The organism is Cellulomonas sp. ES6 (genome assembly GCF_030053835.1).
Classification (GTDB): Bacteria; Actinomycetota; Actinomycetes; order Actinomycetales; family Cellulomonadaceae; genus Cellulomonas.
In genome coordinates this window covers 1,423,104-1,535,446 of record NZ_CP125655.1, presented here as the reverse complement: position 1 = coordinate 1,535,446, position 112,343 = coordinate 1,423,104, and the positions used below count along the sequence as shown (strand labels likewise).

At 73.7% G+C, this 112,343-nt stretch carries 119 protein-coding genes and 1 tRNA gene (1 of these 120 only partly in view); 44 read left to right on the top strand and 76 right to left on the bottom strand.

Annotation, left to right across the window (positions count from 1 at the left end):
* The 5 genes from P9841_RS07235 to P9841_RS07215 form a co-directional block, all read right to left on the bottom strand.
* Nucleotides 1-117 carry the beginning of a LacI family DNA-binding transcriptional regulator gene (locus P9841_RS07235; RefSeq protein WP_283321388.1) on the bottom strand. 918 nt of this gene lie to the left of the window's left edge, so 117 of the gene's 1,035 nt are visible here — the first part of the coding sequence; its start codon is at nt 115-117; the stop codon falls past the left edge of the window.
* 76 nt (nt 118-193) lie between these two features.
* Nucleotides 194-823 (bottom strand): heme utilization protein, encoded by a 630-nt coding sequence (locus P9841_RS07230; protein WP_283321387.1) that lies wholly within the window; start codon nt 821-823, stop codon nt 194-196.
* 116 nt (nt 824-939) lie between these two features.
* Nucleotides 940-2,301, bottom strand: a complete 1,362-nt coding sequence (locus tag P9841_RS07225; RefSeq protein ID WP_283321385.1) for an extracellular solute-binding protein — start codon at nt 2,299-2,301, stop codon at nt 940-942.
* Nucleotides 2,302-2,309: 8 nt separating this feature from the next.
* Nucleotides 2,310-3,128 carry a carbohydrate ABC transporter permease gene (locus tag P9841_RS07220; protein ID WP_283321384.1) on the bottom strand — a complete coding sequence of 273 codons (819 nt, stop codon included), beginning with the start codon at nt 3,126-3,128 and terminating at the stop codon, nt 2,310-2,312.
* On the bottom strand, nt 3,128-4,057 hold the full coding sequence (locus tag P9841_RS07215) for a carbohydrate ABC transporter permease (protein ID WP_283321383.1): 930 nt from the start codon (nt 4,055-4,057) through the stop codon (nt 3,128-3,130). The genes P9841_RS07220 and P9841_RS07215 overlap by 1 nt, the downstream gene beginning before the upstream one ends.
* A 211-nt stretch (nt 4,058-4,268) precedes the next feature.
* Between P9841_RS07215 and P9841_RS07210 the strand changes: the two genes are divergently transcribed.
* The 6 genes from P9841_RS07210 to P9841_RS07185 all read left to right on the top strand — a co-directional run bounded on the left by P9841_RS07210 (nt 4,269) and on the right by P9841_RS07185 (nt 8,451).
* Nucleotides 4,269-5,240, top strand: a complete 972-nt coding sequence (locus P9841_RS07210; RefSeq protein WP_283321382.1) for an inorganic phosphate transporter — start codon at nt 4,269-4,271, stop codon at nt 5,238-5,240.
* Nucleotides 5,237-5,860 carry a DUF47 family protein gene (locus tag P9841_RS07205; protein ID WP_222171465.1) on the top strand — a complete coding sequence of 208 codons (624 nt, stop codon included), beginning with the start codon at nt 5,237-5,239 and terminating at the stop codon, nt 5,858-5,860. Before P9841_RS07210 ends, P9841_RS07205 begins: the two co-directional genes overlap by 4 nt.
* Before the next feature lie 169 nt (nt 5,861-6,029).
* Nucleotides 6,030-6,314 carry a hypothetical protein gene (locus P9841_RS07200; protein WP_283321381.1) on the top strand — a complete coding sequence of 95 codons (285 nt, stop codon included), beginning with the start codon at nt 6,030-6,032 and terminating at the stop codon, nt 6,312-6,314.
* Nucleotides 6,315-6,388: 74 nt separating this feature from the next.
* On the top strand, nt 6,389-7,066 hold the full coding sequence (locus tag P9841_RS07195) for a DUF6226 family protein (protein WP_283321380.1): 678 nt from the start codon (nt 6,389-6,391) through the stop codon (nt 7,064-7,066).
* The gene (locus P9841_RS07190) at nt 7,063-7,674 is read left to right on the top strand and encodes a hypothetical protein (protein WP_283321379.1); all 612 of its coding nucleotides are present in this window, start codon (nt 7,063-7,065) and stop codon (nt 7,672-7,674) included. The genes P9841_RS07195 and P9841_RS07190 overlap by 4 nt, the downstream gene beginning before the upstream one ends.
* Nucleotides 7,675-8,241: 567 nt before the next feature.
* Nucleotides 8,242-8,451, top strand: coding sequence for a cold-shock protein (locus P9841_RS07185; RefSeq protein WP_283321889.1), 210 nt, complete (start codon nt 8,242-8,244; stop codon nt 8,449-8,451).
* Between the two features lie 84 nt (nt 8,452-8,535).
* Here the strand turns inward: P9841_RS07185 and P9841_RS07180 are convergent, their stop codons facing one another.
* Entirely contained in the window at nt 8,536-9,618 is a 1,083-nt protein-coding gene (locus tag P9841_RS07180) for a fatty acid desaturase family protein (protein WP_283321377.1), read from the bottom strand.
* 217 nt (nt 9,619-9,835) lie between these two features.
* Here P9841_RS07180 and P9841_RS07175 point away from each other — a divergent pair, with 217 nt between their 5' ends.
* Nucleotides 9,836-12,124 (top strand): putative bifunctional diguanylate cyclase/phosphodiesterase, encoded by a 2,289-nt coding sequence (locus tag P9841_RS07175; protein ID WP_283321376.1) that lies wholly within the window; start codon nt 9,836-9,838, stop codon nt 12,122-12,124.
* Between the two features lie 36 nt (nt 12,125-12,160).
* On the opposite strand, the gene P9841_RS07170 is transcribed toward P9841_RS07175, so the two are convergent.
* A complete protein-coding gene (locus P9841_RS07170) occupies nt 12,161-12,481 on the bottom strand; it encodes a hypothetical protein (RefSeq protein ID WP_283321375.1) in 321 nt (106 codons plus the stop codon).
* A gap of 103 nt (nt 12,482-12,584) precedes the next feature.
* Nucleotides 12,585-13,625, bottom strand: coding sequence for a LacI family DNA-binding transcriptional regulator (locus P9841_RS07165; RefSeq protein WP_283321374.1), 1,041 nt, complete (start codon nt 13,623-13,625; stop codon nt 12,585-12,587).
* Nucleotides 13,626-13,750: 125 nt separating this feature from the next.
* On the opposite strand from P9841_RS07165, the gene P9841_RS07160 reads away from it, so the two are divergent.
* The 7 genes from P9841_RS07160 to P9841_RS07130 all read left to right on the top strand — a co-directional run bounded on the left by P9841_RS07160 (nt 13,751) and on the right by P9841_RS07130 (nt 20,721).
* Nucleotides 13,751-15,166, top strand: a complete 1,416-nt coding sequence (locus P9841_RS07160; protein WP_283321373.1) for an ABC transporter substrate-binding protein — start codon at nt 13,751-13,753, stop codon at nt 15,164-15,166.
* Nucleotides 15,163-16,065, top strand: coding sequence for a carbohydrate ABC transporter permease (locus P9841_RS07155; protein ID WP_283321371.1), 903 nt, complete (start codon nt 15,163-15,165; stop codon nt 16,063-16,065). The genes P9841_RS07160 and P9841_RS07155 overlap by 4 nt, the downstream gene beginning before the upstream one ends.
* Entirely contained in the window at nt 16,065-17,015 is a 951-nt protein-coding gene (locus P9841_RS07150; RefSeq protein WP_283321369.1) for a carbohydrate ABC transporter permease, read from the top strand. The genes P9841_RS07155 and P9841_RS07150 overlap by 1 nt, the downstream gene beginning before the upstream one ends.
* 41 nt (nt 17,016-17,056) lie before the next feature.
* Entirely contained in the window at nt 17,057-19,150 is a 2,094-nt protein-coding gene (locus P9841_RS07145; RefSeq protein ID WP_283321367.1) for a glycoside hydrolase family 2 protein, read from the top strand.
* Between the two features lie 96 nt (nt 19,151-19,246).
* Nucleotides 19,247-19,570: a hypothetical protein gene (locus P9841_RS07140; protein WP_283321366.1), complete on the top strand. Its 324-nt coding sequence runs from the start codon at nt 19,247-19,249 to the stop codon at nt 19,568-19,570.
* Between the two features lie 141 nt (nt 19,571-19,711).
* Nucleotides 19,712-20,002: a hypothetical protein gene (locus tag P9841_RS07135; protein ID WP_283321364.1), complete on the top strand. Its 291-nt coding sequence runs from the start codon at nt 19,712-19,714 to the stop codon at nt 20,000-20,002.
* Between the two features lie 245 nt (nt 20,003-20,247).
* Entirely contained in the window at nt 20,248-20,721 is a 474-nt protein-coding gene (locus tag P9841_RS07130; RefSeq protein WP_283321362.1) for a hypothetical protein, read from the top strand.
* Nucleotides 20,722-21,283: 562 nt separating this feature from the next.
* Here the strand turns inward: P9841_RS07130 and P9841_RS07125 are convergent.
* Nucleotides 21,284-22,393 (bottom strand): LacI family DNA-binding transcriptional regulator, encoded by a 1,110-nt coding sequence (locus P9841_RS07125; RefSeq protein WP_283321360.1) that lies wholly within the window; start codon nt 22,391-22,393, stop codon nt 21,284-21,286.
* Nucleotides 22,394-22,633: 240 nt separating this feature from the next.
* On the opposite strand from P9841_RS07125, the gene P9841_RS07120 reads away from it, so the two are divergent.
* The 7 genes from P9841_RS07120 to P9841_RS07090 all read left to right on the top strand — a co-directional run bounded on the left by P9841_RS07120 (nt 22,634) and on the right by P9841_RS07090 (nt 33,432).
* Nucleotides 22,634-23,926, top strand: a complete 1,293-nt coding sequence (locus P9841_RS07120) for an ABC transporter substrate-binding protein (protein ID WP_283321359.1) — start codon at nt 22,634-22,636, stop codon at nt 23,924-23,926.
* 16 nt (nt 23,927-23,942) lie between these two features.
* On the top strand, nt 23,943-24,911 hold the full coding sequence (locus P9841_RS07115) for a carbohydrate ABC transporter permease (protein ID WP_283321358.1): 969 nt from the start codon (nt 23,943-23,945) through the stop codon (nt 24,909-24,911).
* Nucleotides 24,911-25,819 (top strand): carbohydrate ABC transporter permease, encoded by a 909-nt coding sequence (locus P9841_RS07110; RefSeq protein WP_502848644.1) that lies wholly within the window; start codon nt 24,911-24,913, stop codon nt 25,817-25,819. Before P9841_RS07115 ends, P9841_RS07110 begins: the two co-directional genes overlap by 1 nt.
* Nucleotides 25,820-25,941: 122 nt before the next feature.
* Nucleotides 25,942-27,048, top strand: a complete 1,107-nt coding sequence (locus tag P9841_RS07105) for a glycoside hydrolase family 130 protein (protein ID WP_459349073.1) — start codon at nt 25,942-25,944, stop codon at nt 27,046-27,048.
* Nucleotides 27,049-27,061: 13 nt separating this feature from the next.
* Entirely contained in the window at nt 27,062-28,237 is a 1,176-nt protein-coding gene (manA, locus tag P9841_RS07100) for a mannose-6-phosphate isomerase, class I (protein WP_283321355.1), read from the top strand.
* 125 nt (nt 28,238-28,362) lie between these two features.
* Nucleotides 28,363-32,910: a polysaccharide lyase family 8 super-sandwich domain-containing protein gene (locus P9841_RS07095; RefSeq protein WP_283321354.1), complete on the top strand. Its 4,548-nt coding sequence runs from the start codon at nt 28,363-28,365 to the stop codon at nt 32,908-32,910.
* Between the two features lie 144 nt (nt 32,911-33,054).
* Nucleotides 33,055-33,432, top strand: a complete 378-nt coding sequence (locus P9841_RS07090) for a hypothetical protein (protein ID WP_283321353.1) — start codon at nt 33,055-33,057, stop codon at nt 33,430-33,432.
* On the opposite strand, the gene P9841_RS07085 is transcribed toward P9841_RS07090, so the two are convergent.
* From P9841_RS07085 to P9841_RS07075, 4 genes are all read right to left on the bottom strand, one after another.
* Complete coding sequence (locus P9841_RS07085) at nt 33,398-34,318, bottom strand: CPBP family intramembrane glutamic endopeptidase (protein WP_283321352.1); 921 nt, start codon at nt 34,316-34,318, stop codon at nt 33,398-33,400. The genes P9841_RS07090 and P9841_RS07085 overlap by 35 nt on opposite strands.
* 91 nt (nt 34,319-34,409) lie before the next feature.
* Nucleotides 34,410-34,898, bottom strand: a complete 489-nt coding sequence (locus P9841_RS07080) for a LuxR C-terminal-related transcriptional regulator (RefSeq protein WP_349306936.1) — start codon at nt 34,896-34,898, stop codon at nt 34,410-34,412.
* Nucleotides 34,823-35,074 carry a response regulator transcription factor gene (locus tag P9841_RS18995; protein WP_349306935.1) on the bottom strand — a complete coding sequence of 84 codons (252 nt, stop codon included), beginning with the start codon at nt 35,072-35,074 and terminating at the stop codon, nt 34,823-34,825. Before P9841_RS18995 ends, P9841_RS07080 begins: the two co-directional genes overlap by 76 nt.
* Nucleotides 35,071-36,285 carry a sensor histidine kinase gene (locus P9841_RS07075; protein ID WP_283321351.1) on the bottom strand — a complete coding sequence of 405 codons (1,215 nt, stop codon included), beginning with the start codon at nt 36,283-36,285 and terminating at the stop codon, nt 35,071-35,073. The genes P9841_RS18995 and P9841_RS07075 overlap by 4 nt, the downstream gene beginning before the upstream one ends.
* A gap of 76 nt (nt 36,286-36,361) precedes the next feature.
* On the opposite strand from P9841_RS07075, the gene P9841_RS07070 reads away from it, so the two are divergent.
* From P9841_RS07070 to P9841_RS07055, 4 genes are all read left to right on the top strand, one after another.
* Nucleotides 36,362-37,510 (top strand): zinc-dependent alcohol dehydrogenase, encoded by a 1,149-nt coding sequence (locus P9841_RS07070; RefSeq protein ID WP_283321350.1) that lies wholly within the window; start codon nt 36,362-36,364, stop codon nt 37,508-37,510.
* 10 nt (nt 37,511-37,520) lie between these two features.
* Nucleotides 37,521-38,081, top strand: coding sequence for a hypothetical protein (locus P9841_RS07065; protein ID WP_283321349.1), 561 nt, complete (start codon nt 37,521-37,523; stop codon nt 38,079-38,081).
* 67 nt (nt 38,082-38,148) lie between these two features.
* Nucleotides 38,149-39,144: a pirin family protein gene (locus P9841_RS07060; protein WP_283321347.1), complete on the top strand. Its 996-nt coding sequence runs from the start codon at nt 38,149-38,151 to the stop codon at nt 39,142-39,144.
* Nucleotides 39,145-39,245: 101 nt separating this feature from the next.
* On the top strand, nt 39,246-41,744 hold the full coding sequence (locus P9841_RS07055; RefSeq protein ID WP_283321346.1) for a LuxR C-terminal-related transcriptional regulator: 2,499 nt from the start codon (nt 39,246-39,248) through the stop codon (nt 41,742-41,744).
* On the opposite strand, the gene P9841_RS07050 is transcribed toward P9841_RS07055, so the two are convergent.
* Nucleotides 41,707-42,147, bottom strand: coding sequence for an OsmC family protein (locus tag P9841_RS07050; protein WP_283321344.1), 441 nt, complete (start codon nt 42,145-42,147; stop codon nt 41,707-41,709). The genes P9841_RS07055 and P9841_RS07050 overlap by 38 nt on opposite strands.
* Before the next feature lie 881 nt (nt 42,148-43,028).
* Between P9841_RS07050 and P9841_RS07045 the strand changes: the two genes are divergently transcribed.
* Nucleotides 43,029-47,945 (top strand): PDDEXK-like endonuclease domain-containing protein, encoded by a 4,917-nt coding sequence (locus P9841_RS07045; protein ID WP_283321343.1) that lies wholly within the window; start codon nt 43,029-43,031, stop codon nt 47,943-47,945.
* A 231-nt stretch (nt 47,946-48,176) separates the two neighbouring features.
* Here P9841_RS07045 and P9841_RS07040 read toward each other — a convergent pair whose 3' ends face one another.
* The 5 genes from P9841_RS07040 to P9841_RS07020 all read right to left on the bottom strand — a co-directional run bounded on the left by P9841_RS07040 (nt 48,177) and on the right by P9841_RS07020 (nt 50,955).
* Nucleotides 48,177-48,353 carry a hypothetical protein gene (locus P9841_RS07040; protein ID WP_283321342.1) on the bottom strand — a complete coding sequence of 59 codons (177 nt, stop codon included), beginning with the start codon at nt 48,351-48,353 and terminating at the stop codon, nt 48,177-48,179.
* Nucleotides 48,354-48,433: 80 nt separating this feature from the next.
* Nucleotides 48,434-48,967 carry a large conductance mechanosensitive channel protein MscL gene (gene mscL, locus P9841_RS07035; RefSeq protein WP_283321341.1) on the bottom strand — a complete coding sequence of 178 codons (534 nt, stop codon included), beginning with the start codon at nt 48,965-48,967 and terminating at the stop codon, nt 48,434-48,436.
* A gap of 57 nt (nt 48,968-49,024) precedes the next feature.
* On the bottom strand, nt 49,025-49,726 hold the full coding sequence (locus tag P9841_RS07030; protein ID WP_283321339.1) for an SAF domain-containing protein: 702 nt from the start codon (nt 49,724-49,726) through the stop codon (nt 49,025-49,027).
* A 122-nt stretch (nt 49,727-49,848) separates the two neighbouring features.
* Nucleotides 49,849-50,178: an FmdB family zinc ribbon protein gene (locus tag P9841_RS07025; RefSeq protein ID WP_283321337.1), complete on the bottom strand. Its 330-nt coding sequence runs from the start codon at nt 50,176-50,178 to the stop codon at nt 49,849-49,851.
* 138 nt (nt 50,179-50,316) lie between these two features.
* Nucleotides 50,317-50,955: a 5-formyltetrahydrofolate cyclo-ligase gene (locus P9841_RS07020; protein ID WP_283321336.1), complete on the bottom strand. Its 639-nt coding sequence runs from the start codon at nt 50,953-50,955 to the stop codon at nt 50,317-50,319.
* A gap of 146 nt (nt 50,956-51,101) precedes the next feature.
* Here P9841_RS07020 and P9841_RS07015 point away from each other — a divergent pair, with 146 nt between their 5' ends.
* From P9841_RS07015 to P9841_RS06995, 5 genes are all read left to right on the top strand, one after another.
* Nucleotides 51,102-52,316, top strand: coding sequence for a molybdopterin molybdotransferase MoeA (locus tag P9841_RS07015; RefSeq protein ID WP_283321335.1), 1,215 nt, complete (start codon nt 51,102-51,104; stop codon nt 52,314-52,316).
* Nucleotides 52,316-52,921, top strand: a complete 606-nt coding sequence (locus P9841_RS07010) for a GNAT family N-acetyltransferase (protein WP_283321333.1) — start codon at nt 52,316-52,318, stop codon at nt 52,919-52,921. The genes P9841_RS07015 and P9841_RS07010 overlap by 1 nt, the downstream gene beginning before the upstream one ends.
* 102 nt (nt 52,922-53,023) lie before the next feature.
* A complete protein-coding gene (locus tag P9841_RS07005; RefSeq protein WP_283321331.1) occupies nt 53,024-54,109 on the top strand; it encodes a SepX/GlpR family protein in 1,086 nt (361 codons plus the stop codon).
* 58 nt (nt 54,110-54,167) lie between these two features.
* Nucleotides 54,168-54,243 (top strand) — tRNA-Ala (locus P9841_RS07000).
* A gap of 133 nt (nt 54,244-54,376) precedes the next feature.
* Nucleotides 54,377-55,915: a hypothetical protein gene (locus P9841_RS06995; RefSeq protein ID WP_283321330.1), complete on the top strand. Its 1,539-nt coding sequence runs from the start codon at nt 54,377-54,379 to the stop codon at nt 55,913-55,915.
* A gap of 586 nt (nt 55,916-56,501) precedes the next feature.
* On the opposite strand, the gene P9841_RS06990 is transcribed toward P9841_RS06995, so the two are convergent.
* Nucleotides 56,502-56,918, bottom strand: a complete 417-nt coding sequence (locus P9841_RS06990; RefSeq protein ID WP_283321329.1) for a CBS domain-containing protein — start codon at nt 56,916-56,918, stop codon at nt 56,502-56,504.
* A 101-nt stretch (nt 56,919-57,019) separates the two neighbouring features.
* Entirely contained in the window at nt 57,020-57,526 is a 507-nt protein-coding gene (locus P9841_RS06985) for an ANTAR domain-containing protein (RefSeq protein ID WP_283321328.1), read from the bottom strand.
* A gap of 373 nt (nt 57,527-57,899) precedes the next feature.
* Here P9841_RS06985 and P9841_RS06980 point away from each other — a divergent pair, with 373 nt between their 5' ends.
* Nucleotides 57,900-58,301 (top strand): ATP-binding protein, encoded by a 402-nt coding sequence (locus P9841_RS06980; RefSeq protein ID WP_283321327.1) that lies wholly within the window; start codon nt 57,900-57,902, stop codon nt 58,299-58,301.
* An 18-nt stretch (nt 58,302-58,319) separates the two neighbouring features.
* Here P9841_RS06980 and P9841_RS06975 read toward each other — a convergent pair whose 3' ends face one another.
* The 49 genes from P9841_RS06975 to P9841_RS06740 all read right to left on the bottom strand — a co-directional run bounded on the left by P9841_RS06975 (nt 58,320) and on the right by P9841_RS06740 (nt 92,682).
* A complete protein-coding gene (locus P9841_RS06975) occupies nt 58,320-58,652 on the bottom strand; it encodes an STAS domain-containing protein (RefSeq protein WP_283321325.1) in 333 nt (110 codons plus the stop codon).
* 446 nt (nt 58,653-59,098) lie between these two features.
* Complete coding sequence (locus P9841_RS06970) at nt 59,099-59,710, bottom strand: cadmium resistance transporter (RefSeq protein WP_283321324.1); 612 nt, start codon at nt 59,708-59,710, stop codon at nt 59,099-59,101.
* Entirely contained in the window at nt 59,704-60,066 is a 363-nt protein-coding gene (locus P9841_RS06965; protein WP_283321887.1) for an ArsR/SmtB family transcription factor, read from the bottom strand. Before P9841_RS06965 ends, P9841_RS06970 begins: the two co-directional genes overlap by 7 nt.
* Nucleotides 60,067-60,102: 36 nt before the next feature.
* Nucleotides 60,103-61,329, bottom strand: coding sequence for an IS30 family transposase (locus P9841_RS06960; protein ID WP_283321323.1), 1,227 nt, complete (start codon nt 61,327-61,329; stop codon nt 60,103-60,105).
* An 85-nt stretch (nt 61,330-61,414) separates the two neighbouring features.
* Nucleotides 61,415-61,816: a hypothetical protein gene (locus P9841_RS06955; RefSeq protein WP_283321322.1), complete on the bottom strand. Its 402-nt coding sequence runs from the start codon at nt 61,814-61,816 to the stop codon at nt 61,415-61,417.
* An 11-nt stretch (nt 61,817-61,827) separates the two neighbouring features.
* A complete protein-coding gene (locus P9841_RS06950) occupies nt 61,828-62,577 on the bottom strand; it encodes a M15 family metallopeptidase (RefSeq protein WP_283321321.1) in 750 nt (249 codons plus the stop codon).
* A complete protein-coding gene (locus P9841_RS06945; protein WP_283321319.1) occupies nt 62,574-62,849 on the bottom strand; it encodes a hypothetical protein in 276 nt (91 codons plus the stop codon). Before P9841_RS06945 ends, P9841_RS06950 begins: the two co-directional genes overlap by 4 nt.
* Entirely contained in the window at nt 62,846-63,298 is a 453-nt protein-coding gene (locus P9841_RS06940) for a hypothetical protein (protein ID WP_283321317.1), read from the bottom strand. Before P9841_RS06940 ends, P9841_RS06945 begins: the two co-directional genes overlap by 4 nt.
* An 18-nt stretch (nt 63,299-63,316) precedes the next feature.
* Entirely contained in the window at nt 63,317-64,051 is a 735-nt protein-coding gene (locus tag P9841_RS06935; protein WP_283321315.1) for a hypothetical protein, read from the bottom strand.
* A gap of 10 nt (nt 64,052-64,061) precedes the next feature.
* Nucleotides 64,062-66,452 (bottom strand): hypothetical protein, encoded by a 2,391-nt coding sequence (locus P9841_RS06930; RefSeq protein ID WP_283321314.1) that lies wholly within the window; start codon nt 66,450-66,452, stop codon nt 64,062-64,064.
* A complete protein-coding gene (locus P9841_RS06925) occupies nt 66,449-67,510 on the bottom strand; it encodes a hypothetical protein (protein WP_283321313.1) in 1,062 nt (353 codons plus the stop codon). The genes P9841_RS06930 and P9841_RS06925 overlap by 4 nt, the downstream gene beginning before the upstream one ends.
* Before the next feature lie 10 nt (nt 67,511-67,520).
* Nucleotides 67,521-68,411 carry a phage tail family protein gene (locus P9841_RS06920; RefSeq protein WP_283321312.1) on the bottom strand — a complete coding sequence of 297 codons (891 nt, stop codon included), beginning with the start codon at nt 68,409-68,411 and terminating at the stop codon, nt 67,521-67,523.
* A complete protein-coding gene (locus P9841_RS06915; protein ID WP_283321311.1) occupies nt 68,411-71,185 on the bottom strand; it encodes a phage tail tape measure protein in 2,775 nt (924 codons plus the stop codon). Before P9841_RS06915 ends, P9841_RS06920 begins: the two co-directional genes overlap by 1 nt.
* The gene (locus P9841_RS06910; RefSeq protein WP_283321310.1) at nt 71,182-71,769 is read right to left on the bottom strand and encodes an HNH endonuclease; all 588 of its coding nucleotides are present in this window, start codon (nt 71,767-71,769) and stop codon (nt 71,182-71,184) included. Before P9841_RS06910 ends, P9841_RS06915 begins: the two co-directional genes overlap by 4 nt.
* A gap of 109 nt (nt 71,770-71,878) precedes the next feature.
* Nucleotides 71,879-72,127, bottom strand: a complete 249-nt coding sequence (locus P9841_RS06905; RefSeq protein WP_283321309.1) for a hypothetical protein — start codon at nt 72,125-72,127, stop codon at nt 71,879-71,881.
* Between the two features lie 74 nt (nt 72,128-72,201).
* Nucleotides 72,202-72,603: a DUF7426 family protein gene (locus P9841_RS06900; protein WP_283321307.1), complete on the bottom strand. Its 402-nt coding sequence runs from the start codon at nt 72,601-72,603 to the stop codon at nt 72,202-72,204.
* Between the two features lie 4 nt (nt 72,604-72,607).
* Complete coding sequence (locus tag P9841_RS06895; protein ID WP_283321306.1) at nt 72,608-73,363, bottom strand: phage tail tube protein; 756 nt, start codon at nt 73,361-73,363, stop codon at nt 72,608-72,610.
* Nucleotides 73,360-73,659 carry a hypothetical protein gene (locus P9841_RS06890; RefSeq protein ID WP_283321305.1) on the bottom strand — a complete coding sequence of 100 codons (300 nt, stop codon included), beginning with the start codon at nt 73,657-73,659 and terminating at the stop codon, nt 73,360-73,362. The genes P9841_RS06895 and P9841_RS06890 overlap by 4 nt, the downstream gene beginning before the upstream one ends.
* Entirely contained in the window at nt 73,656-74,072 is a 417-nt protein-coding gene (locus tag P9841_RS06885; RefSeq protein WP_283321304.1) for a minor capsid protein, read from the bottom strand. Before P9841_RS06885 ends, P9841_RS06890 begins: the two co-directional genes overlap by 4 nt.
* Nucleotides 74,072-74,389: an HK97 gp10 family phage protein gene (locus tag P9841_RS06880; protein ID WP_283321303.1), complete on the bottom strand. Its 318-nt coding sequence runs from the start codon at nt 74,387-74,389 to the stop codon at nt 74,072-74,074. Before P9841_RS06880 ends, P9841_RS06885 begins: the two co-directional genes overlap by 1 nt.
* Before the next feature lie 13 nt (nt 74,390-74,402).
* Entirely contained in the window at nt 74,403-74,726 is a 324-nt protein-coding gene (locus P9841_RS06875) for a hypothetical protein (protein WP_283321302.1), read from the bottom strand.
* On the bottom strand, nt 74,723-75,085 hold the full coding sequence (locus tag P9841_RS06870) for a hypothetical protein (protein WP_283321301.1): 363 nt from the start codon (nt 75,083-75,085) through the stop codon (nt 74,723-74,725). Before P9841_RS06870 ends, P9841_RS06875 begins: the two co-directional genes overlap by 4 nt.
* A gap of 19 nt (nt 75,086-75,104) precedes the next feature.
* On the bottom strand, nt 75,105-75,434 hold the full coding sequence (locus P9841_RS06865) for a hypothetical protein (protein WP_283321300.1): 330 nt from the start codon (nt 75,432-75,434) through the stop codon (nt 75,105-75,107).
* Complete coding sequence (locus tag P9841_RS06860; RefSeq protein WP_283321299.1) at nt 75,434-76,360, bottom strand: phage major capsid protein; 927 nt, start codon at nt 76,358-76,360, stop codon at nt 75,434-75,436. Before P9841_RS06860 ends, P9841_RS06865 begins: the two co-directional genes overlap by 1 nt.
* A gap of 13 nt (nt 76,361-76,373) precedes the next feature.
* Nucleotides 76,374-76,742 carry a DUF2190 family protein gene (locus P9841_RS06855; protein ID WP_283321297.1) on the bottom strand — a complete coding sequence of 123 codons (369 nt, stop codon included), beginning with the start codon at nt 76,740-76,742 and terminating at the stop codon, nt 76,374-76,376.
* 2 nt (nt 76,743-76,744) lie between these two features.
* A complete protein-coding gene (locus P9841_RS06850) occupies nt 76,745-78,001 on the bottom strand; it encodes a head maturation protease, ClpP-related (protein ID WP_283321296.1) in 1,257 nt (418 codons plus the stop codon).
* Nucleotides 77,998-79,263, bottom strand: coding sequence for a phage portal protein family protein (locus P9841_RS06845; protein WP_283321295.1), 1,266 nt, complete (start codon nt 79,261-79,263; stop codon nt 77,998-78,000). Before P9841_RS06845 ends, P9841_RS06850 begins: the two co-directional genes overlap by 4 nt.
* 12 nt (nt 79,264-79,275) lie before the next feature.
* Nucleotides 79,276-79,833: an NUMOD4 motif-containing HNH endonuclease gene (locus tag P9841_RS06840; protein WP_283321294.1), complete on the bottom strand. Its 558-nt coding sequence runs from the start codon at nt 79,831-79,833 to the stop codon at nt 79,276-79,278.
* Nucleotides 79,834-79,847: 14 nt separating this feature from the next.
* The gene (locus P9841_RS06835) at nt 79,848-81,332 is read right to left on the bottom strand and encodes a terminase large subunit domain-containing protein (RefSeq protein ID WP_283321292.1); all 1,485 of its coding nucleotides are present in this window, start codon (nt 81,330-81,332) and stop codon (nt 79,848-79,850) included.
* Nucleotides 81,333-81,492: 160 nt separating this feature from the next.
* Nucleotides 81,493-81,858, bottom strand: coding sequence for a terminase small subunit (locus P9841_RS06830; protein WP_283321291.1), 366 nt, complete (start codon nt 81,856-81,858; stop codon nt 81,493-81,495).
* A 104-nt stretch (nt 81,859-81,962) separates the two neighbouring features.
* Nucleotides 81,963-82,124, bottom strand: coding sequence for an HNH endonuclease signature motif containing protein (locus P9841_RS19080; protein ID WP_502848868.1), 162 nt, complete (start codon nt 82,122-82,124; stop codon nt 81,963-81,965).
* A gap of 192 nt (nt 82,125-82,316) precedes the next feature.
* Complete coding sequence (locus P9841_RS06825; protein WP_283321289.1) at nt 82,317-82,655, bottom strand: hypothetical protein; 339 nt, start codon at nt 82,653-82,655, stop codon at nt 82,317-82,319.
* A gap of 62 nt (nt 82,656-82,717) precedes the next feature.
* Nucleotides 82,718-83,305 (bottom strand): SDR family oxidoreductase, encoded by a 588-nt coding sequence (locus P9841_RS06820; protein ID WP_283321288.1) that lies wholly within the window; start codon nt 83,303-83,305, stop codon nt 82,718-82,720.
* Nucleotides 83,306-83,470: 165 nt separating this feature from the next.
* On the bottom strand, nt 83,471-84,160 hold the full coding sequence (locus tag P9841_RS06815; RefSeq protein ID WP_283321287.1) for a DUF4145 domain-containing protein: 690 nt from the start codon (nt 84,158-84,160) through the stop codon (nt 83,471-83,473).
* Nucleotides 84,161-84,336: 176 nt separating this feature from the next.
* The gene (locus P9841_RS06810) at nt 84,337-85,356 is read right to left on the bottom strand and encodes a hypothetical protein (protein WP_283321286.1); all 1,020 of its coding nucleotides are present in this window, start codon (nt 85,354-85,356) and stop codon (nt 84,337-84,339) included.
* Between the two features lie 50 nt (nt 85,357-85,406).
* Nucleotides 85,407-86,681, bottom strand: coding sequence for a replicative DNA helicase (locus P9841_RS06805; RefSeq protein WP_283321285.1), 1,275 nt, complete (start codon nt 86,679-86,681; stop codon nt 85,407-85,409).
* Entirely contained in the window at nt 86,678-87,076 is a 399-nt protein-coding gene (locus P9841_RS06800) for a hypothetical protein (protein ID WP_283321284.1), read from the bottom strand. The genes P9841_RS06805 and P9841_RS06800 overlap by 4 nt, the downstream gene beginning before the upstream one ends.
* A gap of 2 nt (nt 87,077-87,078) precedes the next feature.
* Nucleotides 87,079-87,885: an LvrA C-terminal domain-related protein gene (locus P9841_RS06795; RefSeq protein ID WP_283321283.1), complete on the bottom strand. Its 807-nt coding sequence runs from the start codon at nt 87,883-87,885 to the stop codon at nt 87,079-87,081.
* A gap of 8 nt (nt 87,886-87,893) precedes the next feature.
* Nucleotides 87,894-88,385 carry a hypothetical protein gene (locus tag P9841_RS06790; protein ID WP_283321282.1) on the bottom strand — a complete coding sequence of 164 codons (492 nt, stop codon included), beginning with the start codon at nt 88,383-88,385 and terminating at the stop codon, nt 87,894-87,896.
* A 73-nt stretch (nt 88,386-88,458) separates the two neighbouring features.
* A complete protein-coding gene (locus P9841_RS06785) occupies nt 88,459-88,950 on the bottom strand; it encodes a hypothetical protein (protein ID WP_283321280.1) in 492 nt (163 codons plus the stop codon).
* Nucleotides 88,947-89,558 (bottom strand): hypothetical protein, encoded by a 612-nt coding sequence (locus P9841_RS06780; RefSeq protein WP_283321278.1) that lies wholly within the window; start codon nt 89,556-89,558, stop codon nt 88,947-88,949. Before P9841_RS06780 ends, P9841_RS06785 begins: the two co-directional genes overlap by 4 nt.
* Nucleotides 89,559-89,792, bottom strand: a complete 234-nt coding sequence (locus tag P9841_RS06775) for a hypothetical protein (RefSeq protein WP_283321277.1) — start codon at nt 89,790-89,792, stop codon at nt 89,559-89,561.
* Nucleotides 89,789-89,977 carry a hypothetical protein gene (locus P9841_RS06770; protein ID WP_283321276.1) on the bottom strand — a complete coding sequence of 63 codons (189 nt, stop codon included), beginning with the start codon at nt 89,975-89,977 and terminating at the stop codon, nt 89,789-89,791. The genes P9841_RS06775 and P9841_RS06770 overlap by 4 nt, the downstream gene beginning before the upstream one ends.
* Complete coding sequence (locus P9841_RS06765) at nt 89,974-90,561, bottom strand: hypothetical protein (RefSeq protein ID WP_283321275.1); 588 nt, start codon at nt 90,559-90,561, stop codon at nt 89,974-89,976. The genes P9841_RS06770 and P9841_RS06765 overlap by 4 nt, the downstream gene beginning before the upstream one ends.
* Nucleotides 90,558-91,262: a DUF6907 domain-containing protein gene (locus P9841_RS06760; RefSeq protein ID WP_283321274.1), complete on the bottom strand. Its 705-nt coding sequence runs from the start codon at nt 91,260-91,262 to the stop codon at nt 90,558-90,560. The genes P9841_RS06765 and P9841_RS06760 overlap by 4 nt, the downstream gene beginning before the upstream one ends.
* Before the next feature lie 86 nt (nt 91,263-91,348).
* Nucleotides 91,349-91,558, bottom strand: coding sequence for a hypothetical protein (locus P9841_RS06755; protein WP_283321273.1), 210 nt, complete (start codon nt 91,556-91,558; stop codon nt 91,349-91,351).
* On the bottom strand, nt 91,555-91,701 hold the full coding sequence (locus P9841_RS06750; RefSeq protein ID WP_283321272.1) for a hypothetical protein: 147 nt from the start codon (nt 91,699-91,701) through the stop codon (nt 91,555-91,557). The genes P9841_RS06755 and P9841_RS06750 overlap by 4 nt, the downstream gene beginning before the upstream one ends.
* Complete coding sequence (locus P9841_RS06745) at nt 91,698-92,471, bottom strand: phage antirepressor N-terminal domain-containing protein (RefSeq protein ID WP_283321270.1); 774 nt, start codon at nt 92,469-92,471, stop codon at nt 91,698-91,700. The genes P9841_RS06750 and P9841_RS06745 overlap by 4 nt, the downstream gene beginning before the upstream one ends.
* Nucleotides 92,472-92,544: 73 nt before the next feature.
* Nucleotides 92,545-92,682 (bottom strand): hypothetical protein, encoded by a 138-nt coding sequence (locus P9841_RS06740; protein WP_283321269.1) that lies wholly within the window; start codon nt 92,680-92,682, stop codon nt 92,545-92,547.
* A gap of 246 nt (nt 92,683-92,928) precedes the next feature.
* Between P9841_RS06740 and P9841_RS06735 the strand changes: the two genes are divergently transcribed.
* The 4 genes from P9841_RS06735 (at nt 92,929) to P9841_RS06720 (ending at nt 96,088) form a co-directional block, all read left to right on the top strand.
* On the top strand, nt 92,929-93,543 hold the full coding sequence (locus P9841_RS06735) for a hypothetical protein (protein ID WP_283321267.1): 615 nt from the start codon (nt 92,929-92,931) through the stop codon (nt 93,541-93,543).
* Nucleotides 93,544-93,664: 121 nt separating this feature from the next.
* A complete protein-coding gene (locus tag P9841_RS06730; RefSeq protein ID WP_283321266.1) occupies nt 93,665-94,432 on the top strand; it encodes a hypothetical protein in 768 nt (255 codons plus the stop codon).
* Nucleotides 94,433-94,544: 112 nt separating this feature from the next.
* Complete coding sequence (locus P9841_RS06725) at nt 94,545-95,489, top strand: hypothetical protein (RefSeq protein ID WP_283321264.1); 945 nt, start codon at nt 94,545-94,547, stop codon at nt 95,487-95,489.
* Nucleotides 95,490-95,506: 17 nt separating this feature from the next.
* On the top strand, nt 95,507-96,088 hold the full coding sequence (locus P9841_RS06720) for a hypothetical protein (RefSeq protein ID WP_283321263.1): 582 nt from the start codon (nt 95,507-95,509) through the stop codon (nt 96,086-96,088).
* On the opposite strand, the gene P9841_RS06715 is transcribed toward P9841_RS06720, so the two are convergent.
* Together P9841_RS06715 and P9841_RS06710 are read right to left on the bottom strand one after the other, a co-directional pair.
* Complete coding sequence (locus P9841_RS06715) at nt 96,049-97,338, bottom strand: tyrosine-type recombinase/integrase (protein WP_283321261.1); 1,290 nt, start codon at nt 97,336-97,338, stop codon at nt 96,049-96,051. The two genes, P9841_RS06720 and P9841_RS06715, sit on opposite strands and share 40 nt — an antisense overlap.
* 264 nt (nt 97,339-97,602) lie before the next feature.
* A complete protein-coding gene (locus P9841_RS06710; protein ID WP_283321260.1) occupies nt 97,603-98,205 on the bottom strand; it encodes a winged helix-turn-helix domain-containing protein in 603 nt (200 codons plus the stop codon).
* Between the two features lie 91 nt (nt 98,206-98,296).
* On the opposite strand from P9841_RS06710, the gene P9841_RS06705 reads away from it, so the two are divergent.
* From P9841_RS06705 to P9841_RS06690, 4 genes are all read left to right on the top strand, one after another.
* Nucleotides 98,297-98,959 (top strand): GNAT family protein, encoded by a 663-nt coding sequence (locus P9841_RS06705; RefSeq protein WP_283321259.1) that lies wholly within the window; start codon nt 98,297-98,299, stop codon nt 98,957-98,959.
* 18 nt (nt 98,960-98,977) lie between these two features.
* Nucleotides 98,978-99,529, top strand: a complete 552-nt coding sequence (locus tag P9841_RS06700; RefSeq protein WP_283321257.1) for an isochorismatase family protein — start codon at nt 98,978-98,980, stop codon at nt 99,527-99,529.
* A 49-nt stretch (nt 99,530-99,578) separates the two neighbouring features.
* Complete coding sequence (locus P9841_RS06695) at nt 99,579-100,136, top strand: dihydrofolate reductase family protein (protein ID WP_283321256.1); 558 nt, start codon at nt 99,579-99,581, stop codon at nt 100,134-100,136.
* Nucleotides 100,137-100,212: 76 nt separating this feature from the next.
* Nucleotides 100,213-101,244 (top strand): bile acid:sodium symporter family protein, encoded by a 1,032-nt coding sequence (locus tag P9841_RS06690; RefSeq protein WP_343300579.1) that lies wholly within the window; start codon nt 100,213-100,215, stop codon nt 101,242-101,244.
* 87 nt (nt 101,245-101,331) lie between these two features.
* Here the strand turns inward: P9841_RS06690 and P9841_RS06685 are convergent, their stop codons facing one another.
* Complete coding sequence (locus tag P9841_RS06685; RefSeq protein WP_283321255.1) at nt 101,332-102,435, bottom strand: DUF4349 domain-containing protein; 1,104 nt, start codon at nt 102,433-102,435, stop codon at nt 101,332-101,334.
* Nucleotides 102,436-102,742: 307 nt separating this feature from the next.
* Here P9841_RS06685 and P9841_RS06680 point away from each other — a divergent pair, with 307 nt between their 5' ends.
* Nucleotides 102,743-104,221 (top strand): beta-N-acetylhexosaminidase, encoded by a 1,479-nt coding sequence (locus P9841_RS06680; RefSeq protein WP_283321254.1) that lies wholly within the window; start codon nt 102,743-102,745, stop codon nt 104,219-104,221.
* Between the two features lie 12 nt (nt 104,222-104,233).
* Here the strand turns inward: P9841_RS06680 and P9841_RS06675 are convergent, their stop codons facing one another.
* Nucleotides 104,234-106,084, bottom strand: a complete 1,851-nt coding sequence (locus tag P9841_RS06675; RefSeq protein WP_502848613.1) for a dolichyl-phosphate-mannose--protein mannosyltransferase — start codon at nt 106,082-106,084, stop codon at nt 104,234-104,236.
* 65 nt (nt 106,085-106,149) lie between these two features.
* Here P9841_RS06675 and rsmI point away from each other — a divergent pair, with 65 nt between their 5' ends.
* Complete coding sequence (gene rsmI / locus P9841_RS06670) at nt 106,150-107,007, top strand: 16S rRNA (cytidine(1402)-2'-O)-methyltransferase (protein ID WP_349306934.1); 858 nt, start codon at nt 106,150-106,152, stop codon at nt 107,005-107,007.
* A 161-nt stretch (nt 107,008-107,168) separates the two neighbouring features.
* On the opposite strand, the gene aroD is transcribed toward rsmI, so the two are convergent.
* Entirely contained in the window at nt 107,169-107,951 is a 783-nt protein-coding gene (gene aroD, locus P9841_RS06665) for a type I 3-dehydroquinate dehydratase (protein WP_283321251.1), read from the bottom strand.
* Nucleotides 107,952-107,970: 19 nt separating this feature from the next.
* The gene (locus P9841_RS06660) at nt 107,971-108,849 is read right to left on the bottom strand and encodes a shikimate dehydrogenase (RefSeq protein ID WP_283321250.1); all 879 of its coding nucleotides are present in this window, start codon (nt 108,847-108,849) and stop codon (nt 107,971-107,973) included.
* Between the two features lie 127 nt (nt 108,850-108,976).
* Between P9841_RS06660 and P9841_RS06655 the strand changes: the two genes are divergently transcribed.
* Both P9841_RS06655 and P9841_RS06650 read left to right on the top strand, forming a co-directional pair.
* Nucleotides 108,977-109,678, top strand: coding sequence for a TetR/AcrR family transcriptional regulator (locus P9841_RS06655; RefSeq protein ID WP_283321249.1), 702 nt, complete (start codon nt 108,977-108,979; stop codon nt 109,676-109,678).
* Nucleotides 109,679-110,059: 381 nt separating this feature from the next.
* Complete coding sequence (locus P9841_RS06650) at nt 110,060-112,147, top strand: oxidoreductase (RefSeq protein WP_283321247.1); 2,088 nt, start codon at nt 110,060-110,062, stop codon at nt 112,145-112,147.
* Nucleotides 112,148-112,343 lie beyond the last annotated feature (196 nt).

Sequence of the window (112,343 nt, the reverse complement as noted above, 5' to 3'; positions counted from 1 at the left end):
GCGGCCGGTGCCGTGCAGGGCGCGGGACACCGTCGCCCGGGAGACGCCGAGCCGCAGCGCCAGGTACTCCTCCGTGATCGGACGGCGCGGGGCCGGTCCGCCGGCGGGGTCGCTCACGTCGCCCATGCTAGGGGCGGCGTCCCTCCGACCCGCCCCGCCGACCCGCCCCGCCGACCCCGCACCGCGGCCGGCGTCAGGACGCCCGCGGCGCCGTCAGCGTCCACGTGCGCAGGTGCCGCCACTGCAGCGTCTCCCACCAGCGCCCCGTCCAGCCGGCGGACCGGAACTCGTACAGCGCGACCTGCCGCGCGGGGAACACCGCGGGCACGGCCGGGGCCGGGACGGCGCGGACGAACGCCTCGACGTCGTCCCCGAGGTGGGGCTGGGTGCGCATCTCGTGCGACGCGAGCGAGATGTGCGCCCGGAACCGCTCCGGGTCGAACGGCTGCACGAGGTAGGCGTCGAGGGCGTGGGCGAGCGGGGCGAGGGCGGCGTTGACGTCGACGGCCAGGTCGGCGAGCGCCTGGTTGCGGCGGCCGTCGGGCAGGCGGTCGACGTCGTAGGTGACGGCGGCGCCGTGCCGGACGATGCCGCTGTGGTGGACGTCGAAGCCGGCGCGGTCGCGGAGCACCACGTCCAGCGCGGCCTCGATGACGGGCGCCTCCGCGCGGATCGGCACCGAGCCGGCCAGCGTGGCGTGCGGCGGGAACCGGCCGGCGGACACGAAGCCGAACTGGCGCTCGACGGCGAGGGTCACGGTGGTGACGGCGGCGGACGTCACCGGGTCGGGGAGCAGGAACACGCCGTAGACGGGCTCGGTCATCGGGATCTCGCTTCGGGGTCGGTGCGGGGGAGCGGGTGGGGCGGGCGGGGTGGGGTGAGGTCGGCACCGCGGGCCCGGGCGACGCCCCGGGCCCGCGGTGGTCCAGAGGGCCGGCGTCAGCCGAGCCGGTCCAGGTAGCTCGCGATCGCGTCGTTGCCGCGCTGCTCCGCGTCCGCCCAGGTGGCGGCGACGTCCGCGCCGCCGACGACGGCCTCGATGGCGCTGCGCACGGCGTCGCGGGCCTCGTTCATCGCCCCGGTGTGGCAGCCGGCGCTCGGCACCGAGTCGGTGGTCCGGGCGAGCTGGTCGAGCGCGACCTGCTGGACGTCCGTGGTCTGCCCCTCGAGGGACGCGAGGGCCTCCTGCGAGGTCGGGAGGTACCCGGTCTCGAGGAAGATCCGCTCCTGCACCTCGGGCGAGGCCAGGTACTGCACGAACGTGGCCGACGCGGCGCGGCTCTCGTCGGTGCTGCCCTCGTCGACCAGCCACACGGAGTTGCCGCCGGGGACGGCCCCGCCGTCGGGGCTGCCGACCGGGAGCGGCCAGACGCCGAAGTCGAACGCGGCGGCCCGCTCGGCGTCCCCGAAGATCCGCGACGACTGCACCATGATCGCGGCCTCCTCGGCGGCGAACGCGGTGAGGGACGCGCTGCCGTCGGTGCCGGTGTTGAGCATGGAGCCGTCCTGGACGAGGCGCTGCAGGTGCTCCCAGAGGCCGACCTGCGCGTCGGTCGTGTACTGGAACGCGTCGGCCGGCTCGGCGCCGACGCCGTTCTCGGGCGTGCAGTACTCCAGGCCCTCGGACGCGGTGAACTGCTCGGACCACCACGGGTCGAGGAACATCGTGAGGCCCGCCGTCCCGGTCGCGTCGTGCACCGCGGTGGCCGTCTCGAACAGCTCGGTGATGCTGCCGGGCGCGTCGGCCGGGTCGACGCCCGCGGCCTCGAGCATCGCGGTGTTGTAGAGCACCACCGGCTGGGACACCATGATCGGCACCGACGTGAGCTCGCCGCCGAACGTGTAGTACGAGGCGAGCACCGGCACCAGGTCCTCGCCGTCGAACGTGGTCCCGTCCACGCCGGCGACCTCGCCGGGCGCGACGGTCAGGCCCGTGTCGTTCAGGTACGTCGAGAACGTGTCCCCGCCCTGGACCACGTCGGGCAGCGCGCCGGACTGCACCGAGTTGGTGAGCTTGGCCATCGAGTCGACGTAGCTGCCCTGGAACACCGCGTTGACGGTGATGTCGTCGTGCTCCTCGTTGAACTCGTCGACCAGGGCCGTGAGGGTGTCCGCCGGCACCCCGCTGACGGAGTACCAGAAGTCGATCGTCACCCCGTCGCCGTCCCCGCCGGACGTGCCGCCGGCGCTGTCGCCCGGGTCCTCGGCCGACCCGCACGCGGCGAGCACCAGCCCGCCCGCGGCGAGCAGCCCCGCCGCCCCCAGCGCCCTGCGTCCTCGGATTCTCTGCATGGTGGACATTCCTCTCCTCATTTGACCGAGCCCTGCGTGAGACCCTTGGCCAGGAATCGCTGGCCGAGGAGCACGAGGACGATGGTGGGAACGGCGGCGATGGTGACGCCCGCCAATGACGCACCGAGGTCGGTGCCGGATTCGTCGGTGAGGATCTTGATGCCGACCTGGACGGTGCGGGACGCCGGGGTCTCGGACACCACGAGCGGCCACAGGTACCCGTTCCAGGCGGCGATCGCGGCCATGAGCGTCACCGTGACGACGGTCGGCCGGCACAGCGGGACCAGGAACCCGAACAGGAACCGCATGGGGCCCGCGCCGTCCACGACGGCGGCCTCCTGGATCTCCTTCGGGAACGACAGGAACGTCTGCCGGAGCAGGAACACGTTGTACGCGGAGACCAGGAACGGCAGGAACACGGCGACGACCGTGTCGAACAGGCCGAGCGACCGGATGGTCAGGTAGTTCGCGACGAGGATGGTCTCGCCCGGGATCATCATGGTGAGCAGCACGAACCCGAACACGAGGTTCGGCCGGCGCAGGCGCCCGAACACCAGCGCGTAGGCCGCGAGCAGCGCGGTCAGCACCTGGGCGGCGGTCTGCGCGAGCGTGACGACGCCGGAGTTCACCATCTGCCGCAGCAGCGGCGCCCGGCCGAGCGCGGCCTGGAAGTTCTCGAGCGAGATGTCGGTCGGGAGCACGTCCCGGAACGTGCCGGTCAGCGCCTGCCCGGGGCGGAGCGCCGCGAACACCACGTACAGGACGGGCAGGGCGACGAGCAGTGCCGCGACCGCGAGGTAGGCGACCAGCGCGATGTGGGCGGCCCGGGCGCGCATCAGTAGTTCACCCGCCGCTCGAGCACGCCGAACTGCACGACGGTGAGCACGGCGATGACGACCAGCAGGACGATCCCGCGGGCGGACGCGGCGCCGTAGTCGGCCGTGCCGCCGAACGCCTCCGCCCAGATGTCGAAGACGAGCGTCTGGGTGGCGCGCGCCGGGCCGCCGCCGGTCACGACCTGGATGATCGTGAACTCCCGCATCGCCTGCACGGACTGCGTCACCACGATGAAGAACAGCGTCGGCGTGATGAGCGGCAGGGTGATGGAGCGGAGCATCCGGGCGCGGGAGGCGCCGTCCAGGGCCGCGGCCTCCTCGACCTCGACGCTGATGGCGTCCACCGCCGCGATGAGCAGCAGGGTCACGAAGCCGATCGAGATCCAGACGTCGACGACGACGATCGACACCATCGCCGTGGTCGGCTCGGTCAGCCAGCCCGCGGGACGGCCGGTGAGCGCGATCGCGATCTGGTCGAGCAGCCCGTACGTCGGGCTCATGAGCGCCCGGAACGCGAGGCCGGCGACGGCGGCGGACACGGCCATCGGGATGAGCACCGCCGCCCGCGAGAACGCCGTGCCGCGCAGCCGCCGGGACAGCGGGACGGCGAGCGCGAGCCCGACCAGCAGCTTGCCGACGACGGTCAGGACCACGAACACGGCCGTGACGAGCAGGGTGCGGCGGAAGTCCGGCGACCCGAGCATCGCGGTGTAGTTGTCGGCACCGACGAAGCCCGCGGGCCGGCCGAACAGGTCGGAGCTCTGGAACGAGAGCACCGCGGTGCGCAGCAGCGGCCAGTAGTTGAAGGCCAGCAGCGCCACCACGGTCGGCGCCAGCGCTGCGTAGGCCCAGGCGTGCGGCCGGCCGCGGGGCCGGCGCGGGAGCCGCTCCGGACCGCTGCGGGGGCGCGTCGCCACGACGTCGTGCATGGATCCTCCGGGGGTGTCCGGCCCGCGGCGACGCGGGCGCGACAAATGCTGTGTGGTCCACCCAGAACGGGTCGAGATGGACATCCCGTCATTCCGCACCATTGCTGCGTGACCGGATCGGCTTGGCTCGGACTGTACACTCATGAGTAGCATCCGACAACACCCGCTGGCGTTTGCGAGAGCGCGTACGCAAATCACGAGAGGAGCCGCCGTGCCCGAGGGGTCGGTCGTCCTGCTGGTCGCGGCGGGCGTGCTCGCGCTGGTGTACGGCTCCAACGCCGGCGCGACCATCGCCGCGACGAGCCTGCGCGTGCACGGCGGGCGCCCGTGGGCGGCGCTGCTCGTGCTCGGGTGCGCGATCGCCCTGGCGCCGCCGCTCCTGGGGACCGCCGTGGCGCGGACCGTGGCGCGGGAGCTCGTCCCGCCGGGCGGCGACCCCGCGACCGGGCGCGCGGTGTTCCTGGCCGCCGTGGTCGCCGCGCTCGTCGTCACCGGGGTGCTGAGCCGGTGGGGGCAGCCGACCAGCCTCACGCTCGCGCTCATCGCGGGCGTCGCGGGCGGCGGCCTCGGGGCGGGGGAGGCGATGGGCTGGGCGGCGATCGGCCGCGTGCTCGCGCTCGTCGCGGCCGCGCCGTTCGCCGGCCTCGCGCTCGCGGGCCTGGTGCACCGGCTGTCCGCGGCGTCCCGGGTCTCGCCGGCGGCCGTGCGGCGCTGGCACGTCGCGTCCTACGTCGTGCTGTGCCTCGCGTTCGGCGCCAACGACGCCCAGAAGCTGCTGGCGATCGTCGCCGTGGCGTCCGCGCCCGGAGCCGCGACCGTCGACGCGGTGGCCTGGCAGCTCGCGCTCTGCGCCGGGCTGTTCACCGCCGGCGCCGCCGTCGGGCTCGGCCGCATGGAGCGGACCGTCAACCGCGGCATCCTCGCGGTCCGCGGCCTCGACGCGGTCACCGCCCAGACGACGACCGCCGCCGTCATGCTCGCCAGCTCCGCCGTCGGCAGCCCGGTCGGCATGGCGCAGACGCTCTCCGGCTCCCTCGTGGGCGCCGGGCTCGCACGAGGGAGAGGAAGAGTCCGATGGGAGTACGCCGGAAGAGTCGCGCTGGCCTGGGTGCTGACGGTGCCCGCGAGCGTCCTGGTGGCGACGGGCGTCGCGTGGCTGACCGCCGGCCGCGGGGCCGGGTGAGGCGGCTGGTCCGCGGCATCTCGGGCGCCGCCCGGGACGACCTGGTCGACGGCCTCGCCGGCCAGCTCCGGGCGACCGAGGACGCCGTGACGATCGCGCTGCGGCTCACCCGCGGCACGCTCGGCGTCGCCGACGCGCGGGCGGCCGTCGCGGCGGTCGAGCACGAGGGCGACGCCTGGCGGGCGCACGTCGTCGAGTCGCTGACGCGCGCGCTCACCAGCTACCTCGACCGTGAGGACCTGTTCACCTACTCGCGGGCCGTCGACGACGTGCTGGACAACCTGCGCGACTACGTCCGCGAGGTCGACCTGTACGGGGTCGCCCCCGGCGCGGACGGCGTGCCCGTGCTCGAGCAGATCCGCGACGGCGTGCGCGCGCTCGCCCGTGCCACGGCGTGCCTGCGCGACGACGTCGGTCGGGTGGCGGTCGCGGCGCTCGCGGCCAAGAAGACCCCGGTGCGCGCGCACTACCAGACGGCCATGTCCCGCCTGCTGGCCGAGCCGCTCGACGACTCCACGCTCCGCCGCCGCGAGGTGCTGCGGCGGCTCGACATCGTGGGGATCCGGCTGTCGGAGGCGGCGGACCACCTGGCGACCGCGGCGATCAAGCGCGGGACGTGAGGGGGCGAGGGCTGCGCGACCGGAGGTCGGCGCCGGGCGCGGAGTCCCGAGGTGCCCGCGGCGGGTCGGGCAGCAACCGGTCGGCGATGGTCCCCGGCCGCACCGTCGGGAGCATCGGTATGGTCGCCCGGACCCCAGGCGCGGGGCGGTGGTCGGTGGACGGAGTGGTGTGAAGTCGCTGCTGGCGGGCGGGACGCTGTGGCCGGTGATCGCGGCCCCGGTGCTCCTCATCGGTCTCGTGCTCCTGCTCGGCGGCGAGCCCCACGGCGTCGTGGCCGGGGTCGCGCTGATCCTGGGCTGGCTCCTCACGTGGCCGTTCGGCGCCGCGGTGCACCGGTGGCGGCTCGACCCGGCACCGGGTCGCCAGCTGGTCGCGGCAGGGTGGGCTCTCGCGGTGCTGCTCGTGACGCTGGGCGGCCTCGGATGGGGGATGTGGCTCGATCCCGGCGTCTGAGTCCGCGCGCCGTGCACGGCGCTCGGCCAGGGTCCGCGACCGGTCGGCCTCCGGCGGCGTCTACGGTCGTGCTCGTGCCCTTCCTCCTCGACGACCTGCGCGCCGACGTCGCCCGGCGGTACGACCGCCTGGGCCTGCCGTCGTGGCCGGACCCGCACGCCGACGTCCACGGCCCCGCGGACGACGAGTACGGCCGCGTGACGGACCCGGAGCGGCTCCGCATCGTGCACGCGCGCGCGACAGCGTGGGTGGACGTGCTCGTGTCCCGCCTGGGTGCGCGCACCGAGCCGGTCGGCCCGCAGGACCGCACGGCGCTGCCGGGGGAGGACCGAGGGCTCGCGGTCGTGCCGCCGCGCGACGGCGCGATGCGTCTGCTGCTGCTCGAGCGGGAGGGCGACGCCGACACCCCGGGGCTTCCGGCTCCGCTGGCGGTCGCGGTGGTCCGCCCGGACGTCGTCGTCGAGAGGGTGCCGGTGTGCGCGTGCGACGCCTGCGACCCCGGGTCGGAGGCGCTGCTGGACGAGGTCGACCAGGCGATCGGCCACGTGGTGGCGGGCGAGACGGTCGTGCTGCGGCACCCGCGGTGGAGCGCGACGTGGCAGCCGGGCGGCGCCGAGCTCACCGGCGGGGGCCGGCGGATGCGGTTCGACCGGGCGATGGAGCTGTGCCGGCGGGTGCACGCGGGGGAGAGGGTGCGGCTACCGTGGCGCACCGAGGCGTTCGCCGGAGCGCCGTGGGGGGAACCGGGATGAGCGGCGGCGGTGCCCGGGTCCGGGTCCCGGGGTTCTCCTCGGGGTCGGGCCGCGTCTGGGCCGCGGGCACGGCGGTCGCGGCACTCGCCGTGGTGGTCGTCCTGGCGGTCACCCAGCCGGAGAACCGGGTCCACGCGGTCACGGCCGTCCCGGCCCTCGCCCTGTTCTTCGTGGTGCTGCTGTGGCAGTCGACGTGGCTGGACCCCGGCGCCGGCACGCTGCTGCGCGTCCGCTGCCGGGTGTGGCGCCGCGAGGTCCGGCTGGAGCCGGGCACCTCGGTCGCGCTGCTCCCGAACGGTGGCGGCACGCTGCTGCTGCGGGCGAAGCCGGCGCGGGGCCGGGCGCTGCTCCTGCCCCTGGTCGCACGCACCGACCACGTGGAGCAGTCGCAGCCGCCGTCGCTGCTGCGCGCGCTCGCGGACACCGTCGTCGCGCACCGCGCGGGCGGGGCGCGTCCGGTCGCGCAGGCGCTGCGGGCGCAGGCCGACCATCTGGACGCCGGGGGGACCGTGGCCGCCTCGCCGCTCGCGGCCCTCATCACGTCGGGCGTGGTCACGGCCGCGAAGGCGGGCGGCGCCGGTGCGGTGGGCGGTCACCTCGGCGGCTGAGCGCCGCCCGCCAGGGCCCCCGCGGCGCCGTCCTGTAGACTGACCGGACTCGATCCGCGGGGACGAGAGACCTCCCCGCCGCGGCAGGGCCTGACCCGTCGCCCGCACGAAGCCGGCGACCACCCTTGACCCGCCCCCCGACCACCTCCGCAGCCGCCGACGGCGCGCGGAGTGAGAGCAGTCACCATCACCACGTTCACCACCGTTCGTCCCGACCGTCCCACCCTCGTCCGCCCCGCCCGCCGCCCTGCGGCCGACGCGGCGCCGACGCCCCCCGCCGCCCTCGACTGGCGGCAGGCCGACGACGACCTCTGGGTCGCGACCCGCGCCGGCGAGTACGCCGGCACGGTGGCGCGCGAGGCCGACGGCCACCACGTCCACGACCACCACTCGCGCGCCCTGGGCGTCGCCCCGTCGTGGCAGGGCGCCGTCGCCCTGCTCGCGGGCGTCCGCCCCCCGGCCGCCGCCGTGCAGCGCACGCTCCACGGCCACCACTGTCCGTGCCCCTCGGGGCGCGGCTCGAGGCGTCGCAGTCGCGTCGCCTCGCTTCGAAGGAGAGAAGACATCATGACCCACGGGACCGTGAAGTGGTTCAACGCCGAGAAGGGCTTCGGGTTCATCGCCCCGTCCGACGGCGGTCCGGACGTGTTCGCGCACTTCAGCGCGATCGCCGAGACCGGCGGCTACCGCTCGCTCGACGAGAACCAGCAGGTCGAGTTCGACGTCACCCAGGGCCCCAAGGGCCCGCAGGCGTCGAACATCCGGCCGCTCGCGTGACCGGCGTCCCGGCTGCCGGGCCTCGCCCGGCGGCCGGGACCACCCGCCGTCACCCCGCGGGGTGACGGCCCGGCGCCGAGGCGGTCAGACCGCCCGGTACCGCCGGACGATCGGGCAGTCGAACGGGTCCCGCGCGGCCAGCCCGACGCGGTTGAGGTACTGCACGACGATCGCGTACGACCGCAGCAGGGACGTCTCCGTGTAGGGGACGCCGTGGCGGGAGCAGTGCTCCCGCACCAGCAGGCGGGCCCGCGCGAGGTGCGGCCGCGGCATGCTGGGGAACAGGTGGTGCTCCACCTGGTAGTTGAGCCCGCCCATGAGGGCGCTCATGAACCGCCCGCCCGTGATGTTCCGGGACGTGAGGACCTGCTTGGACAGGAAGTCCAGCCGGCTGCCCTCCGGGATGATCGCCATGCCCTTGTGGTTCGGGGCGAACGACGCGCCCATGTAGACGCCGAAGACGGCGAGCTGCACGCCGAGGAACGCGAAGGCCAGCCCCACGGGCAGCAGCCACAGCACCAGCGCGACGTACGCGGCGAGCCGCGCGGCGATCATCGCGAGCTCCAGGGTCCGCGAGCGGCTGCGCTCGGCGGTGAGCAGCGAGCGGATCGACGTGACGTGCAGGTTCAGTCCCTCGAGCGTCAGCAGCGGGAAGAACGCCCAGCCCTGCACGCGCGCCAGCGCCGCCTTCACCCGTCCCAGCCCGACCGCGTCCTGCTCCAGGAACACGATGGTGTCCGGGGCGATGTCCGGGTCCTTGCCGACGCGGTTCGGGTTGGCGTGGTGCCGCGAGTGCTTCGACATCCACCACGAGTGGCTGATGCCGACCACGCCGTTGGCGAGCACGCGCCCGAGCCGGTCGTTCGCCGGGCCGGACGCCAGCACCTGGCGGTGGGACGCCTCGTGCGCGACGAACGCGAACTGCGTCAGCACGATGCCGAGGGCACCGGCGACGATCAGCTGGAACCAGGAGTGGCCGAGCAGCACCGACCCGGCGACGAGCGCGGCGAGGGCGACCCCGAGGCCGACCAGCAGCCCCACGTAGTAGCCGGTCGTGCGCGTCAGCAGCCCGGCCTCCCGGACCTGCTGCGAGAGCTCCTGGTAGGAGCCCGTGACGGCGCTCTGGGCGGCCGAGGTGCGCGTGGTGACGGGAGGGGATGCGGGCACGGGGTCTCCGAACGGTGGGGGTCGGTCGGCTTCCCAGCCGCGGCGTGAGCGAGGCGCTCGATCGTTCGGATCACCCCACGGTACCCCGGGACCTGCCGGAGGCGCCGGAGCGCCCACGCCTCGGTCGTCCCGGACGTGTCCCGGATCACCCGCGGGGACCGGGTGAATCGCTGCGGCCCGCGCTCCAGGCCGGGGGCCCGGGGCCGATGATCAAGGCATGTTCCGCGCATCCCCGCACCGGTCCGGCGCAGCGGCCGACGCCGCGCCGCGGCTGCGCTGGGCGGTGCGTGCCCTCGCGGTCCTGACGCTCGTCGCCGTGGCCGCCGCGGTCGCCGCGCCGCCGGAGGTCGGCGTGGCCGCGGGGGCGGTGACGGCCGCCGTGGCGGCGGTCGCGCTGCGCGCCCGGGTCCGGCAGCTCACGGGAACGGACGCCCAGGTGTGGCGCTGGGCGGCCCGGTCCGCCGCCGTGGTCGCCGTCGGGCTCGTCGTCGAGCTGGCCGTGCGGGCGCTGCCCGGTGACCTCGACGGCGTGGGCCTGACGGCCGGGGCGGTCCTCGCGTCGGCGGTCGCGTACCAGGGCCTGGTGCGCTGGAACCGGCTCCGCACCGCGGTCTCCGACCCGGGGGACTGGCTGAACGCGATCGGCTCGACGCTGTGCGCGCTGGCCCTCGGGCTGTGGGTGGTGCGCCAGCTCCCGGACGGCGCGGCCGCCGCGGTGCCGGTCGTCGCGCTCGTCGGCCACCTGGTGCGGCTCGCGGTCATGACGGTGATGCTCGGCACGGCGCTGACGGTGTCCGCCATCGCGGACCTGCGCCGGGACGCCCGGGCGCTGACGCTGGTCGGCGTGATCGCCGGGCTGGCGCTGATCGAGATCGGCGGTCTGCTCCGGGCGCTGCGGCTCGGCGAGGACGCCCCGGGCGTGGGCCCCGGCGTGGTGCTCGCGTGGACGGGCTTCGCCGTGGCGCTGGCGGTGGCGTCGATGCTGCCGCGCGCCCGCAGCGCCCGCCGGTACGCGTCGTCGCGGGCGACGACGACGGGCTCGATCGTCGTCATCGTCGCCGGGGTCGTGCTGCTGCTGCTCGACGTGTTCACGGCCGGCGCGGACCGGTCGGTGGCGCTGCTGGCGGCGCTCGGGGTGTTCGCGGCGAGCGGCCGGGTGTTCCACCTCGTCGGCGAGCTGTCGCAGCTCGCCACGTCGCGCATCGAGGCGCGGACGGACCCGCTGACGGGCGTCGCGAACCGCCGCGCCCTGATCGAGGCGGTCGCGGACGCGTCCGACGGCGAGGGCGGCGCCGCGCTGCTCATCGTCGACCTCGACAAGTTCAAGGACGTCAACGACCGCTTCGGCCACGCCGTCGGGGACGCGGTGCTCGTGGCGGTCGCCGCCCGGCTCGACGAGGCCGTGGCCGGCCGCGGGCTGCTGGCGCGGCTGGGCGGCGACGAGTTCGCGGTGGTGCTGCCGGGCTCCGACGCGCCGGCGGCGGTGCGGGTCGCGCAGCGCCTCGCGGCCACCGTCGCCGAGCCCGTCGACGTCGCCGACCGCACGATCCACGTCGCGTCCAGCATCGGCGTGGCCTGCACCGCGCTGGAGGGCCGCGCCCAGGGCGAGCTGCTGCGCCGGGCCGACGCCGCGATGTACCTGGCGAAGCGCGCGGGCGGGGGCATCCGGGTGTTCGACCACGAGGCCGACATCCGGGCCCGGGCCGAGCGGGAGCTGCTCGAGGACCTGCGCGCGATGCTCACGACCACCGGGGGCGAGCACGGGCGGCTGGTGCTGCACTACCAGCCGCAGGTGGACGTGGCGACGGGCCGGCCGGTCGGCGTCGAGGCCCTGGTGCGCTGGGACCATCCGACCCACGGCGTGCTGCCGCCCGTCGCGTTCCTGGACCTGGCCGAGGCGCACGGCGTGATGCAGCTCGTCACGTGGCAGGTGCTGAGCCAGGCGACCGCCCAGGCGGTGCGCTGGCGGGACGAGGGCCTGGACCTGCGGGTCGCGGTCAACCTGTCGACGTCCTGCCTCGAGGAGCCGCAGCTGCTCGGCGTGATCGACCAGGCGCTCGTCTCGGCGGGCCTGCCGTCCGACCGGCTGGTCGTCGAGATCACCGAGACCAGCCTCATGCGCGACCCGCAGCTCGCGATCCGGGTCACGCAGCGGATCGCCGCGCAGGGCATCGGCGTCAGCATCGACGACTACGGCACCGGCTACTCCTCGCTGGCCTACCTCAACGACCTGCCGGCGGAGGAGCTGAAGATCGACCGCTCGTTCACCGCGCGGCTGACGGCCGACCCGCGCACCCGCGCGATCGTCGCGGGCACGGTGCAGCTCGGGCACCACCTGGGGCTCCACGTGGTCGCGGAGGGCGTCGAGGACGCCGAGACGCTGGCGGTGCTGCGCCGGCTCGGCTGCGACCGGTCGCAGGGGTACTTCCACAGCCGCCCGCTGCCCGCGGCGGAGCTCACGGCCACGCTGCGGCGCATGGCGGACGGGGCGCACGCCCGCGCCTGAGAGCGGGCGGAGGTCCCGGCCGGGGGCCGGTGCCGATCAGCGCCGGCGTGAGCGGCGGGCGCCGAGCGGCCCGCCGAAGACGATCGAGATCCCCAGCACGAATCCGACGTCGTACCAGTTGCCGTTGTTGTGCACCTCGTAGGGCGTCACCGTGTCGGTGAACAGCGACACGATCCAGGTGACCGGCAGGATGACGCCGTGCCACAGGCCCAGCCAGAACCCGGCCGGTGCCTCGGAGCCGGGCGGCGGCGTGCCGACCTCCGGGTTGACGCCGGCCGCGCAGGCCGCGAGCAGCAGCAGGGTGGCCGCCGCGAGGCCGGCGACGGCGAGGGTGCGGGTGCGGGCGCGGGGCTCCATGCGCGTCATCGTGGCACCGGGCCCGGCGGCGGGACCAGGGCCCTTCGGGGGGTCGAGCGGGGTCGCGGGGCGCCGCCGTGCGGTGACGTCCGGCCCTCGCCGCTCAGGCCCGGGCGTCCCCGTCGGCTCCGTCGGGCCCGCCCGTGCTCTCCCGCGCGAGCACGGTGTGCGGGGCGGTGACCTCGACGGCGGGCGTGTCCGGGTCGCCGATGCGGGCGGTGATGCGGGCGACGGCCTCGCGCGCGATGAACGGCGTGTCCAGGGACACCGTGCTCAGCGTGGGCCGGGAGTAGCGGCCCTCCTCGATGTCGTCGACGCCGATGACGGCGACGTCCTCGGGGACGCGCAGGCCGGCGTCGAACACCGCGCGCATCGCGCCGGTGGCGAGCAGGTCGGAGTAGCAGAAGATCGCGTCGGGTCGGTCCGGCAGCCGGAGCAGGGCCTCCGTGGCGCGGTAGCCGTCGGCGCGGCGGTAGTGCGCGGCGGGCCGCATCAGCTCGGGCTCGACGGGCAGGCCGGCGTCCCGGAGCGCGCGCTCGTACCCGGTGGTCCGCTGCTGGGGCGTGGCGTAGGACTCCTCGGGCTGGGCGCCGATGGCGGCGACGCGCGTCCGGCCCCGGGCGAGCAGGTGGGCGACGGCGTCCCGGGCGGCCTGCACGTTGTCGATGGCGACGTGGTCGTACCGGCCGTCGAACTCGTGCTCGCCGAGCAGCACCAGCGGCATGGTCGTCGCGGGCTGCATCTCGAGCAGCTCGGCGCGGGTGACGAGCGGGCTGAACAGCACCCCGTCGAACAGCATGGTGCGGTCGGCCCCGGTGAGCAGCTCGCGCTCGCGCTCGTGGTCGTGCCCGGTCTGGTCGACCATCACGCGGTACCCGTGCCGGGCGGCGGCGTTGATGATCTCGCGGGCCAGCTCGGCGAAGTAGGGCAGGTCGATCTCGGGGACGACGAGCGCGAGGACGCCCGTGCGGCCGGTCCGCAGGGTGCGCGCGACGGGGTTCGGCCGGTAGTCGAGCTCCTCGATGGCGGTGAGCACGCGGCGGCGCATCTTCTCGCTGACGTGCGCGTAGCCGCTGACCACGTTGGACACCGTGCGCACGGAGACCTGCGCGTGCTCGGCGACGTCCCGCAGTGTCGCGGCCATGGCACCCCCTCGTCGGTCGAGCCCCAGCATAGGGGCTTGCCATCGTGTGCAAAGCCGCGCTAGTTTGCACACGTTGGCAAAGAGGTGCGGAGCCGCCGCACCCCTGCTCGCACGAGGGAGTGCCGATGCACCCGACCCACCGCCGTCCGCGGACCGCCCCCGCGGCCCGGACGCGCCCCCGCCCGTTCGCGATCGCCGCGGGCCTGCTCGCCGCCACCACCGTCCTCGCCGCCTGCGGGCCGTCCATCTCGGGCGGGTCCGACGACGGGGCCGGCGGGTCCGGCACCACGTCCGCCGACCCGGACCGCCTCCAGGCGCCGACCGGCAGCCCCAGCGGCGAGATCACCATCTGGGACCGCTCCGGCGACCTGTTCGAGGTCTTCGACGCCGTCATCGACGACTTCAACGAGGTCTACCCGGACGTCGTGGTCCACCACGAGGCCGTCGACATCGACGCCAAGCTGCAGAACACGGTCATCACCGAGACGGACGTCCCCGACGGGGTGTTCCTCGACGACGCCAAGGTCGCCGGGTACGCGGACTACCTGTGGGACCTCAGCGACGTCCTGGCGCCGTACGTCGACGACATCGCGCCGCAGAAGGTCGACGTGAACTCGCTCGACGGCGGCATCTACGGCGTGCCGTTCGACCTCGACCCCGGCCTGCTGTTCTACAACGCGACCGCGCTCGAGGCCGCCGGGGTCGACGCCACGCAGATCGAGACCTACGACGACCTGCTCGACGCCGCGCGGCAGTACCAGCAGGCGGTGCCGGACGCGCAGCCGATCCACCTGGAGCAGAGCGCGTTCCTCGGGCAGCTCCAGCTCGAGATGTACGCGAGCCAGCTCGGCACGTCGATCGCGGACGAGGACGGCGAGCTGCGGCTCGACTCCGACGCCTACCGGCAGATCCTCGGGTGGCTCGACACCGTGCAGTCCGAGGGGCTGGGCACGCGCGCCGAGTACCTGTCCCCGAGCGACGTCGGCCCGCTCGAGGACGGCCGCCAGGTGTTCTACCCGTGGGCCATCTGGTTCTCGTTCGCCCCGGAGCAGCAGCTCACGCAGACCACCGGCGACTGGCGCGCCATGCCGTTGCCGGCCTGGGAGGAGGGCGGCGCCCGGTCCGGCGCGATGGGCGGCTCGTCGTTCGTCCTGCCGAAGGCGGGGGAGAACGCCGACCTCGCGTGGCTGTTCTACGAGTTCCTCATGTTCGACGAGGCCGGCTACTCCGCCGTGTGGGGACCGAACGACACCTACCCGAACGGGCTGGCCACGTCGATCCCCGCGTACCTGCCGGCCGCCGACCCGTCCGCGCCGCTGTTCGGCCCGGTGGCGGGCCTGGGCGACCAGGACCTGTGGACCACGGCCGTCGAGGCCGGCGCGCAGATCCCCGGCGGAGCCCCGACGCCGTCGTGGTGGGCGGGCGCCGTCGACTACCTCGGCACGGACGTGCAGCGGATGCTCGACGGCGAGCTCACGCCCGACCAGGTGATCGAGCAGGCGACCGCCGACATCCAGAGCAACCTCGTGGACCGGCAGTGACCGCTGCCGCCGTCGCGACGACCCGGGGCAGGCGCCGCCCGCACCTGCCCCGGGCCGTGGCCCCCTACGTCTTCGTCCTGCCGTTCGTCGCGCTCTTCGTCGCCTTCAGCGTCTACCCGATGGTGTTCACGCTGCGGCTGTCGTTCACGAGCTGGCGCGGCTCCGGCGCCGCCGAGTGGGTGGGCCTGGGCAACTACACCTACCTGCTCGGCAACGACGCGTTCTGGTCGTCGCTCGGCAACTCCGCGGTGCTGTGGCTGCTGATCGTCCCGGTGCAGATGGTGCTGGCGCTGGTCGTCGCGGTGCTCCTGGACAACGCCAAGGTGCGGATGCGCGGGTTCTACCGGATCGCGTTCCTCGTGCCGTTCGTGACGCCGCTGGTCGCGGTCGCGCAGATCTGGGTCGTGGTGTTCGACCGGGACTACGGCGCCGTCAACGGGCTGCTGAACCTCGTCGGGCTGCCGGACGTCGGCTGGCTGACCACGACGGCCTGGGCCAAGCCGACGCTCGCCCTGCTGTTCCTGTGGAAGACCACCGGGTTCATCGTGATCATCCTGCTGTCCGGGCTGCAGTCCATCGACCGCAGCGTCTACGAGGCGGCGTCCATCGACGGCGCCTCGCCGCGCAGGCAGCTGTGGAGCATCACGGTCCCGCTGGTGCGCCGCACGCTGATGTTCTCGGTGGTGCTGCAGACGCTCGCGGTGTTCCAGATGTTCGCCGAGCCGTACGTCGTCACCGACGGCGGGCCGTACGGGTCCACCACCACGGCCGGCCTGCACCTGTACGACCACATCACCCGCGCCGACCTCGGCACGGGCGCGGCCAACTCGTTCCTGCTCGTGATCGTCGTCATGGCGCTGTCGCTGCTGTTCGTGCGGCTGCTCCGGTCGGAGGACTGATGACCGCCCCCGTCTCCGCGCACACCGCGCCGGCCGCCGCCCTGCCGCGCCGCGCCGCAGCCGCCGGCGCATCCCCCCGTCACGACGGCGGGCGTCGTGCCCGCCGGGAGCTCGCCGGCACCCTCGGGTCGCAGGCGTTCCTGCTGGTGCTCGCGCTCGCGTTCCTCGCGCCCGTCGTCTGGGCGCTGGTCTCGGCGTTCAAGCCGGCCACGCAGATCATCAGCGACCCGCTCGGCGTCGACCCGTCGGCGTTCACGGTCGAGAACTTCCGGCGCATGTTCACGGACGTGCCGATCGGCCGGGGGTTCCTCAACACGGCCGTCGTGCTGGTGGTGAAGGGCTCGATCACGCTGTTCTGCGCGCCGCTCGCCGCCTACGCGTTCGCGAAGTACACGTTCCGCGGCCGGGACCTGCTGTTCGGCACCGTGCTCATCACGCTCATGCTGCCGACCATCGTCCTCATCATCCCGCTGCTGCTGGAGATGAAGGAGCTCGGCTGGGTCAACACGTACCAGGCGCTGATCCTGCCGGGCGCGGTCGACGCGTTCGCCATCTTCTGGATGCGCCAGGTGATCGCCGCCGTCCCGGACGAGCTGCTGGACGCCGCGCGCGTCGACGGGGCCACCGAGTTCGGCATCTTCTGGCGCATCGTGCTGCCGGTCATCCGGCCGGCGCTCGCGGGCCTGGCGGTGCTCACCGTCATGAACATCTACAACGACTTCGTCTGGCCGGTCGTCGCCGCGTCGTCCTCCCGGATGGCCACGCTCCAGGTGGTGCTCTCGACGCTCGCGCAGAACATCACCGGCAACCGCATCGGCGCCGACTACGCCACCGTCACCGGCGAGCTGCTGGCCGCCGCGTCGATCGCGCTCGTCCCGCTCCTGCTGATCTTCATCGCCCTCCAGCGGCACTTCATCAACGGCATCCTCGCCGGAAGCGTCAAGGGCTGACCCCGCTCTCCTTCGCCGACCCTGTCGAAAGGCCCCACCCGATGTCTGCTGCCCTGCCGCGCGTCGCGTCCGTCCCGCGCCCCGAGTACCCGCGGCCCGACCGTGACCGGTCCGACCGCTGGGTCCCGCTCAACGGCACCTGGGAGCTCGACCTCCCCGACGGCACCGTGCCCGTCGTCGTGCCGTTCGCGTGGGAGACGGCCGCGTCCGGCGTGGCCCGCACGTGGCTGGAGCGCGCCACGTACCGGCGGACGCTGAGCGTGCCGGCCGCGTGGGCCGGGTCGCGCGCCGTGCTGTGCTTCGGCGCCGTGCACCACCGCGCGGTGGTGCGGGTGGACGGGGTGCCGGTCGCCGAGCACGTCGGCGGGCACACGCCGTTCGAGGTCGACCTCACCGGCGTCCTCGCGGCGGGGCCGACCGGCGTGCTGGAGGTCGACGTGGAGGCGCCCGCGGACAAGCGCGCGATCCCGCACGGCAAGCAGCGCTCGATCCCGCGCGACGACTACGACGGGGTGTCGTTCACGCCGACGTCCGGCATCTGGCAGAGCGTCTGGCTGGAGGCGCGCGGCCGCACCCACGCCGCGTCCGTCGCGGTGCGCGGCGACTCGCTCACCGGGTTCGACGTCACCGTCACGGTCGCGGGCGACGCCCCGGCCGGCGCGCGGGTGTCCGTCGAGGTGGCCGAGGGCTCCGCAGGACGCGAGGGCGTCGACCTCGTGGCAGGCGCGGACGGCGTCGCCCGCGGCCGCGTCGAGCCGGCCGACCCCCGGCTGTGGAGCCCCGCCGACCCGCACCTGTACGTCCTCGCGGTCACCACCCGCGCCGACGGGGCGCCCGAGGAGGACGCCGACACCGTCCGGGTGACCGCGGGCCTGCGCCGCGTCGAGGTCCAGGGCGAGCACCTGCTGCTCAACGGCGAGCGGCTCTACGTCACCGGCGTCCTCGACCAGGGCTACTGGCCGCGCACCGGGCCGACGGCCCCCGACGAGGCCGCGCTGCTCGCCGACCTCGAGCTCGCGCGCGACCTCGGGTACACGCTCGTGCGCAAGCACATCAAGCTCGAGGACCCCCGCTGGCTGCACGCCGCCGACCGGATGGGGATGCTCGTCTGGGCGGAACCGCCGGCGCCCAGCCGGTTCAGCGACGCCGCCGCCGCCGCGTTCGAGGCGCAGCTCGCCCCGATGGTCGAGCGCGACGGCAACCACCCGTCCATCGTGATCTGGGGCCTGTACAACGAGGAGTGGGGCCTCGACTGGGACATCCCCGGCTCCCCTGCGCGCGCGGAGGCGGCGGCCCGCGCCTACGACCTGCTGCGCACGCTCGACGACACCCGGCCCGTGGTCGAGAACTCCGGCTGGTCGCACGTGCGCACCGACCTCGTCGACTGGCACTACTACGACGAGGACCCCGCCGCGTGGGCGGCGAACCTCGCGGCGCTCGCGGACGGCAGCCGCGAGGACTTCCCCGTGAAGCTCGGGCCGGACTTCGTGGTCGACAAGTCGCTGTACGGGTCGGCGGCGTTCCCCCGCGGGGGCGTGCCGGTGCTCAACAGCGAGTACGGCGCCGGGTTCACGTCGCTGGAGCGCGGGTGGCACCTGCGGTGGCAGACCCAGGAGCTGCGCCGCCACGACCGGTTCGCCGGCTACGTCTACACCGAGCTCACCGACGTGGAGCACGAGATGGCCGGCCTGCGGGACGCCGACCGCCGCCCCAAGGACCTCGGCGGCGTCGACCCCCGCGACGTCAACGCGCCCACCACCCTCGTGATCGACCTGGTGCCCGCCCACGCCGGTGCCGACATCCCCGTGCCGACGGCGCCGCTGACGCTCGACGTGCACGTGTCGCACCACGGGCCGTCGCCCGTGCTGGGGCGGGTGCGCGCCGCCTGGGTGCCGGCCGGGACGCCGTTCGGTGCCGAGCCGGTGCCCGCGCAGGCGGAGTCCGAGCCGGTGAAGGCCGAGCCCTGGGAGCTCAGCGCCGCCGTGCGCGTCACCGTGCCGGCCCCTGGCGACGCGCCCGCCGCGCGGCTGCACCTGTGGCTGGAGGACGAGGACGGGCAGGTGCGCGCCCGCGCGTACGTCGACGCGGCGCCGGTCGAGGCGCCGAACCGCCGCGGGGCGCGCACCGGCGGGTGACCGCCGCCGGCTGAGCGCTGGGCCCCTGGCGCGACCTCTCACGACCGGTGGGAGGTCGCGCCGAGGGCTGCGCCGTCCCTGGCTACGGTCCGTCGGGTGGCCTTCCCCCTCGACGACCCCGACGCCGCCATCGAACGTGTCCAGGCCGACGTCCGGGCCGCGCAGGAGCGCGCCGCCCTGGGGGTGGCCGTCGCCGTCGCCGCACGGCTGCTGGAGATGTCGCCGACCGATGCCCGGCGTCACTCCCGGCCGGTGCCAGAGGTCGATGCGTACTACCTCTGGAAGCCCGTGCGTGGGGGAGGACAGCTGCTGGTGCACCGGGACGGTTCGCTGCTGTTCGGCGCATCGGTGCTGACCTTCGACCAGATGGTGACCGCGTCGGCCGAGGGGCGGCGGACCGACCCGTCCGCCTGGGAGTGAACGGCCGGACTCGACGAGCGATCAGGGGCCGGGGCGGCGTGGTGTGCATGCCCTGACCGGGGCTTCTTCAGGGAGCTCCGGCACGGGGACCCTGAGGGCCCGAGCGTCCACGACGCCGTCGTCGACCCGCTCGAGCCTGACGTGCGTGAGGCAGTCGCCCGATATCTCGAGCAGGGAAGCGTCATCGTCGCGACGACGGCGCGTGCCGACGACGCCATCGAGCCGGTGCACCGCGACGTGGCGGGGATCAACGTGCTGTCGGACGGCGAGTTCGTGTGGTCGGAGGACCTCGCCTACTACGTCCGCCGATACGGTGCGCGCGTTCCGGACAAGCTTCTCTCTCGCGCGCGAGCTGGTGCGCCGCCCCGGCTCAGCCCGGAGGCGACCACCGCTGTCGCCAAGCGGTTCGCCCCGCCGCCGCCACTGCCGTAGCGGATGGTCGTCGACAGGCGTGACCCCGCACAGCGGCGCGATCGTGTCAGCTCTCGGGCGCTGGCAGCGCTGCGCGAGGAGCGCTTGCGCGCTGGGTGCCTCGATGGGCTGGACTTCCACGTCGTCGACCGCAGCGCGCCGGGTGTTCTTCGAGGAACTGGCTCGGCTGGCCGGCGGTCGCGGCCGAGCGCCAAGCCCCTCGGTACCGTGACGCGACAGGTCCGAGGCTCAGAGGAGGACTACACGTGACCAGCACCCAACCGTCGGCCGGCGGCGGCATCGTGTCCGTTCGCGCGCTGGACCCGGCCAAGCACGGCGTGGTGGTCGCCCGCCTGGACCGTGACTCGGGCTTCCTCGACCCGGAGCGCCGCTCGCTGCGCAACGGCCCCGTCCGGCTGGATCGGAAGGCCGTCGCCGTGCTCACCTCCGACAAGCGGCGGACGGAGCTGATGGTGTCCCGCGGGATCGGCTGGACGTACGCAGTGGTCCCGCTGATCGAGGTGCACGGAGGCGCGGTCGTGGGCGTACCCGCGGAGGTGGCGCGCGCGTTGGCGAACGAGCTCAGGGTTCGCGGGGTAAAGGAGGCGACGGCGGTGACCGCTCCTCTGCTGGCGCACGCCGAGCACCTGGACGCAGGCGAACCGGTGAGCTCATCTCCGCTCGGCAGGTACATGGGGCTGGGGAGCGGGGGCGTCATCAGCTCGCTCGGCGGCTTCTGAGCTCGGGCAGCTCGATCGCGGCACTCAGGAGAACGCGCGAGGAGCGCGTGCGGCTGCGCGGGACGGAGGCGCCCGAGCTGCCAGTTCTCCGCCGCAGCACGGACGGGACCCAGATCGTGCGGATCGATCCGCTGACCGACGAAAGACGTGGTGATCTACCCGTGACCTCATCCGACTCCGACACGCTGAGCGAAGCCGTCGTGGCCTACCTCGGGTACAAGCGCGAGCGTTTCCCGCGGGTCGATGCAGAAGCCGCCGATGCGGTCGCGGTCCGCAGGGGGAGTCCCTCCAGGACATCCACCGTCGAGCAGATGGTCGCCGAGTCGCTCGCCCTCCCGGTGGAGTGGTCGCGCACCAGTCTGGGAGACGCAGGACGGCAGGTCGCCGCCGAGATGAAGCGTCGCCACCCGGGTCTCTCGGACCTCGCGGCCGACGCACTGGGATGGAAACTTCACGTTCCAGTGGCGCTGAGCGGTGTGGACGAGCGCCGTGCCGTCACCACAGGGAAGGGATCCTGGCCCGGTCTCCCGGAAAAGATGGATGTGAGGGCCTCCGCGTCCGGTCAGGCGTCCGCGCGCTGCCGCACCGGGCCGGTGCTGCCCCGCACCACGAACGCGACCGGCGGCAGCAGCGGCTCCTCCGGCTCCCGGCTCTCCACGACGGCCACGAGGGTGCGCGCGCACTCGCGGCCCCAGGTGATGACCTCCTGCCGCACGGTGGTGAGCGGTGGGACGACGTACTCGGCGAGCGGGACGTCGTCGAAGCCGACCACCGAGAGGTCGTCGGGCACGCGGACGCCCCGGTCGGTGGCGACGGAGATGCCCGCGATCGCCATGAGGTCGTTGGCGTAGACGACGGCCGTGGGCGGGTGGGGGAGGTCGAGCAGCTCGTGCGTCGCGCGCGCCCCGGACGCCCCGGAGAAGTCCGCGGTGACGACGAGCCCGGCGTCCAGCCCGAGCTCGGCCATCTCGGCCGCCCAGCCGCGCCGGCGGACCTCGGAGTGGACGTAGCCGTCGGCACCGGCGACGTGCGCGATCCGGCGGTGGCCGAGGGCGTAGAGGTGGCGGACGGCGCGGCGGACGCCGGCCTCGTCGTCGACGCTCAGGGGGCGCGGCCGGCCCTCGACGGGCGCGGCGGGGCCGACCAGGACGTACGGCACGCCGAGCCGGTCGAGGGTGTCGGGCCGCTCGTCGTCGGTGCGCAGGTCGGTGAGGAACACGCCGTCGACCCGCGACTCGCGGGCGAACTGGTGGTAGGCGGCGCTCTCGGACTCCTCGCCGTCGACGACCTGGAGCATGAGGGCGTAGCCGCACGACGACAGGGCGCTCTCGACGCCGGCGACGAAGTGCGGGAAGAACGGGTCGGTGCTGAGCAGCTCGGGCTCGCGGCGGATGACGAGGCCGAGGGCCTGCGCGCGGCTGCGGGACAGTGCCCGCGCCCGGGAGTCGGGCCGCCAGTCGAGCTCGCGGGCGGCCTCGAGGATGCGGGTGCGCGCCGCCTCGCTGACGCCGGGACGCCCGTTGAAGACGAACGACACGGCGCTCTTGGAGACGCCGGCGCGTTCGGCGACGTCGCCGATGGTCGTGCGGCGTCCTCGGGGCTCCGGCCTCGTCGCGCGCGCGGCCGGGGTGCCGGTCACGGCGCCGGCGCCTGGTGCGGGTTCTGCGTCCACCGCCGCATCGTAGCGCACCTCCTTCTCACCGGTTTAGTAAACCGGAGCGCCCGCTTCGCGCCGATCGTCCCGGATCGCACCCCGCACGAACTGATGGTTGACCATCGTCGTTCAAACCGGTTTACTAGCCGCAGCCCGGTCACGACAGACCGGCGCTCCGGCCGCGTCGAGGCGCCCGGAGCACGGGGGGACCACGGGTCCCGGGAAGCGAGGAGCGACGCGATGAAGCGTGGCGCACGAATGGCAGTGCTGACGGCGGCCGCAGCGGTGGTGGTGCTCCCGCTGACGGCGTGCGGATCGGGCGACGGCGACGACCAGGGGGCGGGCTCGGGGACGGGCACGGGGCCGATCGACATCTGGTACTCCACCAACGAGCAGGAGATCGCCTGGGGCGAGCAGGTCGTCGAGGCCTGGAACGCCGACCACCCCGACGAGCAGGTGACCGCCCAGGCGATCCCCGCCGGCAGCTCCTCGGAGGACGTCATCTCGGCGTCGATCACCGCCGGCAACACGCCGTGCCTGGTGTTCAACACCGCGCCCTCGGCGGTCCCGGGCTTCCAGAAGCAGGGCGGCCTGGTCGACCTGTCGACGACGTTCGACGACGCCGAGGACTACATCACCGGGCGCTCCGGCGCGGCGGCCGACGGGTTCCGCAGCGCGGACGGGGACCTCTACCAGCTCCCCTGGAAGACGAACCCGTTCATGCTCTACTACAACAAGACGGTGTTCGAGGCCGCCGGCCTGGACGCCGAGGACCCGCAGCTCGAGACGTACGACGACCTGCTGGCCGCCGCGAAGGCGATCAAGGACTCGGGTGCCGCGGACTACGCGATCTACCCGCCGGCCACCGCGGACTACACGAACGTCAACTTCGACTTCTACCCGTTCTTCCTGGCCAACTCGGGCGGGACGCAGCTGATCGAGGACGGCGAGGCCACCTTCGCGAGCGACGAGGCCCTGGAGACGCTCGAGCTCTGGCAGACGCTGTACGCCGAGGGCTACGCGTCCGCCGAGGCGTACAGCGGCGACATGTGGGCCGGTCCGTTCGCGGACGGCGTCGCGGCCATGGGCATCGCCGGGCCGTGGGGCGCCGGGCAGTTCGACGGCAAGGTCGAGTACGGCACGGTGCCGATCCCGACGCACGACGGCACGCCTGCGGACCAGACGTCGACGTTCGCCGACTCCAAGAACGTCGGCCTGTACTCCTCCTGCGAGAACCAGCAGACCGCGTGGGAGTTCCTCAAGTTCGCGACGGACGACGAGAACGACCTCGCGCTGCTCGAGACGACCGGCCAGTTCCCGACGCGCACGGACGTGCCGGAGCTCGCCGCGGACTTCCTGGCGGAGAAGCCGTTCTTCCAGTCCTTCGCGGCCGCCGTGCCGCTCGCCGTGGACGTGCCCACCGTCGACGGCCTCGCGGAGAAGATGCAGGTGTTCCGCGACGCGTGGGGCGAGGCGGTCCAGTCCGGCTCCGGCGACCTGCCCGGCGTGTTCGGCCAGGCCGCCACGACCGTCGACGGCCTGTCCGGCTGACCTCGGCGGATCGGACATGACCACCCTCCGCGACGACGCCGTGCGGTCGCCGGCCCGGACCACGGGCAGCCGTGACCCGGGCCGGGGCCGCCCGGCCCGGGGCCGGCGCCTGCAGCGCTGGCTCGGTGAGCACCCGCTCGGGGTCCTGCTCAGCGCCCCGTACACGGCGTTCGTCGTCGTGGTGTTCCTGGTGCCGTTCGGGTTCGGCGTCTGGATGTCGGTGCACGACTTCTTCTTCACTGCACCCGGCGTCCAGGTGCCGCACCCGTTCGTGGGCCTGGACAACTTCCGGCAGGTGCTGGCCGACCCGGCGGTGCGCCAGGCGTTCGGCAACCTGCTCGTGTTCCTCGTCATCAACGTGCCGCTGACGGTCGTCCTCGGCCTGCTGCTGTCGACCGCGCTGGACGCCTCGACGCGGTGGAAGGGGTTCTTCCGGGTCGCGTACTACGTCCCGTACGTCACGGCCTCCGTGGCGACGCTCGCGTCGTGGATCTTCCTGTTCAGCGGCAACGGGGTCGTCAACCGGCTGCTCGGCAGCCTCGCGCCGGACCCGACGTGGCTCGCGAACGCCGGCCTGATCATGCCGCTCATCGCGGTGTACGTGACCTGGAAGAACCTCGGGTTCTACGTGCTGCTGTACCTCGCGGGGCTGCAGAACGTGCCGCGGGAGCTGCACGAGGCGGCGGAGGTGGACGGCGCCGGGGCGTGGCGGCGGTTCCGGTCCGTCACGCTGCCCGGCGTCCGGCCGGTGACCTCGCTCGTGGTGCTGCTGTCGATCATCACGACCGGGCAGATCTTCACCGAGCCGTACCTGCTCACCGGCGGCGGTCCGAACGGGGCGTCCATGACCCCCGCCCTGCTCATGTACCAGAAGGGCATCCAGCAGGGGCAGCCCGACGTCGCCGCGGCCATCGGCATGATCCTCGTGCTCGCCGTGATGGTCGTCTCGCTCGTCTCCCGCCGGCTCACGGAGAGGAAGGGCTGATGGCGACCACCACGACCCCCACCACGGCCGCCACGACCACCGGGCGGGCCGCCGCGGACGGGCGGGACCGCGTGCGCCGCCGCGTCCTGGCGGCCGGCCGGTTCGTCGTGCTGGCGATCGGGGCGTTCCTCGCGCTCGTCCCGTTCTACTCGATGGTCGTCGGCGCGCTGCAGGACGAGCGGGACACGAGCCTGCTGGGGATGCTGCCGCTGCCGGGCAACCTGACGCTCGACAACTTCGCCGGCGTCAACCGGTCGATCGACCTGCTGCAGTCGCTGCTCAACTCGCTGATCATGACCGCCGGCGTCGTGGGGTGCACCCTCGTGCTCGGGCTCATGGTCGGGTACGCGCTGTCCGTGCTGTCGTTCCGCGGCCAGGGGCTCGTGTTCGCCCTGGTGCTGCTGGTGCAGGCGATCCCGTTCCAGCTGCTCATGGTGCCGCTGTACGTGATGGTCGTCCGGTACTTCGGCCTCGCGGACAGCTACCTCGGGATGATCCTGCCGTTCGCGGTCAACTCGGTGGCCGTGCTGATCTTCCGGCAGTACTTCCTGCAGATCCCGCGGGACGTGTTCGACGCGGCCCGCATCGACGGAGCCCGCGAGCTGCGCATCATGACGTCCATCGCCGTCCCGCTGGTCCGCCCCGCGATCCTCACGGCGATGCTCGTGACCTTCATCGGGCCGTGGAACGAGTTCCTCTGGCCGTTCCTGGTGACGAAGGACGCGTCGATGCAGCCGCTCGCCGTCAGCCTCGCGAACTTCTCGCAGGCCAACTCCACGTTCCAGGACAACCCGATGGGCGCGGTCCTCGCGGGGGCGTGCGTGCTCGCGGTCCCGGCCGTCGTCCTGTTCCTGCTGTTCCAGCGGCACTTCACGTCCGCGAACCTCGGCTCGGCCGTCAAGGGCTGAGCCCGCCCGGCGCCGCCCGCACGTCCCGCCCGCACGTCCCGCCCGCACGTCTGCACGCCCGCACCAGGGCCACCGCCGTCCTCGGCGTGCGCCCACAACCTCAAGGCAAGGTCATGACCCAGGTGAACCCGACCGCATCCGTCCAGACGGTCCCCTACGCGCTGCGTCGCGTCGGCACGATCATGGAGCCCGAGCCGGGCAACCCGCTCGAGGTCGAGGGCGTCCTCAACCCCGGCACCGCCCGGGGCCCGGACGGCGAGCTGTACCTGTTCCCCCGGATGGTCGCGGAGGGCAACGTCTCCCGGATCGGCCGGGCCCGCGTCGTGGTGACCGACGGGGTGCCGACCGGCGTCGAGCGGCAGGGCGTGGTCCTGGCCCCGGACGAGCAGTGGGAGCACGGCACCCGGAACGCCGGCGTCGAGGACCCGCGCATCACGTTCGTGGAGCCGCTCGGCCTGCACGTGATGACGTACGTCGCGTACGGGCCGCTGGGGCCGCGTCCCGCGCTCGCGGTCTCCGAGGACACCGTGGCGTGGCGGCGGCTCGGCCCGCTGCGGTTCGGGTACCAGCCCGAGCTCGGCACGGACCTCAACCTGTTCGCGAACAAGGACGTCGTGTTCTTCCCCGAGGCCGTGCCCGGCCCGGACGGCCGCCCCTGGCTCGCGCTGCTGCACCGGCCGATGTGGGACCTGGACTGGCTGCGCCCGGGCGAGGGCGCGCCCGCCCCGCGCGGCATCGAGGACGACCGGCCGTCGATGTGGATCGGCTTCGTCGACCTCGACGCCGTCCGGCGCGACCTGTCCGCGCTGACGTCGGTGACCCACGCGTCGATGGTCGCGGCGCCGGAGATGCCGTACGAGGAGTCGAAGATCGGCGGCGGTCCCGCGCCGATCCGGGTGCCGGAGGGCTGGCTGGTGCTGCACCACGGCGTCACCGGCGCCGACGTCAAGGGGTTCGAGCTCGCCTACGGCGCGCGCTACACCGCCGGCGCGATGCTGCTGGACGCCGCCGACCCGCGGCGCGTGCTGGCCCGCACGGCCGAGCCGCTGCTGGTCCCCGAGACCGACGACGAGCTCGAGGGCACGCTCGGCAACGTGGTGTTCCCCACTGCGGTCGAGCAGGTCGGCGCCCGCCGGTTCGTGTTCTACGGCATGGCGGACTCGCGGATCGGCGTCGCGGAGCTCGTCCGCGCCGACGGCGCCGGCAGCCCCGACGGCGCCGAGAGCTGACCGGGGGCCCGACGTGTTCCTGCTCGACAACCCGGTGCGGCGCTACCCGTGGGGCTCGACGTCGCTCGTGCAGCAGCTCCTCGGGCGTCCGCTGGACGGGCGCCCGGTCGCGGAGGTGTGGATCGGCGCCCACCCGGACGACCCGTCCGTCGCGGCCGCCCCCGGGCGCCGGGTGCCGCTCGACGTGCTCGTCGCCGGGCAGCCCGAGGCGGTGCTCGGGCGCCGGGTGCTCGCGACGGCGGGGCCGCGGCTGCCGTTCCTCACCAAGATCCTGGCGGCCGCCCACGCGCTGTCCGTCCAGGTGCACCCGACCGCCGCGCAGGCCGAGGCCGGGTTCGCGGCGGAGGAGCGCCGGGGCGTCGGCCGGGACGCCCCGGAGCGGACGTACCGCGACCGCTCGCACAAGCCCGAGGTGCTCTACGCGCTCACGCCGTTCGAGCTGCTCAGCGGGCTGCGCGAGCCCGAGCAGGCGGCGAAGCTGGTCGCGGAGCTCGAGGTCCCCGCCCTGGAGCCCCTGGTCGGCCTGCTGCGCGACGACGCGCCGGCGGCGGGGCACCGCGCGGCGCTGACCTGGCTGCTCCACCAGCGCGGCCCCACGCCCGCCCCCTGGGTGGAGGAGGTCGCCCGCGTCGCGGAGGAGGCCGTCGGCACGCGCCCGGAGGTCCGGGTCGTGCGCGACCTCGCGCGGCAGTTCCCCGGGGACCCGGCCCTGGTCGCCCCGCTGCTGCTCAACTTCGCGCGGCTCGAGCCCGGGCAGGCGCTCTACACCGGCGCGGGCACCCTGCACGCCTACCTGAGCGGGATGGCGGTGGAGGTGATGGCGGCGTCGGACAACGTGCTGCGCGCCGGGCTCACCACCAAGCACGTCGACGTCGACGAGCTGCTCGCCGTCACGGACTTCACCCCCCGGCTCACCGGGTTCCTGCGCCCGGTGCGGGTCGCGCCCGGCGCGGTGGACTACGTCCCGCCCGTCCCGGACTTCGCGCTCAGCGTCCTCACGCCGCGCGCGGGGTCCGTCGTCCCAGGGCCGGACGACGGGCCGCGCGTGGTCGTGTGCACCGCGGGCGAGGTCCGCGTCGAGGCGGGCGACGTCCGGGGGCTCCGTCCCGGCGACGCCGTGCTCGTGCCCGACGTCGACGGGCCCCTGACCGTCTCGGGCGACGGGACGGCGGTGGTCGCCGCCGCCTGACCGGCGCGCCCCGCGCCCGCCCCCGAGCGCAGCACCCCCGGCCACCGCACCACCGCACCACTGCAGCACCCGCACCGGGCCCCCTGACCGGTGCGTCTCGAGCCACATCAGCGAAGGAGCTGGACGTGAGACACCTCAGAGCAGTGATCGCCCTCGCCGTCGCCCTCGTGCTGGGCGGCGGCGGACTCGCGGCGGGACCGCGCGCGGCTGCGGCCGACCCCGCCGAGGACCTGGACACGATCGTCTCCCGCCTCGAGGAGTACTACCTCGGGCAGGGCGACGAGATCATCATCGCGAACGGCATCTACCTGGCGCGGACGTCCGAGGCGCTCGAGTACGCCGCCACCCAGCGGGCCGACGGGTCGTGGGCGGACGTGGACTACGCGGACCGCACCAGCTCCGCCAACGGGTCCGTGTGGTCCGCGTACACCGCGCTCTACCGGATGCTCGCGATGACCCACGCGTACCGCGACCCCGACGCGGAGGGGTTCGAGGACCCCGCGCTCGTGACCGCGGTCGAGCGGGCGCTCGCCTACTGGGACGTCGCCGACCCGGGGAACACCAACTGGTGGGAGACCGAGATCGGCGAGTCGATCGCCATGGGCCGGATCGCGATCTCCCTGGGTGACGTGCTGAGCGAGGACGCGATGGCCGTCGCGCTGGAGCACAACACCGGCAAGCTCGACCCGGTCGGCGCGAACGGCGCCTGGCGCACCACCAACTACCTGTTCGAGGCGATCGCGACCCACGACCTCGACAAGATCCGTGCCGGGTTCGACACGATGGTGCAGACCGTCGCCGTGGACGACTCCGGGACGGTGCAGGAGGCCGTGCAGCCGGACGCCAGCTTCTGGGCCCACGGCGCCCAGCTCTACAGCGAGGGCTACGGCATGGTGCTGTTCACCAACGTGGCGCTCTGGGCGGACGTGTCCCGCGGCACGAGCCTGGCGTTCAGCCGCGAGCACCTCGACACGATCGCGTTCTACATCATCTCGGGCACCCGCTGGATGATCCGCGGCGAGATCGGGATGCTCTACCTCAACTACCGGCAGCCCAAGACGGTCGACGGGATCACGAGCCACGCGTCGGAGTTCATCGAGCCGCTCACCCGCATGGTGCGGACCGACCCGCTGTACTCCACCGCGTACCGGGCGGTCCTCGACGGCATCCGCGGCGAGACCCGCACCAACGGCGTGACGGGCGACAGGTACTTCTGGCGCTCCGAGTTCGCGTCCCACCTGCGCGAGGACTACGGCATCTTCACGCGGCTGAACTCCAGCCGCACGGTCGGCAGCGAGTACCGGTCCACGTTCCGGCCGTCGGTCGGCAACGAGATCGTGTGGAACTCGGCCGGCGCCACCGCGATCCAGGTGAACAACCGCGAGTACCTCGACCTCGGCCCGACGTTCGACTGGTTCCACTACCCCGGGGTGACGGCGCCCTACGTCAAGGAGCAGACGCGCGGCTCGACCGGCAACGGCGGCAGCTTCACCGGCGGCGTCTCGGACGGCACCTACGGCGCGAGCGTCTACACGCTGGACCGCGCCGCGACGACCGGCAAGAAGAGCTACTTCACGTTCGACGACGAGATGGTGGCGCTCGGCACCGGCATCGCGTCCACCTCGGACGCCCCGGTGCACACCACGGTCAACCAGGCCGTCGCGAAGCCGAACGCCTCGGTCGGCGGCGTGCCGGTGGCTCCCGGGACGGACGGCGCCACGGTGGAGGGCCCGACGTGGGCGTACAACGACGAGGTCGGGTACGTCTTCCCCGCCGGGTCCCGGGTGCAGGTGTCGGACAAGACCCAGACGGGGAGCTGGATCGGCGAGGACCCGGTGAGCCGTGACGCGTTCACGCTGTACGTCGACCACGGGGTCCGGCCCACCGACGCCGGCTACGAGTACGTCGTGCTGCCCGCCGCGGAGCCCGCGGAGGTCGAGGCGTACGCCGCCGACCCCGCGGTGGAGGTGCTGCGCAACGACGGCGCCGTCCAGGCCGTGCGCCACCCCGGGCTGCACCGCACCATGGCGACGTTCTACGAGCCGGGGACGCTCGACCTCGGGGACGGCCGCGCGCTCACCGTGGACCAGCCGGCCCTCGTGATCCTCGACGAGTCCGGGGACGTGCCCGTCGTCAGCGTGGCGAACCCGAGCCGGCCCGGCCTGGTCGTCCGGGTGGGCCTCACCGGCCCGGACGCGTCCGCGCACGGCACGTTCGGGCTCGGCTCGGGCGCGGACCTGGGCCGCACGGTGACCGCCGCGCTGACCGCCGGGGACGACGCGGCGTCGCCGTACACGGCCAGCAGCGCGCAGGCGGGGCACGCGGCGGCGCTCGCCGGCGACGGGGACGAGGGCACGTCGTGGCGGTCGCAGGGCGACGGCACCGCGTGGCTCGCCCGGCAGCTGGAGCACGGCTCGTTCGTCACCGGCGTCACGGTGACCTGGGGCGACGCCCCCGCCGGCCGGTTCCTGCTCCAGACGACCGCCGACGGCGTGACCTGGACCGACCACGCGCTCACCCAGGACGGCACCGGCGGCACCACGCGGATCGCGATCGAGCCGACGGCCGCGACCGCGGTCCGGCTGCTGCTCCTGGACGGGCCGGGCGACGGCTACGAGGTGCGGGAGCTCGCGGTGGACGCGAGCGTGAACCTCGCGCTCGGTCGCGGGGTCTCGGCGTCCGGGACGTCGAGCGGCGCGGCGGGGAACATCACCGACGGCAGCACGACGACGCGGTGGAGCGGCAACCTGTCCGACGGCGCGTGGGCCCAGGTCGACCTGGGGTCCGTCCAGCCGGTCGGCACCGTCCGGCTGTGGTGGGAGGCGTCGTACGCCCGGCAGTACCGGATCCAGGTCTCCGACGACGGGTCCGCGTGGCGCGACGCGTACGCCACCCCGGCGGAGGGCGGCGACGGCGGCGTGGACGTGGTCGGCCTCGACGAGCAGGCGCGCTACGTGCGGATGCAGACCGTGCAGCGCAGCACGACCCAGTACGGCGTCTCGCTGTGGGAGCTGGAGGTGTTCCCGGACTCCGCGATCGCCGAGGCCCCGCCGGTGGCGGCGGTGCGGGAGAACGTCGCGCTCGGGCGGCCGACGACCGCGGACTCGCAGTACAGCGCGCAGCTCGCGCCGGGCAACGCGACCGACGGCAACGCCACCACCCGGTGGGCGTCGCTCCGCCAGAACGCGCCGTACACCACCGAGCGCTGGCTGCAGGTGGACCTGGAGTCGTCGCGCACCGTCAACCAGGTGGTGCTGACGTGGGAGTCGGCCACGTCGGACGACTTCCGCGTGGAGGGCTCCGACGACGGGCAGGAGTGGCACGAGCTCGCCCGGGTCCAGAAGACCTCCGCCGAGCTGCGCAACGTCGTGGACTTCCCGGACGCGGAGGTCCGGTACCTGCGGGTGATCGGACTGCCCGTCACCAGGTACGGCCTGTCCCTGTTCGAGCTCGAGGTCTACGGCGGCTACAAGCTCGGGTGCACGGCGCCCGCGGTGGGGGCCGACCGCGACTCCACGGCCGTCCTGGGCGCGTCGATCACGCCGGCCGAGGCCGACGACGTCGTGTCCGCCGCATCGCTCGACGGCGCCGTCGCGTCCGTCGTGGGCACGCCGCGGGTCGACGCGGACGGCCGCATCGAGGTCGACCTCGCCACCGGCGGCTCGGGCAGCACGGGGGTGCTCCTCACCCACGCCAAGGGCGACGAGCTGGTGTGGTGCGCGGTGAGCATCGCCGTCGCCACCGGGGAGCTCGAGGACCTGGTCGCCCGGGCGGACGCGCTGGACAGCCGGCAGTACACCGCGGACAGCTGGGCGCCGCTGCTGCCCGCGCTCGAGCACGCCAAGGCGCTGCTCGCGACCGACGGCACGACGCAGGAGGACGTCGACGCGGCCGCCGCGGCGCTGGGCACGGCCCTCACGGGCCTGGTGGAGCTCCCGCCGGCCGACACGACGGCGCCCGACGTCACGATCGCGGCGGACGGCCGGGTGGTGACCGTGACGGCGTCCGACGAGGGCGGGTCCGGCGTGGCCTCGGTCGAGCACCGGCGGGGCACCTCCGGCGCGTGGACGGCGTACACGGGGCCGGTGACCGTGCCCGGCACGGACGCCGTCACCGTCCAGGCGCGGGCGACCGACGGGGCCGGGAACGTCTCCCGCGTGGTCGCCGTGGAGGTCGCGGCCGTGGAGCCGGGGCCGGGGGAGAGCCCCGGACCGGGCGAGGAGCCGGGGCCGGGCGAGGAGCCGGGGCCGGGCGAGGAGCCGGGGCCGGGCGAGCAGCCCGCGCCCGGCGAGCAGCCCGCGCCGGCGGTGACGGTCTCGGCCGCCACGGTGCGTCCCGGGGACCGCGTGACGGTCACCCTGGCGCACGTCCCCGGCGACCAGGCCGAGATCGGCGTCGCGTCCACGTACCGGCGCCTCACGGTCACCGCCCTGGTCGACGGCGCCGCGAGCGTCGTGGTGACCGTCCCGACGGACCTGCCGGCGGGTGCGCACCACCTGCAGGTGCGGGACGAGACGGGACGGGTCCTCGCGGAGACGCCGCTCACGGTGGTCACCGGCGGCGGGCCGCTCGCCGTCACCGGTGCGGACGTGGTGCTGCCGCTCGCGGTGGCGCTCGCGCTGCTCGCCCTCGGCACGGCGCTCGCGGTCCGGGCGCGCCGGCGGCGGGCCTAGGACCCGGGGACGGTGCGGCTGCCGACCGGGCCCGCACCGTCCCCGGGCGCACCTCCGGTTGCCGCGCCCACCCGCCCGACGGAGGGTGGAGGCGCCGGTGGGGCGACGGGGCCCCATCGGCCCGCCACGGAAGGGGACGTGACGATGACGGTGCCGATCAACGACGAGCAGGGCCCCATCGCGGGCGTGCGCGAGGGCATGACGGTCCTCGACGCGGCCGGCGAGGACGTCGGGACCGTCGCGGAGGTGTCGCTCGGCGACCCGGCCGCGGCGACCGCGGACGGCCAGCGCGCGACCGGGTCCGGAGGGGTCGGCGGCCTGGTGGGCGCGGTGGTCGACGCCGTCGGCCGGGACTCCGACCTGCCGGAGGGGGAGCGGGACCGGCTGCTGCGGCTCGGCTACGTCCGCGTCCGCGGCGGGCTTCTCGGCGGGTCGCGGTACGCCGCGGGCGACGAGGTGGCGGCCGTGGAGGGCGACGTCGTGCGGCTCAGCGTGCCGCAGGAGCGCCTGGTCGGCGGCTGACGCCGACGCCTGCCCCGCCGCGCCGCGCAGCCCGCAGCAGGAGCACCCCCGCGGCGCCGAGGACGGCCCACGCCACCACCTGGAGCATCCAGAACGCCGGGTCGGACAGCTCGGCGGCCGGCGTGACGAGGTTCGACGAGGCGTACACGAGCGTGGTGTTCAGCAGCGCGTGCGCCCACGCCGCCGGCCAGACCGAGGCGGACAGCGCCCGCGCCGCACCGAGGACGAGAGCGGCGACCAGCAGGTTGACCGTCGTCGCGACCACCTCGCGTCCGGCCATCGCCCCGCCCTGGTGGTAGGCGACCAGCAGCGGCAGGTGCCACAGCGTCCACAGGCCGCCGATGCCCACGGTCGCGCGCACCAGCCCGTACCGCGCGAGGGTGGTGTGCAGGGCGCCGCGCCACCCGATCTCCTCACCGGTGACCGTCAGCATGCCCAGCACGGCGAGCGGCAGCACCAGCGGCAGCAGACCGGCGGCGTCCGGGGCCGGTCGCCAGTCGACCACGCCCAGCACGACGGACAGCAGGGTGGTCGCCGACGGGACGGCGACGAACACGGCGAGCACCAGCGCGCCGGTCCGCAGCACCCGGCCGGTCCGCAGCGGACGGAGCGCCGTCCACGTCAGGAAGGGGGTGCGGCGCCCGCTGCCGAGGTGCGCCACGAACGCCGACAGGGCCGGGGCCCAGGACAGACCCGGGACGACGGCGTTGAAGGTGTCGGCGTCCGCGCCGCCGACGAACAGCGGCACGAGCACGAGCGCCGTGATGAGTGCGAGCGTCCCGGTGAACCAGGCGAGGACGCGGCGCGGGTCCCGGTCGTCGGACGCGTGCTCCTCGGTCCCGCTGCGGGCGGCGCGGCCGGGTGTGGCGCTTCCGGTGGACGTCATGCTGGTCTCCTCGCCGGGCCACGGTGGCCCTCGCCGTCGACCCTCGCAGCGGGGGAGCCGCCGCCACATCACCCCGGCGGGCGGGCGGGCCTCACCCCGCGGGGTGAGGGGGACCGGCCAGGCCGTTGTCGTACGCGTAGATCACGACGTGCACCCGGTCGCGCAGGTCGAGCTTGGTCAGGACGGCCCGCACGTGCGACTTCACCGTGTTCTGCGTGAGGTGCAGCTGCGCCACGATCTCGCCGTTCGACCGTCCCGCGACGATCAGGTCGAACACCTCCCGCTCCCGTGGCGACAGCCGCGCGACCGCCTGGGGCCGGGGCACCGGCACGCGCCGCAGGTGCTCCACCAGCGACGCCGCCGCGGCGGGGGCCAACGCGGAGCTCCCGGCGGCCACGTCGCAGATCGCGTCGACCAGCGCCCCGGGGCGGGCGTCCTTCGTCAGGTACCCGCTGGCTCCGGCGCGCAGCGCGGCCAGGACCAGCTCGTCGACGTCGAACGTCGTCAGCGCCAGCACGCGGGTGCGCGGGCTGAGCCGCACGACCTGCTCGGTGGCGGCGATGCCGTCCAGGACGGGCATGCGGATGTCCCGAGCACCACGTCGACCGCGCGCTCCTGCACGGCGGCCACCGCGGCGCGCCCGTCGGCCACGGCCCCCACCACCTCGATGCGCCCGTCGGCGGCCAGCACGGTGGCGAGCGACTCGCGCAGCAGGGCCTGGTCGTCGGCGAGCAGCACCCGCACCGGCGGCGTCACGTCGCGCCCACCGTGGGCAGGCGGGCGGAGAGCGTCCAGCCCCGGCCGCGCTCCACCGCCAGCTCGCCGCCCGCGGCCTCGATCCGCCGCGCCGCGCCCGCGAGCCCGGAGCCGCTCCCCGCGGCGGGCTCCGGGTGGCCCGCCGGGCGTGGACCTGCGCCGCCGTCGTCCCGCACCGTCACGCGGACCACGTCACTCCCGCCGCCGTCACCGCCGTCGTCGGTCCGCCAGTCCACGTCCACCGCGATGTCGACCGGGGGCTCGACGTGCCGCAGCGCGTTGGTGATCCCCTCCTGGACCAGCCGGACGGCCGCCGACTCGGCGTCGGCCGGCATCACGCGCCGGTCGCCCCGCTCGGTCAGCGTCACGCGGTGCAGCGGCGTCGTCGCCGCCGCGACCAGCGCCGGCAGCCCGTCGAGGGACGGCACGACGTCCCCTGCGGCGCTGGGAGCCGCGTCGAGCACCCGCAGCATCCCGCGCAGGCCCAGCAGCGCGGCGCGGGCCGTGTCCGCGAGCTGGGCGAGCGCCTGCGCGGTCGCCGGCTCGCGCGTCCCGACGCGCGCCGCCTCCGCCTGGGCGACGACCAGCGTGAGCGAGTGGGCGATGACGTCGTGCAGGTCCCGGCGGATCTCGGCGCGCTCGGTGCGCCGGGCGAGCGCGAGACGCTCGGCCGCCCGGTCCGCCGCGCGACGGCGCTGCGCCCGCACGGCACGGGCGAACCCCCACACCGCGACCACCGCGGCGAGGAGCAGCGCCGTCTCCAGCAGCGGCATCCACATCGGCAGCGCCGCCCCGGTCGGCTCGCGCAGCACGGAGGCGGTCTCCGCGAGCGCCACGCCGGCGACCGCGACGCCCAGGGCCGGACCGGCCCAGCGACCGGGGCCTGCCGCGACCAGGCGCCACAACACGAGCAGGAAGCACAGGGACGACGGGGTGAGCACCCCGGTCGACCAGCCGGGCACCGGCACGACCGCCAGCAGGGCCATGGCGGCCGCCGCGGTCGCGAACGACGCGACCGGCCGGAGCGCAGCCCACCAGGCGGCGACGTGCAGCCCCACGGCTGCGGCGCCGACGGCCACGAGGTGGGTCGTGGCCGCCCCGCCGGCCGCCATGACCACGAGGAGCGCCGCCGTCGCGGGCGGGAGCACGGCGGCCGACAGCAGGACGCACAGCCGCCACGCGGACTCGTCCTGCGCCCCCGGGATCTGCATCGCGCCATTCTCCCCGAGATGCGGTCCGGCCGGACGCTCCGCACCCTGGGGGGACCGATCGGGAGGGGGCCCGCCCATGCGAGCCATGGTGTACCGAGGGCCGTACAAGGTCCGCGTGGAGGAGAAGGACGTCCCGGGGATCGAGCACCCGAACGACGCGATCGTGAAGGTGGTGCGGGCGGCGATCTGCGGCTCCGACCTGCACCTCTACCACGGGATGATGCCCGACACCCGGATCGGGCACACGTTCGGGCACGAGTTCATCGGGGTGGTCGAGCAGGTCGGCGCGTCCGTGCAGAACCTGCAGGTCGGGGACCGCGTGATGGTGCCGTTCAACATCTTCTGCGGGACGTGCTTCTTCTGCGCGCGGGGCCTGTACTCGAACTGCCACAACGTGAACCCGAACGCGACCGCCGTCGGCGGCATCTACGGGTACTCGCACACCACCGGCGGCTACGACGGCGGTCAGGCGCAGTACGTGCGGGTGCCGTTCGCGGACGTCGGCCCGCGGGTGATCCCGGACTGGCTGGACGACGAGGACGCGCTGCTGATGACCGACGCGCTGTCCACCGGGTACTTCGGCGCGCAGCTCGCGGACATCGCCGAGGGCGACACGGTCGCGGTGCTCGGCGCCGGCCCGGTGGGCCTGTTCGCCGCCCGGTCCGCGTGGCTCATGGGCGCGGGGCGGGTGGTCGTGGTCGACCAGCTCGACTACCGGCTGCGCAAGGCGGAGGAGTTCGCGTACGCCGAGACGCGCAACTACACCCACTTCGACGACATCGTGGTCGAGATGAAGAAGGCCACCGACGGCCTGGGGTTCGACCGGGTGATCGAGGCCGTCGGCGCCGAGGCGGACGGCAACCTGGTCCAGCACGTCACCGCCGCCAAGCTGAAGCTGCAGGGCGGGTCCCCGGTCGCGCTGAACTGGGCGATCGACGGCGTCCGCAAGGGCGGCACGGTGTCCGTCATGGGGGCGTACGGCCCGATCTTCTCCGCGGTGAAGTTCGGCGACGCGATGAACAAGGGCCTGACGCTGCGGATGAACCAGGCGCCGGTCGCACGGCAGTGGCCGCGCCTGCTCGAGCACATCCGCAACGGCTACCTGAAGCCGTCGGACGTCATCACGCACCGCATCCCCCTGGAGCACATCGCCGAGGGGTACCACCTGATGTCGTCGAAGCTCGACGGGATCATCAAGCCGGTCATCATCCCGGACGAGGACTGAGGGGCAGACCATGCCGTACCGCGCCGAGAAGCCGCCGCTGCCGGAGACCCCCGAGCAGCTCCGCGCCCGCATCCCCGGCTGGGGCGCCGACCTCGACCCCGCCGACCGCCCCTCCTACCCGCGGGAGCGGACGGACCTGGAGACGGGCGCCCACTGGGACCTGCCCGAGCAGCAGCCCGAGACGTCCCCCCGGGAGCGCTCGATCGAGCACGAGAGGCTCACGCCGGTCTTCGGCACCGCGCAGCCGCTGCACGGCCCGGCGGGGGCCGTCCGCCGGTACGCGTACGAGCGGTTCAGCGAGGGCCGCGCGGCGCACTGGCTGCTCCTGATCGCCGCCGACCGGGTCGAGTCGACCACCGCGCACCTGCGGTCGCTGGCGTCCACCCGGCCGGACGACCCGGTCACGGAGACGGGCGTGCTGTCCGAGCTGCGGCACCACCCGGTCGCCTCGCGCCGAGGGCGGGTCGACGTCCGCCACCAGGTGCTCGACCCGCTGCTCGTCGCGGGCCCGTGGATCGCCGGCGGGGTCGTCGCCGTCGCCGTGGTGCGGGGGCTCGTGCGGCGGCGCTGAGGGTCGCCGGGCCAGGGGCCGCCCGACGTACCCTGGTCGCCCCCGCCACGCGACCACCGGGAGCGACATGACGAACCTCGAGGCCGTCGCGACCGAGCGCGTCTGCACACCGGTCGCCGAGCCCGCCGCCGGCGCCGGCCTGCCCGCGGGGACGGAGCTGCTGGAGCCGCGCGACGTGCCGCTCGGCGGCATCCGCGCGATGACCGTGCGGCGCACGCTGCCGCAGCGGGCGCGGTCGTTCGTCGGCGCCTGGTGCTTCCTCGACCACTACGGGCCCGACGACGTGGCGGCGACCGGGGGGATGCGCGTGCCGCCCCACCCGCACACCGGGCTGCAGACGGTGTCGTGGCTGTTCTCCGGGGAGATCGAGCACCGCGACAGCCTCGGCACGCACTGCCTGGTCCGGCCCGGGGAGGTCAACCTCATGACCGCCGGGCACGGCATCAGCCACTCCGAGGACTCGACGGACGCGACCACCGTGCTGCACGGGGTGCAGCTCTGGACGGTGCTCCCGGAGGCCCACCGGGACGTCCCGCCGGCGTTCGACCACCACGTGCCGCCGGTCGTGCCGCTGCCCGGCGGCCGGGTGCAGGTGTTCCTCGGCTCGCTCGCCGGGTCGACGTCCCCGGTGCCGACGTTCGCCCCGCTGCTCGGGGCGGAGGTGCGCCTGCGCGCCGGCGAGGCGCACACGTTCGAGGTCGACCCCCTCTTCGAGCACGGCGTGCTGGTCGACACCGGCACCGTCGAGGTGGACGGGGTGGCGGCCCCGCTCCACCACCTGCTCTACCGCGCGCCGGGCGCCCGCACGCTGACGCTGCGCGCGGGCGACGAGGACGTCCGGGTGCTGCTGATCGGCGGGCAGCCGCTGGGCGAGCGGATCGTCATGTGGTGGAACTTCATCGGCCGGGACCACGACGAGGTCCTCGCCGCCCGCGGACGGTGGCAGGCGGAGGTCGCCGGCACCGCCCCGGGCCCGTCGCGGTTCGGCCGCGTCGAGGGGCATCCCCACCCGCCGCTGCCGGCGCCGCCCATCCCCGAGCTGCGCCTCAAGCCGCGCCGCTGACCGCCGGACGAGCGGCTGCGTAGGTGGTGGCTGGCGCCGACTAGGTGGTCCCGGGCGCGACATGCTGGCCGATCGCGACAGCGGGACGACGCGGGGGGCCGGTGGAGACCGAGGGGTTCGGGGTGACCGTCCGGGCGGTGCAGCGCTGGCTGCCCCGGGGGCGGGACGTCCTCGTGCGCGGGGAGCGCGGGTCGGGCAGGACGAGCGTGCTCGAGGCGCTGCTGACCGACGCGTCGCGTCGCGGGACCACCGCCGTGCTGCTGCGGGCGTCCGGTCCCGGCGACCTCGCGGCCCTGCTGGACCACGCCTCGGCGCCGGTGCGCACGCCGGACGCGACCGCGCTCGCGGACTGGCTCGTCGAGGAGCTGCCGACCCGGCGCAGCCTCCTGCTGGTCGACGACGCCGACCGGGTGGACGCCGGGAGCCTGGCGGTCGTCCGCCGCGTGCTCGGGCGCACCCCGTGCCTGCTGGTCGCGACCACGACGGCCGACCCGCTGCTGCACGGCTCGGCGGCCCTCCGGGAGGTGCTGCTGCACCGCCCGCCCGCCGTGGTGCGCGTGCAGCCCTTCGGGTTCCGGGCGGTGTCCGGCCTGCTCGCGGCCGTGCTCGGCGCGCCCGCGGACGCCGGGCTCACCGCCGCCGTGATGGCGCAGACCGGGGGGAACCCCCGCGCGGTGGTCGCGCTCGCCGACGCCGCGCGGGCGTCCGGGGCCGTCCGCCGCACGGACGGGCTGTGGGTGGACGCCGGCGACGCGGCCGACGTCCCGGTCGAGGCGGTCGCGTTCACGTTCCTCGCGGACGCGCCGCGCGAGCACGTCGAGGGGCTGGAGCTCCTGGCGGCGACGGGGCCCGTCCCCGCCGAGGTGGCGGACCTCCTCGTGCCCGCACCGGTCCTGGCCGAGCTCGCCGACGCGGGCCGCGTCGTGAGCCACGAGACCCCGGGGTCGGGGGAGGTGCTCGGGGTCGCGCCCCCGGCCCTCGCCCACGCCCTGCGTGCGCGGGTCGGTGCGGTCCGCCGCCGGCAGCTGGCCGCCCGCGTCACGGCCGCCGCGGGCGCGGCGTTCGCCCCGGTCGGGCCCCGTCAGGACGACCTCTCGGCCGTCCTGCTCCGCGAGGCCCCCGGGCAGGACGACGCCTACTGGAGGTGGACGGCCGAGCTCGCGGGCCTCGTGCGGGAGCGGGCGACCGTCGAGGAGGCCGCCCGGCGTTCCGCGTGGGTCGCCGCCCCCACGCTCGCGACCGCGAACGCCTACCTCGCGCTGCTCATGCGCCGTCCCGCGACCGAGCAGCTCGCGGCGGTGTTCGCGGGGACCCACCCGGGCGCGCGCGACTCCGCCGAGGACCGCGTGCTCCACGCGTACTACCGCATGCGGTGGGCGGCGTGGGCGGGCCTCCCGGACGAGGACGCCGAGGCGGGGATCGCGCGCGTCGGCGCCGACCTCGGCCCGCTGCTGCGGCTGCGCGACCTCAAGCGGCGGCTCGTCGCCGACCTGGCCGCGGGGCGCCCGCCGCGCGAGCTCGCCGACGAGCGGACGGACGCCCCGTCGCTGCGGTTCCTCCGCGGCTGGCCGGAGGTGGTGCGTGCCGCCGCCCTGCTCGAGGCGGGCCGGCCCGCCGAGGCGCTGCGGGCGTGCGGGCCGGGCGCCCCCGACGGCGCCGACCCCGAGGTCGTGCACTACCGGGCGGCGCTGCGGGGCGAGAGCCTGCTGATGTCCGGGCGGATCGCCGAGGCCGAGCAGTGGGAGCGCCGGCTGCTCGACACCGCGTCCGACGCGGTGGACGCGCTGGGCATCCGCGTCCACGCGTGCGTCCTGGCGGAGGTCCTGTACTTCGCCGGGCAGCCCGACGCCGCGTGGCGCGTCGTGAGCACGTCGCTGCGGCTCGGCGCGGCGGGCCCGATCGAGACGACGTTCCACCGCCGCGGGCTGACGCTCGGCGCGGTGCTGCAGGCCCACGCCGGCAACCCCCCGCTGGCCCAGGTGCTGCTGCGGGAGCTCGACAAGACCCCGCAGTCGTACCACCCGCTCGTGCGCTCGCTGCGCGTCCTCGCGCACGTCGCCCTCGCGACCGTCTCCGGCGACAGCACGGCTCCGGGGCAGACCGCGTGGCAGGCGGGGCAGCGGTACGCCGAGGCGGGCCTGCTGCAGCCGGCGCTGCTGGCCTGGGTCGGCGGCCCGGCGAACCTGACCCCGGCGCGCGCCGCCACCGTGCGGGAGGTGCTGGCCCGGACCTCCGTGCCGCTGCTCGAGCCGTACGTGCGGCTGCTGCTGGCCGTCGCGGACCGCGACGTGGAGGAGGCCGCCCGCCACCTGGCCGCGACGCGCGCCGACGTCGCGCCGGCGCTGGTGCGGGCCGGGGAGGACCTGCTGGGGATCGCCCCGGCGGACCCGGGAGGCGCCCGACCCCGGCTGGTGCGCGTCGAGCCGCTCTCCGGGCGCGAGCAGGAGGTCGCCGTCCTCGCGCGGGAGGGCCTCACCAACCGGCAGATCGCCGACCGGCTCTACCTGAGCGTGCGCACGGTCGAGAACCACATGAGCCGCGCGCTCCGCAAGCTCGGCTACGTCACGCGCGCGGAGCTCGCGGGGTGGCGGGCGGGCTGACGTCCGGGCCGCCCGCGCGCCGCACGGGCACGCCCTGGCGCAGCGCCCGCGGGATCTCCGCGACCGCGTCCACGGCGGCGACCAGCCGCTCGGCCTCGGCCGGCGACGGGCCGGACAACCGCACCGCGTACTCCACGCCCGTGGACGCCCACGTGACCGTGTCGAAGCCCCCGGTGGCGGTCACCTCCGCACCGTCCAGCGGGACCCCGAGCGCCGCCGCCTCGCGGAACAGGTCGTTCAGGACGCAGCCGGCGACCGCGAGGTGCAGCAGGTGCGCGCCGGTGAACGCACCACGGACCTCCACGCCGCCCTCCGTCCAGCGGTGGGGGAGCCGGGCTGTCGCCCCCTCGACGTGCAGCGAGCCGGCAGCGACGGTCACGGCGTACTCCTCGGGGACCGGCACGGGTCTCCTCCTCACCGACGAACGCGGCGGACGGGCGGGCGCACTACCCAGTGCAGCACGGACCGAGCGGCGTCGGAACCCTCAATCGGCCCCCGGGAACCCCTGACGGGAGCGGTCCCAGTACCCATCTCGGCCCCGCCCGGGCACCCAGGGGCACCTGAGGGGTCGGGTGGGTGGCCTAGAAAGGTCCGGTCGGTGGGGTCCGCAGCGGCTGACGGGCCCCACCGACACCCACCAGCCCCGGTGCCCGGCACCCGCCCCCCGCCGGGCACCGGTCCCCCGGGGTGAGGATCGGTCCCCGGGTGGGCGCCGGCCCGCCGTCGGGCGCCGGTTCGCCGGCGGGCGCGCGCGTGATCCCGGTCACGGCAGGGTCCGCCGACCTGCGACGACGGAACCCCTCCGCCGCACCCGCTGTGAGCGTTCACCCGAGGGGACGCCAGGTTGTTGACCGCTGCACCATCCCAGGTCCATAGTTCTGTCCCGACGGTGCGCATCGCCTGCCCCCTGCGCGGTGCGCACCGTCGACGACGTCCCGGGCCGGGAGTCCCGCAGAGCCGCGGGTCAGGCGTCCCGGAGGTCCGCCGGCGAGGCACCCGGCGAGCGCGGTCCAGGCCCCCGGCGGGCGGTCCGTCCCCCGGCGCCTCCTCGCGGGCGCCCTGGGGTCCGGCACCTCGCGGGCGTCCTGCGGTCCGGCACCTCGCGGGCGTCTTCCGGTCCGGCACCTCGCGGACGCCTTCCCGTCCGGCACCCGGCGGCCCCGGTCGCACGGGGCCCCGGACCGAGCCGCCGGCCCCTGCGCGACCCGCCGGAATCCGCGTGATCACCCGGCACGGCGGCGCGTCACACCCTGCGCCCGAGCCACGGCGGATAGCGTGCTGCGGGTGAAGGTCCCCGCTCGCCGCCCCGCCACCGGACAGCCGGCCGCCTCCTCGGAGGCCGCCGTCCCCGCGCCGCGCGCGGACGCCCCCGCGACGGGCACCGAGGACGCCGGACCCCGGCCGGAGCGGCACGCCACGCCCGGCGGCGACGCCCCCGCGCCCGACGCCGGCCCCGTCCTCGTCGAGCCCCCCGCGCCCGAGGAGCTCGTCGCCGGCGCCACCAGCACGTGGCGCGCGGCGCTCGTCGAGGCGGCCGGCGGGTCCACGCTCGCGGACGTCGAGCTGCTCGGCGACGCCGCGCTCGACCTGTCCGCCGCCCACCCCTCCGGTATCGCCCAGCTGTTCGCCGGCCGGGAGACGCGGCTGTCGAACCTCGTGCGCGAGGGTGCCGCCCTCGGCACGGCCCGTCGGCGCGCCCGCGCGGTGGCGGCCCGGGCCGCGACGTACGCGCAGCAGTACGGCATCGCGCCGACGTACCTGGCGATCGGCGTCGCCTCCTGGACCGAGCACAGCACCCCGGACGTCGCCACCGACGACGTCGCGGCCATCGCGACCGCGACGCGCGAGACCGGCGGCGCCCGGCCCGCGGGTGCGGAGGAGGACACGGCGGGACCGGCCACGGTCGCCCGCAAGGTCCGCGCGCCCGTGCTGCTGCGTCCCGTGTCGCTGACGGCCCGCGGCACGGCGGAGAGCGACTACGAGCTGACCCTCGAGCCGTCGCTCGAGGTCAACCCGGTGCTGGCGCGCGCGCTGCGGTCGCGCGGTGCCCTGCTGGACCCCGGTGCGGTCGCCCGCAGCGCGTTCACGGGCTCCGGCTTCGACCCCCGTGACGCCGTCGCCCGCCTCACCTCGCTCGGGACCGCCGTGCTGGACGACTTCCAGCTCGTGGACCGCATCGTCGTGGGGACGTTCGTCCACCCGGGGCAGGTGCTCGTCGACGACCTCGACCGGCTCGCGGCCGGGCTGGAGCGCCACGAGGTCGTCGCGGCGCTCGCGGGCGTCACGGAGGCCGTCGAGGCGCTCGCCGTGCCCCTGCCGTCCCCGGTGCGCGGCGACCGCGACCCGGCGGCCGAGCGCGGCGTGGGCGACCTCGACCCGGCCCAGCAGCACGTGCTCGACGTGGTGGCCGGCGGGGCGCACGTGTTCGTCGACGCCCCCGCCGACAGCGACGTCACCGGCACGCTCGCCGCGCTGGTCGCGGACGCCGCCGCCGACGGCCGCACGGTGCTGTACGTGCCGGGGCACCGTCGTGCGGCCGTCGCGCTGCAGGAGCGGCTGGAGCGGCTCGGCGTCGGCGAGGTGCTGCTGGACGTGGCGCCCGACGCCGCCTGGCGCGCCGCGTCGGTCCGCCGCCTCATGGGCGCCATGACGCTGGACGTCGACCCCGGCGACCCCGCCGGGACGGCCGAGCTGCGCCGCCGGCTCGTCGAGCGCCGGGAGCGCCTGCGCGGCTACGTCGACGCGCTGCACCTGGTGCGGCGGCCGTGGGAGGCGTCCGCGTACGACGCGTTCCAGGCGCTCGCGCGGCTGACCGCCCAGCGCCCGGCTCCGCGGACGACGGTGCGGCTGCGCCCGGACGTCGCGCGAGCGCTCGACGCGGACCGGCGCCGGGCCGTCGCGGCGGACCTGGCCGAGGCCGCGCGCGCCGGCGCGTTCACGCTGCGTCCGGTCGACACCCCCTGGTACGGCGCGGTGCTGCTCTCCGACGCCGAGGCGGCCGACGCGCTGCGCCGGGTGGAGCGGCTCGCGGGCGACGACGGGCTCCCGGCGCTGCAGCGCCGGATCGCGGAGGTCGCCGACGTCACGGGATTCACCCCCGCGACGACGCTCGCGACGTGGGCCGAGCAGCTCGAGGTGCTCGCGGGGGTCCGCGGGGCGCTCGACGTGTTCCAGCCGCTCGTGTTCGAGCGCAGCCCCTCCGACATGGTGGCCGCCACCGCCTCGAAGGCGTGGCGCGCGGAGCACGGCAGCCCGATGGGGTACTGGCTGCGCCGTCGGCTGCGCAAGCAGGCCAAGGACCTGCTGCGACCCGGCCGGCCCGTCGCCGACCTCCACGCGGCGCTCGTCGACGTCCAGCGTCAGCGGGAGATCTGGCAGGCGCACTGCCCGGCGGGCGGCTGGCCCCGGCTGCCCGAGGGCCTGGCGGACATCGAGGCGGAGCACCGCGCCGTGCGGGCCGACCTCGACGCTCTCGCGCCGGTGCTGGCCGGCACCCCGGAGGGCGCGGAGCTGCTGCACCGGCCCGTCGCCGACGTGCTGGACCGGATGCGCCGGCTCGTGGCCGGCTCCGGCGCGCTCACCGACCTGCCCGGGCGCACCCGCCTCGTGCGGTCGCTCGTCGCGGACGGCCTCGGGGACCTCCTCGACGACCTCGCGGACCGCCGCGTCCCGGCCGACCTGGTGACCGCCGAGCTCGAGCTCGCGTGGTGGAGCACCGTGTTCGAGCAGGTCCTCGCCGCCGACCCCGCGCTCGCCGGCTACGACGGCCGGACGCTGGGGAGGCTCGCCGCCGAGTACCGCGAGCTCGACCTCGCGCACACCGCGGCGCTCGCCGGCCCGGTGCGCGCCCGCGCCGCGGCGCACGTGCGCTCCGCGATGGCGGCCCACCCGGACCAGACCGAGGCGCTGTTCGCCGAGCTCGTCGAGGACCGGCTCACCGGCCTGCGGGAGACCTTCGAGCGGTACCCGGACGTCGCGCGCCGGCTGCGCCCCGTGCTCGCCGCCGCCCCGATGCTCGTCCCGCAGGTCCTGCCCCCGGCCCGCACGGTGGACCTCGTGGTGCTCGACGCGGCCGCGCACCTGCCGGTCGAGGTCGCGCTGCCCGCCATCGCCCGCGGCCGCCAGGTCGTGGTCGTCGGCGACCGCCGCTGCGCGTCCGGCACGGCCGTGCGGGAGCTCGCGGACGTCCTGCCGACGGTCCCGCTGCGCGCCGACGCGTCCCGCCGCGACCCGTACCTCACGGCGTTCCTCGCGGCCCACGGCTACGGCGACGTGCTGTCGCCGACCCCGCTGCCCACCGCGACGGCGGCGGTCGGGCACCACCTCGTCGACGGCACCGGCATGCCCGACGGCTCCGGGGCCGTGCAGAGCACGCGCGCCGACGTCGACCGCGTGGTCGAGCTCGTCATCGAGCACGCGCTCACCCACCCGGAGGAGTCGCTCGCGGTGGTCACCGCCTCCGCCCTGCACACCGCCCAGGTGCGCGAGGCGGTGCTCGCCCAGGTGCGGGACTCGCCGTCGCTCGCCGCCTGCCTCGACGGGTCCCGGCCCGAGCCCTTCGTGGTCACGGACCTCACGAACGTCGCCGGGCTGCGCCGCGACGCGCTCATCCTGTCGCTCGGGTTCGGGCGGACGCCCCACGGCCGGGTGCTGCACCGGTTCGGTCCGATCAGCGGTCCCGGCGGCGACGCCCTGCTGCTCGCGGCGCTCGGCGTGACGCGGCACCGCCTCGACGTGGTGTCCTGCTTCGCCACGGCCGACATCGACCCCGAGCGCCTGCGCGGACCCGGGCCCCGGCTGCTGGCCGACCTGCTGCGGTTCGCCGAGCGGCGTGCGGCGGGCGAGACGGACACGGCGGTGGAGCCGGTGGTGGTCGACGAGGCCGCCGGTGGCAGCGTCGTCGCCGGTGCGACCGACGACGCGGGGAACGACGCCGCCACGTCCGCGGACGCGGCGGTGCCGGAGACGTCCCGGCCGGACGCCGCCCCGGCGACCCGGGGGGACGCCACCGCCGAGCCCGACCGCCTGGTGGTCGACCTCGCCGAGCGGCTCTGGCGCCACGGGCTCGTCGTGGAGCTCGACCACGGGCTGCCCGGCGGCCTGCACCTGCCGCTCGCCGTGGGGCACCCGGACCTGCCGGGCGAGCTGCTGGTCGCCGTGCTCACCGACGACGACGCGTACCTGGGCGAGCCGAGCGTGCGGGTGCGCGACCGGCAGGTCGCCGAGCGCCTCGAGCGGCTCGGGTGGAGCGTGCTGCGCGTGTGGTCCGCAGCCGCGTTCCTCGACCCCGCCTCCGAGGTCGACCGGATCCGCCGCGCGCTGCACGCCGTGGCCGACCGCCGGATCGCCGAGGCCGAGGCCGAGCGCCGCCGGGGCCTGCTCCTCGTGCCCGAGGCACCACTGCTCGTCCCCGAGGCGCCGCTGCTCGACGACGACGGCCGCGGACCGGCTCCGACGCTCACCGGGTTCGCGGTGCCGCCGACCGGCGGTCTGCCCGCCGGAGGGGGTGCGCGCCCGGAGGAGGTCCGCGTGCCGGCTCCGGGCGGCCGTGGCGCCGACGCGGGCGTCACCGGACCCGAGGAGGTCCGCGCACCTGCCGTGGCGGCGGACCGAGAGGCCGGGAGCACCCCGACCGGCGCGCCGGAGGAGGTCCGGTCCCCGGCCCCGACCGCGTCGGCGCCGGGTGGCGCCGCCGGGGCGACGTGGACGCCGCCGCCGGCCCCTGCTGCGACGGGCCCGGGTGCGACGGGCCCGGGTGCGACGGGCCCGGGTGCGACGGGCCCGGGTGCGACGGCGCAGGCGCAGGGCGGGACGGACACGGGCGCTTCCCCCGCCCGTCCCGCCGACGAGCGTGCCTCCGCCGGGCCGCGCCCGTCCACGTCCCCGATCCCCGCGACCGCCTCGCAGATCCCCGGCGTCATGGAGGCCGCGGCTCCCATGACCGGCGCGGTCCGCGCCGTGCAGCCGACGCTGGCGGTGCCCGGCGGGCCCCGGCCCGACGTGCGCCCGGGCCTGCCGATCAGCGCCTACTCCGACGACCAGCTCGACGACCTCGTGGCGTGGCTGGTGTCGGACGGCAGCGAGCGGACGCCGGAGGAGCTGGGCGCCGCGCTGCGCCGGGAGCTCGGCGTCACGCGGCGCGGGGCGCGGGTCGACTCGGTGGTCGCGGCGGCCGTGCGGCGGGCGACCAGCGGCAGCTGAGACCGCGCGCTGCGGCGGGCGACCGCTCCGATCGCGAGCGTGCGGCGGGTGACCGCTCCGATCGCGAGCGTGCGGCGGGCGACCGCTCCGATCGCGAGCGTGCGGCAGGCGACCGCTGCGATCGCGACCGTGTGCCGGCGCCTGGACGGGACGGCCAGCGCGCGGCGGGTGGCCCCTGCGAGCGCGGAGGAGCGGGTGCCGGAGATGACGCCCGGGCCCGGCCGCTCGCGGTCACCAGTGCGGCGGGACGTCCCGGAGCAGGCGGTCGTCGTTCGTGTCCGACCGCTCGTCGCCCCAGCCGGTGTCCGAGTCGTCGGCGCTGCGCCCCGGGATCACGGGAGCGTCGTCCACCGCGCGGCGGGTCGGGGGCGTGGCGGCGGGTCGGGGCTCGGTCGGCGGTGTGGTCACCTCGCCAGTGTCCCACCGACCCGGGTGGCGGTCAGGTGCCGCGCACAGGCGGCACCGCGCGGTGCCGGTGCGGGTCGGCGTCAGATCGGGGGCTGCGGTGCGGCGTGCGCGCCGGGACCCGAGCCGGCCGGCGGCGCGCCCGGGGCCGGGGGCGGCGTGGCGCCCTGCCCGGCGGCGAGCAGGTCGCGGATCTCCTGGAGCAGCAGGATGTCCTCCGACGGGCGGGCCGGCTCGGCCTCTATGCCCCGCTTGCGGCGCTCGGCCAGCTTGTTCAGCGGCAGCACGATGACGAAGTAGACCGCCGCCGCCGTGATGAGGAACTGCAGCAGCGCGTTGAGGATCACGCCGACGTTGATCTCGGCGTCGTTCCGGCCGCTGATGACCCAGAGCTCGGAGATGTCCGGCTTGCCGAAGATCATGGCGATGAGCGGGCCGATCAGCCCGCTCTGCACGGCCGTGACCACCGCGCCGAACGCGGCGCCGATGACGACGCCGACCGCGAGCTCCACGGCGTTGCCCCGCGAGATGAAGTCCTTGAATCCCTGGAAGACGCCGGAGAGGCCCCGCGCGCGCTCCGTGGTGCTGCGCAGGCCCTGGCGTAGTGCGTCGCTCATGTCGTGAACTCCTCCGGTGCCCGTCGTGAGCACGTCCGGTGCCGGGTGGTCCGGGCATCATCCCACGATGACCGCACCGAGCACCCGGGAGGACGCGGCCGCGCCCAGGGACACGGCCTCGTCCGGCCGCACCGCGAGCAGCACCGGCCCGTCGGCGGCGGACCCGTCGCGCAGGCCGTCGCCCCGGTCGGCCGCAGCCGCTCCCGGCCCGTCCGCCGCGCCGCCCGAGGCGTCCCCGGCGCCGCTGCCCGCGGGGGCGAGCACGACGGCGCCGCGCGCCAGGCGCTCCGGCTCGTCGCCGTCCAGGACGGGCGCGGCGACCACGTCGACGAGCACTCCCGGGCGGAGCAGCGCGGCCACGCCCGCGTCCGCGAACCGGACGGGCACCACGACCGTGCCCTCCGGCGGGACAGCGGCCTCGTCCGCGAGCAGCTCCGGCACCAGCGGGAGGCCCAGCGGCACCGCGACGAGGAGCGGGCGGCCCGTGACGTCGTCCGCGCGCGGGACGTCGCGGTGCGGGACGAGCGCCGGCGGGACCTGCTGCAGGTGGACGTCCCGCGGCCGCAGGACGGCGCCGGCCGGCAGGTCCCGGGCGGCGACGGGTACCTCGACGGTGGGCGGGTCGGGCGGCCGCACCTGCTCGACGACGGCCACCACCGCGAGGGCGGCGCACAGGGCGGCGAGGGGGCGCCGGGCCCGCCAGGCGAGCAGCCGCAGCGCCCGCCGGGTGGCGGGGGAGATCCGACCGGTCAGGGGCATGCCGCGACGCTAGGCGCGGGGGAGCGACCCGTCCGGCCGCGGCGGGCGCGGGTGGGGACGGCGCACCGTGCGGTGTGCTGTGGAGGAGCGGGTGCCCGTGTCGCGGGCGGGACCGCGCGGGCTCAGCCGGCGGCGGGCTTCGCGGCGGACGAGGAGGAGGACGTCGAGGACGTCGACGTGCTCGACGACCCGCCCGACGACGACCCGCCCGACGACGAGTTGCCCGACGACGTGGTGCTCGACGACGACGAGCTGCTCGAGCCCGAGGTCCGGCCGGACCGGGAGTCGGTCCGGTAGAAGCCCGATCCCTTGAAGACGACGCCGACGGCGGAGAAGACCTTGCGCAGCCGGCCGCCGCAGCTCGGGCACTCGGTGAGCGCCGCGTCGCTGAAGGACTGGTGGATGTCGAAGGCGTGGCCGCACTCGGTGCAGGTGTACGAGTAGGTGGGCACTGCTGTCTCCCGCGGATGACGTGACCTGGTGGGGGAGGGGCCGGTCGTCCGCGCGGTGGTCGGCGGCGGGCCTGGCACTCTCCGTGTCCGAGTGCCAATGATACGCGCCCCCGGGATGTTCCCCCGGAGCGGTCGCGATCAGGCGCCCAGGTGGTACCAGCGCTCGGGGGTCGCGACCATGTCGACCCTGCGGTCGTGGGGCTCGCGCGGCAGGGGACGGACCTCCGCGTCGTAGAGCTCCTCGGCGAACACCAGGGCGATGACCGGGGTGCCGGGGCGTGCGTGGGCGAGGGCGCGGTCGTACCAGCCACCGCCCTGGCCGAGGCGGGTACCGGACGTGTCGACGGCGAGCGCCGGGGCGACGATCACGTCGGCCTCCGCGAGCGCCTCCGCCCCGAGGGACGGCGTCGAGGGCTCCGGCGGGCGTCCGGGTGCGCGCTGCAGCAGGTCGTGCCGGCCGGCGTACCGCGCCCACTCGCGCTGCAGCCCCGCGCCGAGGACGGGCAGCAGCACCTCGATCTGCCGCCCCGCGAGGGAGTCGAGCAGCGGGCCGGTGTCGGGCTCGGTGGGTCGCGCCGAGTACACCGCGACGCACCGGGCGTCGGCCAGGGCGGGGATCGTCTCGACGACGTCGACGAACGCGTCCGCCGCCTCCGTGCGCCTCCGGGCCGACCGTGCCTGCCGGGCCGCGCGCAGGAGGGCCCGGAACTCGTCCTTCACCTCGGTCACCGTGCTGCCCTCGGAGACGTGCGGGTACGGCTGGGCGACGGCGCTCATGCCCCTAGTGTCGCAAACGCCCGGGGGCCGCAGCAGGACCAACGGCGGACAGCGCGTCGGCGCGAGCCCCGGGCGGGACCCGCGGGCGGGCCGTCCCCGGCGCGGTGCGTGCGCCCGCCGCGGCGCCCGCCGGGCAGAATGCGGGCATGAGATCCGTGCAGGACCAGCTCGCGGCGGTGCTGGCCGCGGTGGGCCCGGTGTCCCCGCTCGACGTCGTGCTCTCCGACGCGGCGGGCTGCATCCTCGCCGAGGACCTGGTCGCCCCCGCCGACGTGCCGTCGCGGCCGGTCGCCGCGTGCGACGGGTACGCGGTCGCGAGCGGGGACCTGCACGGTGCGGGCGCGCCGGTGCTCCCGGTCGCCCACGACGTGCTGGCGGGGGATCCCGCCGCGCTGCGCCTCGCGCCCGGCCAGGCGGTGCGGATCGCGTCGGGCGGGCCGGTGCCCGCGGGTGCGGACGCCGTCGTCGCCGCGGAGGACACCGACCGCGGGGCCGTGCGCGTGACGCTGCACCGGCTGCCCGTGCCCGGCGTGAACGTGCGGCCTGCCGGCGCGGACACGGCCCGGGGGTCGGTCGTCCTGGCCGCGGGGACGCGCCTGGGCGCCCGGCAGCTCGCCGTCGCGGCGGCCAGCGGCCGGGGGCGGCTGCGCGTGCACCCCGCCCCGCGCGTGGTCCTGGTCTCGACCGGGTCCGAGCTGACCGAGCCGGGCACGCCCCGGCGCGACGGCGGTGTCTACGAGGCCGCCGGCCACGCGCTGGAGGCGGCCGTCCGCGACACCGGAGCGACACCGGTGCGGGTGGGCGTGGTGACGGACGACCGCGCCGTGCTGAGCGAGGCGCTCGAGGACCAGCTCGTGCGCGCGGACGTCGTGGTGACGACCGGGGGGCTGTCGGAGTCGCAGCACGACACGCTCGCGGACGTGCTCGCGCCGCTGGGCACCGTCCGGTTCGACCAGGTCGCGATGGCACCGGGCTACCGGCACGGCTTCGGGACGGTGGGCGGCGGCGCGGGGGCCGTCCCGCTGTTCGCCCTGCCGGGCCACCCCGTCGCCGCGCAGGTGGCGTTCGAGGTGTTCGTCCGCCCCGCCCTGCGCGCGATGGCGGGGCACACCGACCTGTTCCGGCCGTCGGTCGCGGCGCGTGCGGACGTGGGCTGGGAGTCGCCGGCCGGTGTGCGCCAGTTCGTGCCGGCCGCGGTCGTGGGGTCGCCGAGCGAGGGCTACCGCGTGACGCCGGTGGGCGACCCCGGTGTGCCGTCGGTGACGGGGCTCGCGCACGCGAACGCGCTGGCCGTGGTGGGCGAGCAGGACACCGCCGTCGTGGCCGGGCAGGTCGTGCACTGCCTGGTGCTGGAGGGCTGATGCCGCGCGGCTGGCCGGTCGTGCTGACCGACGGCGACGTGGCCCTCCGGCCGCTGCGCCGCACCGACGAGGCGGTGTGGATGCGGCTGCGCGCCGCGAACGCCGCGTGGCTGGAGCCGTGGGACGCGACCTCGCCCGAGCCGCTCAGCGGGCGGCGCCCCACGTTCCCGCAGTTCGTGCGGACGCTCGACCGGCAGGCCCGCTCGGGGTCGTCGCTGCCGTTCGCCGTCGAGCACGAGGGCGAGCTCGTCGGGCAGCTCACGGTCTCGGGCATCACGTACGGCTCGCTGTACTCGGCGTCGATCGGGTACTGGATCGCGCGGCACGTGGCGGGCCGCGGCATCACGCCGACGGCGGTGGCGCTCGCGACGGACCACTGCTTCGCGGGCCTCGGGCTGCACCGCGTCGAGGTGAACATCCGCCCGGAGAACGGCCCGTCGCTGCGCGTGGTGGAGAAGCTGGGGTTCCGCGACGAGGGCCTGCGCGAGCGCTACCTGCACATCCAGGGCCGGTGGTGCGACCACCGGACGTTCGCCCTCACGACGGAGGACGTCCCCGGCGGGCTGCTCGCGCGCTGGCACGCGGCGCGGACGCCGCGCGCCTGACGGGCCGGGCGCGGGACCGGGGAATCACACCGGTGTGATTTCCCCGCGGACACGCCGCGAGGGGTCCGGTCGCACCGCGCGCGCGGCCCCTACCGTCGTGGAGTGTACGAATTCGCCGGACCGGCCGCCCTCGCGGTGGTCGTCCTGTGGATCGCGTACCTGGTGCCGCACAAGCTGCGGCACCGGCAGCAGCTGCTCGAGTCGCGGACCGACGACCGGTTCTCCGACGCGTTGCGGGTGCTGGCGGTGACGGGCCCCGCGGGGTCGGGTCGGCGCCGGCGTCCGGACGCGGCACGGGGGGTCCGGCAGGACTGCGGCCCGGTGGACAAGCGAGCCGGGTTGCTCACCCCGGGCACGGGGACCCGGCTCGCCGGAACGGACAGAGGAGCCACGGACGTGGACCGACCGCACGGGACCCAGGACAGGGTCGGCGCCGACGCAGCCCGCCGCGCCGCGCAGCTCCAGGCCGCCCACGCCGCGGCGACCGCCCGCCGTGGCGCCGCCGCGCGCCGCCGCGGGGTGCTCGCGGGCGCGCTGCTCGTGGCGACGGCCGCCGGGTGGGTCGTCGTCGCGGCGACCGCCGTCGGCGTGCTCGCCGGGCTGGTGCCGACCGTGCTGCTCGCGACCGTGCTGGGCCTCGGCCGCCGCGCCGTCGTGCAGGGCCAGGCCGCCGAGGCGGAGTGGGAGCGGCGGATCGCCGAGGCGCACGAGGTCGCCCGCTCCCGCGCGTCCCGCCCGGCCCGGACGCACGCGGCGGGTCGCGCGGTGCACCCCTCGTCGGCGGACACCCAGGCGATCACCCGCGTCCGCGTCGACGAGGCGCCGGCCGGGCGTCCCGTGCGCGACGGCGGGCGCGAGGGCGACACGTGGTCCCCGGTCGCCGTGCCGCGGCCGACCTACGCGATGAAGGCGCCCGCACCGCGCCGCGAGCCGGCTCCGCTGGGCGAGGTCGAGGGCTCGACGCACGCCGCTCCGGCGCGCACGCCGGTCGCCGACCGCGACCTCGCCCCGGTCGCGACGGGCGCGCCCGCCGAGGCCCCGGCCGCCGAGCAGCCCGCGGAGACCGGTGCCTCGCCCGCCGTGGCGGAGGCCGGACGGGCCGCCGAGACGCTCGCCGCGCCGGAGCCCCCGACGGGGTCGATCGACCTGGACGCCGTGCTCGCGCGGCGTCGCGCGGCCGGCGAGTAGCCGCGCACCGCGGTGTCGTGAGCACCCCTCACCGGGTGCTACGCTGTTCACCGCTCAAGGGGCTGTGGCGCAGTTGGTAGCGCGTCTCGTTCGCAATGAGAAGGTCAGGGGTTCGAATCCCCTCAGCTCCACCAGTGCTTAGGCCCGGGATCATCACGATCCCGGGCCTTCGTCGTGTTCGGCGTGTGGAAGCCCGGGGGACATGTGGGGGAACATCCGAGGGGAGAATGCCGGACGGACGATCGTCGCTCCAGCCATGATGTCGTCATGGCTGGCTATCGCCCACCGCTGACCGAGCATCAGATCGACCTCCTGCGCTGGGTGAGCGATGGCTGCCCGGAGGGCACGTACGACGGGTACGGGTACCGGGGATCGGCGCGCAACCTGGAAGCGCGGGGGCTACTCAGTATCAAGGGTCGGGGCGCATCCTGGACCGCGACGATCACCGAGGAGGGCGAGCGTCACCTCGAGGCTCGCACCGACGACCCGGGGCTCGTGCCGCAGAGACCAAGGCCCGCCAGATCTGGTGCGAAGGTGACGACGCCGGCGAGTGAACCTCGCCCGGAGCAAGTTCGACCAGCAGTGGCGAAGCCGAAGGCGACCGCATACGTCCGCAAGACTGACGTGATGATGGACGAACTGCGTGGCGCGCCGGACGGCCGGTTGACGATCAACCCCGATGAGCGAGATCGCTACGCGCGGCTCGTCTCGTTGGCAAAGCGCCGCGGGCTGGTGCCTGAGGGCATGTCTCTAGAGATCACGCATAAGTGGGCGCGGACTTCGGAAGGCGCGGCGGTCTGGTTGCAGCCGTTGCCGGAGTGGCAGACCCGCACTCTGGCGCGCGTCCCGGTCGCTATCGACTCAGAATCCTTGACCGACGTGGTCAACAAGCTTGACGCCCGAGCAGACGTCGAGTTCGACCCGAACGTACGACCTCGAGCGCTGCGGATCCTCGATGCGTTGGTTCGAGAGGTCCGAGCGCGTGGATACAAGGTGCGCGCTGGCCGCGCCCCCGTTCTCATGACCGAGGCTCGGCGTGACGAGTACGTCGACCCAGATCGGCTCGGGCACCTTCGCGTACAGATCGGCGACGACGTCACGCACCTCTGCCTGACGCAGGTGCTCGTGAGCGTCCCCCACGTCGCAACGAAGGCCGAGCTCGCGCGCTCCGGACGAGGGTGGGGACCGCCGCCGGAGTTCGACCAAGTGCCATCGGATCGGCTGCAGGTCGTGCTGCACGGCGACGGGACCGTGCACTGGGGATCGCGTTGGGCGGACACCCAGGACGCCCCGCTGGAGGAGTCGCTCGCCCGGGTGCTGCAAGAAGCGGAGTTGCGTCACCAGGCGCTTGAGGACCGGCGTGCCGAGCGAGCGAGGAAGGAGGCGGAGACGCGAAAGCGGTGGGAGGAGGCGCGATCGCTCGCGGTCAAGGAGTTCCGGGCCGACCATCGAGTTCACGTCCTGCTGGACCAGATCAAGCAGCTCCGGCTCGTGGCGGAGATCCGGGAGTACGCAGCCGCAGTTCGCGCAGTCGCCGACGGCTACGAAGATGTCGCCCAGCAGGGCGCTGCGCGCGAGTGGGCGGACTGGGCGGCCACGTACGCCGACTCGATCGACCCGTTCCGCGAACCGATTCACGAACCCGCGGACGCAAAGCCCTCGGACAAGGCTCTGGCCGAGTACATGCATCCCTGGAGCCCGACCGGGCCGTACCAGACTGTGCGTCCGTTCGGGTTCACTGAGCCCACGGCACCGGAACGTGGATCATGGTGGCAGGACCGTTCGATCCCGCCTTGGAGGCGCTGAGTTTCTCGGGACTTGGGTGCAGGCCTCCACGGTGCGGATGGGTGCCTCCGCACGTCCTCCGCAGGCACCCACACGGCGCCGGTCATGACGCGCAGGTCCCCGATGCGCACGCGCACGACGGCGTCCGCTCCGGAGCCCCACCACTCGACGGCGACAGTGTCGAGCTGCTCGTCGCCGGTGGCCCACCGCAGGGTCGCGGTGACGGGGATGGGGTCGTCGACGTCGTGGTGCGTGCCGCGGGGGACCGGGCGGGCGTTGAGCAGGGGCGCGGCGGCGCGGACGCGCGCCATGCCGCCCGGGGCGGTCTGCGTGAGGTCCACCCCGGCATCGTCGGCCCCGGGGCTGACACGAGGCGGCAGGGCGGGCCACCATTCGGTGGAGGAGTCCGCGGCGCGCCACGCCTCGTCGTCGCTCGTGTCCATCTGCTCAGCCTGCCTGACCGCCCCTCACGATTCGAGATGACTCGGCGGTTTCGATGGCGAGGAGGGTTGGTGGAGGCTGACCAGAACGGGTGGCAGCGGGCGTGATTTCGACGGCAAAGAGCGCCCTCGTTCTCGCAGAGACGAGGGCGCTCGGTGGTCGTGGGTCAGTCGCGGGAGATCAGCTCGACCAGTTCGCCGACGCGGTCCTCGGGGTAGGAGCGGGCGATGTCGGCCTGGCTGAGCATCCCGACGAGTCCGTGGCCGTCGATGACCGGCAGTCGACGCACCTGGTGCTTGACCATCGTGGCGATGGCTTCCTCGACCGAGTCGTCCGCGCCGATGGTCACGGGCTTGCCCTCGGCGAGCTGTCCCGCCGTCGTCGAACGGGGGTCACCACCGTCGGCGAGGCACTTCACCACGATGTCCCGATCGGTGAGGACACCCTTGAGGCGCCCGTCTTCACCGCAGATCGGCAGCTGGCCGACGTCCAGGTCCTTCATCTTGCGGGCGGCCGCCTCCAGCGTCTCACCCTCTCCGACGCACTCGGCGCCGGCCGTCATGATCTCGCGGGCTGTGGTCATCGTGCACACGCTCCTCGTTGATGACGTCGGTGCGGGATCTGCACCTGGCTCCTGCTCGTCCACCGTGACACGGGCTGCGGCCGTCGGCGAGCGGAGACTGGTCAGCTAGCCGCTGCACGCCGGGGGACGAACGCGCCTGGAGCGGGCCGCGATCCTGCGACCTGCTCTACGATGGACGAGGCGACGTCGTGGACCTTCCGGTTGCGGTGCTGGGACGCGGATCGCAGGATCTGCATCGCGCGCGCCGGGGAGCAGCGGCTCTGGGCCATGATCACCCCGATCGCCTGGTCGATGACCGGTCGCGAGTGCAGCGCGCGGGTGAGGTCCTCGACGGTCTGCGCCAGGTCGTTAGCGGCCTGCTGGTCGACGACCATCGCGGTGATGGTCGCGGCGACGGCGTCGAGGTTGGCGCGGGCAGGCGCCCAGTCCACCGGCTCAGGCACCCGGACCGAGACGCACACCAGGACATCCGCGGATCGGTTCCACACCGCCGAAGACGAACCCCGCGCTGCCGTCTCGGGTGTGTCCCACGCAGCCAGGTGGTCTCCGGGGTCGATGTCGGGCACGCCGGACAGCCAGCGGTGCTCACCACGGACCTCAGCGGTCACGCAGACTTCCGCGTCACGGAAGAACTCTCGTTTCAGGCCCGCTCGCAGGATCGTGATCGCCGGCTCGACCCCTGCGGGACCAAATCCCTCGACACCGTGCGTCCCCATGGTGGCCCCCCAACCATCTTCAGGTAGCTGCCAGTGTGACCCGTCTGGGCGAGAGCCGCGATAGTAGCTCTATCGCCACGGACCGGCTCGCTGCTGAGCGGATGGTGTGCCACGCCGGTGCTGTCCTTGCGCGCCAGCACCGGGGGCGCAACGTAGGTTGGAACGAGACGTGCGCACCCGGGATCGACGGCTGTCTTCAGGCGACCGGCACGGGCCGCGTTCGACAATCGTCCGGGCGGCTCGCCCGCGTCCTGAGGAGGCGATCGTGGCTGAGCACCGCGACCACGATCGAGGCGTGATCCTCGCCGCCCCCGCGGTCGTCAGCTCCGTGCCACGGCTGCGCCGGTGGTCGCTCGAACGGGCCCGCGCAGCCGGCGCTGGCATCCAGGCGCTCGCCACGATCGAGCTTGCCGCCAGCGAGGTGATCACCAACGCGGTGCGCCACGCCCACAACACCGGGGACATCACGGTGCGCATGCGCGCCGACGCCACCCAAGTCCGGTTCGACGTCCACGACGACGATCCGACGTTGCCGCATCTGCGAGCCAACCGCGAAGGACTCCCTGGAGGGCACGGGCTGCACATCCTGGGCACGATCACGTCCGGCTGGGGTGCTTACAACACCGGCGCCGGCGGGAAGGCCGTGTGGTTCACTGTCCCGCTGTGAGCGCACACGCTCGCCGGCTCAACTCGCCGTTGTCGCACGCTTACCGAGGTGCAACACGTCCAGGAGCCCGAGCACCGTCAGGACGCGTTCCACTCGCGGCGGAGTTCCGCGCAACGTGCAGGCCATCCCCCGCCCGAGACACGCCTTGTGACACTGCAGCAGCAGCCCCACCCCGGTGGAGTCGATGAACGACACCGCACTGAGGTCCACGACCACGGGCAACTTCGACGACCGAACCGCCGCCAGCGCCCGCGCGGCCTCGCGTCGCAGGGTCGCATCCACCTCGCCCGTCAACCGCACAGTCATCACCGACCCGTCGTCGGACGTGGTGATCGAGTCCTTGTGCTGCACCAGACCCCCCGGAGGCTCTCGCGGACCCACTCGCGTACGGCCCGAACTCCGACCAGCGCGGACAGCGCCTGACCCCACCCTTCCACGTGACGCGTCCGTCGAACAGGGGCCGACGCTGCAACGGCGTGCTGTCTGTGAGAGCGGGGGCAGAGGTGCGCCGTCGGCCGCCGACGCCAACATGCCGTCACGGTAGCGGCCGACCGAGCCCTGAGCGGTGCCGCCGTGGAAGTTGGCGGGCGACCGACAAGCCAGGGGAGATTCATCGGCCGCCCACAGCCACCGTAGCAACGTCACGCAGCCCGTGTCAGTCGCTCGCCCTGATCGCTGCCCCGAGCACGACGAAGCGCCCCGCCCTCCCGGAGGCGGATTCCACCGGTGGTCGCAACACAGCTTCGCGGCTGATGCTACGGCCCGGCCCGCGAGAGCGGGCCGGGCCGGGCCGCGGGCTAGAGGAGCGAGGCGATGTGTGCGAGGGTGCCGGACTCGACGAGGATGAACAGGCCGAGGCCGATGAAGACCACGGGCACGAGCCAGTGCTCGACCTTCTCCAGCGTCTCGGTGACGCGCTCGTTCGTGCCGATCGCTCGCGCGAACAGGCACCACAGGGCGAGCAGGACGAGGAACACCACGATCGTGATCAGCGCGTCGCCGGTGGACATGGTGCGGAACACCGGGGTGTAGATCGCGATGTTGTCCCCGCCGTTGGCGATCGTGATTCCGGCGACGCCGAGCAGCCCGACGGCCTTGAGCGCGGACTCGGCCTCGTCGTCGTCGTCCTGCCCGCGCAAGGTACGCACCAGAGCCAGGACACCGATGGCCAACGGGATGAGGCCCAGCAACCCGACCCACTCGTCCGGCACGATCGTCAGGCCGAGGGCGGCCAGGAAGCTGACCGCGATCAACGCTGTGAGGCCGAGGTACTGCCCGGCCACGATCTGCCAGCCGCGCAGCCCCGACGTCCCGCGCGCGGCGACCGCGAACAAGACCGTCAGGACCACGATGTCGTCGATGTTGGTCGCGACGAACAGCCCGGCCGCGGTTGCGATCGTGCTCAGCACGCCGACACCTGCCCGTCCACGCCGTAGGTCGGGCACAACGTGACCGCGCTACCCGTCGCAGCGAGCAGCGTCTCCGCAGCCGCAAGCATGTCCAGCAGCTCCGGGTGGGCCAACGAGTAGAACACCCGCCGGCCCTCCATGCGCCCGGTCACCAGGCCACAGTCCTTCAAGCACGCCACGTGTGAGGACACAGTCGACTGCGCCAGCTCCAGATCGTTGGTCAGCTCCGCGACCCGCGCCTCGCCGGCCGCGAGCCGGCGCACGATCGCTAGCCGGGCCGGATCGCCCAGCGACCGGAACAAGGCGACCGCAGGCTCGATGTCCGCCGTGGTCGCCGTACACACCTCAGGTTTCATGATCGACACGTGTCGATGATAACCGATGCGGATCGATCATGGCCCCAAAAGTTCAGCGAGACGGCGTGCGGGTGTCGTCCAGCCCAACGTCTTGCGGGGTCGGGTGTTGAGTTGGTGAGCGACAGCGTCGAGGTGGGCGCGGTCGTAGCCGCGCAGGTCTGTGCCCCTGGGGAAGTACTGGCGCAGCAGCCCGTTGGTGTTCTCGTTGGACCCGCGCTGCCAAGGTGAGGCGGGGTCGCAGAAGTAGACCGGGATGCCGGTCGCCAGGGTGAACTCGAGGTGCTTGCCCATCTCCGAGCCCTGGTCCCAGGTCAGCGACCGGCGCAGGTGCTCGGGCAATGCGGTCATGGTCTCGACCAGGGCGTCGCGGAACGTCTCGGCACCCCGGTCGGCCGGCAAGTGGATCAGCATGCAGAACCGGGTGGTGCGCTCGACCAGGGTGCCGATGGCGGACTGCTGACCCTTGCCGATGATCAGGTCGCCCTCCCAGTGTCCTGGAACCGCCCGGTCGACGGCCTCGGCGGGCCGCTCGCTGATCATCACCATCGGGTCGCGGTAGCGGGGCTGGCGGGCCTGGGCCATCCGGCGGGGCTTGCGCATCGCGCGCCCGGTGCGCAGTGCCGCGACCAGGTCCCGGCGCAGCTGGCCGCGGCCCTGGACGTAGATCGCCTGGTAGATCGTCTCGGGTGACACCCGCATCTCCGCCCGGGCCGGGAACTGGAGAGTCAGCATCGCCGAGATCTGCTCCGGGCTCCACCGGCGAGACAGGTGCGCCTGCACCAAGCCGTGCAGCTCGACGTTCGCGTGCAGCTTGCGGATCTTCGGGCGGGGCCGGCGGGCCGCGGCGCGCTCGTTGGCGGAGTGCGGGCGGTAGTCGCCCGTGCGCGGGTGGGCGTTCCGCGCGACCTCGCGGCTGACCGTGGATACCGACCTGCCGAGCTCGGTCGCGATCGACCGCAACGACCGGCCTGCTCGCAGCAGGTCAGCGATCACCAGCCGCTCGTCCAGCGACAGGTACCGACCCGACGGACATGACGAAACAGCCCGGCCTACCCCCACTCGATGTGGAGGTAGGCCGGGCTTGTTTCGCGTGGGTGCGGTGCCGTTGCGCCACCGCTTGCCGGTACGGGTGTTGATCCCGACGACTCGGCACGCCTCTCTGCTGCTGTAGCCCTGCGCCATGAGCTGGAAGTATGCCGCCCGCTCCCGGTCCAGCTGCTTCCTGCCCTGCGGCGCACGGTCCGCCCTGATCTCGAACTCCATCGCGTCCCCGAATCTCGGGTGTTGCGACGACCGCTAGAACTCAAGGGAGGAGGACGGGGGCGCCGGTCGTGCTGGGGCTGGGTGGTCAGGCTGCGTGCTTCGGGTCGTCGTCGCCCGAGGGAAGGGACCACGCGACCTCGGGCAGGTCGGTGATGACCGCGGCGCCGTCGGCGGTGACCTTCGCGTACTCGGGCGCGGCCGCGGAGCCGAGGACGAGCCGCGTCAGCCAGTCGGGCAGGTGCGGCTCGATCCAGCGGGCGACCGCGTACCAGGCGGCGATCGCCGCCGCGACGAGGACGCTCGTGACGACGTCGGAACGCAGCAGTGACGCCAGGGCGTCCCCGACGTCCCCGGGCACGCGCGGCAGCAGCCAGGACAGGAGGGCCGCCAGGGCGGTGCCCCAGGCCGCCGGGACGGCGGTACGCAGCAGGGACGCGCCGTAGTCGCCGAGCGACGTCGCGGCGTTGGTGGTGGCGAGGTGCTTCACGGGGGTCCTCCTCAGACCTTCTTGCCGAGCCAGTCGATGCGGTCCACGACGAGCACCTCGGGCTTGCCCCGCAGGATGCCGTGGTCCATCTGCCACTGGATGTCCTTGAGCTCCTGGGGGGTCTTCACCAGGCGGCGGGTGACACCGTCGCCGATGTAGACGCCGTTGGTGCCCTTGAGCTTCGCGAGGGTGAGCATGCGGTCGTCCTCCTCGAGGGGCTGGATCGGGTCCGGCGGCGTGACTTGCACGCCGCCGGGGGTCGGGGTGGTGGTGTGGCCCGGCTTCGACACCGGTGTGGTGGCGCGGATCGATGCGGCCGCGCGTGCCCACGCGGTCGGGCTGCCGACGAGCTCGATGTGCATCTCGTCGACCTGGGTGCCCCAGTCCCCGCCCCAGCGCAGGACCGTCTCGCCGGCGGCGGCGTTGACGTCGGCGAGGATCGCGCGCAGCGCGCCGACCTGCTCGGGGGTGAACGTCCCGGAGCGGTAGCGGGGGTGGCGGCCGCCGTTGCAGTCGACCGCGGTACCGGACAGGTGGTTGGAGTTCCCGATGCCACCCGACGCGGTGTTGACGGCCAGCGAGCGCCACCCGTGGAACGTCTGCAGCGGCTCGACGCGCTCGTGGAACTCCTGGCCGACGTAGGCCAGGATCGTGGCGGCGTCGCCGGCGCGGACCTTCGTCGAGCGGCCGCCGGCGGTGATCGTCGTCAGGCGCCCGTCGTCGTAGTCGATCCGCTCGGCGCCGTTCATCGTGACCGTCACGTCGTCAGTCCTTCCGGCCAGGGCGGGGGCGGGGGTGCCTTCCCGAGGCTGATGTGGTCGCGGAGCTGGTGGATGTAGTCGTCCCGCAGCCGCTCCCGCTGCTCGGACGCCTCGAGGCGGGTTTCCGCGCGTTCGAGCCGGGCGACGAGGCTGTCGATCATCTGCTGGGGGGTCATCTCGCGTTGGGCCCGCCGGGCGAGACGCTGCGTGACGATCACCGCGGCGAGACCCAGGACCCCGGTGATGAGCGCAGGCAGGGCTGGGTTGTTCATGCGGCCTCCGTGCCGGTGGAGCTTCCGGGGTTCGTCATCCGGGCGGACGCCCCGGCCATGACGGCGACAGCCAGGTAGATCACGGCGAACACCCACTGGCGGCCCGAGTCGCCGTTGACCAGGGAGGTGACCCACCCCGCGAGGTACGTGCAGCCCCAGATCGTGAGCATCCCGGCGACCATGCCGAAGCCCCACGCGTCGAAGTGGTCGCGCTGCCGGCGGGCGAACGACTGCCAGGCGCCGAGCCCTGCCAGCACGGCGGCGATTCCCCACAGGGCCGCGTACACCGCGAGCGGGACGACGGCGTCAAGGGTCGCGAGCCCAGACGGGAGCGTCACGCCCTGGTCGACGTCGAGGTAGGCGCCGGCGTGCACGGCCGCGATCGCTGCCCCTGCGAGCAGCACGCTGCCTCTCGGCCCGTTCAGGCGGCGGATGATCCGATCGGGCATGGGGGTCCCCTCAGGCGCCTAGCGGCGGAAGATGGCGATGGCGTCGATGTTGACGGAGTTGGTCGTGCTGGCCCCGAAGTTGGTGGTCGCCCAGCAGGTCGCCTGGACCGTGATCTGGCCGCCCGGCGTGAGGTCCTCGAGCGTGCGGATCGCGCTGGCGGTCACGGACTCGTACCCGCCGGCACCGACCCCGGTCTGCACGGCGCCGCCGCTGGAGCCGTCGATGGTCGCTCGCCCCAGGAGGTACCCGGAGCTGGCGGACTGGTTCCACGCGCCGATCGAGACGATCACCATGACGGACGCCTTGGTGAACCCGTCGGGGATGTTCATGGTGCGGGTCGCGACCGCGGTCGCTGTGGTCGTGACGGCAAAGTTGGACGTGCTGTACCCGATCGCGCCCTCCTCGATCGGGTTCTGCAGCGCCTCGTTGCTGATCGACCCGTTCGGGACCGCCAGGTCGCCGGAGAACACCGCGTCGCCGGTGACCTGGAGCGTGCCGCCGAACGCCGCGTCTCCGGTCGACATCAGGTCGCCGTCAACGGTCAGTGACGAGTCGATCGTCATGCCGTCCTCGGTCACCGTGATGCCGGCTTGGCGGAGCGGGGACCAGCCTCGGGTGATGCCCGCGAGGGTGCGCTCGACGTGAGCGAGTCGGGCGATGAGCGCCGCCAGCCCGTCGCGCGGAGGGTCGTACTCGCTGGCCTCGCCCATGTCCGGGGTGTTGTCGTCCGACCAGTCGTCGAGCTCGCTCACGCCGTCCTCCTCACCGTGCGTCGACCTGGGGGCGGAACTCCAGGCGGGCCTGCATGGTCAGGTCGCCGCGCATCGCGACGACCCGGGTGCGGTACCAGCCGTCGGGGAGGTAGTGCCGCAGGTACGGGTGGTCGGCGACCCGCACCCGCGCGAAGTCCCCGGGGCGGATCTGCGCGACCGGGGGGTAGGCGTCCAGGCGCGCGGTCAGGGACCACGTCGCCCGCGGCCGGCGGGTAACGCGCAGCCGCGACGCGGCGTGCGAGCGCAGGTCCGTGCGCACCTTGACGCGCGGGTAGGCGCGCACGGACTCCAGCAGCGGGTACCCGCGGTCGAGCAGGCCGTTGTCGACGGCCCGCTCGATGAGCTGGGCCTCGTCCTGCCCGTCGCCGGTGGCCCACGACCGCATCGTCAGCTCCGACCAGTCCCGCCGGATCCGCAGGTCCGACACACCAGAGCGCGGCACGGTGGTGTCGAGGTCCCAGTCGGCCCCGGCCTGGTGCAGCATCGGGTCCGCGGTGGTCCCGGTGAGCATCCGCCAGCGGATCGCCAGGCCGTCGGTCGTGAACTCCGGCCGGAACGCCACGTCCGGGCCGCCCTGCACCTGCATCAGCTCGCGGAGCTGGTCACCGACCGACGCGAGCTGCGTCGCCGGGTACGTGCGCGACGCCGCGCCGGGCGAGTCGGCAGGCAGGATCACCGGCAGGTCCCCGCCGAGGTGCGCCATCGCGGTCGAGATCAGTCGCTTCGCGATCGTCCCGTAGGAGAGCCCCGAGTACGTCAGGTCGGCGGCCTTCGCGGCGTTCTGCCCTGCGGTCAGGACCCGGATCACCTGCCGGTGGTCGAACAGCGACGCGAGCCCACCGGCGCCGACCATCAGGGTGCTGTCGGCGACGTCGTGCACCCAGATCGGCCCGGCCTCCAGGATCGTGCCCTGGTACTCGGCGGCCAGGTACGAGCGGGCGCCCTCCAGCCCCATGAGCAGCTCCGGGCGGACCGTGACCTCGTGCGCGAGCAGCGGCACGGTCGCCGTGACCGTGCCGGCCTCACGCAGGCGCTGCTCCCACGTCGCGGCGGACACCGGCACGGTCGACAGGATCCGGCCGGTGCGCAGCTCCCCGCACAGGATCGTCGGGGACGCCGAGCGCACCAGCGCGACCGGCACGGGCGGGACGTACAGCGACACGACGTCGGCGAGGTAGTCCTCGTAGGTCACGCCGTAGTGCCGCACCCGCGACACCACGACGTGCTCGACGCCGCCGCCCTTGGCGGGCATGGGCCGAGCGAGCCGGTACGTCGGGTCCTCGACGAGCGTGCGCGGGAACGTCCCCGTGGCGTCGGACCGGAACGCCTCGACCGTGGAGACGCTGCCGCCCTTGCGCGCGACGACGACCTGGTCGTCGGGGCACGGGTCGGGGAACGCCATCCCGCCGATGTAGGACCCGACGCCGTTGGAGTGCAGGGTGGGGCCGGACGTGCCGTACTCGCGGATCTCCCACTCGCCGGCCTCCGTGAGGTAGATGAGCTTGTACACGGCGGAGGCGACGTCGTCGCGGTCCCACTCGGCGTAGGCGATCGCCGGCAGCGCCGGGCCGGGGCGCACGTAGTGCAGGCGCCGGGAGTGCGTGTCGGGCAGGTCGGGCAGCAGCGGGGTGACCGCGTCCGCCTCCAGGGGCAGGCCGGCGCCGGACACGTTCGCGACGATCGACGGGTCGACGGTCGAGGAGACCTGGCCGGTGACGGCGTTGATCTCGAAGTAGTTCACGGGGTTGTGCGTGGGCCCGGGGTTGAAGCCCCACGCGACGCGGAAGGTCTGGTCGCCGGGGGCGTGGGCGTCCATCACGGACAGGTAGGTCTGGTAGGAGCCGGTGACGAGCCGCTGCTCGACGCCCCAGGTGATGACCCCCGTCGCCTGGTCCACCGAGAACGGGATGATGGACCAGGAGTAGTTCCCGACGCGCACGAACACCCAGAACGTGTCCTGCGCCGCGTCGGACAGGTGCTCGATGCGGTGGATGATCGAGTACGACACCCCGGTCGACGCGGTGAAGTCCTGCACGGCCGCGGTCCGCAGGGACAGCACGGAACCGTCGGCGTCGGACACGCGGGCCTGCAGCAGCCGGTCGCGGGAGTGCTGCGTCCACAGCATCACCATGCGCCTGCCCTCGGCCGCCCAGATCGCCGGGCAGTTGTGGTCGTCCGGGACCCCGGCGCCGACCTCGACGCGGGTCTCCGTGCCGTTCGTGTGGTCGAACTCGGCGGCGATGAGCGTCCCGTCGGACGCCACAGCGCCGACGACGGTCCGCTCAACCGGGGCCGTGAGGTACGTCGCCAGCGGGTAGACCCACCACTCGCCGATGCCGTCGCCGATCGACGGCAGGTCGTCGATGCTTGTCATGCTCACGCCGCCGGGTAGACGACGAAGCCTTCGAGGGTGTCCGTGCCGTTCCACACCCACGGGTTCGCGTTGTTCACGGCCTGCCGGGAGCCGATCGGGTACGTCGCCTGGTAGAACATCACGATCCCGTCGCCGGCGCCCGTGCGCGTCACCTCGACGCCGCACCGGTTCGACGACGACCCGTCGAGCAGCGACGCCCGGCCGATCACCGCGGTGTTTGGGATCGCCGAGGCCATCAGCTTCGGCAGCGAGATCGTGTAGGTGCCCGACCCCGGGTTGGTGACACCGGCCAGGGTGAGCGAGAACCACGCGACGACGAGGCCGCCGATCTCGATGTACCGGCCGACAGCTGTCGGCGGGTCCATCGACGGCGGCGTGGCCGCGGACAGCACCGGGGTCCACGACTTCACCGACGGGTTGCCCTCGACCTGCCACCCCGACCCACGGTTGATCTGCGTCTCCCCGGTGTCGAGCAGCCGCACCAGAGCGGGCAGCAGCGCCGACCCCCACGTGATCGCGTCCCGCTGCGTCGTGCCGACCACGGGGATCGGCGCACCGCGCCCGGCCGTGTACTGCACACTCGACGTCGAGAACGAGCCGCCCGCGGTGCCCGTGGCACCCGACGGGATCGTGACCCGCGCGAGCTCGATCGCGTCGGCCGGGATCGCAGGCACCGACGGGGTGCCCGTGCTCGGGTTGCCCACGACCACATCGATCACCGGCTCCGAGGCGCTGTCGCCCTCGAGGCGGCGGGTGTGCAGGGCGTAGATCCGGTCGATCCGCGACCCCGACCCCGGGGCGGAGGTCACCGGCCCGACCGTGTAGTCCGCGGCGTTCGCCCACGGCAGGACCTCCCCGGTCCCGGCCGGGGTGGCGACGTGCCCGGGCCCGACCGTGTACGTCCACCCGGAGGTCCCCGACACCGTCATCCCGGAGATGACCCCCGTGCGGCCGCCGTAGGCGCCCGCCGGGGCGACGAGACCGGCCAGGGCACGGCGGCCCATCGCCGGGGTCGTGCTCGACATGTCAGCGTTCGGGTGGACGAACAGACCGCGCTCAGGCATCAGGTGCTCCTCACCAGTAGGTCGGGGACAGCTCGACCGACAGCACCGCGGTGCTGTCCCCACCGAGCGGGCGGAAGTGGAACGTGCGGGTGCTCCGGGGCGGGACGGGCGCCCAGTCGCGCAGCGTCATCGACGTCATCCGGTCGGACCCGTCGAGGACCACCAGCGGCAGGTCGGGGCGGATCGTCAGCGTCGACCCCGCCGCCACCGGGCCCACGAACTGCAGCCGCGCCCCGGTCTCGACCGTCACGATCTCGAACCCCGCGGGCAGGACCGGCCCGGCCACCCGGAACACAGGCCACGCGTCCGCGGACCCGTCGTTCGTGATGGCCGCGTGCCCGGTGTCGTCGCCCGGATCCCCGAACGTCAGCACCCCGGTCTCCGTGCCTGCGCCATCGGTGAACAGCGGGAACCGCAGCCCCGACCGGTCCCGCGCGAACGGAGTCGAGACGTCCACCGGGTCGCCGTACCGCCACGGGTCCGGGCACACCCACTCAGCAGCCCAGTCGAAGAACCCCGCACCCCAGTACGTCGCCGCGGGCGACCACCGCAGCAGCCGCGCCGGCGCCGTCAGGGTCCTGCCCGCATGCGTCACACGCAGGTCCGCGAGCGGCGACCCCACCGGTGTCGACGGCAGCACGAACGTCTCCGCCAACTCCGCGAGGACCTCATCGCGGGCCTCCGGCGACGACGCCCGACCCTGCACCATCACCCGGCGCGCACCAGCGAGGACCGGCCCGTCGAACGCCCCGTGCCGCATGTCCCGCTCGGACGTCGTGTCCCGCCCCGAGAACCCCTCCCAGCCCGTCAGCCCCCCGGGCTGGATCCACACCTCCCGGCCCGGCGCACGGGAGCCGTGCAGGGCCAGGGCCCCCCACTCCACGACGGTGCTGCTGAGCATCAGGCTCCTCCCGGCTGCGTCGCGAGAAGCCACGGCAGGTCATCGACCAGGGTCCGCGCGCCTTCGGTCGTCATGCCGCCCTGCACGGTGATCTGCACCGGCGGTCCCGCCCACGCCGCGGGTGCCGGCTGCCCGGTGCGGGGCGTGATCGACCCCGCCGCGTTGAACTGCGTCCCGACCGGCACAACGACCCGACCCAGACGCGCCGCGGTCTCGTCGAGCAGCGCGAGCGACCGCGCCGTGTACTCGATCGGGATGTACGCCTCGTCGCCGCGCGGCCGGTCACCGACGACCCGCCACGTGTTCGCCGGCACCATCTGCGCGACCGGCGCCATCGGCGTCAGCTTCTGCCGCACGCCACCCGCCCGGTAGAACTCCAGCACGTCACCCTGAGCCTCGAACTTCGTGCCGGCCGCCGTCACGTACACCGGGTTGCCGGACGTGGACACCTCGAGCGAGAGCCGGATGACCTTGCCCTGGTTCCGCGCGATGAGCTCGTCGACGTTGCGCTGCGCCTCCTCGGCGTTGGCCTTGATGTCCGTCTCGACCTTGCCCGGAATCGCCCCGTACGCCTCCGCCAGAGCCTCCGCCTCCCCGCGACTGAGGCCCATCTGCTCAAGCTGCCGGATCAGCGCCTCGCGGCCCTCCTCGTACCGGGCCGTGAGCTCGTCCTGTCCCTCACCGGCTGCCTGACCCGCCTCGGTCTGGGCGTCCAGTGCGTCGACGGCTGCGCGGATCTGCTCCTCGAGGAGGCGCCCGGACTCCGTGGTCGTGAGGTTCGTGCGGTCGAAGCCGCTGAGGAACTCGGTGGACCCCTCTGCGGCGTACCCGACGTCCGCCACCGCCGAAGCGAGCTCGCGCGTCGCGTCGTTGAGGTAGCCCATGTCGACCTGGGGGTCGAACATCTCGTTGAACCGGTCGCGCGCGTCCTCGATGCCGGGGATCAGCGCCGCACGGAGGTTGTCGGCCGCCTGGTCGGTGGTGTCGTCGAAGTCCCGCATGCCGTCGGCCAGCGACTGCAGTCCGTCGACCTCGTCGTCCAGGTTCACGAACGGCAGTCCGTTGAGCCCGTCGAGGACACCGGCGAGCCCGTCGACGGTGCTCGCAAGCGGCCCGGCGACGAACCGCCCGAACGCCTCGGTCGCGGACGCTGCACCGTTGACCGCGGCGACGCCGAAGTCGAGGGCACCGTTCACGAGCTCGGAGAAGAACTCCAGCAGCGGACCCCGGTTCTCGCTGACCCACTCGGCCGCATCCGCCAGCGGCTCCGAGAACGCACCCGCGAGGGCACCCTTGACGGCGTCCATCGCGACCTCGATGTTCCGCTGCGCCTCCTCGAGCTTCGTCGCATCGTTGTCCGCGAGCGTGTCGAACATCCGCTGCGCGGCCCCGGTGACGCCGTCGAGCTGGTCGACCGCGGTCGTGAGGTCCATCGCGAACAGCGCGGCACCGAGGTCCTCCGCCTGGGTGCCGAACAGCCCGACCGCGGCCGCGTTGCGGGCTACCGGGTCTTCCATCTCGCGCAGTCCGGTGAGGACCTGGTCGAGCCCTTCGCGGGCCCCGGCCCCACCGGCGGCGATCTTGGCGGTCATGTCCTCGGCGTCGAGACCGAGGGTCCTGAACGCCGCGGCGGACGTCTCGCTGCCGTCCGTCGCGCGGATCTGGAACTCCTTGAGCGCGTCCGCCGCGAGGTCGCTGTTGCGCGCGCCGGCCTCGAGCCCCTGGTTGATCAGGCCGAGCGCCTCGGGGCCCGAAAGCCCGAGCCGCGCGAACAGCGCGGGGTACTCGGTGAACGTGTCGAGCAGGTCCTCGCTGATGTTGACGCCTTCGCGGGCTCCGGTCGCCAGCAGGTCGAAGGCCTCGTCGGCGGACTTCGCCAGGCCGGTCCGCAGCAGCTGCGTGACTGCGGTTGCGACCGGCTTCACGTCCTCACCGAGGACGTCGGCGATCCCGGCCAGGCCCTTGATCACGGACTCGGACTGCCGGACGGTCGCGCCTTCGTCGAGGATCCCGGACTGGATCGCGACCCGCGCGGTGTCCATGTTCGCCTCGATCGACTCGCCGAACGCGTCGGCGTAGGCCTCACCGGACGCCATCGCGAACCGGCGCGCGTCCTCCTCGGTGATCCCCGTGAGCGCCTGGAGGCGGTCCCGACGAACCTCGACCTGCAGGCCGTCGTTGATGCCGTCGAGGACGGCCTTGCCGATCGCGACACCAGCGAGGACGACCGCGCCGGCGATCGGCAGCGTCTTGAGGGCGTCGGTGATCCCGTCGCCCAGGCCCTTGCCTGCGGCCTCGCCGCCCTCGGCGCCAGCCTCCCCGGCGTCGTCGGCGAGGCCACCGATCGCCGCTTCGGCGGGCGAGGTGTCGGCGTCGATGACCATCGACTCCCGGGCAGACACCAGGGCGTCACGGCGGCGAGTGATCTGCTTCAGCGCGGACTCGGCCCGCTTGATGTCGGCCGTGACCTCCATCGTCGACTCGACCGACCGCAGGTAGTCGAGGCGCTCCTGCACCTTCGTCAGGCCCGTCTCGGCGCGCTCGATGTTCGCGTCGACCGTGGCGATCGTCTTCGCCGAGACGATCTTCTTCGCCTCGGACTCGACACGGTCCATCGCCGCGAGAGCGCCCTTGGCGTCGCCGTCGACGGTCTGCTTGACCGGGCTCTTCTCGATCTTCTTCGCGCGGTTCTCGACGTTCTTCGCCGCGTCGTCGACCGGCTTCGTGTTCGCCGTGAAGAGGACCTCCAGGGAGGTCACGACCTGGGTGCTCACGCGGCGCTCACCTCCCGGGGCGGGGCCACGCGGGCGCCCTTCCTCTTGTTGCAGGACAGGCACGCCAGCACGGCGTTCTCCATGCAGTGACGACCGCCCAGAGAGACCGGGATGACGTGGTCGAGCGTTGGGTAGGTGGGCCCGCACACCCATCGCAGGGCGCCGTCGCGGGCAGCGACGCGACGGCCGTCGCTCTCGTTGCAGAGCACGCCGCAGTACGAGCAGCACATCCCGTCGCGAGCAGCGACCGTTCGCCAGCTGACGCCGACCTCGACCGATCCCGCGCCACGCCGGCGGGCGCGGTACCGCGCGGAGGCCTCGTTGACCTTCTCCGGGTTCGCCTCGCGGTACCGGCGCCGCCGGTTCCGGAACGTCTCCGGGTCTGCCTCGCGGCGAGCCCGCTCCTGCGCGAGCAGGCGTTCCCTGTTCGCCTCGTAGTACGTCCTGGCGTACTCGGCGAGCTCCGGCTTGAGCGCCACTCTGCGTGCCTTCTGCCGTTCGAGGATGCTCTCGCGGTTCGCCTCGTAGGCCTCTCGCACGTTCCGAGCCGCCCGCTCGGGGTTCTGCGCCCGGTACCGGCGCATGGCCTCCCTGCGCGCAGCGCGATGGCACCCTCGGCAGCGAGCGCCCTCCCGCTCCTCCTCGGGCGTCTCGCGTCCGCAGGTGGAGCAGAGGAAGGTGCTCGTCACGCGATCACCCCTCCCGGATGGTGAGCTCCCGCCGCAGCCGGGACTCGGGCATGTCGAGCAGGGCGAAGATCATGGTCCGGACCCCGGGCCACGGTCGGGCGAGCACGGTCGGGTCGTACAGGTCGACCCCGAAGTACTGCGCGAGGTCGGCGACGACGACCCGCCAGTGGGTGACGATCGCCAGCAGGGACCCATCGACCTCGGGCGGCTTCACCACGGTGGCGGTGGGGGCGGGGCGCATGGCTTCGGGCACGGGCCGGTAGTCCGGGTACCAGCCGTCCGCGTCGGGTTCACCGATGCCGTAGGGCGCCCAGTCCTCGGCGGTGACTAGCCTTTTGGGGCTGGCTCACTGGACCCCTCGGCCGTCGCGGTCGGCTCCCACAGCGCCCGTGCCAGGGCGTCCGCGTAGGCCTTGCCGCGCGCCCAGTAGAAGACGGCGTAGTAGGCCATGCGGTCGACGACGACCTGCGGTGTGCCGGCCGCGGCGAGCTGGTCGTACACGGGGCCGAGCGCGGGGTGCTCGTCGGGGCCGATGTCGTCGAGTACGGCCTGCACCTCGGGCGGGATCTCGCCCTTGACCAGGCCGAGGTTGACCTCGGCGCGGACGGCGGCGGCGAGGATCTGCCGCATCGACCTGACGCTCGGGGGCGGCACCGTGTAGGTGTTCCCTCCGAGCGTCAGGTCGAGCCCGTCGACCGCCGCCCACTCGCCGAAGTCGACAGCGGGCATCGGGTCAGACCGTCCGCGTGTACGCGACGGCGTTCGAGGTGCCGCCGGGGGTCGTCACGGTGACGTTCACCGACCCGGCGGTCCCGGTCGGCAGGGACGCGATGATCGTCGCGCCGTTCGCCACCACGAAGTCCGCGGCCGGGGTGGCGCCGAAGGCGACGGCAGTCGCACCGAGGAAGCCGGTGCCGGTGAGGGTCACCAGGTCTCCCGCACCCTCGCCATCGGGGGTGATGGACGCCAGGACCGGCTCGGTGACGTCCCACCCGGCGAACGGGTTCGTGATCGACGCGAACGGGCCCTGACCGGTGAGGGTCACGGCGAACACCTCGATGTCGGCGTTGCCGGTGTTCTGCCGCGTCATGTCGACCCGGCAGAACGCCTGGCCGGCGTCGTTCGGGTTCGGGGTGCCGACCTCGGGCTTGTGGTACCAGCGGATGTCGACGACCGCGCCGTCGACGGTGGCCTTCGCGGCGGCGAGCAGCGCCTCCACCTCGGGGAGGTACAGGCCCGTGGTGAGCGACCGGTTGCCCTGCACGGTGAACGACGTCGCGAACGACCGCGCCGTGACCGCCTCGTTGACCGCACCGAGGTCGTCGTAGGTGGCCCGGTCGCCCGTGGTGGCCGGGTAGGTCGGGGCCCACGCGCTCATGCGGCGGATCGGCTGGTACGAGGGCGACCCCTCGGTGCCGAGGTTGATGTCCAGCCCGTACTCGAAGGACTTGCCGAGCGTGGTGCCGGCGGGAAGGGGAACGACGCTCATGACTGCTCCTCGGTGGTGTCGGCGTCAGGGGTGGTGTCCAACGGCACCGAGTCGGGGCCGTAGGCGGTCGCCGGGAGGTCCGGCAGGGTGGCCGGGTCGGTGGCCGGGTCGTGCACCCGCTCGACGAGCAGGGGAACGGTGGGGACGGCGACCTCGACGGAGCCGCCCGCATGGCGAGCGGCTTCGCGGAGAAGCGCCTCGGATCGGGCTCTGGCGACGCGCGAGTTCGGGATGTAGACCTCGCCCTTCGGGGCGGGCATCCCGGCCTCGCGGTAGCGGTCAGCGGTCGACTTCACGTGCCCACCTCCGGGTTGTCCAGGAAGAGCCGGTAGTTCTCCGACCGCTCCTCGCGGCCGTTCGTGTCCGCGCCCAACGGGCCGAACGTGCCGCGCTGGATCCACGAGATCCCGCGGACCCGCGACCGGCCCTGCAGGAGGGCGAACGCGAACCCCGCGATCCGATCGGCGTCGTCCAGGTCGTCGCGCGCGCCGCGGATCCGCAGCTGCACGTCCCGCACTGGCTGGTACACCAGGGGGTCGTCGGTGCCGCCGTAGACCCGCACGCCGATCGCGCGGTCGGGGGTATCGGGGATGTCGCCGTAGAAGACGCCGACCATCCCGGCAGGCGTCCCGGGCGCCGTCGACCAGTGCCAGCCGGGGACCTCGCCGAGCATCTCGCACAGCGCGATCGTCAGGGCTGCGTCGTCCATCAGCGGAGCCTCGCGATGACGCCGGAGGTGATGTCGGCCTCGACGCCCACCTCGTCGACCGCGTGCTCGAGGTACTTCGCCTCGCCGTCGTCGTGCCGGTAGTCCAGGCGCTCGTGCTGGAGCCAGGCGGCCGGGTCGCGGAAGACCACCCGGACGGTCACGTCGTCGACGAGCACCCGGCCCGAGCGGCGCAGGTCGCCCTTCTTCTTCGGTGCCTTCTGCTTCGCGAGCTTCAGGACGTCCTTCGCGGTGTCCTGCAGGGCGTCGCGGGCGGCCTTCTCGATCTCGGTGAGCTTCGCGTTGTTCTGCTTGACCACGGGGCCGGGCCTCCTACTCCAGTCGCAGCAGCAGGTGCGCGTCCAGTGGCGGGTCGTTCGGGCTCACGGCCGCGCTGAGGACCCGCGCCTCGCGCTCGTAGGGCTGCCCGGGCCACACGGTGACCAGCGACCCGAGCGGGACGTGCTCGGGGAGGGCGAGAGTGACCCGGGTGGACGAGACGACCTCGCGGCCGTCGGCGTCCCTCACGATCGTCTGCTCGTCGATGACCTCGGCCGAGACGGTGCGAGGCGGACCGTAGGTCGAGCCCATGCCCCCAGCTGCCGCCCGGTCGCGGATGCTGACGCTGTGCGGGTACCAGAACGCACCCCAGGTCACGGGTACTCCTCCGGCGGCCAGATGCGGCACGCCACCGTCGAGGCCGGGAAGTGCCCGATCGGACTGCCCGCGGTCGCCGCACTCGTCGAGCACAGCGCCCGCAGCGAGGACCGGTCGTCCGCGGAGAACGCCGACTGGAAGTCCGCCCACGTCACGCTCGTGCCGTTGCGGGACTGCGACCGCACCCGGCCCGTCCCGGGCGCCGGGAGCTCCGCCGCGACGCCCTTCAGGATCGCGATCGCGTCCAGCCGGAGCTCGTCAACCAGCGAGTCGAGGCAGGGGGCGATGGAGCGCGCCGCGGCAATCAGGCGCCGCGACACGTCCTCGTCCAGGCCGGGAAGGTCGGTCGGTCCGATCATCTCCACCGCCCCCTGTCGACTACTTGGACTTCTCGATCAGGCCCACCGCGAGGGCGTGCTTGATCGACTCGTCCGTGAAGACCCCGTCCGGGACGACCGCCCCGCGGTACAGGTACCGCTCGGCCTTGTCCTTGGTGCGGAGCACGACCGCGGCGCCGGTGACCACGTGGCCCTTCGACGTCGCGCTCGCCCGGGTCCTCGGCTCGGACTTGCCGGCCTTGGCCTCCTCGGCCGCCTTGGCCTCCGCCTTGGCCTTCTCCTCGGCGAGGCGCTGCTCCTCCGCGGCCTTGGCCTCGGCGGCGGCCTCCTCGTCCGCGGCCTTCTGCGCCGCGGCCTGCTCGGCCGCCATCAGAGGCCCGTCCCCGTGAGCTGGACGCCGGCCAGCGGCTCGGTGACCACCGGCACGGTGACGCGGCGACCGCGGATGGTCCACGAGTCGTCCTTGTCGTTGCGGATCGTCTTGGACTCGACGTTGAACGTGCCCTCGCCCGCACCGGCGTAGCCGGGGCCGCCGAGGTTCTCGTCGGCCATGCCGCCGAGCTGCTCGCGGTCGACGAGCAGCGGGTTGCTGCCCGTGTAGTGCGGCGACACCGCCCACGTCAGGCCCAGGGCGTCGACCGGCAGGTTGCCGGCCAGCGCCGGGTTGCCGACCTCGCGCGGCAGCGCCTTGTCGTCGATCAGCATCCCGACGACCTTGGCGTACTGCGCCGGCTTCATCACGACCGTCGACAGGTCCAGGCCGAGGCCCAGGTCGGCGCGCGTCTGCTGGATCGACAGGAGCGCCTCGACGGCCTTGCCCGCGGTCGTCCAGGTGGACGGCGACGCGAACGTCGACGACACGCGGGACGCGATGACGGCCATCGCCACCGAGTCGACGTTCCGCACGATCGTGTTCCCCAGGCGGGTCAGGCCGCGGTTGACGTAGGAGATGCCCTGCCGGGCGATCTTCTCGTCCGCGATGACCGAGTCCAGGCCCCACTTGACCGTGCGGGCCGAAACGACCTCGCCGGTCTCGAGGACGACCTTCGGGTACCCGCCGAGCGGCGAGATCGCCTCCGGGTCCTCCGACGCGAACGCCTCCTCGCCGGTCTCGTAGAAGATCCCGCCACCGGCCGCGTTGAAGCGCCCCGAGAGCAGGAAGTCCGCGATGAACCGCATCCGCGTCAGGTCGTGCAGACGCTTCGCGATGACGTTCGGGTTCGAGAGGAGCAGGTGCAGCTCCTCCGTGGTGAGCGTCCCCTCGGGGTGCTTCACCGGGTACGTGTACGACGCCATGTCGCTACCCCTCTCAGAGGAAGAGGACGTCGATGACGTCCTGGTCGGCGGCAGCGGCGGTGAGCGCGATGCCGATCGGGTTCGAGCCGCTGCCGATGGTGGCGACCTCGCCGTCGGTGGCGGAGATCACGCGGGCGCCGACGGCGATCGCGCCGGACGCGACGAGACGGTGCACGCCGCCGGAGCGCGGGAACACCGTCACGCGCTCGCCGGTGGCGGCGTCCTGCGCGGCCACGCCGAGCACCTTCGCGGAGTCGGCGCCCGACGGGACGATCGCGTTCGCCGTCGAGACCTCGACGAGGCGCCCGCCGACGACGGCCGTCGCGCCGACCGTGAACGGGATCCCGATGCCGGTCTCGTGCTTGGGCAGGTAGTCGGCCATGGTCAGGCCCCCTCGACGGTCGTGGTCCAGCCGGCCTTCGCGGCGAGCCGGTCCTCGGTGGACTGGGTGTCGTCCGCGTGGCCGAGCTCAGCCACGGGCACGGTGTTCTTCGGCATGGACTCGAGCAGCGCCTTCGTGCCGTCCTCGTCCTTGTCGAGCTGGGCCCGCCACGCGTCGCGCGACGCCGGGGCGATCCGCCCGTCGCTGAGCGCGGCCGCGACGATCCCGTCACGGCGCTGGGCGTCGAGCGTCTCGGCCGCCTTGCGGCCAGCGGCGGCGTCGGCCACGAGCTGCTCGTGGATGGCCTTGTCGACGACGACCGCGCCGTCGGGCAGGGTGGAGACGGCCGCGGCCGCCGGGGGGTTGGTCTGCTCCGCGAGGGCCTCGTCGAGCGCCGCGAGCAGCGTCTCGTCCGTGGCGTCGGCATCGGTCACGCCGAGCCGCTCGCGAAGGCCAGCCTTGAAGTCGCCGCTCATGGCGGACTCCTTCCGGTTGGGTTCACCCGGCTCGGACGAGACCGGGGGCTTGGGGGCGCGGCTGTACGCCGCGATCTGGGTGAGGAAGGCGGAGTCGTCGACGTCGTCGTCGAGCGGGACCACGACGATCTCCGGCTCGTCCTCGCCGACGGTCTCGGCGTCGCCCGCGTCCGGCACGACGGCCACGCGGTCGGCCAGACCGAGGTCGACCGCCTCGGCTGCGGTGAGCCACGTCTCCTCGGCGAGCAGCGCAGCCCAGTCCTTCGCGCCGGCCTTGCCGGTGTAGATCTCGGTGATCGCCGCCTCGAAGCTGTCGAGCGTGTCGGCCGCCTTGCGCATCTCGGCCGCGTTGCCCCACACGATCGTGGATGGCGAGTGGATCATCATCTGCGTCCCGGGCGACATCACCGCCTCGTCGCACCCGGCCGTGATGACCGACGCGGCGGACGCGGCCAGGCCGTCGACGACAGCGGTCACGCTCGCCTTGTGAGCTCGCAGCATGTTCAGGATCGCGACGGCCTCGGTGACCTCGCCGCCGGGGGAGTTGACCCGCAGGATGATCTGCGTGACCGAGTCGGACAGGGCGTCGAGCACCTGCCCGACATCCTGCGTGGAGATGCCCCAGTACCCTCCGTATGAGTCGATCGGCCCGTACATGCGGATCGTCGCGACCGTGCCCTCCCCCGACGGCGCCGGGGTGGTGATCGCGTCGAAGAACTCCGCCTTCGACTTCGGGAGGGGCTTGTTCCCCCAGAAGCGGTTCGCCCGCTTGGTGTCGGTCATGCTGCCTCCTCAGCTCCGGCGGCGGCACGCGCCACGGCGTCGTCCTTCGGCGGCAGCTTGTAGCGCTGCCGCAGGTACTCCTCGAGCGCCCGGTCGGTGCGAAGAGCCCCGCAGTCCACGAGTGCCTTGACGGCCTCGGCCGTGATGGGCTGCTCCTCGCCGATCGTCGCCGGCACGAGCCGCGGCGCCGGCTCTGCGGGTCCGAAGTTCACGTCGACGAGGTCCTCGACGACGTGCGCCTGGCAGGTGTTCGCGATGTGCAGCGCCACGGCGTTGAGGGAGCCGACGAAGAACTCCGCGAACGTCGACCCGAGCGCCCAGGACCCGGTCTCGGAGCCGAGGTTCAGGAAGTGCGCGAGCACGGCACGCGCGATCTGCTCGTCGTGGTACCGGATCGGCTTGTCGGTGTCCGCGCGGTTCCCCGTGACGCCCATCAGCGAGAACTCGGCCTTCGCGGGGATCGACGCACCCGCGTCCTGGCCGGCGCGCGTCGCCTTCGCCAGTGCCAGGCCGTCCGTCTTCTGCGCCTCGACCCACGCCAGCGCCTCAGCCTCGGACAGCCCGTCCGGCACCGGGGCGCCCTTGTACACCGGGATGCCCAGGCTGTTGCGCTCGACCCCGACCGCCTGCGCGCGCAGCGTCCGGTCCTTGAGCAGCCAGTTCTTGTAGGCCGTGCGCAGCAGCGACGTCCCGACCCAGTTCGCGCCCTCGCGCTCGTTGACGTACACCACGAGCCGGTCCACCGGGATCCGCACCGGGCGGCCTGCGGTACCCCACTGCTCCACCGCGACGAGGCCGCCGTCGGCTGCCACGTCCCACTTCGAGATCGTCCGCGGCGGCCGCCACGCGAGCTTCCGCAGCCGCACCATCCCGTCGTCGTCGACCCGGTACACCTGCTCGAACACCGAGTGCCCGAACACGAGCTCCAGCAGCGCGAGGCGCAGGTGCTCGTCGAAGTCGAAGCGGTCGCGCGTCCGCGTCGGCGCCGGCGACGTCCGTCCCTTCACCGGCAGCCCGAACGAATCGGCCACGAGGTCCACGACCTCGTCGCGGCAGCCAGTCGGATCGAACATCCACGTCGTGCGGCGGATCGGGAACGTCACCGCCCGCAGCACCGACCCGACCTGCGCGTCCTCGCGGCGCATCTTGTCGAACACGCCGACCGACTTCGGCCACACCAGGGCCGGGTTCGTCTCACCGGTGTCGTCGGCCAGGGCAGTCCACCCCGGGAGGCCCTCGCGCTGGTAGCCGATCTCAGCCATGCGGACCCCCTCTCAGGACGCGGCGATGAGCGCGTTCAGCCGCTCATCTGCACGGGCAGGGTCGAAGGGGCGCCGCTGGGATCGGGCGTGGGCGTACTCGCGGGAGCACACGAGGCAGGAGCGGCCACCCTTCGCGGCCTGAGCGGGCTTCAGGTTGGGGGCCTCGAGCGGGTGTCCATGCTTGCAGCGGCGCTTCCGGGAGTTGTGGTTCGTGCCGTGCCGCCGCTGATCGTCCATGTTCGACTCGTGCGTGTCCCAGCGGAGGTTCGACAGGCGGTTGTTGCCGGGGTCGCCGTCTCCGTGGCACGCCTCCATGCCGTCAGGGCGAGGCCCGACGAACGACTCCAGGACCAACCGGTGCACGAGGCGGGACTCGGCACGGTTGTGGACGCTCAGGCTGACGATCAGACTGCCGCGCCGCTCGGAGACCGTGGGCTTGAGAAGCCTGCCGCCGGCGACCATCACGCCGCGACCGTTCTGGACCTCGCGGGGCATCGACCTGACCCGGCCGAGGTCGCTCACCTCGTAGAGGCCCTCGTATCCCAGGACGGGCAGCCAGCGTTCGGACACCGTCCACCTCCAGGTCAAAAGCTCGCCGTGAGGAGGCTCTCCTCGGTGGGGCCGTTCGACCCGCCCTCCAGCACCGCGGCACGCGGCGTCGGAGGAGCGGGCTTCTTCGGCTCGGGCTTGAGGTTCTCCAGCGCGTACAGCGCCCACGTCATCGCGCACACGCCGGCGACGTCCACGGGCTTGGACGCCTCCCGCGACCACAAGCGGTTCTCGGCGTACTTCGTCGCCAGGCCGCCCTCGATCGCGAGGTCGACGTCAGGCTGCTCGGTCAGGACCAGCGTCTTGTCGCGCACCACGTGGTCGTGCATCTGGCCCGTCGCGATCGCGCACGTCGGCCGGTCCATCTGGTGCACCGTCAGCAGCGGCTTCCCGTCGTCGCCAGTGAGCGCCTCGAGCAGCGGGATCAACTCGACCGACGGGCAGCCCTGCGCCTGCACCGCGACCTCACGCTGCCCCGACGCCTCCGCCAGCTCCTGCAGGTACTCGACGGCCCACACGATGCCCGCGCGCTTCGTGCGCACGGTGACGAACGAGCGTCCGTCCTCGGTCTTCACCGCGGCCGCGACCCACGTCGTCGACCGGTCCGCCGAGGTGTCCACCGACCAGACCGTGCGTGCACCCTTCGGGATCCGCAGATCGGCCGGCGACACCTGCCTGGCCTTCCAGTCGGTCGGCTCGATGTACGGCTCGACGTTCTGCGTCACCCACTGGCACAGAACCTCGATGCGCTCGACGCTCTTGTTCTTCGCCTCGGCCGCCGTCTGCATCAGCCCGTCGAGCGTCATGCCCGGCAGGTACCCCGCGGACGGGTTCGCCTGAGCGAACGCCTCCCGGTCATCCAGCGACGCGTCCGGCTTCGCCGACCACTCCGCCACGAACCACTGCGCACCCGGCTTCTCGACCGACTCATGCGCGATCTGCCGGACGTCCTTGAGGACCACCGACCGGTACGTGCCCGCGTTCGAGAACGCCAGCAGCAGCGAGTCGAACATCGCCGTCGCCGACTTCTCGATCGCCGACCAACCCTCGTAGTCGTACTGCTGCCGCAGCTCGTCGAGGATCAACCGCGCCGACGAGTACCCGCGGGCACCGTCGAACGTCCGCGGCCGGTACACCGCACCCTCGTGCGTGACGAGCTCGGTCTCACCGTTGACCATCCGCGGCATCCGCGTCGCGGACTGCAGCAGCGGCACCCGGTCGTAGGCGATCCCGATCTTCGGGTCGTCCGGCCCGCCCCACTGGCGGACCTGCGACCACGGCTTCATCGCGATGTCGAGCTTCTGCGCCGCACCCACGATCACGAAGTCCCGCGGGTTCACCTGCAGCGGCCACCGCACCGAGTCCACGTACAGGAAGAACGCCGCCAGGATCGCGGCGACCAGCGTCTTGCCGTTCTGCCTGGCGACGATCACCAGCGCCTTGCGGAATCGCAGCGTCCCGAACGCGTCGAGCTCGAGCAGGTGGATCAGGAGCCAGCGCTCCCAGGGGATCAGGTGCACCTTGAGCACGTTCTCCGCGAACGCGATCGCCTCGAACCCCCGCGACGTCGCCGGAATCAGCGCACAGCCACACCCACACGGCCCCGGCTCACCCTCCGCCAGCGGCCGAGTGAAGATCCGCGGCGTCGTGAACCCGTGCGTGATGACCGACACGCGGCGATCACCCCACCTCCGGGACCACGCTCAGGCCCCTACGCATCTCGGTCAACGCCTGCTGGGACGGCGACGCACTCGACGCCGGCCCAGGCTTGGCCTTCTCGGCCGCCGGCGGCACCAGCTGCAGCGCGTCGAGGTACTTGAGGTACGTCGGCAGCGACGTGTTGTCGTTCGCCGGCACCTTCGGGCGTGACCCCGTGTCCGCTGCGTCCTCCATCGCCCACTGAACGATCACGTCCCAGACGTCGATCCGGTGAGCAAGGGCGCGGGCCGCTGCGATGGCGGCGGCGTCCCGATCGGTCAGGTGAGTCGCTGCGGCGAGTGCCCGCTCAAGGCCCTCCGAGAGCGACTCGCGCTCGAACTCAGCCACCCAACCTCACCGCCTCTCGCGCGCGCGACCCCCGGGACGGCAACCCCGGGGAGAGAGGACGGCTCCCCCCGGCGGTCGGCCCCCCCGAGAGTCCGGGCTGGATTTTATGCGGGGGTCCGTAGAGGCTCGCGCGTCGTGAACCGCCGACGGTTGTTCTCGCTGTACGTCACGAGGTCGAGATGCGCGGGGTTGACGCATCTGCGGTTGAGGCAGAGGTGATCGATGACCATGCGGCCGGCGATCGGGCCTCGGAAGTGCTCCCACATCGCGCGGTGTGCGGTGACGTTCCGCCCTCGGCGGTTGATCTGCCCGTACCCGCCCCACGTGAGCGTGCCTTGCCAGACCCAGCATCCGGTCGTCGGGTCGATGGCGTAGCGCGACAGGAGTCGCTGTTCGAACGGGCGATTGTCTCTGGCGCGCCGGTCAGCGTTGCCCATCGCGAGCCCCCGATCCGGCGGTCACCACCACGCCTCGATCTCCTCACCGAGCCCGGACGACGGTGCCCGGTTCCCGCGGTTCTGGTTGCACAGCATGTGGCTGTGTCGCCAGTTCGTGGTGTCGTGCTGCAGGTCGGGGTGCGTGGACACGGGGTGGTAGTGGTCGAGGTTGTGGCTGTCGGGCGTGGTGTTGGGCTCGACGTCGTAGGCGATGCGCTGCTTGCAGAGCCAGCAGTTCGCGAGGTGCCGAGTCTCGGGGTCGGCGTCGAGTCGCTTGCCCTCGGCGAAGAACTCGGCCCGCGCGGCCTTCATCGCTCGCGTGTCGGAGCGCGCCTTGGCGTGCGTGCGTGAGGGAGCCATCGTTCACCTACCTCGGGGGCTCACCGCCGGGCATGGCCGTCCCGGAGTAACTTGGCCGGGGACTAGATCGGCTGGCGGTTGTCGTCGACTTCGGCGAGCGTGCCGTCCTGGTAGCGACGCCACCGCACGTTCTGCAGGTCGCGGAAGTAGACGACGCTCCCGGGTTCCGCGGCGTCGGGACGGAGCTCGGTGGTTTCTAGCCGCGCGATCTCCCCCGGCGGGAGGACGGACGTGTCGGCGAACGCGTCTCGTGTCTCGCCTAGGAACGCCTCAACGTGGACGTCGAAGATCGGCGCTGTCGAGTGGTTCGAAACGAGCACCTGCCATGCCCCGATTGCGCGACCGCCGCCGGTGACCATCGAGGCCTTGAACCTGGGGTACGCGATCACGAGCATGGCCTGCGCCCGTCGAGCTTCGTCTCTAGAGCGCGCCTCGGAGGCTTCGCGCTGCTTTCGCTCGGCGTCGCGCTCGGCGAGGGCTGCGGCCTCCCGGCTCTCGGCCTTCTCGGTTGCCTTGTGCTCGCGCTGAATGCCAGCGACGGCGATGAACACGGCCGCGGTAGTCGCGATTGCGCCGGCGATCTCCCACGTGTCGTGCCACCGAGCGGTGTACGCGTGGAGCCAGTTCGTCGCGTTGAGCAGCCAGTCCATGCGGCGAGGCTACTGGCGGGTGGTTCCTCGTCGTGCAGGACTCCTCCAGCGCGTGCGCGTGTGGCGTGATCTGGGTGCGCTGCGACGGCGAGGTGATCGTAGGTGCGCTCTGTGGTCGGGTCGCGACCGGCTGATGCCGCGCGTGGTGATCGACCGCGATGGCGTTCAGGCCCCCGCAGCGGCGTCAGTCTTGCGTGCCTCAGCCGCAGCCTTGCGAGCCACTCGGGTCGCCTGTCGCGCGTTGACCTGGGCAGGAAGCTGGTAGACCTCAGCCAGGACCACGGACATGAAGTCGAGTACGTCCTCCGCATCTTCCGCGGTGGTCGGCTCGACAAAGTCGCCGTGTGCCATCTCGTTGCCGAGGTGCCGGATCTCGTGCGCGCTGGCCTGGATCAGCGCGCGGATATGGCCGGCGTCTGCAAGGGCATCGATCTTGTCGGCCAGCTGACCCTTTGCGATGCCCTTGTCCTTCGCGACGGCCTCCACGACGGACCGCGCGAGCAGGATTGCGGCGCGATAGGAGCGGATGGAGTAGCACGCGTAGGCCTCGGAGGCAGCGTCGGCGATCCACTCGGGCACGTCGTCGAACCTCCGTCCGAGAACATGCTCGGGCAGCCATTGCAGCATCGCGTCGGGGATGTCCATACGGGCGCGTGCGTGGTGGGCGAGATTCACGCTGCCGTGGCCGTAGGACGACATGCCGATACTCACGAACCCGCACTGGTCGCACTGGAAGACGCCGAACCAGGCGTAGTTCCGCTGGGGAGATCGCGAGGACGTCCGTTCCGTCACTGGATCGAGCAGCAGCGTCTGGTGAGCGTCCGTCGCACAGTTCCAGCAGACCCGGGATGCCATGCCCGCACCTTATCGAGTCGCTAGTTGTCTGAGCGATAAACGCGAAGGCCCGGCGCTCGCGGTGGGTGACCGGTGCGTCGGGCCTTGGAGACACGTCACCCGTATTTCCGGTGACAGGAAGGACAGTAGCACCCGGCGTGCCGCGCCCGCCAAGCGCGACACGCCGGGAGGCCGGGCTATCCGGCGTTGCGGTCGAGTCGGGCGGCGATGTCACCGAGGCGGTAGAGGTTCTCGCCGCGGACGTCTCGGCCGCGCTCGGGCAGCTCGCGCTCGGCGCCGAGCTCGGCGCGCTCGCGGTCGCGCTTGATCCAGACGTTGAGCGTGTTCCGCTTGAGGTCGGGGAGGATGCGGCGGGCGTCGTCGAGGGTGATGAGCGCGTCGGGGTTCGTCTCCGGCAGGGCGTGGTAGGTCGTGCGGAGTGCCCGGGCGAAGTGCGCGGCGGTGGGCCATGTGATCCGGCATCCGGTGCAGGTGTGGGCGTCGTCCAGGCCTGCGTCGGTCCACCGCTGCAGGACGGTGCCGCCGCACTCGGGGCACGGGACCTCGTTGCGGACGGGGGCCTTGGATGCGCCGGTGATGTAGCGCAGGCGCCCGATGAGGTCGCGGACGTCGCCGCGGTACTCGGTCCACGTCTGGGCGTGCTGGGCGGCCCAGGTGGTGTTCGCGAGGAGGTAGTCGACGGTGTCGGCGAGGGCGGTCGTGGTGGGTCCGTCTTGGTGCTGCTCGTCGCGCCAGGCCTCCTCCCAGAACGTCAGGACGGCGCGCACGGACGGCGGGTCCTTGCGCTCGGCTTCGAGGAGGGCGGGGTCGATCGTGGTCTCCCCGCGGCCGAGGCGGGTCTTGTCGACGTTCCCGCCGGCGGCCATGACCATGGCGGCTCCGCCGATGATCGCGGCGTCGGTCGCGTGGCGGGGTTCGCCGGCGCCGAAGCGCATGTCGTACCGGACAGCGTGCAGGCCGGCGGCGGCGGCGATGACGTCGGGCAGGAGCGCGTAGAGGTCGCGGATCTCGCGGAGGTCGTTGCGGGAGCGGGAGACGCAGTGCTCGCAGACCCGACCGGTGGTGTCGAGCGTGCGGTCGCAGGTGGCGCACTGGGTGGTGGTGGCGGGGCACTGGGTGCACGCCCACGTGCGCGAGGTGTCCTCGGGGCCGGTGGTCTCGGTCCACTCGTGCTGGTGGTCGGTGGTGCTGGTCATGCGGTGCTGCCTCTCGCTGGCGGGTTCGAGGGTGGGGCTGGGGGTGCGGGTCACGCGGTGCGGTGGGGTGTCCAGCCCTTCTGGTCGATGCGCGAGTACCAGCCGCGGCGGACGACCTGGAAGTCGCCGCGGGCGCCGTGGCGGTTCTTCGCGACGATCACGTCGAGCTCGGTGTCGTCGTTCAGGTTCGTCTCGTGCAGCAGCAGGACCACGTCGGCGTCCTGCTCGATCGCGCCGGACTCGCGTAGGTCGCCGAGGGAGGGCCGCTTGTCCTGGCGCTGCTCGGGTCCCCGGTTGAGCTGCGAGAGGGCGATGACCGGGATGTTCATCTCCTTCGCGAGGACCTTGAGCCCGCGGGAGTACGACGCGATGAGCTCGTGGCGGGGGCGCCGGTCCCCGGGTGCGGCTTCCATGAGCTGCAGGTAGTCCACGACCAGCCCGGAGACGGGTCCGCGGCGCGACAGGGTGCGGGCGTGGGACTTCACGTCGGTGAGGCTGATCCCGGACCGGTCGTCGATGCTGATCCGCAGGCCGGTGAGGATGTCCATGCGGCGGGAGATGCGCGCCCAGTCGGCCTCCTGCAGTGCGCGCCCGTCGATGCGCCCGACGGGGACCTCGGCGAGGTTCGCGAGGAGTCGGCCGTGCAGCTCGGTCTCGGGCATCTCGAGGGAGTTGATCGCGACGTACCCGTGCTCGGCGAGGCCGAGGGCGGCGTCGATCGCGACGATCGACTTCCCGACCCCGGGGCGCGCGGCCACGACGTAGAGCGCCCCGGGCCGCCAGCCGCGGATCAGGTCGTTGAGGTCGGACCAGGGTGTCGGGATCGCGGCGGACGGCTGGGCGATCGCGTCGAGGGTGTCGGCGATGGTGTCGCCAACGAGCCGGACGGCCGCGGTGCCGCGGGTCACGGCGTCGAGTTCGCCGCGGAGGATCTCGACGATCTCGGCGGCGTTCTCGACCTCGCTGAGCATCTGGTTCCCGCGGATGAACAGCGCGCCGAGCCTGCGGCGGGCGGCGTAGTCGGCGACGAGGCGCGCGTACCGGTCACCGAGCGCGGCGATCGGGGCCTCTGAGTACACCTGGTGGATCCACAGCGCGTCGACGGCGTTGAGGTCCATGTCGGTGCCGCGGGTGGTCTCGACGGCCGCGACGACGCTCGCCGGGTCGGTCGGCTCGCCTCGGTCCCGGAGGCGGGTGATGACCCGCCAGACCGCGGCGTTCGCCGGGGTGCCGAAGTCCGCGACATCGACGTCGAGCCCGTCGACGATCCCGGGCTTCGCCATGGCGAGGCCGATGACCGCCCGCTCGGGGTGGAGGTCGTTCACTGGGGCTCTCCCGTCTCGGTGATCTGGTTCTTGTGCGCGCGGACGGCGTACTCGACGGCCTCGGCGGGGCTGAGGCCGTCCGCGAGGGCCCTGCGGAGGTCGCCGTTGTACATCCACGGGTTGGCGCCGTCGGGCTCGGGGATGCCGGCTGCGCGGATCTCGCGCAGCCCGTCCTCGATGCGCAGTGCGACGGCTGCCCGGGCACCGCGGACGATGTCGGCGGGCATGATCCACTCGCGGTGCTCGCGGTAGTGCTCGACGACGGCGGTGGTGGCGTCCTCCATCCGCAGGTCGGGGAGCACCTGCGCCCACGCGAGGGCGGTGGACTCGTTCACGGTCCGGTTGTCGAGGGACGCGCACAGCGACAGCAGCTCGGCTGCGTGAGCGGGGTGCATGGTCAGGCTCCGATCTGGGGTGAGGTGAGGACTGGGTGCTGGGTGCGCAGCCGCTCTGCGAGCTCCATGCCGTCGCGGACCTTGTCGTCCGTGGTCGGCACCGACGGCCTGCCGGTGGACCTCGGCGCGTACGGCTCGTCCTCCCACCCGCCGCGGTTCAGCCACGTGGCCGGGTGCGGGACGAACTGCTTCTCCGGGAGGTTCGGGTCCTCGGTCAGTCGCTTCGCACCGAGGATGACCCGGGCGGCCGACGCGTTCTTCGTGGCCTTGGCGAAGGCCTTGATCGCGTCCTGCTTGCCGACCTTCCTCGGGTACAGGGACCAGAACTGCTCGAACTCGGACGTCGTCGTCGGCGCAGCCGATGACGGTGTCTTGCTCCCCTCCTCTCCCATTCCCCTCCTACTCCCCTCCCCTCCCCTCCTAGGCACTTTGGGGCGAGTTTCGGAGGGGTCCGGAGAGGTCTGGGGAGGTTCGGAGAGGTGGAGAGAGGTGCAGACCGGGCATCTGGCCGACCACCGGGCGTCGGTCTTCTGGTGTTCCCGCAGGTGAACGACGTGGAGCGCCGGTCGCCGGTCGGGACCGTAGGTGATGCGCTTGATGCGCTCGGCGTCGATCAACTCGCGCAGGAGTGCCTCGATGTCGACGTCATCCATCGGGAACACCTGCATCTTGAGGCGCATCACGTCAGCATCAAGATGACCCTCATCGCACAACGCGAAGTTCCACGTTCCGATGTACAGCATCCGAGCGTCACGGGAGCACTTCACGAGCGTCCCGTCGGTCCAGAACTCGGGCTTGATGTACCGCATCCGAGGCATCAGGCGCCGTCCTTGGTGTGCAGGACGGTAGCCGCGGCGCGGATACGGTCGAGCACGTCGCGGTGGACGTGCCCGCCGTCCTCAGCCTCGATCTCGTCGCACGCGTCACGGACGGCGCGGACCGTTGCTGCGAGCGCGGTCCCCGACTCGATCATGAGGTCCTCGTCGGCCGCCAGCACGACGATCTTGTCCGCGAGCTGGTCGCCGATGGCGGCGACGGTCACGATGTCGCACGGCCACGAGGCAGCCTGCTCACAGCCGTCGCAGTTCCCGTTCGGCAGGGGGATGTGGTCGGCGCGGGCCTCGGCGAGGATCGACCTGGCGGCGGGGACGATCGCGGGAGTGGTCATGACGACTCCTTGCTGGTGATGGTTCGGTGACCATGCGGCGCCGTACAGGTGCGCGGTGCGCCACAGGGTGCCGACGTTGGCCTCGGTCTTGGGCCGGTAGACGCCGACGGCGAAGAAGCCGCGGGGGCTCAGGTCCGGCATGCCGGTCTCCTTCCTGATGTGGTCCGCCGGGGTGGGCGGTGGCGGGTCAGCCCACCCCGGCGGGGCTCGTGGGTTAGTCGCGGATCCAGCGGCGGGGGCCGAGACGTGTGCTGCTGTCGGGCTCGGCGAACTCGCCCTGGTGGCGCATGGTCTTGCCGACTCGGCCGGCGTGGACTCGGATGAGGCAGCCGTGGGCGCCGACGTAGTGCCAGCGGTGTCCGCGCCATCCCGGCTGGTCGGCGTCGGCTGTGCACCATTCGGGGCACGCGGTGGGCCGAGGGTGGCTGAGCATGGAGTCGATGAGCCGGTCGGTGGGACGGTTGTTGCACAGCTCGGCGCCGAGATCGTGCAGTTGTTCGGCCGTGAAGGTCCCGGCTGTGGTGAGCGTGAGGTCGATCGGCCCTTCGGACTCGGTCCACTCGGCGCGCGTGCGGGAGGCGCGGAGCGTGACGCCCGGGATGACCTCGACGGCTCGCGTCCTGTGCGCCACGAGGCGCTCCGGCGACGTGGCTACGACCTCGCACGCGCCGACGTCGCACCAGTCGAAGTGCTCGCTGGACGTCACGGACCCACCGCCTCCGCGGCTGCGACGATCGTGAGGACGGCGGTCGCGAGCTCGTGGTCGGTGCCGTTGCCGTAGGCGTGCTCGACGGCGTCGAGCAGGTGGTCGTCCTCGGTGATGTGCCGGTCGAGCACCTTCGCCGCGCGGAACGCCGCTCGGCGGATGCTCTGCGGCTCGTCGCCGAGGGTCAGGCCCGCGAACGCGTCGTCCTCGGGGTCGTCCCCGTCGTCCGCCGGCGGCACGTAGACGTCGATGTAGGTCTCCGACTCGCGCCAGTTCGCGAACCACGAGACGTCCGACACGAGCGCCAGGGCGACCGCACGCCGCTGGGCAGAGTCGGCCGTCTCGGTGAGGGCGCGGTCGATGGCGTCCGCCGCGATCGACCTGAGCGCCCACGTGCGCAGCACCGGGTCGTCGAGCGCGCACGCGGAGCACACAGGTCGGTGACTGTTCGCCGGCCACACCACGTGCCACGTCCGGACCGTGAACTCGGTGGCGCACCGCGTGCAGACGTGAGGGCCGGAGCCGGACGCGAGGATCGGTGCCCAGTCCTGAGAGGGGGTCTCGGAAGCCGTCTGGCGCATCGGGACGACGTTGCTGTCGGTAGCCATCTAGATCACGTCCTTCTCGGGGACGTACCAGTGGCCGTCCTCGCGCTTGTGCATGCGGTCGTAGTCCAGGCCGACGGCGTTGATCTCGGCCTCGGCGTTCTCCTCGGGGGTCTGGCAGTCGGGGCAGAGCAGCCCCGTGAGCACGCCGGACTTCCACACGGAGTTCCAGTCGTCGGCACCCCGCCAACGCCGGCTGCAGCGCATGCAGCGCTCGACCCTCGGCTTCTTCCTCATCCGAGCTCTCCATTCCCGTAGAGCACCGTCAGGGCCGCGCGGTAGGTGTCGAGGTCGGCCTGCGAGAAGCGCTCGCGGATCTCCCGGTGCGCGGTGCGGGGGTCGGTGATGCCGTACTTGTCGAGCAGGTCGGAGATCAGGGCCTGTGCCTGGGGGGTGCCGTCGCTGACGCCGGACGTGGTCATCGGTCGGCCTCCTCGAAGGCGTCGAGAAGGGCGGCGTACCGGATGAACTCGTCCCCGATCCGCCGGGCCTGGTCGGCGGTGAACGCGACGTCGGGACCGGTCGTGATGAGGTACGTGGTCTTCGGGTCTCCGCCGGCAGGGCCGGGCTGGTACTCGAACTTCTCCATTCGGGCCGACATCGACCCGTCGTGCCCCTCGACCTCGAACGACAGCCCGTCGGTGAACCGGGTCCGGCTGCCGTCGACGTCGACGCCCCAGTCGCCGGGCTTACCCCACGGCGGGGCCTCGTCCTCGAGGCACCGGCTCGCGACGATCAGCTGGTGGGCGACGGCGCGGGCCTGGTCGGTCGTGAGGTTCGCGTCACCGACGGTCCACACGCCTACCGAGTCGGACACGCGGACCTCGCCGGTGTAGAGCCGGTACTCGTTGCGCTGCATCGTCACAGCGACTTCCCCGCTGCCGTCCAACGCGGCGGTCCTGTGCTCGGGTCCGTAGTGGAAGAAGTCCTGACCCTCGCCGTCGTGCTTCCACGAGTTGGTGGTCTTCGCCCAGGAGGGTGCGCTAGCAGCGCGCTTGCCGCTCACTGGCCGGCCTCGTAGAAGTCGCCGTCCGGGTCGGCCAGGTCGGCGGCAGCGAGAAGCGCGCGGGCGAGCTGACGCGCCTCCGCAGGAGCGAGCCGGGCGTTCCTCAGCGTGGTCCCGGTGCCCTCGCCCCGGTGCTCCCGGGCCAGCGTGACCCACGCGAGGGCGCTGTCCCGGGACGACACCACCCGCTCCAGGGCGACCTCGAAGTGCGAGATGCCGACACGCCCGCCGTCGCACTCCCACCGGTACCCGTTCGAGTACAGGACGGCGATCGGCCGCGAACGGTGCTGGTCGCTGCCGTACCCGACCTCGACCTCATGCGAGTCGACCTCGCACCACGCCGGGCAGGTGCCCCGCCAGGACGGGTCCGCCGACCCCGCGGGCAGGATCCACGGGTGCGGCTCGTCTCCGGCGAGCGCCTTGAACCGGGCGAGGCTGGGCTCGACCGCCTTCGCGGGCAGGGCAATGCTGTTCGACGCGCGGTCGACCTCAATCGCCTTGGTGGCCGCCAGCACGATCTCGAGGCTCGTGAGGACCTCCGCGGACTTGCTGTCCGGGTCGACGGACCACAGGCCCGGACCGGCGCTCTCGTACCAGTGGACGCCGTTGTTCACGGAGTCGCCGGGGTCGAGCGCGTTGAGCCGGTCGACGGCCTCCTGCTGCTGCTTGGTTACGGTGCTCTGCGGTACCGTGGTGCTCATCTTCGTCTCCTCGACAGGGGTGGGGATCACGGCGGCGGCGAGTTGCACCTCGCGCGCCGCCTCTTGCATCTGCAGGCCGGCGTTCATCAGGCGTCTGGCAGCGAGTCGAGCCAGGACGCGAGGTCCCGGATCAGGACCACACGCCGGCCGCGGGAGTCGCGCTTGGCGCGCAGCGGGGGCGGGAACCCGTGCGGGTCGGTCGCCTTGGTGGCGCGGTCGAGGGTGTCCTCGCTGAACGGGACCAGCTCGGTGGCCTCCTTGAGCGTCACCGCGAGGCGCTCGGCCGGCGCCTTCACCGTGCACCGGCCACGAACACGATGAGACCGAGCAGCAGCCCGAAGGCGATGAGCGACGCCCAAGCGCCGATGGTCAGCGCGACCGACGTCGGCGGCGCCAGGCGCTCAGCGGTCTCCGCCACCTGACGATCCAGCGCAGTCACGCCGCCACCTCGGTGAGGTCGGCGCGCATGATGTCGTAGACGCGCTCGAACAGCGGGAGGTCCCGCTTGAAGTAGCCCTTGACCTCGGTCCACGTGCCGTTGACGAACCGGCTGACGGGCTCCGGCTCGCAGCCACGCTCGGCGACGTACAGGGCCTTGAGGCGCTTACCGAACGACCCGGACCACCGGGCGATGGCGGGGGCCTTCACGCCCTTGCTCTTGAGGAACGAGTAGACGTCGACCGGGATCGCGCCGTCCTCGATCTCCGGCTCCTCGCCCATCGACCGAGCCAGCACCAGGCGGGCCTTCGCCTCGAGGTAGTCAGGCGCGATGATCCCTGACGCGAGGCGGATCACGTTCATCTGCGCCTCGGCCTGCTGCGCCAGCGCCGTGAGCTGGTCGTGGGTGGCCCGCGGGTTGATCGCGCCCCCGTTGGTCCAGTACGCCTCGATGACGTCGGCGACCTCGGACTGGTAGGCGACGAGCAACGGCCTCACGGCCTCGCCGACTCGTCGCTCGTCGATGGTCGCCAGCAGCATGAGGAAGGTCCGAACGTCGACCGCGAGCATCTGACGCCGCTTGCCGTCGGCGGCAACCACGGTGGTGAGCACCGTGGTTGCCCAGGACTTGTCCTCGAGCTTCTTGCGCTGGTTGTCGTAGTCGACGCCGAGTGCGTCGATCGCCGGCTTCAGCACGATGTGCGGCTTGCCGTCGATGTCGACCGCGAGCACCTCGGCGTCGTGGAACGGGATGCGGATCAGGTCCGTCACGGGATAGGCTCCTGTCTTGGTAGGTGCCCCCGTAGCCCGGCATGGCGTAGCGGGGGCGCTGCTGTGTTTCGGCTCAGGCGGACAGGGCGTCGCGAAGCGCGGACGTCTCGACTGCCTCTGCGGCGAGGTTGAAGTCGAGGCCGAGGCGGAGCTTCAGCGCCGCGAGGAAGACAGACGACGGCGGCTGCTGGCCCCCCATGACGCGCTTCACGGTCGCGAGACTCACGCCCAGGGCGGTCGCTAGGCCCTCGTTGCTCGTGATCCCTCGCGCGGACATCGCCCCCCGCACGGCGTCAACCCTGAGTCTCAGGATCGGTGCTGATGTGGTCTGCATGGGTCAAGATTGACCCGCATCTGCGGCGCTGTCAACGCGAACGGGTCAAGTCTGACCCTCACGTGCGACGAACGTGCTGGCCGAGGGCTTGCCTGAGGTCCAGAAGTGAGCCACACTGCTTCTGTGGACATCTCGCTTCCCTGGTACCTCAAGACGGCGCTCGGGCGCGACGTGCAAAGAGAGGAGATCGCTCTTGCAATCGGCGCTTCGATCTCCACGGTCACGCGCCGGATGCGAGACGGCTTTCCAGTCGACGAGATCATCCAGGCCGCCCGCTACTTCGGGTTGTCGCCACTCGACGCCCTCGTTCAGCTGGGCTACCTCAAGTCGAGCGAGGTGGGCCAGCTCGTCGTCATGAAGGACCTCAGCGACTACACCGACGTCGAGCTCGCGACCGAAATGCTCCGTCGCGCAAGCGAGCGGTCGACGACGTCCGGGGTCGCGATGCCGCCGGCCGACCAGGTCGACGAGAGCGCATCCTCGAACGTCTACGTCCGGGTGCCAGGCGGAGCCGGGATTTACATAGAGGCGACGGGGAGGCGGCTACCCGCCGTTGTGTCGCTCGAGGGTGGATCCAGCGGCCTGATGACCGCGATCGAGAGGAGTTCTCGTACCGGCGACGATGCAGGGCTCGAGGCCGCGCTGGATGCGCTGGAGCTCTACGCGGAGGAGCACCGGGGGGACTGGGAGTCCTGGCAGAGGGCTCACGACCGTGATCGCGACCGGTCGCGAGGCTGAGCAATGACGCCAACGTCGCCGCCGCTGTCGCAACTCCCATTGCTAAACCCTCGCAGGGCGAGCGCCGATCTACGTTGTAGTGAGCCCGCGCTCGCGGGTGTGTGATGCAGGGGGAATCGAAGTGAAGATGAAGGCCCATGCGGTCGTGCTGGCGGTCGCGAGCATGGTCGCCCTCGTGGCGTCCGGCTGCGGGAGTTCAAGTGACGAGAAACTTGCCGAGACGACTGCCGCTCCCGCTCCGATCGAGACAACAGAGCCAGCGCCCACGCCGGACGCCGACGCAGCCTGCGCCGTCATCGGCGACGGGGGCAGCGAGTCGATCGTTCAGCGCATCCCTACTGCGCTTACCTCGATAGGTGCCACCATCGGACAGGAGCAGATCGATGAGCTCCTCGACATCAACGAGAAGCTCGGCGACGCCATCGAGTTGGCGCCGACCGACCTCGCCGCAGCCCTGACATCGCTGAAGGTTCCGTTCCAGCAGGCGCAGGACGCGATGGACTCTGGGAGCGGATCGCTCAGCATGGACACGGCGTCGGTGGCTGCCGACGTGACTGAGGTTCTCGAGCTGTGCGTAGCCGCCGGCTACTCCGTCGCCGAAGCCGATAGCGAGGCTGCATCAGATGCCGCCGGTGTCGAGGCTGCGCTCGCGTCGTGGTCGACGGTCTCTGCCGTCACCGAAACGGAGCCCGGCCGGTTCGAGATCCAGACCAGCATCGTCGACCCCCGCGGGGACGACGGCAGCCCCGAAGCGCAGGAGGCGATCGCGATCTGCCAGGCCGCCGTGGACGCTGGCGCTACCTATGTCGCGGTCTTTGAGGCGGACGGAACGCACTTCGTGTTGTACGGGCACCCCTCTGCTCCACCTGGGGCGTGTGGGGAGGTCTGAGGCGCTCTTCGCGCTAGCGTGTCCAGCACAGCGAGGGCAGCGCGGGCGCACAGCGGGCGCGAAGCCTGACCAAACATCAGCGGGGGGATCTGTGGCGACGTACGGGTACAAGTTGAGCGTCGTCAATGTGACCCCCTACGGGCGGCCTCAGGACAACCTCGATCTCGACGACGCTCGATTCGGAAACGGTGGCGGTCTGGCGTACCTGCGCGACACGGCGGTCGCCCTGCTTGCTCAGGGACATGACGACGAGCGCCGGAGTACGTACACAGAGTTCTCCGAGGTCCACCCTTCGCATCTCGGCGTGCTCAGCATCGTCCAGGGCGGTGAGTACGGAGAGAGCCGGACACTCGTCGACCGGGTCACCAAGGCGCGTCGAGCGATCACGGTTGATGACGCGGTCCTTTCTGACGCGCGAGTCGTACTGGTCGTTCCTGAGCACGGTCAGGACGCCGTGATGGTCTCGGAGGTGAAAGGCAGGACCCACCACACTGCGGGTTTCGTCACCCGCGTGAACACGCGCCTCAAGGGTGACGGGCTCTCTCTGCGGCTTCGACGGGAGGTCGCGGACGGTGTGGCGTGGGGCAAGTTCCTGGCCGATCAGGACGCCGGGATCGTTGGAGTCGAGTTCGCGCAGAGCGTGCGACGTTCGGAGGACCGAACACCGTTCGCCACCGGCGGCGGCCTGACTGCGGCGCGTCTCCGGTTCGCGCTTTCGTCTACCGGCGACGTGGCTCAGGGGATCATCGGGAGACTGCGCGGCGCCTCGCCCGAGCAGAGCCTCCGCGACCAGTTGGACCTCGCCACCGTTGTCGGACTGCGCGACTACCATGACGAAGACTTCGATGAGCAGAGGATCATCGTCGTCAAGGACGGTCGCGAGCGGACCATCAACGTCAGTCAGGCGTTGCCCTCGTTCACGTACGTCTTCGCCGATGACGAACGTCCCGATCACCAGGGCTTCCTGGACCAGAGCCGAGGTGCTGTGCTGGACCTGTTCCAGGAACTCGGGGTTGAGCTACCTCCTCAGTGGTGGCCGGAGGCCCCGACTACGTAGTGGAGAGGTGGCGTGAGATGTTCGACAGGTTCAAGATCACGCCGGTCGTAGAGAAGCACCTCTGGTCGATGCGTCCTCCTGGCAGTCAGAGGATGCGGCGTAGCGATCGACTTGTGTACGCCGGCGTGCCGATGCTCACTAGCGTCGTCGCAGGAGCGGCGATCTGGTTGGGCGCGCCGGTCTCGAATGGCATCTCTCAACTGCTCGCGGCGACCAGCCTCCTGGTTGGAGCGATGCTCACGACCTTCGTCTTCCTCGTGAACCTCAGAATCCGCGTCGGAGACAGCAAGAGCACTGTCTACCGGCGCAACCTACAGCGGCTCATTGGCTCGGCCGTCGCGAGCTCGCTGTACTCGGCCGCCGTGGCGGCGTTCCTCACGTTTCTCCTGGCCGTCGTCGCGACCTTCGACGATCTTCGTGCCCCGGTAGTCGCGCCGTTCACCGCGGGCGTCGTCGCTGGAGTCGCCGCTCATCTTGGCATCACTCTACTGACGGTGATTCGGAGGCTCTTCGGCGTCTATGTGGACGTGTTCGGAGCTGACTACGGCCCAGAACTGGTTCAGAGCGAAGATCGGACGAAGCGCAGTTCGGCGGGGTGATCGCCGGTCGTCGTCGCGGTGAGTTCTTGTGTGGGCACCAAGCCAAGCCGGGCGGCTACGTCGTCGAGCGCCTTGCGCGCGAGCACCTGGGATACGTGCTGGTACCCGCGACTGGTCACGATCGTGGAGTGGCCGAGGATCGCCTCGACGACCTTCGGGTCGACGCCGGCCTCGAGGAGCAGCGTGGCTGTGGTGTGCCGCGCTTCGTGGAGCTCGTAGCGCCGGCCGACGGTGTCGTCGATCCGGGCGACCTGAGCCTGGTCCTGCAGCGCCCACCAGGCCTCTCGGTCGGTCACCTCCGAGCGAGGTGTCCCGTCCGGGTTCGGCCACACCAGGTTCCACTTCGACGGCGGGCAGATCTCCCGCCAGGCCGCGAGCGCCGCGGTCATCCACGGGACGAGCGGGATGATCCGCTGGCCGTTCGCAGTCTTCGGCGGGACGAGGTGCCAACGGTCGACGAGGTGCCGGTGGGGGAGGCCCGGCTTGATCTGGAACCCCGACGACCGGTCGCGCTTCACCTTGTAGGGCAGTGCGTCGAGCTGCCAGGAGATGTCGATGGTCCCGTTGTCGAGGTCGACCAGGTCCCACGTGAGCCCGAGGCACTCTCCCTGCCGCATGCCCTGAAGGAACGCGGCAACCCAGCGGGAGCCGTCGGGGTGGGTCGCGGCCGCGGCAAGCATGGCGTGCGCGTCCACGATCGAGATGGCGTCCCGATCGTTCACGGCCTTCGCCGGCGCCGGGACGAGCAGGACGCGCTGCGGCACGTCGTACCCCTCGAGGATCGCGTCGCGCAGCATCTTGGTCAGCACGACCTGAGCGCGCTGCGCGGTCGAGGTCGACAGTCCCGAGCCGATGATTGCTGCGGTGACCGAGCGGACGTCCGCCGGCGTCAGCTGGTCGAGGCGGCGGTGGCCGATCGTCGGGATGACCCACTTGCGGACCTGCGAGGTGTCCGTGGCAGCCGACGTGTGCCGGACCTCGGCGGGGCGACGGGTGATCCACTCCCCAGCCCACTTCTGCACCGTGACGCGGGCCGAGGCGCCTTCGACCGGCAGGCCCTCGGCGGCGATCTTCCTCTGCCGCTCCTTCAGCCTCGTCTTCGCCTCGGCCTCGGTGCGGCCCGAGACCTTGATCTTCCGGCGGGTGCCCTTCGCGGTCACTCCGGCCTCGATCGTCCCGACCCAACGCTTCTTCGAGGGGTCCCAGGAGACGCCGCCGGTGCCGTACTGCCGGCGCTTGCGCTCTGCCATCGCGGATCCTCTCAACAGGGGGACAAGTAGGGGGACATTAGCACTCTCCGCCGGGCGGGGGCAGGGCTACCGTTATTGCAGGTCAGCGTCACATTCGCCTGCCGACCATCAACCCCAGGCTATCATTCGCAATGAGAAGGTCAGGGGTTCGAATCCCCTCAGCTCCACCAGCAGCACACGAAGGGCCCGCCGGTCACGGCGGGCCCTTCGTGCATCCGGCGCGTGCGTCCGGCGCCGCGCGTCTGGCGCCGGCCGTCCCCGGCTTCAGTTCCCCCCGGCCTCCGGCTCCTGCGGGGCGGGCTCCTCCTCGGGCGCGAGCCGCGGGTGCTCGGTGGGGTACATCGCGGTCAGCAGTGCGTACGCGCGTGACCCGGCGGAGGTCCGCGGCAGCTGTGCGTACTCCCCGACGAGGTCCAGGACGCGGTCCCAGAACTCGGCGGCCCGCCCGGCGTCGATCCAGGCGTAGCGGGTGAGGCCGCGCAGGTCGTCGTCGCGGACGGCCGCCTCCGCGTCGCGCGCGGCGGCCTCGAAGAAGCCGGGGGTGTCGGCGCGCGGCTCGACCCGGACGTCCCCGACGGTGAACAGCCGGGCGGTCCGGCCGTAGAACGACTCCTCGCGCCCGCGGACCGTCCGGGTGCGGACCACGGTCAGCAGGCCGGCGTCCGCGAGCACCTTGACGTGGTGGGCCACGGTGCTCTTGGGCCTCCCGGCGGCCGCGGCGAGCTCCTGCACGCTCGCGGCCCGCTCGAGCAGGAGCTCCAGCAGCACCTCGCGCAGGGGGTGGAAGATCGCCCGGACCTGCTGCGGGTCGCGGACCACCTGCCGGTCGGCGAGCGGGTACCCGGGGAGCTGCTGACTGCTCGACATCGGTGGATCACTCCTCTACGCTGACTGATCCAAGGAAGTGGATCAGTCGGGACGAGCCTACGCGGGGCCGGCGCCCCGGGGGAGGTGCGACATGGTCGCCGAGACGCAGGCCGGCACCGCCGCGAGCGGGCGCGGGGCCGCGACGCCCCCCTGGACGGTGCGCCCGCTCGACGGGGACACCTGGGACGCCTTCGCCGAGCTGGTCGAGCGCAACGGCGGCGTGTTCGGCGGGTGCTGGTGCCTGGGCCACCACGCGACGCCCGAGGGGCGGTCGTTCCACGAGGTCCGCGGGATCGACAAGCGCGCGACCAAGGAGGAGCTGGTGCGCGCCGGACGGGCGCACGCGGCGCTCGTGCTCGATGAGGAGGGTCACGCCCAGGGCTGGGCCAAGTACGGCCGGCTCGACGAGCTGCCGCTGCTCGCGCAGCACCGGCGGGCGTACGAGAAGGAGCCGTCGACGCCCCCCGACTGGCGGATCTCCTGCTTCTACACCGACACGCGCCACCGCCGCGAGGGCATCGCCCGGGCCGCCCTCGCCGGCGCGCTCGACATGATCGGCCGGGAGGGCGGCGGCACCGTCGAGGCCACCCCCGAGATCACGGCCGGGCGGGTCGCGCACGGCCGGTTCCTGTTCGTCGCCTCCGTCGAGCTCTTCGAGGAGCACGGGTTCGAGCGGGTGCGGCAGCTCGGCACGTGGGCCTGGCTGGTCCGCCGGGTCGTGGAGCCCTCGCAGCCGCGGGGCGCCCAGGCGTAGGCACGGGAACGGAGACGCATGTCCACCCTCGAGGGACGGGACGGCCGCGCACTGGTGGTCGTCGACCTGCAGCACGGCGTGATCGACGGCGCCCACCGGCGCGAGGAGGTCCTCGCCACCGTCACCGACCTGGTGGCGCGGGCCCGCGCCGCCGGGGTCCCGGTCGTGTGGGTCCAGCACCACGACGACGAGCTCGTCCGGGGCACGCCGCCCTGGCAGTGGGTCGACGGCCTGGGGCCGGCCGACGGGGAGGCCCTCGTGGAGAAGTCGTTCGGCGACGCGTTCGCCGGCACGACGCTGGAGCAGACCCTCGCCGGGCTCGGGACGGCGGAGATCGTCCTCGTCGGGGCGTCGAGCGAGCAGTGCATCCGCTGCACCCTGCACAGCGCGGTGGTGCGCGGCTACGACGTCGCGCTGGTCGCGGGGGCCCACACCATGGTCGACCTCTCCGAGTACGGCCTGCCGGAGCCGGCCGTCGTCATCGGGTTCCTCGACTCCGTCGCCGCGTCCGGCATGGAGTGGCCGGGGCGGCGCGGCCGGTCCGTGACCCCCGACGCCGTCGGGTTCTGACCGTCGACCGCCGCCCGGGGGTGTCGTACCCCGGCGCTACGGTCGCGCGATGAGGACGATCTACAACACCGCCACGACCCTCAACGGGTACATCGCCGACGAGCGGAACTCCCTCGACTGGCTGTTCGCCGTGGACGACTCGGTGGCGCCCGACCAGGAGGCGTTCCTGGCCGGCGTGACCGTGCTGGTGCTGGGGTCCACGACGTACGAGTGGGTGGTCGAGCACGAGGACCTGGTCGCGCACCCGGAGCGGTGGCCCGGGTACTTCGGCCGGCGGCCCCTGTTCGTCTTCACCACCCGCGAGCTGCCGGTGCCCGAGGGCGTCGACGTGCGGTTCGTGCGGGGGCCCGTGGCGCAGGTGCTGCCGCGCATCCGGGAGGCGGCGGGTGACGGGGACGCGTGGCTCGTCGGCGGTGGCGACCTGGCCGGTCAGCTCCTCGACGCGGGGGCGCTCGACGAGGTGCAGCTCTCCGTCGCACCCGCCGCCCTCACCGGCGGGGCCCCGGTGCTGCCGCGGACGGTCGGGGCGGACCGCCTGCGGCTGCGCACGGTCGAGCAGTTCGGGCAGTTCGCCCACCTGACCTACGACGTCGTCCCGGTGGGCTGACCGGCCGCCCGGCGCAGGACGGGGCCGGTCCCGCCCTCCGGCGGGGTGGCGGACCCGCCGGTGGCAGAATGTCCCGGTGCCCGACGCGACCCCGACCCGACCGGGCCGGTGGTCCCGGGCCCGGTCCGCCGTCCGGACGTGGGTGGACCCCCTCGTCGTCATGATCGTCGCCGTGTTCGTCCTGGGGCTGCTGGCCCCGGCGTCCGGCGGGTTCGCGACCGGGCTCGACCACGTCACCACCGGCGCCGTCGTCCTGCTGTTCTTCCTCTACGGCGCGCGCATGGCGACCAGCGACGTCTGGGCGGGGCTGCGCAACTGGCGGCTGCAGGGCGGGATGCTCGCCTCGACGTACGTGCTGTTCCCGGTGCTCGGGCTCGCCGCGCAGCTGCTGCCCGAGTCGGTGCTGCCGGGCGACCTGCAGACCGGCCTGCTGTACCTGTCGCTGCTGCCGTCGACCATCCAGTCGTCCGTCGTGTTCACGTCGATCGCCCGCGGCAACATCGCCGGCGCGATCACCGGGGCGACCGTGTCGAACGTGCTCGGCATCGTGCTGACCCCGCTGCTGGTGGGCCTGCTGATGTCCCGCGCCGGCGGGCCCGTCGGCGGCTCGGCGGGCGCCACGCTGCTGCAGCTGCTGCTGCCGTTCGTCGCCGGGCAGGTGCTGCAGCCGTGGATCGGGGGCTGGGTGCGCTCGCACCGGCCGGTGACCCTGCTGACGGACCGCGGGACGATCCTGCTCGTCGCGTACGGCTCCGTGTCCGAGGCCGAGCGGTCGGGCGTGTGGGACGACCTCACCGTGGGCGTGCTCGCGGTGCTGCTCGTGGTGTGCGCGGTGCTGCTGGCCCTCATGCTGCTGGCGACGTGGACCGGGGGGCGGCTGCTCGGCCTCGGACGCCGCGACCGCATCGCGCTGCTCATGTGCGGCTCCAAGAAGAGCCTCGCGACCGGCCTGCCCATGGCGAGCGTGCTGTTCGGGCCGGTCGCGGCCGCGGGCGTCGCGCTGCCGGTGATCGTGTTCCACCAGCTCCAGCTCGCGACGTGCGCGGTGATCGCCCGCCGGCTGGCCGCCACCGACCCGGAGGACGAGCGGGCGACCGTCCCCGCCTGACCCGCGTCCCCGCCCGAACCGTCGGGCCGGCCCGATCTGCGTGCCCGCCGACCCGCGTGCCCGCCCGACCGGTCGGGCCGGCCGCCGTCAGTCCCGCGCGCCGCCCACCACGGCCGGCTCGTGCGGGCCTGCCGTGCCGCCCCCGGGCTCCCCGGCGTCGGGCCCGCCCGAGTCCGGCCCGCCCGCGTCCGGCCCCCGCAGCGCGCCCCGGCGCCGCAGCACCCGGCGCACCGCGACGACCGCGGCGACCACCAGGGCGGCGACCGCGAGCCAGGGCACGAGCGCCCCGAGCACGAGCAGCGCGACGCCGAGCACCCCGACCAGCGCCTCCCAGCCGGCCGCCAGCCCGCCGAGGAACCCGGTCCGCTCGTCCGTCGTGGGGGCGGGCGCGCCGTCGCTCCAGATCATGACGTGCAGGGTGGAGAGCGCGACCTGCTCGGCGACGCGCGCCCGCTGGGACTCCAGCTGCTCGAGGGCCGCCTGCCGCTCGGTCAGGGTGTTCTCGGCGCTGATGACGTCCGCCTGCGTGGCGGCACCGGCGAGCAGGTCCTCCATGCGGGCGACCGACAGCCGCATCGCCCGGATGCGGGCGTCGAGGTCCTGCGCCGCCGCGGTGACGTCCTCGGACCGGAGGTCGACGTCCTGCACGTCGCCGAGGTCCTCGAGCGCGTCGAGCAGGTCGCTCACGTCGTCCGCGGGCACCCGCACCGTGAGGTTGGCGGACGCGTCGGTGCCGTCCTCCGCGCGCGCGGAGGACTCCTGCCGCGCGTCCACCCGGCCGCCGGCCTCCTCCACCAGGGCGACGACCCCGTCGGCCGCGCCGCGCGGGTCGGACGCGGTGAGCGCGACGTCGCCGGTGGTGACGACCTGGCGCCCCGCGGCGTCCGCGCCGGGGTCGGCCGCGGCGTCGTCCCCGACGTCGGCCGCTGCCGCGCCCGCGTCGCCCCCGCCGGAGACGGAGTCCTCGCCGGAGAACGCGCGGGTGTCCGTCATCGACGCCCCGCCGGAGTCGGCCCCGCCGTTGCTGCAGCCGGCGACGAGGACCGCGAGCAGCGTGAGGCCGAGGGCGGCGCGCGCCGCACGTCGGTCCCGCCACCCGCCCGGCCGCCCGGCGCGCGGTCCCACCGTGGCGCCCCGGCGGCCGCGCGCCACCGGGTGCCCTGTCACGTCCCGTCCGACCAGTGCCCGCATGGCTGGACGGTAGTGGGGCGCGTGCCCGCAGCGGGGGCGTTCCGGACGGAAGGAGACCGGATCGTTGCCGTGGCGCCCCGAGCGCGTCCGGTCCGTGACCCGGCCGCGTCCGGCCCGTGACCAGCCGGCTCCCAGCGGCAGGCACGGACCGGTGGCCGACCCTCGCGGACGCGCTGGTCGCGGGCCCGCTCGCCGCGTCCCGCGCCTCCCGCGCGTCGCCCCCGGCGGTGGCTCCGAGGCGGCACACTGGTCCCGGGGGCCGGGCCGGAGTGCGCCCGTCGTCGTCCCGTCGTCCGGAAGGACTCCCGTGCCCGCTCCCGCCACCAGCCTGCGACTGGTCCCTGCTCCCCGCTCGGTGCGCGTGGGTGACGGGGCGCCGTTCGTCGTCTCGGCCGGCACCACCGTCACCGTGGGCGTCTCCCCGGCCGAGGTCTCGCTCGGCGTGCTGGCGGCGGAGGTCCTGAGCCGCGCCACCGGCGCGACCGTCGAGGTGCGGTACCGCGACGTCGCGGAGCCTACGCAGCCCGGCGACGTGGCCCTGCGCCTGGCGGAGGGCCTGGGCGCGGAGGAGTACCGCGTGGAGGTGGACCCGGACCGCGTGGAGGTGTCCGCCGGCTCGCCCGAGGGGCTCGTGCGCGGGCTCGCGACCCTGCAGCAGCTGCTGCGCCGGGAGGACGGCGCCTTCGTGGCGCCGCCGGTGGTGGTGGAGGACGCGCCGGCGCACGGCTGGCGCGGGCTCTCCGTCGACGTCGCCCGCCACTTCTTCGGGCCGGACGAGCTGCGCGTCGTCGTCGACCTGATGGCCGCGTACAAGCTCAACGTGCTGCACCTGCACCTGTCGGACGACCAGGGGTGGCGCCTCGACCTGCCGTCCCGCCCGGCGCTCGCGGCGCGCTCGGGCGGCACCGCCGTCGACGGCGACCCGGGCGGATTCTTCACGACCGAGGAGTACGAGGCGCTCGTGGCGTACGCCGCGGCGCGAGGGGTGCGCGTCGTGCCGGAGATCGACGTGCCGGGGCACGTGAACGCCGCCCTGCACGCGTACGGCGAGCTGACGCCCGAGGGCGAGCCGACCGAGGCGTACACGGGGATCGACGTGGGCTTCAGCAAGCTGGCGGCGGACCTGCCGGCCACCGAGCCGTTCCTGCGGGACGTGTTCGGGGACGTCGCGGCCGTGACGCCGGGGGAGTACGTGCACATCGGCGGCGACGAGGTGCTCACGATGGGGCACGAGGAGTACGCGCGCCTGGTCGCGATGGCCTCCGACGCTGTCCGGTCCGCAGGCAAGCAGGTCGTCGGCTGGCAGGAGATCGCGACGACCCCGCTGGAGCCCGGCACCGTCGTGCAGTACTGGGACACCCGGATGGACCCGGCGCCGTTCGTCGCGGCCGCGCGTGCGGGTGCCCGGCTGCTCATGAGCCCCGGGTCGAAGGCGTACCTGGACATGAAGTACGACGCCGACACCCCGCTGGGCCTGGAGTGGGCCGGCCACATCGAGCTGCGTGACGCCTACGACTGGGAGCCGACGGCGCTGGTCCCGGGCCTGCCCGAGGGCTCGGTCATCGGCGTGGAGGCGACGGTGTGGACCGAGACGCTGCGCAGCCTGGACGACCTCATGACGATGCTGCTGCCCCGGCTGGCCGCCGTGGCCGAGGTGGCGTGGACGCGCCCCGAGCAGCGCGACTGGGAGGACTTCCGCGCGCGCGTCGCCGCGCACGGCCCGCGGTGGGACGCGCAGGGCCTCGCCTGGTACCCGAGCCCGCAGGTGGACTGGCACGTCGGCTGACGCGGGCCGCCCCTAGATCCAGGACCGCAGCCACATGTGCAGGTGCCAGAAGTCGTACGGCACGACCCACGCCGTCCACACGGGGTAGAAGAACGCGCTGACCGCGAGCACCACCAGCGTCACGGCGACCGTCGCGGCGATCCCGCGCCGGCGCTGCACGTCGTCGCGCGACTGCAGCAGCAGCCCCAGCACGTAGACCAGCGCGAGCACCACCCACGGCGCGAACGCGATGGAGTAGAACGTGAAGATCGTGCGGTGCGCGTAGGCGAACCAGGGCAGCCAGCCCGCGACGACGCCGGACAGCACGGCGCCCGCGCGCCAGTCGCGGCGCACGACGAGGACCACCAGGGCCACCACGAGCGCCACCGCGCCGAGCCACCAGAGCACCGGGTTCCCGAGGGACGTGATCGCCTGCGAGCACGCGTCCGCGCCGCAGGCGTCCCGCGCGGCCGCGCCGGTCAGCCCCGACACCGCGTCGGGGTAGTAGAACGACGTCGGCCGCCACTGCACGATCCACCCCAGCGGGTGGGCGGCGTAGGCGTGCTCCGAGGTCAGGTGCGTGTGGAAGTCCCACATCTGCGTGTGGAAGTGCCACAGCGACCGCAGCGCCGGCGGCAGCCACGTCACTCCCTCGCCGGGGTGCTCGACGGCCCACTGCCGCAGGTACGCCCCGGGGTGCACGAACCAGGACCACCACGTGGCGACGTAGACGAGCGCCGCGGTCGGCACCATGACGAGACCCGCCGGGACGGCGTCGCGCCACAGCGCGGCGAGCGGCCAGCGGCGGACGCCGACGGTGCGGCGCGCGGACGCGTCCCACGCGACGGACAGCAGCCCGAAGACGGCCAGGAAGTACAGCCCGGACCACTTGGTGCCGATCGCCAGGCCCAGCAGCACGGCCGCCGCGAACCGCCACCAGCGCCACCCGAGCCGCGGGCCCATCCCCAGGGCGGCGCCGGAGTTGAGCACGGCGGCCGTCCGCGCGGCGAGCCGGCGGCGCGCCTGGTCGCGGTCCAGCAGCAGCGCGCCGAACGCCGCGAGCGCGAACACCATGAGGAACCCGTCCAGCAGCCCCGTGCGCGAGTGGACGATGCCCTCGCCGTCCACCGCCAGGAACAGGCCCGCCAGCGTGCCGAGCGCCGTCGACGCGAAGAGCCGCCGGCCGATGCGCGCCACCATCAGCACGGCGAGGGTGCCCGCCACCGCGGACGCGAGCCGCCACGCGGCCGACGAGCCGATGCCGCCGCCCACGTGGATCCCGAGCGCCATCAGCCACTTCGCGACCATCGGGTGGACGATGTACTCGGCCTGCTCCTTCAGCGCCGAGCCGTCGCCGGCGGCGAACAGCGGGTTCGCGTCGTCGCCCCACGACCCCTCGTAGCCCTGCACGAGCAGCGAGTACGCCTGCTTCACGTAGTAGGTCTCGTCGAAGACCAGCTCGTGCGGCGTCCCGAGCCGCCAGAACCGCAGCACGCCGCCGAGCACCGTGACGGCGAGCGGCCACAGCCAGCCGGTCACGCGCGCGCGGCGCGTCGCCCCGAGCAGCAGCGTCCGGGTGCCCAGCAGGGCGACCAGCAGCCGGTCGTGGGTGGAGAGCGCGGCCTCGTCCCCGCCGTCGTCGGCGGCGTGGGCCCGGCGCGGCAGGGACGGCCCGGCCGGGTCCGTCGGGCCGGCCGGACGGGTTGGGTCGGCCGGGTCGGACCCGACCGCGGGGCCGTGGGCGTCCGCCGTGACGGGGGCGGTCTCCGGCTCCGGCGCCGTCACCGGGTCCCAGCGGTGGGGCGCGCGGGGCCGCGCCTCTGCCGGCCCCGGCGGGACGGCCTGCGGCGCGGGCGTCTCGTCGGGCTGCGGCACGTCCGCCATCGTAGGGGCGGCCGCTCGGCGCCACCTGGGAGTCCGCGCACCGAGGAGGTGGCAGGCTGGTCGACGTGACCCCCTCTGCCACCGGCGCCGGCCGGCTCGTGCTCGCGGCGACGCCCATCGGCGACGTCGAGGACGCCTCCCCGCGGCTGCGCCGGCTGCTGGCGGAGGCCGACGTCGTCGCCGCGGAGGACACCCGGCGGCTGCGGGCGCTCGCCGCGCGCATGGGGGTGACCGTCGGGGGGCGCGTGGTGAGCCACCACGAGCACAACGAGGCCGCGACCACGCCGGAGCTGCTCGACGTCGTCGCCGGCGGCGGCACGGTCCTCGTGGTCACCGACGCGGGCATGCCCGCGGTGTCCGACCCGGGCTTCCGGGTCGTCGCGGCCGCCGTGGAGGCCGGCCTGACCGTGACCGCCGCGCCCGGGCCGAGCGCCGTGCTCACCGCGCTCGCGCTGTCCGGGCTGCCGACGGACCGGTTCTGCTTCGAGGGCTTCCCGCCCCGCAGGCCCGGCGAGCGGTCGCGGGCGTTCGCCGCGCTCGAGCGTGAACCCCGCACGCTGGTGTTCTTCGAGGCACCGCACCGGCTCGCGGCGACGCTCGCGGACATGGCGGCGGCGTTCGGGGCGGACCGCCCGGCCGCGGTGTGCCGGGAGCTCACCAAGACGTACGAGGAGGTCGTCCGCGACGGGCTCGGGGCGCTCGCCGACTGGGCGGCGTCGCGGGAGGTTCGCGGCGAGATCGCCGTCGTCGTCGCCGGTGCCCCGGCGCGCGAGGTCGCGTCCACGGCGGACCTGGTGGCCGAGGTGCTGGCGCGCGCGGACGCGGGGGAGCGGCTCAAGGACGCGGTCGCCGAGGTGGCGCAGGTCGCGGGCGTGCCGAAGCGGGACCTGTACGCGGCGGCGCTCGCGGCCCGGTCGCGCTGACGGCGGCGGTGCGGTCGCGCTGATCGCGGCGGTCGAGGGCCGGTGACGCGGGACGGCCCGCCGGTCGCGGGCAGTGCGACCGGCGGGCCGTGTGCTCCGGCAGGCGACGGGGGTGTGCACCGACCGGGGTCGTGGAGGGCCGCCCGGGTGGGCGGCCCCGGTCAGGCGGGGTGCACGAGGTCCAGCACGGCGCGCAGGGCGCCGACCTCGACCTGCCCGGGCGCCGAGGCCCGCCCCACCGTGCCGAACGTCGCCGCGGAGCCGAACACGCCGCCGACCAGGCGGGACGCCACACCGGTGGCGGCCATCGACATGGTGATGAGCGGCACCGCGAGCTGCGTGGACGCCTCCCGCGTGGCGGTGAGCAGCGTCAGCACGTCGTCCGCGTCGCGGGGCATCACGGCGATCTTCGCGACGTCCGCGCCCCGGTCGGCCATGAGGTGCAGCCGCCGGACGATCTCCTCGCGCGGGGGTGTGGCGTCGAAGTCGTGGTTGGACGCGACGACCGCCACCCCGGCGGCGTGCGCCAGCGCGACCAGCTCGGCGACGGCCTCCTGCGACCGCATCACCTCGACGTCCACGAGGTCCGCGACGCCGGCCGCCACGACCGCACGGTAGATCGCGACGTACTCGTCGTCCGCGACGGCCGCGAGCCCGCCCTCCGCCGTCGTGCGGATGGTGGCGAGCAGCGGCAGGTCGCCCAGCGCCTCGCGCAGCGCGCGCCCCGCGACGGTCGCCTCGGTGGGGCCGACGACCCCGCGCCCGAGGTGGTCGACGCGCCACTCCACGACGTCCGGGCCCGCCGCGACGACGGTGCGCGCCTCGGCGAGCAGCTCCTCCACCGTGGCGGCGGTCAGCGGCACGACGACGACGGGACGGCCGCCGCCGATCGTGGTGCCGCGCACGGTGACGGGCGTGGGTGCAGGGGTCGGCGTGCTGGTCATGGCTCCTCCTCGGGGCGTCTCAGCCGAACAGCTCGGCGCGCACGTGCTCGACCGGCATCGGCTTGCCGGTCCACAGCTCGAACGCCGCGGCGCCCTGGTGGAGCATCATGCCGAGTCCGTTCATGGTGCGGCACCCGGCGGCCTCCGCCTGCTCGAGGAACGGCGTGCGCGGCGGGCTGTAGACGACGTCGGAGACGAACAGGTCCGGCCGCAGCACGTCGGCCGCCGGCAGCGGGTTCAGCCCCGCCAGGGCGCCCATGCCGACGTTGGTGGCGTTCGCCAGCACGACGGACTCGTCGACGCACGCGCGGAAGTCGTCGAGGTCGTCCAGGTCGTGCAGCACGGCGGTCGCGTCCGTGTGCTCCGCGATGGTGCGCACGGTGTGCTCGGCGACCGGCCAGACGGCGTCGCGGCGGTTGAAGATGTCGATGCGGGCGACGCCGTCGAGGGCGGCCTGGACGGCGATCGCGGTGCCCGCGCCGCCGGCGCCGATCAGGGTGATCCGCTGCCCGACGGGGTCGACCCCGGCCTCCCGCAGGGCGGTCATGTAGCCGGTGCCGTCGGTCACGTGCCCGGTGAGGCGGCCGCCGTCGTTGACCACCGTGTTGACCGCGCCGACGAGGCGCGCGGCGGGGGACAGGTCGTCGAGCATCGGGACGATCGCGATCTTGTTCGGCATCGACACGTTCCAGCCGCGCACCCGCAGGGCCTTGAGGCCGGTGACCGCGTCGGCCAGGCCGTCGTTGTCGACCTCGAAGGCGAGGTACGCGTAGTCGAGGCCGAGCTCGGCGAGCGCGAGGTTGTGCATCCGCGGCGACAGGCTGTGCCGGATCGGGTAGGCGATCAGGCCGAGCAGCTCGGTGTGGCCGGTGATGGCGCGGATCGTTCCGTCGGGCATCGGGACTCCTGTGCTTCGTGGACGTACTCGTTAGTTCATTCTGACGGGACTTCGATCCCGGATCCGGGCCCATGGTCCTGCGATGATGCGTCGGTCCAGGCAGGGCGATCAGGCGAGGGGTGCGGTGATGACCGACGCGGGGCAGGGGGCCGGGGCTTCCGGGGACGCGGGGGCGGGCGGTGCCGCGGTGCCGCGCACCCGCGACGCGGACCGGACCCGCAAGGAGATCCTCGGGGCGGCGATCGAGGAGTTCTCCGCCCGCGGCCTCCTCGGGGCGCGCGTGGACGCCATCGCGGAGCGCATCCACACCACCAAGCGGATGATCTACTACTACTTCGGCTCCAAGGACGGGCTGTACCGCGCCGCCCTCGTCGAGTCGTACCGCGGCACCCGGGACCGGGAGCGGTCGCTGCACCTCGAGGACCTGCCGCCCGAGGACGCGCTGCGCGAGCTCGTGCGCTCCACGCTCTGCTACGACGCCACCCACGAGCCGTTCGTCCGGCTGGTGCTGTTCGAGAACCTCCTCGAGGAGGGGATGATCGGCCACCTCGACGCCGAGACGCGCGAGGTGAACCAGGTCGCGCTCGAGATCCTCGACGACGTGCTGGCGCGCGGCCGGGCGTCCGGGGTGTTCCGCGACGGCCCCGACGCGCCGTCCGCCCTCGACGTGCACCAGGTGATCAGCGCGCTCGCGTTCTTCCGCACCGCCAACCGCTCGACGTTCCGGGAGCTGTTCGGCCGCGACATGCTCGCCGAGGAGACGCGCCCGCAGGTGCGGGCCCTCGTCGAGGACACCGTCCTGCGCCTGGTCCTCGCCACCCCGGCCTGACCCCCGCCGCCCCGGGCTGACGGCTCCGTCCCCGGGCTGACGCCCGCCGCCCGGCCGCCGGCCGACCCAGGCCGCGCCGCAGCCCTCCGCTCGGCCACCGGCGCCACGCGCCGGACCCGTCGAGGTCGTCAGGTCGGGCCGAGGTCGTCAGGTGGACGTGACGACCTCGGCCCTGGCTGACGACCTCGGCCGCGGATGACCACCTCGGCCCTGGCTGACGACCTCGGCCCGCTCCGGGCACCCCCCGCCCGCCGTCCGTCCGCGTACGGGAAACCTGTCACAAAGTCTGGGACCTCCTACCCATCCCCTCGGGCCCGCCGCGCGCCACCGTAGTAACTAACCAGATCGGTACTTACCAGCCCGCCGCGGAGAGGACCTCTCGTGACCGTCGCGCCCCCTGCCCCGTCCGCCACCGCGGACCGCACCCGGCCCGCGCCCCTGACCGTGCGGGTCGACCCCCGCCCGGCCGCGCCCGCGACCCCGCACCTGCTGTCCCCGCTGAGCGTCCGGTCCATGACGCTGCGCAACCGCGTGGTCATGCCCCCGATGGGCACCAACATGGCCATGCCCGACGGCACGGTCTCCGACACCCAGCTCGACTACTACGAGCAGCGCGCCCGCGGCGGCACCGGCCTGATCATCGTCGAGAACATCTGCGTGGCCTTCCCCGCCGGGTCGAACGGCACCACCCAGCTCCGCATCGACCACGACCGCTACGTCCCGCGGCTGTGGGAGCTGACCGAGCGCCTGCACCGGCACGGCGCGAAGGCCGCGATCCAGCTCAACCACGCGGGTGCCTCCGCGAGCCCCGCACGGACCGGGGTGCCCGCGCTGTCGGCCTCCGACGTCCCGTCCAAGCCCGGCGGACCGGTCCCCGTGCCGATGACGCCCGAGCAGATCGCCGAGGTGCCCGCGCAGTACGCCGCCGCGGCGCTGCGGGCCAAGCGCGCCGGGTTCGACGCCGTCGAGCTGCACGCCGGGCACTCGTACCTGCTCTGCCAGTTCCTGTCGCCGCTGTACAACCACCGCACCGACGCCTACGGCGGCACCCCCGAGAACCGCGCCCGGCTCGTCCGGGAGACCCTCGAGGCGGTCCGCGCCGCCGTCGGCCCCACGTATCCCGTGATGCTGCGGATCAGCGCCGACGAGCTGGTCGCGGGCGGCAACACCGTGGCCGACTCGGTCGAGCTGATGCGCCACCTGGTCGACGAGGTCGACGTCATCGACGTGTCCGCGGCGCTCGCCGGCAACCTGCAGTACCAGATCGACCGCATGGACCTCCCGGACGGCTGGCGCGCCGGCATGGCACGCGTGTTCCGCGAGGAGTTCGGCAGGCCGACGATCTCCAGCGGCAACTACCGCGACCCCGCGGTCGCCGAGCGCGTCGTCGCGGAGGGCGACACCGACCTGGTGGCGATCGGCCGGGGGCTCATCGCCGAGCCGTGGTGGGTGCGCAAGGTCGCGACCGGGTGCGCGGACCGCATCCTCGACTGCATCTCCTGCAACATCGGTTGCGCTGACCACCGCATCCGGCTGGACCGCCCGATCCGCTGCACCGTGAACCCGGACATCGTCGGGCACGAGGACTACCTGCGTCGCCGGGTGACCGCCCCGACGCGCGTGGTCGTGGTCGGCGGCGGCGTCGGCGGGCTCGAGGCGGCGTGCACGGCCGCGGAGGTCGGGTGCGACGTGGTGCTGCTCGAGGCCCGGGACGTCGTCGGCGGCGTGGTCGGGGAGGCCGTCCGGCTGCCCGCGAAGCGCCGCATCGCCACGTTCCTCGACCACCTCGTGCGGCGGGCCGCGCGCGCCGGCGTGGAGATCCGCACCGCGACGCCGGCGACCGTCGACCTGGTGCGCGAGCTGGCGCCCGACGTCGTGGTGAACGCGACCGGCTCGCAGCCGCTGCTGCCGCCCGTCCCCGGCCTGCTCGACCGCGTGGACGTCCCGGGGACGCAGGTCTTCTCGATCCTCGGCGCCACGGCCGGCGTCGACGACCTCCCCGCGCTCGCCGGGAAGCCGGTCGTCGTGGTCGGTGCCGGTGCGGTGGGCCTGGACGTCGTGGAGGCCTGCGTCGCCGCGGGCGCCGAGGTCACGCTCGTCGAGCGGCTCGACCGGGTCGCCGGCGACCTCGACCTCATCACCGCGATGCAGATGCGGGAGATGCTCGACCGGCACGACGTGACGGTGCTGACGCGCACGTCGCTGACGGAGGTCGGCGACGGCTGGGTCGAGGTGGAGGACCCCGACGGGTCCCGGCGCCGGCTCGAGGGTGCGGCGACCTACGTGTGCCTGGGCATGCGCGGCGACCGCACGAGCCACGGCGAGCTGGCCGGCGCGTTCCGCGGGACGGACGTGGACGTGCTCGACGTCGGCGACTCGTCGGGCGGCGCGAAGATCATCGACGCCACGGCGGGCGGCCGCGACGTGCTCCTGACGCTCGAGGCCCGCGGCGTCCTCGCACCCCGCTGACCGCACCGCGCTGACCGCACCGCGCTGACCGCGGCGCCGGCCCGCGACCACCCGGCCACCCGCGTCCGCGCGGTCCAGCCGCGTCCGCCGTCGTCGAGAGGGCAGTAGATGGGGCGTTCGTGGACTCGAACCCCCATCTACTGCCCTCTCGACGAGTCGACGAGCCGGCGGGGGGAGCGGGCGCGGATGCAGGGCG

What these genes read in the sequence shown, in the direction of transcription:
- P9841_RS07230 (WP_283321387.1), bottom strand. Translation starts at nt 823, where the DNA reads ATGACCGAGCCCGTCTACGGCGTGTTCCTGCTCCCCGACCCGGTGACG.
- P9841_RS07225 (WP_283321385.1), bottom strand. Translation starts at nt 2,301, where the DNA reads ATGTCCACCATGCAGAGAATCCGAGGACGCAGGGCGCTGGGGGCGGCG.
- P9841_RS07220 (WP_283321384.1), bottom strand. Translation starts at nt 3,128, where the DNA reads ATGCGCGCCCGGGCCGCCCACATCGCGCTGGTCGCCTACCTCGCGGTC.
- P9841_RS07215 (WP_283321383.1), bottom strand. Translation starts at nt 4,057, where the DNA reads ATGCACGACGTCGTGGCGACGCGCCCCCGCAGCGGTCCGGAGCGGCTC.
- P9841_RS07190 (WP_283321379.1), top strand. Translation starts at nt 7,063, where the DNA reads ATGAGCGGCGGCGGTGCCCGGGTCCGGGTCCCGGGGTTCTCCTCGGGG.
- P9841_RS07185 (WP_283321889.1), top strand. Translation starts at nt 8,242, where the DNA reads ATGACCCACGGGACCGTGAAGTGGTTCAACGCCGAGAAGGGCTTCGGG.
- P9841_RS07175 (WP_283321376.1), top strand. Translation starts at nt 9,836, where the DNA reads ATGTTCCGCGCATCCCCGCACCGGTCCGGCGCAGCGGCCGACGCCGCG.
- P9841_RS07170 (WP_283321375.1), bottom strand. Translation starts at nt 12,481, where the DNA reads ATGGAGCCCCGCGCCCGCACCCGCACCCTCGCCGTCGCCGGCCTCGCG.
- P9841_RS07165 (WP_283321374.1), bottom strand. Translation starts at nt 13,625, where the DNA reads ATGGCCGCGACACTGCGGGACGTCGCCGAGCACGCGCAGGTCTCCGTG.
- P9841_RS07160 (WP_283321373.1), top strand. Translation starts at nt 13,751, where the DNA reads ATGCACCCGACCCACCGCCGTCCGCGGACCGCCCCCGCGGCCCGGACG.
- P9841_RS07150 (WP_283321369.1), top strand. Translation starts at nt 16,065, where the DNA reads ATGACCGCCCCCGTCTCCGCGCACACCGCGCCGGCCGCCGCCCTGCCG.
- P9841_RS07145 (WP_283321367.1), top strand. Translation starts at nt 17,057, where the DNA reads ATGTCTGCTGCCCTGCCGCGCGTCGCGTCCGTCCCGCGCCCCGAGTAC.
- P9841_RS07120 (WP_283321359.1), top strand. Translation starts at nt 22,634, where the DNA reads ATGGCAGTGCTGACGGCGGCCGCAGCGGTGGTGGTGCTCCCGCTGACG.
- P9841_RS07115 (WP_283321358.1), top strand. Translation starts at nt 23,943, where the DNA reads ATGACCACCCTCCGCGACGACGCCGTGCGGTCGCCGGCCCGGACCACG.
- P9841_RS07110 (WP_502848644.1), top strand. Translation starts at nt 24,911, where the DNA reads ATGGCGACCACCACGACCCCCACCACGGCCGCCACGACCACCGGGCGG.
- P9841_RS07090 (WP_283321353.1), top strand. Translation starts at nt 33,055, where the DNA reads ATGACGGTGCCGATCAACGACGAGCAGGGCCCCATCGCGGGCGTGCGC.
- P9841_RS07085 (WP_283321352.1), bottom strand. Translation starts at nt 34,318, where the DNA reads ATGACGTCCACCGGAAGCGCCACACCCGGCCGCGCCGCCCGCAGCGGG.
- P9841_RS07080 (WP_349306936.1), bottom strand. Translation starts at nt 34,898, where the DNA reads ATGCCCGTCCTGGACGGCATCGCCGCCACCGAGCAGGTCGTGCGGCTC.
- P9841_RS07075 (WP_283321351.1), bottom strand. Translation starts at nt 36,285, where the DNA reads ATGCAGATCCCGGGGGCGCAGGACGAGTCCGCGTGGCGGCTGTGCGTC.
- P9841_RS07070 (WP_283321350.1), top strand. Translation starts at nt 36,362, where the DNA reads ATGCGAGCCATGGTGTACCGAGGGCCGTACAAGGTCCGCGTGGAGGAG.
- P9841_RS07065 (WP_283321349.1), top strand. Translation starts at nt 37,521, where the DNA reads ATGCCGTACCGCGCCGAGAAGCCGCCGCTGCCGGAGACCCCCGAGCAG.
- P9841_RS07060 (WP_283321347.1), top strand. Translation starts at nt 38,149, where the DNA reads ATGACGAACCTCGAGGCCGTCGCGACCGAGCGCGTCTGCACACCGGTC.
- mscL (WP_283321341.1), bottom strand. Translation starts at nt 48,967, where the DNA reads ATGAGCGACGCACTACGCCAGGGCCTGCGCAGCACCACGGAGCGCGCG.
- P9841_RS07030 (WP_283321339.1), bottom strand. Translation starts at nt 49,726, where the DNA reads ATGCCCCTGACCGGTCGGATCTCCCCCGCCACCCGGCGGGCGCTGCGG.
- P9841_RS07020 (WP_283321336.1), bottom strand. Translation starts at nt 50,955, where the DNA reads ATGAGCGCCGTCGCCCAGCCGTACCCGCACGTCTCCGAGGGCAGCACG.
- P9841_RS07015 (WP_283321335.1), top strand. Translation starts at nt 51,102, where the DNA reads ATGAGATCCGTGCAGGACCAGCTCGCGGCGGTGCTGGCCGCGGTGGGC.
- P9841_RS07010 (WP_283321333.1), top strand. Translation starts at nt 52,316, where the DNA reads ATGCCGCGCGGCTGGCCGGTCGTGCTGACCGACGGCGACGTGGCCCTC.
- P9841_RS06995 (WP_283321330.1), top strand. Translation starts at nt 54,377, where the DNA reads ATGGCTGGCTATCGCCCACCGCTGACCGAGCATCAGATCGACCTCCTG.
- P9841_RS06990 (WP_283321329.1), bottom strand. Translation starts at nt 56,918, where the DNA reads ATGACCACAGCCCGCGAGATCATGACGGCCGGCGCCGAGTGCGTCGGA.
- P9841_RS06965 (WP_283321887.1), bottom strand. Translation starts at nt 60,066, where the DNA reads ATGAAACCTGAGGTGTGTACGGCGACCACGGCGGACATCGAGCCTGCG.
- P9841_RS06960 (WP_283321323.1), bottom strand. Translation starts at nt 61,329, where the DNA reads ATGGAGTTCGAGATCAGGGCGGACCGTGCGCCGCAGGGCAGGAAGCAG.
- P9841_RS06945 (WP_283321319.1), bottom strand. Translation starts at nt 62,849, where the DNA reads ATGAACAACCCAGCCCTGCCTGCGCTCATCACCGGGGTCCTGGGTCTC.
- P9841_RS06940 (WP_283321317.1), bottom strand. Translation starts at nt 63,298, where the DNA reads ATGCCCGATCGGATCATCCGCCGCCTGAACGGGCCGAGAGGCAGCGTG.
- P9841_RS06925 (WP_283321313.1), bottom strand. Translation starts at nt 67,510, where the DNA reads ATGCCTGAGCGCGGTCTGTTCGTCCACCCGAACGCTGACATGTCGAGC.
- P9841_RS06920 (WP_283321312.1), bottom strand. Translation starts at nt 68,411, where the DNA reads ATGCTCAGCAGCACCGTCGTGGAGTGGGGGGCCCTGGCCCTGCACGGC.
- P9841_RS06910 (WP_283321310.1), bottom strand. Translation starts at nt 71,769, where the DNA reads ATGCGCCGGTACCGGGCGCAGAACCCCGAGCGGGCGGCTCGGAACGTG.
- P9841_RS06900 (WP_283321307.1), bottom strand. Translation starts at nt 72,603, where the DNA reads ATGCCCGCTGTCGACTTCGGCGAGTGGGCGGCGGTCGACGGGCTCGAC.
- P9841_RS06895 (WP_283321306.1), bottom strand. Translation starts at nt 73,363, where the DNA reads ATGAGCGTCGTTCCCCTTCCCGCCGGCACCACGCTCGGCAAGTCCTTC.
- P9841_RS06885 (WP_283321304.1), bottom strand. Translation starts at nt 74,072, where the DNA reads ATGGACGACGCAGCCCTGACGATCGCGCTGTGCGAGATGCTCGGCGAG.
- P9841_RS06870 (WP_283321301.1), bottom strand. Translation starts at nt 75,085, where the DNA reads ATGATCGGACCGACCGACCTTCCCGGCCTGGACGAGGACGTGTCGCGG.
- P9841_RS06865 (WP_283321300.1), bottom strand. Translation starts at nt 75,434, where the DNA reads ATGGCGGCCGAGCAGGCCGCGGCGCAGAAGGCCGCGGACGAGGAGGCC.
- P9841_RS06860 (WP_283321299.1), bottom strand. Translation starts at nt 76,360, where the DNA reads ATGGCGTCGTACACGTACCCGGTGAAGCACCCCGAGGGGACGCTCACC.
- P9841_RS06855 (WP_283321297.1), bottom strand. Translation starts at nt 76,742, where the DNA reads ATGGCCGACTACCTGCCCAAGCACGAGACCGGCATCGGGATCCCGTTC.
- P9841_RS06850 (WP_283321296.1), bottom strand. Translation starts at nt 78,001, where the DNA reads ATGACCGACACCAAGCGGGCGAACCGCTTCTGGGGGAACAAGCCCCTC.
- P9841_RS06845 (WP_283321295.1), bottom strand. Translation starts at nt 79,263, where the DNA reads ATGGCTGAGATCGGCTACCAGCGCGAGGGCCTCCCGGGGTGGACTGCC.
- P9841_RS19080 (WP_502848868.1), bottom strand. Translation starts at nt 82,124, where the DNA reads ATGTGGGAGCACTTCCGAGGCCCGATCGCCGGCCGCATGGTCATCGAT.
- P9841_RS06825 (WP_283321289.1), bottom strand. Translation starts at nt 82,655, where the DNA reads ATGGCTCCCTCACGCACGCACGCCAAGGCGCGCTCCGACACGCGAGCG.
- P9841_RS06820 (WP_283321288.1), bottom strand. Translation starts at nt 83,305, where the DNA reads ATGGACTGGCTGCTCAACGCGACGAACTGGCTCCACGCGTACACCGCT.
- P9841_RS06815 (WP_283321287.1), bottom strand. Translation starts at nt 84,160, where the DNA reads ATGGCATCCCGGGTCTGCTGGAACTGTGCGACGGACGCTCACCAGACG.
- P9841_RS06810 (WP_283321286.1), bottom strand. Translation starts at nt 85,356, where the DNA reads ATGACCAGCACCACCGACCACCAGCACGAGTGGACCGAGACCACCGGC.
- P9841_RS06800 (WP_283321284.1), bottom strand. Translation starts at nt 87,076, where the DNA reads ATGCACCCCGCTCACGCAGCCGAGCTGCTGTCGCTGTGCGCGTCCCTC.
- P9841_RS06795 (WP_283321283.1), bottom strand. Translation starts at nt 87,885, where the DNA reads ATGCGGTACATCAAGCCCGAGTTCTGGACCGACGGGACGCTCGTGAAG.
- P9841_RS06790 (WP_283321282.1), bottom strand. Translation starts at nt 88,385, where the DNA reads ATGCCGGACCTGAGCCCCCGCGGCTTCTTCGCCGTCGGCGTCTACCGG.
- P9841_RS06780 (WP_283321278.1), bottom strand. Translation starts at nt 89,558, where the DNA reads ATGGCTACCGACAGCAACGTCGTCCCGATGCGCCAGACGGCTTCCGAG.
- P9841_RS06775 (WP_283321277.1), bottom strand. Translation starts at nt 89,792, where the DNA reads ATGAGGAAGAAGCCGAGGGTCGAGCGCTGCATGCGCTGCAGCCGGCGT.
- P9841_RS06770 (WP_283321276.1), bottom strand. Translation starts at nt 89,977, where the DNA reads ATGACCACGTCCGGCGTCAGCGACGGCACCCCCCAGGCACAGGCCCTG.
- P9841_RS06760 (WP_283321274.1), bottom strand. Translation starts at nt 91,262, where the DNA reads ATGAGCACCACGGTACCGCAGAGCACCGTAACCAAGCAGCAGCAGGAG.
- P9841_RS06720 (WP_283321263.1), top strand. Translation starts at nt 95,507, where the DNA reads ATGTTCGACAGGTTCAAGATCACGCCGGTCGTAGAGAAGCACCTCTGG.
- P9841_RS06715 (WP_283321261.1), bottom strand. Translation starts at nt 97,338, where the DNA reads ATGGCAGAGCGCAAGCGCCGGCAGTACGGCACCGGCGGCGTCTCCTGG.
- P9841_RS06710 (WP_283321260.1), bottom strand. Translation starts at nt 98,205, where the DNA reads ATGTCGAGCAGTCAGCAGCTCCCCGGGTACCCGCTCGCCGACCGGCAG.
- P9841_RS06705 (WP_283321259.1), top strand. Translation starts at nt 98,297, where the DNA reads ATGGTCGCCGAGACGCAGGCCGGCACCGCCGCGAGCGGGCGCGGGGCC.
- P9841_RS06700 (WP_283321257.1), top strand. Translation starts at nt 98,978, where the DNA reads ATGTCCACCCTCGAGGGACGGGACGGCCGCGCACTGGTGGTCGTCGAC.
- P9841_RS06695 (WP_283321256.1), top strand. Translation starts at nt 99,579, where the DNA reads ATGAGGACGATCTACAACACCGCCACGACCCTCAACGGGTACATCGCC.
- P9841_RS06685 (WP_283321255.1), bottom strand. Translation starts at nt 102,435, where the DNA reads ATGCGGGCACTGGTCGGACGGGACGTGACAGGGCACCCGGTGGCGCGC.
- P9841_RS06675 (WP_502848613.1), bottom strand. Translation starts at nt 106,084, where the DNA reads ATGGCGGACGTGCCGCAGCCCGACGAGACGCCCGCGCCGCAGGCCGTC.
- aroD (WP_283321251.1), bottom strand. Translation starts at nt 107,951, where the DNA reads ATGACCAGCACGCCGACCCCTGCACCCACGCCCGTCACCGTGCGCGGC.
- P9841_RS06660 (WP_283321250.1), bottom strand. Translation starts at nt 108,849, where the DNA reads ATGCCCGACGGAACGATCCGCGCCATCACCGGCCACACCGAGCTGCTC.
- P9841_RS06655 (WP_283321249.1), top strand. Translation starts at nt 108,977, where the DNA reads ATGACCGACGCGGGGCAGGGGGCCGGGGCTTCCGGGGACGCGGGGGCG.